The organism is Paenibacillus sp. FSL L8-0340 (assembly GCF_038593145.1).
Classification (GTDB): Bacteria; Bacillota; Bacilli; order Paenibacillales; family Paenibacillaceae; genus Paenibacillus_AQ.
Map to the genome: position 1 here is coordinate 3,113,396 of NZ_CP151967.1, position 115,343 is coordinate 3,228,738.

At 50.1% G+C, this 115,343-nt stretch carries 108 protein-coding genes, 2 pseudogenes and 1 riboswitch (1 of these 111 cut by a window edge); of the genes and pseudogenes, 80 read left to right on the plus strand and 30 right to left on the minus strand.

The window, feature by feature from the left end; genetic code table 11:
- The first annotated feature begins 81 nt into the window (after nucleotides 1–81).
- Entirely contained in the window at nucleotides 82–2,769 is a 2,688-nt protein-coding gene (locus NST07_RS13895) for a calcium-translocating P-type ATPase, SERCA-type (RefSeq protein WP_341097649.1), read from the plus strand.
- Nucleotides 2,770–2,872: 103 nt separating this feature from the next.
- Here NST07_RS13895 and NST07_RS13900 read toward each other — a convergent pair whose 3' ends face one another.
- On the minus strand, nucleotides 2,873–3,811 hold the full coding sequence (locus NST07_RS13900) for an NlpC/P60 family protein (RefSeq protein WP_341378337.1): 939 nt from the start codon (nucleotides 3,809–3,811) through the stop codon (nucleotides 2,873–2,875).
- A gap of 411 nt (nucleotides 3,812–4,222) precedes the next feature.
- On the opposite strand from NST07_RS13900, the gene NST07_RS13905 reads away from it, so the two are divergent.
- The 16 genes from NST07_RS13905 to NST07_RS13980 all read left to right on the plus strand — a co-directional run bounded on the left by NST07_RS13905 (nucleotide 4,223) and on the right by NST07_RS13980 (nucleotide 23,937).
- Entirely contained in the window at nucleotides 4,223–5,293 is a 1,071-nt protein-coding gene (locus tag NST07_RS13905) for an ABC transporter substrate-binding protein (RefSeq protein WP_341092465.1), read from the plus strand.
- A gap of 66 nt (nucleotides 5,294–5,359) precedes the next feature.
- Nucleotides 5,360–6,286 (plus strand): ABC transporter permease, encoded by a 927-nt coding sequence (locus NST07_RS13910; RefSeq protein ID WP_038590622.1) that lies wholly within the window; start codon nucleotides 5,360–5,362, stop codon nucleotides 6,284–6,286.
- Entirely contained in the window at nucleotides 6,273–7,067 is a 795-nt protein-coding gene (locus NST07_RS13915; protein ID WP_341092468.1) for an ABC transporter ATP-binding protein, read from the plus strand. The genes NST07_RS13910 and NST07_RS13915 overlap by 14 nt, the downstream gene beginning before the upstream one ends.
- A gap of 490 nt (nucleotides 7,068–7,557) precedes the next feature.
- Entirely contained in the window at nucleotides 7,558–8,061 is a 504-nt protein-coding gene (locus tag NST07_RS13920) for a hypothetical protein (RefSeq protein ID WP_342481749.1), read from the plus strand.
- A 322-nt stretch (nucleotides 8,062–8,383) separates the two neighbouring features.
- Complete coding sequence (locus NST07_RS13925) at nucleotides 8,384–9,175, plus strand: SDR family NAD(P)-dependent oxidoreductase (RefSeq protein ID WP_341378339.1); 792 nt, start codon at nucleotides 8,384–8,386, stop codon at nucleotides 9,173–9,175.
- 262 nt (nucleotides 9,176–9,437) lie between these two features.
- Nucleotides 9,438–10,160 (plus strand): MgtC/SapB family protein, encoded by a 723-nt coding sequence (locus NST07_RS13930; RefSeq protein ID WP_341092473.1) that lies wholly within the window; start codon nucleotides 9,438–9,440, stop codon nucleotides 10,158–10,160.
- Nucleotides 10,161–10,246: 86 nt separating this feature from the next.
- A complete protein-coding gene (locus NST07_RS13935; RefSeq protein ID WP_341378340.1) occupies nucleotides 10,247–11,239 on the plus strand; it encodes an aldose 1-epimerase in 993 nt (330 codons plus the stop codon).
- 127 nt (nucleotides 11,240–11,366) lie between these two features.
- Complete coding sequence (locus tag NST07_RS13940; RefSeq protein ID WP_341092477.1) at nucleotides 11,367–13,172, plus strand: LTA synthase family protein; 1,806 nt, start codon at nucleotides 11,367–11,369, stop codon at nucleotides 13,170–13,172.
- Between the two features lie 80 nt (nucleotides 13,173–13,252).
- Entirely contained in the window at nucleotides 13,253–14,266 is a 1,014-nt protein-coding gene (locus NST07_RS13945) for a substrate-binding domain-containing protein (RefSeq protein ID WP_341378341.1), read from the plus strand.
- A gap of 29 nt (nucleotides 14,267–14,295) precedes the next feature.
- Nucleotides 14,296–16,158 (plus strand): sensor histidine kinase, encoded by a 1,863-nt coding sequence (locus NST07_RS13950; protein WP_341378343.1) that lies wholly within the window; start codon nucleotides 14,296–14,298, stop codon nucleotides 16,156–16,158.
- Nucleotides 16,159–16,184: 26 nt separating this feature from the next.
- The gene (locus tag NST07_RS13955) at nucleotides 16,185–17,408 is read left to right on the plus strand and encodes a response regulator (protein ID WP_341092480.1); all 1,224 of its coding nucleotides are present in this window, start codon (nucleotides 16,185–16,187) and stop codon (nucleotides 17,406–17,408) included.
- Between the two features lie 255 nt (nucleotides 17,409–17,663).
- Complete coding sequence (chvE, locus tag NST07_RS13960) at nucleotides 17,664–18,752, plus strand: multiple monosaccharide ABC transporter substrate-binding protein (protein WP_341092481.1); 1,089 nt, start codon at nucleotides 17,664–17,666, stop codon at nucleotides 18,750–18,752.
- Nucleotides 18,753–18,791: 39 nt separating this feature from the next.
- The gene (gene mmsA, locus NST07_RS13965) at nucleotides 18,792–20,342 is read left to right on the plus strand and encodes a multiple monosaccharide ABC transporter ATP-binding protein (RefSeq protein WP_341092483.1); all 1,551 of its coding nucleotides are present in this window, start codon (nucleotides 18,792–18,794) and stop codon (nucleotides 20,340–20,342) included.
- Nucleotides 20,329–21,492, plus strand: coding sequence for a multiple monosaccharide ABC transporter permease (mmsB, locus tag NST07_RS13970; RefSeq protein WP_341378344.1), 1,164 nt, complete (start codon nucleotides 20,329–20,331; stop codon nucleotides 21,490–21,492). Before mmsA ends, mmsB begins: the two co-directional genes overlap by 14 nt.
- A 168-nt stretch (nucleotides 21,493–21,660) precedes the next feature.
- Nucleotides 21,661–22,329, plus strand: a complete 669-nt coding sequence (locus tag NST07_RS13975; RefSeq protein WP_341092488.1) for a TraX family protein — start codon at nucleotides 21,661–21,663, stop codon at nucleotides 22,327–22,329.
- A gap of 93 nt (nucleotides 22,330–22,422) precedes the next feature.
- Nucleotides 22,423–23,937, plus strand: a complete 1,515-nt coding sequence (locus NST07_RS13980) for a copper amine oxidase N-terminal domain-containing protein (protein ID WP_341092491.1) — start codon at nucleotides 22,423–22,425, stop codon at nucleotides 23,935–23,937.
- 89 nt (nucleotides 23,938–24,026) lie between these two features.
- Here NST07_RS13980 and NST07_RS13985 read toward each other — a convergent pair whose 3' ends face one another.
- A complete protein-coding gene (locus NST07_RS13985) occupies nucleotides 24,027–25,448 on the minus strand; it encodes a metallophosphoesterase (RefSeq protein WP_341378345.1) in 1,422 nt (473 codons plus the stop codon).
- Between the two features lie 270 nt (nucleotides 25,449–25,718).
- Between NST07_RS13985 and NST07_RS13990 the strand changes: the two genes are divergently transcribed.
- Complete coding sequence (locus tag NST07_RS13990) at nucleotides 25,719–26,318, plus strand: nitroreductase family protein (RefSeq protein WP_342481750.1); 600 nt, start codon at nucleotides 25,719–25,721, stop codon at nucleotides 26,316–26,318.
- A gap of 75 nt (nucleotides 26,319–26,393) precedes the next feature.
- Nucleotides 26,394–26,588 (plus strand): hypothetical protein, encoded by a 195-nt coding sequence (locus tag NST07_RS13995; protein ID WP_038590676.1) that lies wholly within the window; start codon nucleotides 26,394–26,396, stop codon nucleotides 26,586–26,588.
- Nucleotides 26,589–26,667: 79 nt separating this feature from the next.
- Here the strand turns inward: NST07_RS13995 and NST07_RS14000 are convergent, their stop codons facing one another.
- Nucleotides 26,668–27,879 (minus strand): peptidylprolyl isomerase, encoded by a 1,212-nt coding sequence (locus NST07_RS14000; protein ID WP_342481751.1) that lies wholly within the window; start codon nucleotides 27,877–27,879, stop codon nucleotides 26,668–26,670.
- A gap of 273 nt (nucleotides 27,880–28,152) precedes the next feature.
- Nucleotides 28,153–28,488, minus strand: a complete 336-nt coding sequence (locus NST07_RS14005; protein ID WP_038590681.1) for a hypothetical protein — start codon at nucleotides 28,486–28,488, stop codon at nucleotides 28,153–28,155.
- Nucleotides 28,489–28,711: 223 nt separating this feature from the next.
- Between NST07_RS14005 and NST07_RS14010 the strand changes: the two genes are divergently transcribed.
- Complete coding sequence (locus NST07_RS14010; RefSeq protein ID WP_341092504.1) at nucleotides 28,712–29,821, plus strand: lactonase family protein; 1,110 nt, start codon at nucleotides 28,712–28,714, stop codon at nucleotides 29,819–29,821.
- A 138-nt stretch (nucleotides 29,822–29,959) separates the two neighbouring features.
- Here the strand turns inward: NST07_RS14010 and hfq are convergent, their stop codons facing one another.
- Nucleotides 29,960–30,181: an RNA chaperone Hfq gene (gene hfq, locus NST07_RS14015; protein ID WP_038590687.1), complete on the minus strand. Its 222-nt coding sequence runs from the start codon at nucleotides 30,179–30,181 to the stop codon at nucleotides 29,960–29,962.
- A 111-nt stretch (nucleotides 30,182–30,292) separates the two neighbouring features.
- Here hfq and NST07_RS14020 point away from each other — a divergent pair, with 111 nt between their 5' ends.
- On the plus strand, nucleotides 30,293–30,973 hold the full coding sequence (locus tag NST07_RS14020) for a phosphatase PAP2 family protein (protein WP_341092506.1): 681 nt from the start codon (nucleotides 30,293–30,295) through the stop codon (nucleotides 30,971–30,973).
- A gap of 49 nt (nucleotides 30,974–31,022) precedes the next feature.
- On the opposite strand, the gene NST07_RS14025 is transcribed toward NST07_RS14020, so the two are convergent.
- Complete coding sequence (locus NST07_RS14025) at nucleotides 31,023–31,493, minus strand: hypothetical protein (protein ID WP_342481752.1); 471 nt, start codon at nucleotides 31,491–31,493, stop codon at nucleotides 31,023–31,025.
- A 203-nt stretch (nucleotides 31,494–31,696) separates the two neighbouring features.
- Here NST07_RS14025 and NST07_RS14030 point away from each other — a divergent pair, with 203 nt between their 5' ends.
- The 3 genes and pseudogenes from NST07_RS14030 to NST07_RS14040 all read left to right on the plus strand — a co-directional run.
- Nucleotides 31,697–32,728, plus strand: a complete 1,032-nt coding sequence (locus tag NST07_RS14030; RefSeq protein ID WP_341092510.1) for an aromatic acid exporter family protein — start codon at nucleotides 31,697–31,699, stop codon at nucleotides 32,726–32,728.
- Nucleotides 32,729–32,974: 246 nt separating this feature from the next.
- Nucleotides 32,975–35,326 (plus strand): RNA polymerase recycling motor HelD, encoded by a 2,352-nt coding sequence (helD, locus tag NST07_RS14035; RefSeq protein WP_341092512.1) that lies wholly within the window; start codon nucleotides 32,975–32,977, stop codon nucleotides 35,324–35,326.
- 74 nt (nucleotides 35,327–35,400) lie between these two features.
- A pseudogene (locus NST07_RS14040) lies at nucleotides 35,401–35,544 on the plus strand (MFS transporter); the annotation flags it as partial.
- Between the two features lie 43 nt (nucleotides 35,545–35,587).
- Here the strand turns inward: NST07_RS14040 and NST07_RS14045 are convergent.
- From NST07_RS14045 to fsa, 3 genes are all read right to left on the minus strand, one after another.
- Nucleotides 35,588–36,790 (minus strand): MFS transporter, encoded by a 1,203-nt coding sequence (locus tag NST07_RS14045; protein WP_342481753.1) that lies wholly within the window; start codon nucleotides 36,788–36,790, stop codon nucleotides 35,588–35,590.
- 5 nt (nucleotides 36,791–36,795) lie between these two features.
- Nucleotides 36,796–37,239: a MarR family transcriptional regulator gene (locus tag NST07_RS14050; RefSeq protein WP_342481754.1), complete on the minus strand. Its 444-nt coding sequence runs from the start codon at nucleotides 37,237–37,239 to the stop codon at nucleotides 36,796–36,798.
- A 158-nt stretch (nucleotides 37,240–37,397) separates the two neighbouring features.
- Nucleotides 37,398–38,045, minus strand: a complete 648-nt coding sequence (gene fsa, locus NST07_RS14055; RefSeq protein WP_342481755.1) for a fructose-6-phosphate aldolase — start codon at nucleotides 38,043–38,045, stop codon at nucleotides 37,398–37,400.
- Nucleotides 38,046–38,319: 274 nt separating this feature from the next.
- Between fsa and NST07_RS14060 the strand changes: the two genes are divergently transcribed.
- From NST07_RS14060 to NST07_RS14070, 3 genes are read left to right on the plus strand one after another with little or no spacing between them, the layout of a single operon-like run.
- Complete coding sequence (locus NST07_RS14060) at nucleotides 38,320–38,787, plus strand: hypothetical protein (protein ID WP_342481756.1); 468 nt, start codon at nucleotides 38,320–38,322, stop codon at nucleotides 38,785–38,787.
- Nucleotides 38,771–39,325 carry a macro domain-containing protein gene (locus NST07_RS14065; protein WP_341092519.1) on the plus strand — a complete coding sequence of 185 codons (555 nt, stop codon included), beginning with the start codon at nucleotides 38,771–38,773 and terminating at the stop codon, nucleotides 39,323–39,325. Before NST07_RS14060 ends, NST07_RS14065 begins: the two co-directional genes overlap by 17 nt.
- 39 nt (nucleotides 39,326–39,364) lie before the next feature.
- On the plus strand, nucleotides 39,365–39,841 hold the full coding sequence (locus tag NST07_RS14070) for a GNAT family N-acetyltransferase (RefSeq protein WP_341092521.1): 477 nt from the start codon (nucleotides 39,365–39,367) through the stop codon (nucleotides 39,839–39,841).
- 8 nt (nucleotides 39,842–39,849) lie between these two features.
- Here the strand turns inward: NST07_RS14070 and NST07_RS14075 are convergent, their stop codons facing one another.
- Entirely contained in the window at nucleotides 39,850–40,047 is a 198-nt protein-coding gene (locus tag NST07_RS14075) for a hypothetical protein (RefSeq protein WP_341092522.1), read from the minus strand.
- 84 nt (nucleotides 40,048–40,131) lie between these two features.
- Between NST07_RS14075 and rpiA the strand changes: the two genes are divergently transcribed.
- The 7 genes from rpiA to NST07_RS14110 all read left to right on the plus strand — a co-directional run bounded on the left by rpiA (nucleotide 40,132) and on the right by NST07_RS14110 (nucleotide 47,546).
- A complete protein-coding gene (gene rpiA, locus NST07_RS14080) occupies nucleotides 40,132–40,812 on the plus strand; it encodes a ribose-5-phosphate isomerase RpiA (RefSeq protein ID WP_341097650.1) in 681 nt (226 codons plus the stop codon).
- On the plus strand, nucleotides 40,796–41,299 hold the full coding sequence (locus tag NST07_RS14085) for a VanZ family protein (protein ID WP_341092523.1): 504 nt from the start codon (nucleotides 40,796–40,798) through the stop codon (nucleotides 41,297–41,299). The genes rpiA and NST07_RS14085 overlap by 17 nt, the downstream gene beginning before the upstream one ends.
- Before the next feature lie 93 nt (nucleotides 41,300–41,392).
- Complete coding sequence (locus tag NST07_RS14090; RefSeq protein WP_341092524.1) at nucleotides 41,393–41,833, plus strand: GNAT family N-acetyltransferase; 441 nt, start codon at nucleotides 41,393–41,395, stop codon at nucleotides 41,831–41,833.
- Nucleotides 41,834–42,066: 233 nt separating this feature from the next.
- Entirely contained in the window at nucleotides 42,067–42,519 is a 453-nt protein-coding gene (locus NST07_RS14095; RefSeq protein ID WP_341092526.1) for a MarR family transcriptional regulator, read from the plus strand.
- Nucleotides 42,516–45,674, plus strand: a complete 3,159-nt coding sequence (locus NST07_RS14100; RefSeq protein WP_341092528.1) for an MMPL family transporter — start codon at nucleotides 42,516–42,518, stop codon at nucleotides 45,672–45,674. Before NST07_RS14095 ends, NST07_RS14100 begins: the two co-directional genes overlap by 4 nt.
- Nucleotides 45,675–45,870: 196 nt before the next feature.
- The gene (locus NST07_RS14105) at nucleotides 45,871–46,404 is read left to right on the plus strand and encodes a sigma-70 family RNA polymerase sigma factor (protein WP_341092530.1); all 534 of its coding nucleotides are present in this window, start codon (nucleotides 45,871–45,873) and stop codon (nucleotides 46,402–46,404) included.
- Nucleotides 46,401–47,546: a DUF4179 domain-containing protein gene (locus NST07_RS14110; RefSeq protein WP_341092533.1), complete on the plus strand. Its 1,146-nt coding sequence runs from the start codon at nucleotides 46,401–46,403 to the stop codon at nucleotides 47,544–47,546. Before NST07_RS14105 ends, NST07_RS14110 begins: the two co-directional genes overlap by 4 nt.
- A 123-nt stretch (nucleotides 47,547–47,669) precedes the next feature.
- Here NST07_RS14110 and NST07_RS14115 read toward each other — a convergent pair whose 3' ends face one another.
- Entirely contained in the window at nucleotides 47,670–48,341 is a 672-nt protein-coding gene (locus tag NST07_RS14115) for a hypothetical protein (RefSeq protein WP_341092535.1), read from the minus strand.
- Nucleotides 48,342–48,517: 176 nt separating this feature from the next.
- Here NST07_RS14115 and NST07_RS14120 point away from each other — a divergent pair, with 176 nt between their 5' ends.
- The gene (locus NST07_RS14120; protein ID WP_341092537.1) at nucleotides 48,518–49,513 is read left to right on the plus strand and encodes an aldo/keto reductase; all 996 of its coding nucleotides are present in this window, start codon (nucleotides 48,518–48,520) and stop codon (nucleotides 49,511–49,513) included.
- Between the two features lie 177 nt (nucleotides 49,514–49,690).
- Nucleotides 49,691–49,852 carry a hypothetical protein gene (locus NST07_RS14125; RefSeq protein ID WP_341092538.1) on the plus strand — a complete coding sequence of 54 codons (162 nt, stop codon included), beginning with the start codon at nucleotides 49,691–49,693 and terminating at the stop codon, nucleotides 49,850–49,852.
- Between the two features lie 312 nt (nucleotides 49,853–50,164).
- On the opposite strand, the gene NST07_RS14130 is transcribed toward NST07_RS14125, so the two are convergent.
- Nucleotides 50,165–50,377, minus strand: coding sequence for a hypothetical protein (locus NST07_RS14130; protein ID WP_076111351.1), 213 nt, complete (start codon nucleotides 50,375–50,377; stop codon nucleotides 50,165–50,167).
- 241 nt (nucleotides 50,378–50,618) lie between these two features.
- Here NST07_RS14130 and NST07_RS14135 point away from each other — a divergent pair, with 241 nt between their 5' ends.
- The 18 genes from NST07_RS14135 to NST07_RS14220 all read left to right on the plus strand — a co-directional run bounded on the left by NST07_RS14135 (nucleotide 50,619) and on the right by NST07_RS14220 (nucleotide 74,030).
- Nucleotides 50,619–51,980, plus strand: a complete 1,362-nt coding sequence (locus NST07_RS14135) for an extracellular solute-binding protein (protein WP_341378356.1) — start codon at nucleotides 50,619–50,621, stop codon at nucleotides 51,978–51,980.
- Between the two features lie 145 nt (nucleotides 51,981–52,125).
- On the plus strand, nucleotides 52,126–53,079 hold the full coding sequence (locus NST07_RS14140) for a sugar ABC transporter permease (protein ID WP_341092541.1): 954 nt from the start codon (nucleotides 52,126–52,128) through the stop codon (nucleotides 53,077–53,079).
- Nucleotides 53,076–53,939: a carbohydrate ABC transporter permease gene (locus NST07_RS14145; RefSeq protein ID WP_341092543.1), complete on the plus strand. Its 864-nt coding sequence runs from the start codon at nucleotides 53,076–53,078 to the stop codon at nucleotides 53,937–53,939. Before NST07_RS14140 ends, NST07_RS14145 begins: the two co-directional genes overlap by 4 nt.
- A gap of 85 nt (nucleotides 53,940–54,024) precedes the next feature.
- Nucleotides 54,025–55,749, plus strand: coding sequence for a sensor histidine kinase (locus tag NST07_RS14150; RefSeq protein ID WP_076111355.1), 1,725 nt, complete (start codon nucleotides 54,025–54,027; stop codon nucleotides 55,747–55,749).
- Nucleotides 55,746–57,134, plus strand: coding sequence for an extracellular solute-binding protein (locus NST07_RS14155; protein ID WP_341378357.1), 1,389 nt, complete (start codon nucleotides 55,746–55,748; stop codon nucleotides 57,132–57,134). The genes NST07_RS14150 and NST07_RS14155 overlap by 4 nt, the downstream gene beginning before the upstream one ends.
- Nucleotides 57,135–57,150: 16 nt before the next feature.
- On the plus strand, nucleotides 57,151–58,746 hold the full coding sequence (locus NST07_RS14160) for a response regulator (protein ID WP_341092548.1): 1,596 nt from the start codon (nucleotides 57,151–57,153) through the stop codon (nucleotides 58,744–58,746).
- Nucleotides 58,747–58,925: 179 nt separating this feature from the next.
- Entirely contained in the window at nucleotides 58,926–60,113 is a 1,188-nt protein-coding gene (locus NST07_RS14165; RefSeq protein WP_342481757.1) for an MFS transporter, read from the plus strand.
- A 133-nt stretch (nucleotides 60,114–60,246) separates the two neighbouring features.
- Nucleotides 60,247–61,311, plus strand: a complete 1,065-nt coding sequence (locus NST07_RS14170) for a fatty acid desaturase (RefSeq protein ID WP_342481758.1) — start codon at nucleotides 60,247–60,249, stop codon at nucleotides 61,309–61,311.
- A gap of 162 nt (nucleotides 61,312–61,473) precedes the next feature.
- Nucleotides 61,474–62,610 carry a sensor histidine kinase gene (locus NST07_RS14175; RefSeq protein WP_341097651.1) on the plus strand — a complete coding sequence of 379 codons (1,137 nt, stop codon included), beginning with the start codon at nucleotides 61,474–61,476 and terminating at the stop codon, nucleotides 62,608–62,610.
- On the plus strand, nucleotides 62,610–63,212 hold the full coding sequence (locus tag NST07_RS14180; RefSeq protein WP_341092552.1) for a response regulator transcription factor: 603 nt from the start codon (nucleotides 62,610–62,612) through the stop codon (nucleotides 63,210–63,212). Before NST07_RS14175 ends, NST07_RS14180 begins: the two co-directional genes overlap by 1 nt.
- Before the next feature lie 251 nt (nucleotides 63,213–63,463).
- Nucleotides 63,464–64,903, plus strand: coding sequence for an SWIM zinc finger family protein (locus NST07_RS14185; protein WP_341092553.1), 1,440 nt, complete (start codon nucleotides 63,464–63,466; stop codon nucleotides 64,901–64,903).
- A 51-nt stretch (nucleotides 64,904–64,954) separates the two neighbouring features.
- Nucleotides 64,955–66,793 carry a HEAT repeat domain-containing protein gene (locus tag NST07_RS14190; protein ID WP_341092554.1) on the plus strand — a complete coding sequence of 613 codons (1,839 nt, stop codon included), beginning with the start codon at nucleotides 64,955–64,957 and terminating at the stop codon, nucleotides 66,791–66,793.
- A gap of 23 nt (nucleotides 66,794–66,816) precedes the next feature.
- Nucleotides 66,817–67,920 carry an AAA family ATPase gene (locus NST07_RS14195; RefSeq protein ID WP_076111361.1) on the plus strand — a complete coding sequence of 368 codons (1,104 nt, stop codon included), beginning with the start codon at nucleotides 66,817–66,819 and terminating at the stop codon, nucleotides 67,918–67,920.
- Entirely contained in the window at nucleotides 67,917–70,262 is a 2,346-nt protein-coding gene (locus NST07_RS14200) for a DUF5682 family protein (RefSeq protein ID WP_341092557.1), read from the plus strand. Before NST07_RS14195 ends, NST07_RS14200 begins: the two co-directional genes overlap by 4 nt.
- Nucleotides 70,263–71,474 (plus strand): VWA domain-containing protein, encoded by a 1,212-nt coding sequence (locus tag NST07_RS14205; protein ID WP_341092558.1) that lies wholly within the window; start codon nucleotides 70,263–70,265, stop codon nucleotides 71,472–71,474.
- A gap of 351 nt (nucleotides 71,475–71,825) precedes the next feature.
- Nucleotides 71,826–72,911 (plus strand): aspartate-semialdehyde dehydrogenase, encoded by a 1,086-nt coding sequence (asd, locus tag NST07_RS14210; RefSeq protein ID WP_341092559.1) that lies wholly within the window; start codon nucleotides 71,826–71,828, stop codon nucleotides 72,909–72,911.
- A 147-nt stretch (nucleotides 72,912–73,058) separates the two neighbouring features.
- Nucleotides 73,059–73,238 (plus strand): DUF3934 domain-containing protein, encoded by a 180-nt coding sequence (locus tag NST07_RS14215; RefSeq protein ID WP_341097652.1) that lies wholly within the window; start codon nucleotides 73,059–73,061, stop codon nucleotides 73,236–73,238.
- 96 nt (nucleotides 73,239–73,334) lie between these two features.
- A complete protein-coding gene (locus tag NST07_RS14220; RefSeq protein WP_341092560.1) occupies nucleotides 73,335–74,030 on the plus strand; it encodes a pseudouridine synthase in 696 nt (231 codons plus the stop codon).
- Between the two features lie 180 nt (nucleotides 74,031–74,210).
- Here the strand turns inward: NST07_RS14220 and NST07_RS14225 are convergent, their stop codons facing one another.
- Nucleotides 74,211–76,043, minus strand: a complete 1,833-nt coding sequence (locus NST07_RS14225; protein WP_342481759.1) for an ABC transporter ATP-binding protein — start codon at nucleotides 76,041–76,043, stop codon at nucleotides 74,211–74,213.
- Between the two features lie 33 nt (nucleotides 76,044–76,076).
- Nucleotides 76,077–76,532, minus strand: coding sequence for a MarR family transcriptional regulator (locus tag NST07_RS14230; RefSeq protein ID WP_341092563.1), 456 nt, complete (start codon nucleotides 76,530–76,532; stop codon nucleotides 76,077–76,079).
- Between the two features lie 127 nt (nucleotides 76,533–76,659).
- Between NST07_RS14230 and NST07_RS14235 the strand changes: the two genes are divergently transcribed.
- Nucleotides 76,660–77,205 carry a GNAT family N-acetyltransferase gene (locus tag NST07_RS14235; RefSeq protein ID WP_341092564.1) on the plus strand — a complete coding sequence of 182 codons (546 nt, stop codon included), beginning with the start codon at nucleotides 76,660–76,662 and terminating at the stop codon, nucleotides 77,203–77,205.
- A gap of 71 nt (nucleotides 77,206–77,276) precedes the next feature.
- Here NST07_RS14235 and thiE read toward each other — a convergent pair whose 3' ends face one another.
- The 6 genes from thiE to NST07_RS14265 all read right to left on the minus strand — a co-directional run bounded on the left by thiE (nucleotide 77,277) and on the right by NST07_RS14265 (nucleotide 82,276).
- Nucleotides 77,277–77,936, minus strand: a complete 660-nt coding sequence (gene thiE / locus NST07_RS14240) for a thiamine phosphate synthase (protein ID WP_341092567.1) — start codon at nucleotides 77,934–77,936, stop codon at nucleotides 77,277–77,279.
- Nucleotides 77,933–78,754 (minus strand): bifunctional hydroxymethylpyrimidine kinase/phosphomethylpyrimidine kinase, encoded by an 822-nt coding sequence (gene thiD, locus NST07_RS14245; RefSeq protein WP_341092568.1) that lies wholly within the window; start codon nucleotides 78,752–78,754, stop codon nucleotides 77,933–77,935. Before thiD ends, thiE begins: the two co-directional genes overlap by 4 nt.
- A gap of 25 nt (nucleotides 78,755–78,779) precedes the next feature.
- Nucleotides 78,780–79,577 carry a hydroxyethylthiazole kinase gene (gene thiM / locus NST07_RS14250; RefSeq protein WP_341092569.1) on the minus strand — a complete coding sequence of 266 codons (798 nt, stop codon included), beginning with the start codon at nucleotides 79,575–79,577 and terminating at the stop codon, nucleotides 78,780–78,782.
- A gap of 119 nt (nucleotides 79,578–79,696) precedes the next feature.
- A complete protein-coding gene (locus NST07_RS14255; RefSeq protein WP_341378365.1) occupies nucleotides 79,697–80,758 on the minus strand; it encodes an ABC transporter substrate-binding protein in 1,062 nt (353 codons plus the stop codon).
- Nucleotides 80,755–81,531, minus strand: a complete 777-nt coding sequence (locus NST07_RS14260; RefSeq protein WP_341092571.1) for an ABC transporter permease — start codon at nucleotides 81,529–81,531, stop codon at nucleotides 80,755–80,757. The genes NST07_RS14255 and NST07_RS14260 overlap by 4 nt, the downstream gene beginning before the upstream one ends.
- Entirely contained in the window at nucleotides 81,512–82,276 is a 765-nt protein-coding gene (locus NST07_RS14265) for an ABC transporter ATP-binding protein (RefSeq protein WP_341092572.1), read from the minus strand. Before NST07_RS14265 ends, NST07_RS14260 begins: the two co-directional genes overlap by 20 nt.
- 151 nt (nucleotides 82,277–82,427) lie before the next feature.
- Nucleotides 82,428–82,531: riboswitch (TPP riboswitch) on the minus strand.
- Nucleotides 82,532–82,679: 148 nt separating this feature from the next.
- Here NST07_RS14265 and NST07_RS14270 point away from each other — a divergent pair.
- From NST07_RS14270 to NST07_RS14280, 3 genes are read left to right on the plus strand one after another with little or no spacing between them, the layout of a single operon-like run.
- The gene (locus NST07_RS14270; protein ID WP_341092573.1) at nucleotides 82,680–83,513 is read left to right on the plus strand and encodes an amino acid ABC transporter substrate-binding protein; all 834 of its coding nucleotides are present in this window, start codon (nucleotides 82,680–82,682) and stop codon (nucleotides 83,511–83,513) included.
- 54 nt (nucleotides 83,514–83,567) lie between these two features.
- Nucleotides 83,568–84,236 (plus strand): amino acid ABC transporter permease, encoded by a 669-nt coding sequence (locus tag NST07_RS14275; protein WP_341092574.1) that lies wholly within the window; start codon nucleotides 83,568–83,570, stop codon nucleotides 84,234–84,236.
- Nucleotides 84,237–84,248: 12 nt separating this feature from the next.
- Entirely contained in the window at nucleotides 84,249–85,001 is a 753-nt protein-coding gene (locus NST07_RS14280) for an amino acid ABC transporter ATP-binding protein (protein ID WP_341092575.1), read from the plus strand.
- A 125-nt stretch (nucleotides 85,002–85,126) separates the two neighbouring features.
- On the opposite strand, the gene NST07_RS14285 is transcribed toward NST07_RS14280, so the two are convergent.
- The 3 genes from NST07_RS14285 to NST07_RS14295 all read right to left on the minus strand — a co-directional run bounded on the left by NST07_RS14285 (nucleotide 85,127) and on the right by NST07_RS14295 (nucleotide 87,445).
- Complete coding sequence (locus NST07_RS14285; RefSeq protein WP_341092576.1) at nucleotides 85,127–85,801, minus strand: S-layer homology domain-containing protein; 675 nt, start codon at nucleotides 85,799–85,801, stop codon at nucleotides 85,127–85,129.
- A gap of 116 nt (nucleotides 85,802–85,917) precedes the next feature.
- A complete protein-coding gene (locus NST07_RS14290) occupies nucleotides 85,918–86,493 on the minus strand; it encodes a hypothetical protein (RefSeq protein WP_342481760.1) in 576 nt (191 codons plus the stop codon).
- Between the two features lie 79 nt (nucleotides 86,494–86,572).
- On the minus strand, nucleotides 86,573–87,445 hold the full coding sequence (locus NST07_RS14295) for an AraC family transcriptional regulator (RefSeq protein ID WP_341097653.1): 873 nt from the start codon (nucleotides 87,443–87,445) through the stop codon (nucleotides 86,573–86,575).
- Nucleotides 87,446–87,657: 212 nt separating this feature from the next.
- Here NST07_RS14295 and NST07_RS14300 point away from each other — a divergent pair, with 212 nt between their 5' ends.
- Complete coding sequence (locus NST07_RS14300) at nucleotides 87,658–88,128, plus strand: transcriptional repressor (protein WP_341092578.1); 471 nt, start codon at nucleotides 87,658–87,660, stop codon at nucleotides 88,126–88,128.
- A gap of 98 nt (nucleotides 88,129–88,226) precedes the next feature.
- Here the strand turns inward: NST07_RS14300 and NST07_RS14305 are convergent, their stop codons facing one another.
- Nucleotides 88,227–88,772, minus strand: coding sequence for a hypothetical protein (locus tag NST07_RS14305; RefSeq protein ID WP_341092579.1), 546 nt, complete (start codon nucleotides 88,770–88,772; stop codon nucleotides 88,227–88,229).
- A gap of 98 nt (nucleotides 88,773–88,870) precedes the next feature.
- On the opposite strand from NST07_RS14305, the gene NST07_RS14310 reads away from it, so the two are divergent.
- Complete coding sequence (locus NST07_RS14310; protein ID WP_342481761.1) at nucleotides 88,871–89,461, plus strand: TetR/AcrR family transcriptional regulator; 591 nt, start codon at nucleotides 88,871–88,873, stop codon at nucleotides 89,459–89,461.
- A 56-nt stretch (nucleotides 89,462–89,517) separates the two neighbouring features.
- Here the strand turns inward: NST07_RS14310 and NST07_RS14315 are convergent, their stop codons facing one another.
- On the minus strand, nucleotides 89,518–90,198 hold the full coding sequence (locus NST07_RS14315; RefSeq protein WP_341378370.1) for a TIGR00266 family protein: 681 nt from the start codon (nucleotides 90,196–90,198) through the stop codon (nucleotides 89,518–89,520).
- A gap of 217 nt (nucleotides 90,199–90,415) precedes the next feature.
- On the opposite strand from NST07_RS14315, the gene NST07_RS14320 reads away from it, so the two are divergent.
- Nucleotides 90,416–90,628, plus strand: a complete 213-nt coding sequence (locus tag NST07_RS14320) for a hypothetical protein (RefSeq protein ID WP_342481762.1) — start codon at nucleotides 90,416–90,418, stop codon at nucleotides 90,626–90,628.
- Here the strand turns inward: NST07_RS14320 and NST07_RS14325 are convergent, their stop codons facing one another.
- Entirely contained in the window at nucleotides 90,629–91,447 is an 819-nt protein-coding gene (locus tag NST07_RS14325; protein ID WP_341092584.1) for an AraC family transcriptional regulator, read from the minus strand. It abuts the gene before it with no gap.
- Nucleotides 91,448–91,756: 309 nt separating this feature from the next.
- Here NST07_RS14325 and NST07_RS14330 point away from each other — a divergent pair, with 309 nt between their 5' ends.
- The 8 genes and pseudogenes from NST07_RS14330 to NST07_RS14365 all read left to right on the plus strand — a co-directional run bounded on the left by NST07_RS14330 (nucleotide 91,757) and on the right by NST07_RS14365 (nucleotide 100,184).
- Nucleotides 91,757–92,524: a sugar phosphate isomerase/epimerase gene (locus NST07_RS14330; RefSeq protein WP_341092586.1), complete on the plus strand. Its 768-nt coding sequence runs from the start codon at nucleotides 91,757–91,759 to the stop codon at nucleotides 92,522–92,524.
- Nucleotides 92,517–93,614 carry a Gfo/Idh/MocA family oxidoreductase gene (locus tag NST07_RS14335; RefSeq protein ID WP_341092588.1) on the plus strand — a complete coding sequence of 366 codons (1,098 nt, stop codon included), beginning with the start codon at nucleotides 92,517–92,519 and terminating at the stop codon, nucleotides 93,612–93,614. The genes NST07_RS14330 and NST07_RS14335 overlap by 8 nt, the downstream gene beginning before the upstream one ends.
- Before the next feature lie 44 nt (nucleotides 93,615–93,658).
- A complete protein-coding gene (locus NST07_RS14340) occupies nucleotides 93,659–94,729 on the plus strand; it encodes a Gfo/Idh/MocA family oxidoreductase (protein WP_342481763.1) in 1,071 nt (356 codons plus the stop codon).
- 39 nt (nucleotides 94,730–94,768) lie between these two features.
- A complete protein-coding gene (locus tag NST07_RS14345; protein WP_341092591.1) occupies nucleotides 94,769–95,737 on the plus strand; it encodes a sugar phosphate isomerase/epimerase in 969 nt (322 codons plus the stop codon).
- Between the two features lie 5 nt (nucleotides 95,738–95,742).
- A pseudogene (locus tag NST07_RS14350) lies at nucleotides 95,743–96,723 on the plus strand (aminoglycoside phosphotransferase family protein).
- 91 nt (nucleotides 96,724–96,814) lie between these two features.
- A complete protein-coding gene (locus NST07_RS14355) occupies nucleotides 96,815–97,354 on the plus strand; it encodes an HXXEE domain-containing protein (protein WP_341378372.1) in 540 nt (179 codons plus the stop codon).
- A 138-nt stretch (nucleotides 97,355–97,492) separates the two neighbouring features.
- Nucleotides 97,493–98,563, plus strand: a complete 1,071-nt coding sequence (locus tag NST07_RS14360) for an ABC transporter ATP-binding protein (RefSeq protein WP_038590915.1) — start codon at nucleotides 97,493–97,495, stop codon at nucleotides 98,561–98,563.
- Between the two features lie 187 nt (nucleotides 98,564–98,750).
- Nucleotides 98,751–100,184 (plus strand): glycoside hydrolase family 43 protein, encoded by a 1,434-nt coding sequence (locus NST07_RS14365; RefSeq protein ID WP_341092597.1) that lies wholly within the window; start codon nucleotides 98,751–98,753, stop codon nucleotides 100,182–100,184.
- Between the two features lie 191 nt (nucleotides 100,185–100,375).
- Here the strand turns inward: NST07_RS14365 and fabF are convergent, their stop codons facing one another.
- Complete coding sequence (fabF, locus tag NST07_RS14370; protein WP_342481764.1) at nucleotides 100,376–101,617, minus strand: beta-ketoacyl-ACP synthase II; 1,242 nt, start codon at nucleotides 101,615–101,617, stop codon at nucleotides 100,376–100,378.
- 136 nt (nucleotides 101,618–101,753) lie between these two features.
- Between fabF and NST07_RS14375 the strand changes: the two genes are divergently transcribed.
- Both NST07_RS14375 and NST07_RS14380 read left to right on the plus strand, forming a co-directional pair.
- Nucleotides 101,754–102,605: a helix-turn-helix transcriptional regulator gene (locus NST07_RS14375; RefSeq protein ID WP_341092602.1), complete on the plus strand. Its 852-nt coding sequence runs from the start codon at nucleotides 101,754–101,756 to the stop codon at nucleotides 102,603–102,605.
- A 118-nt stretch (nucleotides 102,606–102,723) separates the two neighbouring features.
- The gene (locus tag NST07_RS14380; RefSeq protein WP_341092604.1) at nucleotides 102,724–103,827 is read left to right on the plus strand and encodes a citrate synthase/methylcitrate synthase; all 1,104 of its coding nucleotides are present in this window, start codon (nucleotides 102,724–102,726) and stop codon (nucleotides 103,825–103,827) included.
- Nucleotides 103,828–104,135: 308 nt separating this feature from the next.
- Here the strand turns inward: NST07_RS14380 and NST07_RS14385 are convergent, their stop codons facing one another.
- A complete protein-coding gene (locus NST07_RS14385; protein WP_341092606.1) occupies nucleotides 104,136–105,305 on the minus strand; it encodes an MFS transporter in 1,170 nt (389 codons plus the stop codon).
- A gap of 138 nt (nucleotides 105,306–105,443) precedes the next feature.
- Here NST07_RS14385 and NST07_RS14390 point away from each other — a divergent pair, with 138 nt between their 5' ends.
- Complete coding sequence (locus tag NST07_RS14390) at nucleotides 105,444–106,208, plus strand: exodeoxyribonuclease III (protein WP_342481949.1); 765 nt, start codon at nucleotides 105,444–105,446, stop codon at nucleotides 106,206–106,208.
- A gap of 85 nt (nucleotides 106,209–106,293) precedes the next feature.
- Here the strand turns inward: NST07_RS14390 and NST07_RS14395 are convergent, their stop codons facing one another.
- A complete protein-coding gene (locus NST07_RS14395) occupies nucleotides 106,294–107,430 on the minus strand; it encodes a VanZ family protein (protein ID WP_341092607.1) in 1,137 nt (378 codons plus the stop codon).
- Nucleotides 107,431–107,619: 189 nt separating this feature from the next.
- On the opposite strand from NST07_RS14395, the gene NST07_RS14400 reads away from it, so the two are divergent.
- From NST07_RS14400 to NST07_RS14425, 6 genes are all read left to right on the plus strand, one after another.
- Nucleotides 107,620–107,967, plus strand: a complete 348-nt coding sequence (locus tag NST07_RS14400) for a hypothetical protein (RefSeq protein WP_342481950.1) — start codon at nucleotides 107,620–107,622, stop codon at nucleotides 107,965–107,967.
- A gap of 143 nt (nucleotides 107,968–108,110) precedes the next feature.
- Complete coding sequence (locus tag NST07_RS14405; protein ID WP_342481765.1) at nucleotides 108,111–108,602, plus strand: sigma-70 family RNA polymerase sigma factor; 492 nt, start codon at nucleotides 108,111–108,113, stop codon at nucleotides 108,600–108,602.
- Complete coding sequence (locus NST07_RS14410; RefSeq protein WP_342481766.1) at nucleotides 108,595–109,245, plus strand: hypothetical protein; 651 nt, start codon at nucleotides 108,595–108,597, stop codon at nucleotides 109,243–109,245. The genes NST07_RS14405 and NST07_RS14410 overlap by 8 nt, the downstream gene beginning before the upstream one ends.
- 111 nt (nucleotides 109,246–109,356) lie before the next feature.
- A complete protein-coding gene (locus NST07_RS14415) occupies nucleotides 109,357–110,589 on the plus strand; it encodes an aminopeptidase (protein ID WP_341092613.1) in 1,233 nt (410 codons plus the stop codon).
- A 168-nt stretch (nucleotides 110,590–110,757) separates the two neighbouring features.
- Nucleotides 110,758–111,294, plus strand: coding sequence for a sigma-70 family RNA polymerase sigma factor (locus NST07_RS14420; RefSeq protein WP_038590939.1), 537 nt, complete (start codon nucleotides 110,758–110,760; stop codon nucleotides 111,292–111,294).
- Nucleotides 111,284–112,432, plus strand: coding sequence for a DUF4179 domain-containing protein (locus NST07_RS14425; protein ID WP_341092617.1), 1,149 nt, complete (start codon nucleotides 111,284–111,286; stop codon nucleotides 112,430–112,432). The genes NST07_RS14420 and NST07_RS14425 overlap by 11 nt, the downstream gene beginning before the upstream one ends.
- Nucleotides 112,433–112,810: 378 nt before the next feature.
- Here NST07_RS14425 and NST07_RS14430 read toward each other — a convergent pair whose 3' ends face one another.
- Nucleotides 112,811–113,353 carry a GNAT family protein gene (locus tag NST07_RS14430; RefSeq protein WP_341092618.1) on the minus strand — a complete coding sequence of 181 codons (543 nt, stop codon included), beginning with the start codon at nucleotides 113,351–113,353 and terminating at the stop codon, nucleotides 112,811–112,813.
- A gap of 371 nt (nucleotides 113,354–113,724) precedes the next feature.
- On the opposite strand from NST07_RS14430, the gene NST07_RS14435 reads away from it, so the two are divergent.
- Both NST07_RS14435 and NST07_RS14440 read left to right on the plus strand, forming a co-directional pair.
- The gene (locus NST07_RS14435; protein WP_342481767.1) at nucleotides 113,725–114,060 is read left to right on the plus strand and encodes an antibiotic biosynthesis monooxygenase; all 336 of its coding nucleotides are present in this window, start codon (nucleotides 113,725–113,727) and stop codon (nucleotides 114,058–114,060) included.
- 159 nt (nucleotides 114,061–114,219) lie between these two features.
- Nucleotides 114,220–115,343: the 5' portion of an amidohydrolase family protein gene (locus NST07_RS14440; protein WP_342481768.1), read on the plus strand. Its footprint extends 16 nt past the window's final position; 1,124 of the gene's 1,140 nt are visible here — the first part of the coding sequence; it begins with the start codon at nucleotides 114,220–114,222; its stop codon lies beyond the right edge, outside the window.

Sequence of the window (115,343 nt, forward strand, 5' to 3'; positions counted from 1 at the left end):
TATACACCACTTTTTAACATGAGAGGAGCTGACAGCTTGAATTCGAACTCTGCCAATCAGCAAGATCAACAGCCGTTTCATCTGCTGGAGAAAGAGGAAGTCCTGAAACGGCTGGAGACAAGAGAAGAGGGATTAACTTCAGAACAGGCGGCGCAGCTGCTGGAGCGGTACGGGAAAAATATGCTGCAGGAGGCAAAGCCAAAGTCGCTGCTGGCCAAATTTATTGAGCAGTTCAAAAATGTAATGATCTTTATTCTGCTGGCGGCTGCGGTGTTGTCGGGTATTCTCGGGGAATGGACGGATACAATCATTATCCTGCTGGTTGTTATATTGAATGCGGTGCTTGGAGTCATCCAGGAAAATAAGGCAGAACAGGCCCTGGAAGCGCTGAAAAGCATGTCTTCGCCGCATGCCCGGGTCCGCCGCAGCGGTCAGGTGACGGAGATCAAGAGTGAGGAGCTTGTGCCCGGTGATATTGTTCTGCTGGAAGCAGGCAATGTCGTACCTGCCGATGTCAGGCTACTGGAAACAGCATCACTTCAGACGGAGGAAGCCGCGTTAACCGGCGAGTCGCTGCCTTCGGATAAGCATGCTGACAAACTGGAGGGGACAGATCTCGTAATCGGCGACCGGACAAATATGGCATATATGAGCAGCAGCGTCACTTACGGAAGAGCTATAGGCGTCGTTACAGCCACGGGGATGAAGACTGAGGTCGGAAGAATTGCCGGCTTTATCGCAGAGGAAGAAACGGATGTCACTCCGCTGCAGAAGAAGCTGGATGAACTGGGGAAATACTTCACCTATATTATTTTGGGCGTGTGTGTAGTCATTTTTGCCGTAGGATTGCTCCAGGGCAGAGAAATGCTGGATATGCTGCTCACCTCGATCTCGCTGGCGGTTGCGGCGATTCCTGAAGGACTGCCGGCGATCGTAACGATCATTCTGGCGCTGGGCGTTCAGCGCATGGCCGGACGTAAAGCGATTATCCGCAAGCTGCCTGCAGTGGAGACGCTCGGTAGTACTGAAATTATCTGCTCCGACAAAACAGGAACATTGACACTCAACAAAATGACTGTCGAGAAGCTGTACGCCAATGGAGCAACTATTGAGGCGACCGAACAGCTTAAGGAAACTCCGGGCGGTGAGCTGCTGCTGCAGGCGATGACACTGTGCAATGACTCCAGCATTGACGAAGGCAGCACTGCCGGGAAGCAAGGTTCAGAGAACACAAAAGGGGATAAAGCCGGCGGGACCAAAAGCGGCAAAGCGATTATCGGGGATCCCACGGAGACAGCCCTTGTGGACTATGCGCTGAGCATCGGCACTGACAAGCGGGAGCTGGAGAAGCAGTATCCCCGGAAAAGCGAGCTGCCCTTTGACTCGGACCGCAAGCTGATGACAACGATTCATCAGGTGGAGGCAGGAAAGTTCCGCGGCCTTACGAAAGGTGCTCCCGATGTGCTGCTTTCCAAGTGCAGCCATATTTATGAGGCCGGGGAGCTCATTCCGCTCACAGAGGAGCATTCCCGCAAGATCACTGCAAGCAATAAGGCGCTTGCCGATGAAGCGCTGCGGGTGCTGGCTTTTGCCTATCGTGATTATGCAGAGCTTCCAGACAGACCTTCACCGGATACAACAGAGAAGGATCTGGTATTCATCGGCCTCGTCGGGATGATTGATCCTCCGCGCGATGAAGTGCGCGACGCTGTAGCAGTCTGCCGCAAGGCGGGTATCCGTCCTGTCATGATTACCGGAGACCACAGGGACACTGCTGCGGCTATCGCCAAGCGGCTGGGTATCATCGATGACGACAAGAGTGTACTGACCGGACGCGAACTGGATAAGATCAGCGAGGCGGATTTTGCAAATAGGGTCGAGGATTATTCCGTATATGCCCGTGTCTCTCCAGAGCACAAGGTAAGGATCGTCAAAGCGTGGAGAAAAAAGGGCAAGATTGTGGCTATGACTGGAGACGGGGTGAACGATGCACCGGCTTTGAAGTCAGCGGATATCGGTGTGGGCATGGGGATTACGGGAACGGATGTCGCGAAAGGCGTATCCGACATGGTGCTGGCCGACGATAACTTCACGACGATTGTAGTTGCGGTGGAAGAAGGGCGGAAGGTCTACAGCAATATCCGCAAAGCTATCCAGTTCCTGCTCTCCGCCAACCTTGGGGAAGTGCTGACCCTGTTCATCGCCACAATGATCGGCTGGCGGATTCTTGAGCCTATTCACATCCTCTGGATCAACCTGGTGACGGATACGCTGCCTGCGCTGGCACTGGGACTGGAAAAAGCCGGGGAAGACGTAATGACGAAGAAACCCCGTAAGTCCAGCAGTAGTATTTTTTCCGGTGGTGTGGGGGCAGGGATTGTCTACCAGGGGATCATCGAAGCGGCACTGACACTGCTCGTCTATAACTGGGCGCATACCCATTATGATGAGGGTGTGGCAGTTACGATGGCTTTTGCCACCCTCGGTCTGCTTCAAATTACACATGCCTTCAACGTCAGATCCAATACGAAATCTCTGTTCCAGATCGGTTTGTTCAGCAACAAATATATGCTGGGCGCGTCGGTGATTTCCGGACTGCTGCTCGTGCTGGTCATCATTATTCCGGGTCTGAACGATTGGTTTGGTGTACAGCATCTGAACGGTTTGCAGTGGTGGATTGTCTGCGGGGCAGCCGTGTCCATCGTTGTTTTAGTTGAACTGGTGAAGCTGTTTGTCCGCCTGAGCGGCAAAGGCAAAGGTTGGGACTAGTGAAACCGGATCACATCAGTTGATTTAAAATGTAAAAGAGCTTGGTCTTCTTTAGCAGGAGACCAGGCTCTTCTTTACTTCAGCAGCCTGCGGTGCTATTTGGTTACAGCACGCGCTGCATATGCAGTATTACGTTACTCCAATATCCGCTGTCCAGTTCGCTGATCTGTACACCGGGATCACCCCAGGTATGGATGAACTTTCCGTCGCCGATATAAATACCTACATGCCCCGGTATGGCGTCACTGTCAAAACGTCCTGGCACGGTGAAAAAAATCAGATCTCCGGTCTGCAGCTCACTTCGGCTTACCCGTCTGCCGATGTTGTCCTGGTCTTTAGCCAGTCGGGGCAGATCCACGCCAAACCTTTTAAATACATGCTTTGTGAAGGAGGAGCAGTCGAAACGTCCGGTATCCTCATAAGGACCTGCGCCAAAATCGTAAGGTACACCCAGAAATCTTCTGGCAAAGGCAACTAGTTGACCGGTATCAACGTTCGAAGCGCTCTGGATTCGCAGCGGTTTGGCCATATTGGAGTTACCGTTTTTTTCAGTATTGCTAAGGACTTCCTTGTCTGACGGTAAAGCGATATTGATCTCACCGCTGGTGGGGTTCCAGCCGACCTCAGTTTGGAGCAGCTTGGACAAAGCTGTCGGTGTGATATAGATTTGACCGTCACGGCGCACCGGCGCGTCAGGCAGAGTGATTTTTTCGCCCAGTGAAAAGACCTGAGTGGAGTTGGGGCGCAGCATGTACATCACATCCGTATAGCCGAGCTTGGCATAACCTCCGCTGGCGGTGTCATCCTTCATCCGGTAGCCGATTGAGGCAGCGGCGGGTTTCAGCGGAATCCAGAACTTTCCCTGCTTGTCGGTGACATGGGATTTCTCATAATAGCTGCCCGCAAAAGTGCCGGCTGGCGTTACCGAATTGATTTTTGGCTTTTCCTCGTTTTTGTAATACCCGCATGCGCTGGTGGACATAACAATGGCAAGGATCACAGCAGTTTTCTTGAATGTTATAGTTGGATAAGCAAATGTCATCGGACACTCTCCATGTTCAGACTGTAAGTTCAGTTTGCGCAAGGAGATTTTTTTTATAAGATCAGGGGGAGTGAACATCTTGGCTTAGCTTCCTGATCTTGCAAGAAAAGCATCCTCTAAGGAAGGATTTGACGACATCCCCGAAATGACAACAATCGAAGCTTTTCTTTTTAGATCAGAAGGTGTGAACATCTTGGCTTAGCTTCCTGATCCTGCAAGAATAAATTGGAGAGCCGATAAGTCATTGACGGATAAAGGACCGCCATATAATATAATGTTTAATAGATTGGCTGTATTTTATGTGAGGTTAGTGTAAGCTTTCGCTTTAACGCTTTTAAAGATGAAAGCGATAGTGCTGAGTCGCTCACTTTGATGCACGCGCTGATACCGTAAAAGAAAAGGGGTTATATGATGAAAAAAAAGAACATTTGGGTAGGATTAAGCTTGTGTCTGATGCTTGTAGCTTCGGGTTGCGGATCGAACAACAATGCTGCGGTGAATACGGAAAAAGCTGCTAACAAACCGGCAAATGCCACGGCTGCTCCTGCAGATGCAGGCAGCAAAGAATCCTACAGCATTGCCATCTCCCAATACGTAGAACATCCGTCACTGGATGCGACGCGAGAAGGCTTCATGGCCGCACTTAAGGATGCCGGACTTATTGAAGGTGAGAATCTGAAGGTGGATCTCCAGAACGCACAGGCCGATCAAGCCAACAACCTGTCCATCGCACAGAAGATTGCCGGCGACAAAAACGATCTCGTGCTCGCGATTGCCACTCCTTCGGCTCAATCAATTGTGCAGAAGGTAGATAAGGATACACCGGTATTGTTCGCCGCTGTTACAGATCCGCTGGATGCCAGACTTGTAACCGATCTGGAACACCCGGGCGGCAATGTCTCCGGTGCTTCCGATACTAATCCGGAGGCAATCACACGGCTGATGCAATTCATTGCGGCACAGTTCCCGAAGGTGAAGAAACTGGGGCTTGTCATTAATGAGGGCGAGCCGAATGCTGTAGTTATGGCGGGAATTGCCAAGGAAGAGCTCGACAAACACGGCATTGAGCTGGTGAAGGCTGCAGTCACGAATACTTCTGAAGTGAAGCAGGCGGCTGAATCGCTTGTCGGACGTGTAGACGCATTCTACATTACACTGGATAATTCGGTGGTAAGTGCTGTAGATACAATTATTCAAACCGCAAATGAGAAGAAACTTCCTTTCTTCTCCGCTGACCGTGATACGGTAGAGAAGGGCGCATTTGCTACAGTCGGTTTCAAATATTATGATCACGGCTATCAGGTTGGTGAAATGGCTGTAGAAGTACTGAAGAACGGCAAAAGCCCAGGCGACATGAAAGTAACCATGCAGGAGAAGCTGGACCTTATCCTTAACCTGAAGGCTGCAGCAGCGCAGGGCATTGAAGTGACAGATGCCATGAAAGCTGAAGTTGCCGATCAGACCAGCAACATCATTCAATAAGTTCAGACATTATGACGGGGCGATTCGAGAAGAACGCTCCTTGCCGCTTGAGGGAGGAAGTCACCTATGTATGATTCAATAATGGGAGCCTTGGAATCGGGCTTGCTGTACGCTTTTATGGCTTTGGGGGTATATATAACTTTTCGGATTCTTGATTTTCCGGATTTAACTGTAGACGGAAGCTTTACAACTGGCGGGGCCATCGCCGCAGTGATGATTACTCAGGGCTATTCCCCTTGGCTGGCTACATTCTGTGCAATGGCTGGCGGTATGGCAGCCGGCATGTGCACGGGCCTGCTGCATACAAAAGGCAAAATTAACGGATTGTTGTCCGGGATCCTGATGATGATAGCTCTTTATTCCATTAATTTACGGATACTAGATAAGCCCAACGTTTCGATCATGGGCGAAGACACCCTGCTTAGTTCCATAAATCCCTTGCTGGTCATGCCGTTTATTGTGGTTGCTGTTAAACTGCTGATGGATCTGTTTCTGCGTACAGACCTTGGCCTGGCCCTGCGGGCCACAGGCGACAATTCAAGAATGATCCGCAGCTTCGGTGTAAACACTGATACAACGACTATTCTCGGCATCAGCCTGTCGAATGGCTTAGTGGCGCTCTCGGGAGCACTAATCGCCCAGTCTTCCTCTTTTGCTGATTCAACTATGGGTATTGGGATGATTGTTATCGGACTGGCTTCGGTAATTATTGGAGAGGCGATTTTTGGCGCCAGGAATGTGTTCCGGGCTACGCTGGCCGTTGTGCTGGGCTCGATCGTTTACCGGATTGTTGTAGCGCTCGCCCTGCGGGTTCCGTGGCTGAAGGCCTCCGACTTGAAGCTGATTACGGCAGTTATCGTCATTATTGCCCTGTTGTTCCCGTCGCTTCAGCGGTATATGAAGCAGAAGAGAACAGCCCGCAGAAGAAGCGCTGAACTAGCGGCGTTGGCGCTAAGAAGCAAGAAAGGGGGAACAGCCGATGCTAAAGCTTGATAATGTATCCAAGCTGTTTAATCCCGGCAGCCCGGATGAGAAGATAGCGTTGCTGGGCATCGACCTTCACCTTCTAGCCGGCGATTTCGTTACGGTTATCGGAAGCAACGGGGCAGGTAAATCCACTTTGATGAACGTGATCTCCGGAGTAATGAAGCCGGATCTGGGGGAAGCACGGATCGAAGGCAGCTCGATCAGCCATCTGCCTGAGTATCAGCGCGCCCGCTGGATCGGACGGGTCTTTCAGGATCCGATGGCCGGTACGGCCCCGCATATGACGATTGAGGAGAACCTGGCGATGGCTTTCAAGCGGGGCCAAAACCGCGGTCTGACCTTCGGAGTCAGCAGCGGCAGACGGGCGCTGTTCCGTGAACAGCTGAGCCGCCTTGGCATCGGGCTGGAGAACCGGCTGCGAGCCCAAGTGGGCCTGCTGTCCGGCGGAGAGAGACAGGCGCTCAGCCTGCTGATGGCGACCTTTACCCAGCCGCAGATTCTGCTGCTGGACGAGCATACTGCAGCCCTTGACCCGGCCCGCGCGGAGCTGATTACGAAACTGACGGAATCGATTGTCCGTGAGATGAAGCTCACTACGCTGATGGTTACCCATAACATGGAGCAGGCCATCCGGCTGGGCAACCGGCTGATCATGATGGATAAAGGGACTATTATCCTGGACATTGATGCAGAGCGGAAAAAAGATCTGACCGTAGAACGGCTGCTTGGTGAATTCGAAACCATCAGCGGACATAAGCTGGCGGATGACCGGATGATGCTGGGATAATATGCGCTCTACTTAAATACGCATTTACCATCAACACCCCAAAGACTTGGATATGCAGTTTCCCATGGAACTGCTATTCAGGTCTTTTTGGGTTATATTTCCATAACCGTGTCATTCGTTTATGATAATAATGACCCATGAAGTGAATTGGCCTTATAAATGGTAAGGGAAGGCGGATTGAAAAAGAAATGTACTTGCGAAATAATAAAAGTGCTTACAGGAATTCAGGGATCTTTAACAAAATGATTCTGCTCATTTCCTTCTTACTGTTGCTGTCGTTTCTGTTTTCTCTCATATTTCTTCAGTACGTGTACCGGATCTACGACCGGCAAATTTATGAAAAGTCATCTGAAGTCCTTGGTATGTCGGCAGCAGCATAGAGAGTGAGCTTAAGGAGCTGGAGCAGCTATCCTTTGCGGTCGGCTCGGATGAACAGATCCAGGATTGTCTGCGCAAGCTGCTGGATCAACCCACACCCTATGAGCGGCTGGTGCTGCATAACAAGATTATTAACCGGCTGGTGGCTTTTGCAGGTGCGGAGAAGTATGTGTATTCCATGATGCTGATGGATGCAAATGACGGTGTGATGACAGCCGGCAACCGGGAAGGAGTATCGCAGTCCCTGCAGGATCAGCTGAAGCCGCTGGCTGTAGAGGGTGGAGGAAGCAATGTCTGGTACACCCAGGGCAGCAAAAACTCGCTGCTTGCCGTACGCCAGATCAAGTCTTATACAGGCTCAACTTTTACACTGGATCATCTAGGGACGCTGGTTATCCGCATCCGGGTAGAACGGATCGTTGCCGACAGCACGAATATGGCTTCGGGCGAAGGGCAGCTAATTGTAGTTGATACGGCAAGCAACCGCTCAATCTATCCCGCAGAGCCGCTGCTTACACCGCGCGAGCTGGCAGTGGAAGTGTCACGGCCGAACCTTACCGGACAGGCAGTTATGTTCAAGCACGTATTTCATTGCCAAGACGGAGTCCTCCTATAGTCTCACGCTGGTTATGCTGATATTCTTTATCTTCCAGAAGCAGATAGTGGATGGCATCAGTACCAGCGGGCTGAAGGGTTGAGTCAAAGTATGATCTGCTCTGGATCAGAGCAGGAAAGGTGTGCTTAAGTATGGGAAGTTATCACTTTGATCCGCGAGGCCGGCCTGAGTGATTTGATTATTCATTTGCGCCAGGGAGACTGACCAAAGACTAATGAAATTAGAGTTGCCGATTCACTTCCCTGTATGTGAGGTAAAGGTTAAGGAAAGAACTTAACCGGTAAGCGTATACAGATGATCTAGATTGGGAGGATTGGCTAATATGACAGAACAGAAGCTGAAAGACAAGGTAGCTATTGTTACTGGAGGCGGTTCCGGGATCGGAAGAGCATCGGTGCTGGAGTTCGCCAGAAACGGAGCAAAGGTGGTACTGCTCGACCGGACGGTTGAAAATGCCGAGAAGGTTGTACATCAGGTGAAACAGGAAGGCGGGGAAGCCGTCGTCATTGAATGTGACATTGCCGAACCGCAGCAGGTGGAAGCGGCGGTGAAGCAAGCGGCCGCGAAGTGGGGGCGGCTTGATGTTGTGTTCGCCAATGCCGGGATTAACGGAGCAATGACTCCGATTGAAACGATGGATATTGAGTCCTGGGATCAGACGATTCATATCAACCTCCGTGGAACCTTTGCCACTGTCAAATATGCAATTCCGCATTTGAAAGAGAACGGAGGCAGCATACTGATCAACAGTTCGATTAACGGCAACCGCGTGTTCTCTAATATCGGTTTCTCTGCCTACAGCACTACGAAGGCCGGTCAGGTGGCTTTTATGAAGATGGCTGCACTGGAGCTGGCCCAATACAAAATCCGTGTGAATGCCATCTGTCCGGGGGCGATCAAGACGAATATTGATGACAATACGTATCCTTCCGACGATCTCAAAGAAGTGCAGATCGAGGTGAACTTTCCGGACGGCGGGCAGCCGCTGGAGGAAGGTCCCGGACGGCCCGATCAGGTGGCTAAACTTGCCTTGTTCCTGGCATCCGCCGATTCGGACCATATTACAGGAACAGAGATTTATTGTGATGGAGCCGAGTCGCTGCTGCATGGCTGATCTCTTCTAACCACGGGCAGCCAAGCATATAATGAATTGAATAGCTCTTCCTCAGAAGAAACGGAATCCGTTCCTTGTCATAGGCTCAGCCCGAGAGGGCTGCATCGTTGACGCAAAAGGCCGGGGATGCCGTTTCTTCTTGTTCATTAAGATTTAAATATTTTATCGGGTTATCTTGCTATAAATAAAGCTAAGCTTTCATGTTTTTTTCAGGTATACTGATTCTATCTGTTTATTCATAAATATACTTTTAGGAGGAGCTATGGAGATTGATCTGCACACGGAATCGATAGTAAAACTGCTTGTGGCCATGCTGTTCGGGCTGTTCATCGGTATCGACAGGCAATTAAAACAAAAGCCGCTGGGGATTCGGACCAGTATGGTCATCAGTATCGCAAGCTGTTTAGTGACGCTTGTCTCGATCCATGCTTATGACAAGTTCGGGGGAACGGATCACCCCAACATGGACCCGATGCGCCTGGCGGCGCAGATTGTCAGCGGGATCGGATTTTTGGGCGCGGGTGTAATCCTGCGCAGAGGCGGAGACGCGATTTCCGGATTAACTTCGGCGGCGCTGATCTGGACGGCCTCGGGGATTGGCATCGCGGTTGGAGCAGGCTTTTATGTGGAAGCGGGGTATGCAGTTGTGCTGCTGATGTTCGCCGTCAATGCTGTACCGCTGCTGATCAAAGCCGTTGGACCACAGGTGCTGAACAAGCATGAGATTTCCGTCAAGATCATAATGCAGCCCAATTATGTGCTGACCGAGGTGATCCAGAAGATCGAAGGACGTCAAATGACCGATCAACGAAAGACGAGAAGACCGGGACGGACGATCCGGCGGATAAAGATCAAGGATCTGGATGACGGCAGGCAACTGATTGACATGGTGCTGTCTGCACCTGATCAGGATTATGCGACGGAAATATATTATGATGTGAAGAAAATTGAACATGTAATGAGCGTAGAAGTGGAACAGTTGTAAAAATGACATGTTCCCTTCTGGGCAGATGTGGTAATCTATTTAGGAGATAGTCATTTCGAACATATGGAAGGGAGAATAAAGTTATCATGTCGATTACTGCATTCGAAGGACAATATGAAGGAGAAGCTGCAGTCTGGCTGAAAGCGGGACGTTACGAGGCAGCTATCCTGCCGGGCATCGGCGGCAATCTGATTTGCTTCCGTGATACCGAAAACGGTTACCGTTTCCTGCATGAGCCGGGCGCGGCAGAGATGGAGGCCTTTAAGGCCAGCCCTGGAATTCACGGCATACCTGTACTGTTTCCTCCGAACCGTTATGAAGATGGGGAATTTCCGTGGAATGGACAAACCTACAAGTTTCCGGTGAATGAGGCTGCAACAGGCAACCATCTGCACGGATTTTTACATACAGCTGCGTGGGAAGTTGAAGAATTCGGCAGCGGTAAAAGCGAAAGCTTCGTTACGGTGGCGATTAAGGTGGACGAGAATCACCCGTCCTATCAATACCTGCCGTTCAAATATACGGTCAAGCTGCGCTACACGCTGGGAGAAGCAACCGGGCTGTCCCAGCAACTGCTGGTCCACAATGACGGCGGCGAGCTGATGCCTTGCCTGCTGGCCTTCCACACAGCGATCAATGCGCCGTTTGCACCGGACAGCTCGCCCCAGGATTACCGCGTGAAGGCGACCATCGGCGAGCGCTGGGAGCTCAGTGAGCGCATGCTGCCCACCGGCGCTTTCCAGGAGTTGACGGCAGAGGAAATCGCGTTGCGTGATGAAGGAGTCAATCCGTTCTTTGCGCCGATGGACAACCATTACACCGCTGTACCGCAAAACGGCCGCAACCGGATGGAACTGACGGACAGCAAGTCCGGCGTTACGCTCGTGTATGATGTCGGAACCTCCTACAAGCAATGGATGATCTGGAACAATGGCGCTACAGAAGGATTCTTCTGTCCGGAGCCGCAGATTAACCTGGTGAATGCGCCGAAGGTGGATCTTCCTGCCGATGAGATCGGATTGTTCGGCCTGAAGCCGGGCGAATTCTGGGAAGAAACCAGCCGTCTGTACGTGAAATAGGAAGTAGAGATTCATAGCTGTAAAGCCAAGCCTCACTTTTGTGGGGCTTTTTTGTGCGATCTTTTAATGCAGCTTTAAGCTAAATAGCGTATACTACACGTTTAGTATAGTTAGGAGTGAATTTTATATGCGCTATTTTTTACCTTCCAAACGATTGGGTTTCCTGCTGCTCGCTCTGCTGCTATGCGGCTTTGCTCTGAATTTCTTCATGCAGGCCGCTTCATTAAATATGGATGCGATGAGTGTTTTTAACTGGATCGGAGAATATTACTGGCTGTATTTAGCCGGAGGCTTGTTCTTTTTCTTTCTCCTGCTGGTGTTTTCTATGATACTGCCGAGCGTTTACGCCGGATCTGCAATGGCCGCTGTGTTATGCATCATGCTGGGTATTGTCGATTACAAGAAATTGTCCACCACCGGAGAACCGCTATTTCCCTGGGATTTGCTGCTGCTCAAAAATGCCGGGGAGATGAGCCATATTACCAAAGGCATGATTCCACCGCTTGCGCTGGCAGCTGCTGTTCTGCTTATTGCCGCTGTGGTCTGGCTGATCTTCAAACTGCCGAAGATTAAGGTAGCCTTGCCGCTGAGAATGCTCATTACCGTACTTTCTGTGGCGATGATAAGCGGATTTGTTTCTATGGTCGCCCATCAGTCTTCTTTGGCTGCTTCGATGAAATATCAGAACATTTTTTGGAACCAGAAGGTGAATTACAAACAGAACGGTCTTTTATTTGCCTTTGCCGGCAATTTGCGCCAGAGCCTGATCGAAGAGCCTGAGGGCTACAGCCGCAGAGCGATTGAGGAGATCGCCGCCAAATACGGCAAGCTGCCGGATCCGGCTCCGAACGTACAGGCAACGCAGCAGCCGAACATCCTGTTCATGATGGACGAAGCCTTCTTTGATCCTACCCGTCTGCCGGGGCTCTCCTTTAGTGAAGATCCGCTAAAGTTTATCCATCAGGAGGAATCTGCCACACCCTCCGGTTTCCTGCTCTCGCCTGAGTTTGGCGGCAATACGGCAAATATAGAATTTGAAGCGTTGACAGGGATGTCCATGTATTTTCTTAAGGACGGTTCCATTCCGTATCAGCAAAAAATAGTGAAAATGTCCTCACTGCCTTCAATTGTAAGCATTCTGAAGGAGCGTGGCTACCGGGCGCTGGCGCTGCATCCGTATGACGAGACGTTCTACAACCGCAACCGCGTGTACCCGATTCTCGGCTTTGATGCTTTTACAAGCGAGAAGGATCTGGACAATGCCGGACGCATCACACCGGAGGGATACATTTCCGATAAGGCGGCTGTGCAGGAGGCTTTGCGGGAGCTGAAGGCGTCCTCTGACCCGGCGTTTTTGCATCTGGTGACCATGCAGAATCATTTTCCGTTTACGAAGGGGCACAATGGACCGAATACGATATCCGTTGAAGGCACTTCACCGTCCTATAAAGACGAGCTTGAAACCTACACACAGAATACCAAGCTGACCGATGAGGCGCTGGCGTATTTGCAGCAGGAGCTGCTAACTCTTGATCGTCCTACGATTGCCGTCTTCTGGGGTGATCATTTGCCGGCATTGTCGGCCGGAATATATACGGATGCCGGCTGGGACAGCGAGCCAAGGCTCAAGCACGAGACAAAGCTGGTGATGCTGGCGAATTTTGATATTGGCAAAAAGCCGCTGAACACCCTCAGCCCGGCCTTTCTGGGTCCTACAGTCTTTAGACTCTCGGGGCAGCCTATGCCCCCGTACTACAAACTTCTGGGGAAAGTGCAGGATGAGATGCCCGGTCTGAGCAAGCAGGTGCTGATCGGTTCCAACGGTGCACTGACAGCTTTTACTCCCGAACAGCAACAGCTGCTGGATGACTACCGTATGGTGGAGTATGATCTGCTGGAGGGCGGGAATTATTCACAGGATTTGCTATTCTGAGAGGTATTCCTTTCTCCTATTAAACGAGGTATCATGGCAATAGCTGTGCTACCTTGTTCTTTTGTGAAAGGGGTTACATTTTGAAAAAACTGTGGATGGTCTATGTGCTGCTAATCGGTCTTTTTCTCGTTTATGTGCTGAATTACAAGCTGCAGGCCGACGCTGCAGATCCATGGGAGACAGCCGGACTTCGCGGCAATATAGAAGATAAATATGTGATGGTTACCTTTCAAAGTGGAATTGATTATTGGAAAAGCGTGCTGAAGGGCTTCGAAGATGCTGCGGAGGAGCTGAACGTCTCCGTCGAATACCACGGCTCGACCCAGCATGATGCCAATGAGCAAATGACAGTATTGGAGCAAATGATAGCCAAAAAACCGGCGGGAATTGCCATTTCGGCAGTCAATTCCGAGCTGCTCACAGCTACGATCAACAAGGCCGTGGACAGCGGCATCCCTGTCGTGCTGTTTGACTCGGGGGCACCGGATAGCAAGGCCTACTCCTTCCTTGGCACTAACAACTACAATGCCGGAGTTGAAGCAGCGCGGAAGATGGCCCAGCTCACCGGCGGCAAAGGGGAGGTGGCGATTATTACGACCCCGGAGCAGCATAATCATCAGGAGCGTACGGACGGCTTCAGCATCACCATCCGCAGCGAATTCCCTGAGATGAAGCTGGTAGCAATCAAGGATGGACGCGGCGATCAGGTGGCTTCCAGGGAAGCGGCGGAACAGCTGGTAGCGGAATACCCGGAGCTTACAGGTATTTTTGCTACGGAGTCTAATGGCGGAATAGGAGTAGCCGAGGCGGTGGAAACGAAGCAGGGAGCCGGATCATCGCTCAAGATCATCAGCTTCGATACGGATAAAGGCACACTTGATCTTGTTAAAGAAGGCAGAATCGCCGCCACGATGGCGCAAGGTACCTGGAATATGGGCTACTGGTCACTTACGGAGCTGTTTCATTTACACCGTGATCTGGATGAAGACCCTGCCGCCTACGCCAATAACAAGCCTATTCCTGTGCCTGATACGGTAGACACCGGCATTGATGTGGTGAGCCGGGCCAATGTGGACAACTATTATGCCAAATAGAAGCAGGCTGATGCAGGGGGGATTATCTTATGCGGAAGAGCGGCTTGACGGTGGAGAAGCTGAAGTTTAACAATCTGCCGATCCGGTATAAGCTGATCATCCATTTTTTGTTGATCAGTATTTTGCCTTCGATCGGGCTAGGATTGCTGATTGGCTGGACGGTGGACCGGATTATCGAAGAGCAGAGCAACGAGAATACGATGCAGCTGATCGGCAAGGTCAATACGGCGCTGGAAAATGATGTGGAGAATCTGCAGAAGATTACCTACCTGATTTCTTTTGATCCGGGGGTGCAGGCTTTTCTGGATGGCACCGAGAAGGCGGAAACGCGGTTGAAGGAAGCAGGCACAAGCGGAGAATCGGCAGAGTATAATATCCGCAAGTTTCTGCAGGGCTTTACTACGCTTAGCTCTGAAATTGCCGGAATTATGCTGGTCAACCGTGAAGGCGATTTCATCAGTAATGAAATGTATGCCCGCCCCGAAACCCGTGTGACTAATGAAGCATGGTACAAGCAGGCTGTTGATAATAAAGGGATATTCAAAATTGTCGGACATCCTTATGGGCGCGCAGTCATGTCCCATGTTGATTATAAAGAAAGTGAAGTGGTATCCGCCGTTAGAGCTATTGTTGACCCTGAGACGCAGATGGTGCAGGGCGTGGTTCTGGTCGATTTGAAGCTGCGGGTCATCGCCGAGACGGCGCGCGATGTGACGCTGGGCAAAACCGGTTATTTGACCGTAGTGGATGACAGCGGGGAAATGATCTATGCTCCGCAGCATCCTTTTATGCACAAGATTCCGGCTGGCCTGTTCAGAGAAACCTCCGGCATCACCTCGGAAACTGTCGACGGCCGCCATCTGCAGTTGATCTACAGGACCTCGGCCTTTACAGGCTGGACGACGATGGGCGTCTTTCCTATGGAGGAATCGGCTTATGGCGTGCGGGAGATTACGTTTAATGTCGTAACGTTTGTGTTTGTGGTCTGTATGCTTGGGATGACGGCATCCTTTTATCTGGCGTATTCGATTTCCCGCCCGATCGGCCAGCTCGCTTCCTTCATGAGCAAGGCGCAATCCGGCGATTTGACGATCCGCTACTGGGGCAACCGCTCGGATGAAATCGGACTGCTTGGCCGCAGCTTCAACAGCATGCTGGCCCAAATCAGCAGGCTGCTCTCCTTGACGGAGCTGCAGGCCAGGCAGAAGCGGGAGGCGGAGCTGCGCAGTCTGCAGGCGCATATCAAACCGCATTTTTTATATAATACGCTGGATACGATCCACTGGATGGCCCGCAGCAAGGGGGCGGAGGATATTGCCGAGGTGGTCCAGTCTTTATCCAAGCTGTTCCGCCTGGGACTCAGTAAAGGCAGCGACATTGTCCCGCTCTCCGATGAGCTGGAGCATATCATCAGTTATCTGAAGATCCAGCAGGTCCGCTACAGCAGCAAGCTGACGTATAGCATTGAGGTGGAGCCGCAGCTCCGGGAGCTCTATGTGCTTAAGCTGCTGCTTCAGCCGATGGTAGAGAACGCGATTTATCACGGAATCAAGGAGCGGCGCGGTCCGGGTCAACTCACCATTTCAGTGGTAGAACGTGAGGGGGATTTGTACTTGACAGTTACAGATGACGGAGCAGGCATTCCGGAAGCACAGCTCTCCATCCTGAACGACCGGCTTGAGGCCGTCGGGAGCAGCAGTAGTGATACGGCTGAAGCGGAGCAGCCGCTTCCCGGCAGCACAGGGAGCGGCTACGGCATTCTCAATGTACAGGCACGGATTAGGCTGACCTACGGGCAGCCATACGGACTCCGCATCGACAGCAGACAAGGTGAGGGAACCGCTGCAACAATCCGGCATCCCGTCGTTCGTGAAGTGTATCCCCGCGATTGATTATGGAATGGAGGGAGCAAGCGCATATGGAATACTGGAAGGTCATGATTGCCGATGATGAAGACATCATCCGTGAAGGAATTAAGCAATGTGTGGACTGGGAAGGGCTTGGCCTTCAGGTAGTAGCGGAGGCGGAGGACGGTGAAGAGGCGCTTGAGCTTGCGCTTCACCATACCGTCCATATCGCACTCGTTGATTTGAATATGCCGATTATGCATGGAATTGAACTGATGAAGCGGCTGAGGGAGCAGCTCCCCGGCTGCAAAATCATCGTGATTACCGGACATGACGAGTTTGTCTTTGCCCAGGAGTCGATAAGGCTGCAGGTGAATGATTATATACTCAAGCCTGCCGAACCAAAGCAGCTGATGCAGGTGCTGCGGGGTGTCCGGGATGAACTGAATGCGGTGAGAGAGCGGAACCAGCATTTGCAGCAGGCCTCCAGACAGATTAGCAAAAACTTTCCATTGCTGCGTGAACGCTTCTGCCAGGAATGGCTGGACGGAAATCTGACCCGGGAAGAAATCCTTGAGCAGCTGCATTTTCTGCAGTTGCCGCTGGAGCGCCCAGAACTGATCGGCATCATCCGCTGGAGATGGGAAGCCCACCCCTCGGGAATGGGGGAGAAGGAACGCCAGCTGTTTCTTTTCGCCATCGAGAATATTTCCGCTGAATTACTGGAAAAGTACCCGAAAGTTATTTTTCGCGATGCGGCAGGTTTAATCGTGATTCTTCTCTGGCATGAAGCGGGAGAGCGTATAATGGCCGGAGTTGAAGCAGCTGTGCGCTGTCATCTCAAAATCGCTGTCGAAGTGGGAATTCAGCCCGTTGAAGGAGAGATTGAGGAGCTGGCCTCCTCATACCGTAAATGCAGAGCGGAGCTTGCCAAGGAGCAGCCTTTATCGCCGCTGGTTCGCCGGGCCAAACAATATATTCTTGAGCATTACAGTGAATACGGCTTGACCCTGGAGGCGATGGCGGGTTCTCTTCAAGCCTCTCCGGTCTATCTCAGCCGCCTGTTCAAGCAGGAGCTCGGCGAATCCTTTGGAACGTATCTGACACAGATTCGAGTGCGCAAAGCGGCACAGTTGCTGCATTCGACGGAAATGAGCATCCATGAGGTGGCAGAGCGTTCAGGATACGAGACCCAGCATTATTTCAGCACCTCGTTCAAAAAGCAGACAGGAGTGTCCCCCCTGCAGTTTCGCAAGGGTGTGCTTCCCGGAGAAGCCGGCCGTGATAACGAGTAAGTGGCAGGGAGCAGAAAGTTAGAATGCCCGTCCGGGTACTTTAAGTCCATAGTTGTTCAGGAAGACGTTCCCACATGCAGGCTCCGGCCTCATGTGGTTTTTTGTTTTTATGTAAACGCTGACAAAAAAGGTTTTGATTTTATAAAAACAGTAGTTTGAGTGTAAATACGGGGCCGTATCCCCCTTGTTATACTCGACTTGTCAAACGGGAGACGCCCGCGAAGGCAACAGAATAGTCCAGGGGGGAATACAGCAATGAAAAAATTCTCATTGATCATGTTGACACTGGTAGTTGTATTGATCATGTCCGCTTGCGGCAACACAAAAAATGCAGGCGGCAGCTCGGATGATTCCAAAGGCAAGGTAGGGATTGCTATGCCGACGAAGTCGTCGGAGCGCTGGGTGAATGACGGCAACAACATGGTGAAGGAGTTCGAGAAGCTTGGCTATGGTACGGATCTTCAATATGCCGAGGATGTCGTGGAGAACCAGGTGTCGCAGATCGAGAATATGATTACCAAAGGTGTAAAAGCAATTGTCATCGCTTCTATCGACGGTGAGGCCCTGACTGATGTGCTGCAGAAAGCGCATGATGCAGACGTTAAAGTGATCGCCTACGACCGCCTGATCAAAAAAAGTGAATATGTCGATTATTATGCCACCTTCGACAACTTCAAGGTCGGTGTGCTGCAAGGCTCCTATATCGAAGAAAAGCTTGGCCTGAAGGACGGCAAAGGGCCGTTCAACATTGAATTGTTCGGCGGTTCACCGGATGACAACAACGCCTATTTCTTTTTTGATGGCGCAATGTCCATTCTGAAGCCTTACATCGACTCCGGCAAGCTGGTGGTCCGCAGCAAACAGACCACGATGGATCAGGTCGCTACCTTACGCTGGGACGGTGCTGCCGCTCAAGCGCGGATGGATAATCTGCTAAGTGCCAATTATGCGAGCGAGAATCTTGATGCCGTTCTTTCCCCATATGATGGCATCAGCATTGGAATCCTGTCTTCCCTAAAAGGTGTGGGGTATGGCTCAGGTGACAAGAAGCTCCCGGTTGTCACCGGTCAGGACGCGGAGCTGGCCTCCGTGAAGTCGATTTTAGCCGGAGAGCAGACCCAGACTGTATTTAAAGATACCCGTGAGCTGGCCAAAAAAGCGGTAGATATGACGGAAAGCGTACTGAAAGGCACAGAGGCAGAGGTCAACGACACGACTACCTATGACAACGGCGTAAAAATAGTTCCTTCCTACCTGTTGGAGCCAGTCTCTGTGGATGCAGGCAATGTGGATAAAGTGCTGGTGGATGGCGGCTATTATACCAAAGAAGAGCTGGGGAAATAATCGGCTGCAACAGTGACTATTGAAAGCTGGGTGAAAGCAATGAGTGACTATATCTTGGAGATGAACAGCATTACGAAGACGTTCCCCGGCGTCAAAGCGCTCTCGAATGTGAATCTGCAGGTCAAGGCTGGCGAGATCCATGCGCTTTGCGGGGAGAATGGAGCCGGGAAATCAACGCTGATGAAAGTGCTGAGCGGTGTCTATCCGCATGGGACATATGAAGGGGATATTTTATTCGAAGGCCAAGTCTGCCAGTTCAAGGATATCAAGGACAGTGAAAATCTGGGTATAGTCATTATTCATCAAGAGCTGGCGTTGATTCCGTATCTGTCTATTTCGGAAAATATCTTTCTCGGCAATGAGCAGGCAAAGCATGGGGTGATTAACTGGAACGAAACGACGGTAAAAACCAAAGAACTGTTGGAGACTGTCGGCTTAAAAGAATCACCCTTTACCGGAGTATCAACAATAGGCGTCGGCAAGCAGCAGCTCGTGGAGATCGCGAAAGCGCTCTCCAAGGAGGTGAAGCTGCTCATTCTTGATGAGCCGACGGCGGCACTGAATGAGGATGATAGCGAGAACCTGCTCAACTTGATCCTGGAACTGAAAAAACGGGGGATTTCCTCAATTATCATCTCACACAAGTTGAACGAAATCGAGAAGGTAGCGGATTCTGTAACGATTTTGCGGGATGGCCAAACGATCCGGACACTGGATATGAAGTTGGATGGAGTAACCGAGGATGTCATTATCAAAGGTATGGTCGGACGTGATCTTACGAACCGCTATCCCGAGCGGACACCGGATTTGGGCGAAACGATCTTTGAGCTCCGTAACTGGGAAGTGTATCACCCTACACAGGCTGACCGCAAAATGCTCCATGGGATCAATCTTCATATCCGCCGCGGGGAAGTTGTCGGCATTGCCGGACTTATGGGAGCCGGGCGTACGGAGCTGGCGATGAGTGTCTTCGGAAAGTCCTATGGCAAAAAGATCAGTGGCCAGATCTACATCCATGGACAGGAAGTGCATTTGAACGACATCAATAAAGCGATAGAAAGCGGATTGGCTTATGTAACCGAAGACCGCAAGCAGTACGGGCTTATTCTAATCGACGATATCAAGCGCAACATCTCGCTCAGCAATTTGCGGAAGCTTTCCCGCCGGGGTGTCATTAATGAGAATGAGGAAGTGCTCGTTGCAGAGGAATACCGCAGGAAGCTGAACATCAAGACGCCAAGCATTTTGCAAAAAACGGTCAATCTCAGCGGCGGCAATCAGCAAAAAGTGGTGCTCAGCAAATGGATCTACGCGCAGCCGGATATCCTTATCCTGGATGAACCTACACGAGGCATTGACGTAGGTGCGAAATATGAGATTTACTCAATCATCAACGGGCTTGCTGCGGAAGGTAAGGGAGTGCTGGTTATTTCTTCCGAGCTGCCGGAAATTATCGGCATGTGCGACAGGATTTATACGATGTGCGAAGGCAGGATCAGCGGCGAAGTGGAGCGGCAGGATGCGTCGCAGGAGCTGTTAATGAAGTACATGACACGAAGCAAGGGGGCAACACCGCATGGCAGTCATTAGTGGGATTTTCAAAAAGAATATCCGCCAATACGGCATGATCATTGCACTGATCTTTATTTCAATTTTCTTTCAAATCCTCACCGACGGCATTTTGCTCAAGCCGCTGAACGTAACGAATCTGATTCTGCAAAACAGCTATATCCTGGTTCTGGCCATCGGGATGGTGCTTGTCATCATTACGGGACATATCGACCTGTCCGTCGGATCGGTGGCAGCATTTATCGGGGCGCTTTCAGCGATAATGATGGTCGACATGCAGCTGAATCCGGTACTTGCTGTCATTCTTTCACTGCTGATGGGTGCGCTGGTTGGTGCCTGGCAGGGCTTCTGGGTTGCCTATATCAAAATCCCTGCGTTTATCGTCACTCTGGCAGGAATGTTATTGTTTCGCGGCTTGACGATGATTGTACTGAATGGGCAGTCCATTGCCCCGTTCCCCAAGACATTCCAAAAAATCAGTTCCGGGTTCGTCCCCGATATCGTGAGCGGCGGTTCGCTGAATGTGCTGACCCTTATTGTAGGCATCATTCTTTCCGTTCTGGTGGTGTACCAGGAATTCAGAACCCGTAAAATCTCTGAGAAATACGGTTTTGAGCAGTCTGCGGTCTGGTTGTCCATCGCCAAAGCCGGAGCATTGGTGATTGTAATCAACCTTTTCACCTTCGTGATTGCTCAATATAACGGGATTCCAAATATCCTCGTCATCCTGCTTGTGCTGATTGCGATCTACTCCTTTGTGATGAATCATATGACGATGGGCCGGCATATTTATGCGCTGGGCGGCAACGAAAAAGCGGCCAGCCTCTCCGGTGTCAAAACTAAACGCGTCACCTTCTGGGTATTCGTCAATATGGGCGTACTTGCAGCCTTGTCCGGTCTGGTATTTGCCGCCCGCCTGAACTCTGCCACTCCCAAAGCCGGAACCAACTTTGAGCTGGACGCCATCGCGGCCTGTTTCATTGGGGGAGCTTCTGCTTCCGGCGGAATCGGCACAGTGGTGGGTGCGATCATCGGGGGACTGGTAATGGGCGTCATGAACAATGGTATGTCCCTGGTTGGCCTGGGCGTCGATTGGCAGCAGGGTATTAAAGGGCTTGTGCTTCTTCTGGCCGTTGGGTTCGATATTTACAACAAGTCGAAAACGGCGTAGTTAAGGATGTATTGTCATTGAGCCCTTCCCGCAACCGTTGCGGGGAGGGCTCTTTTTGGCATAGTTGGAAAGAAGAGGCTGTTCATATCTGTATCCGTACCTTACAATAGAAAAGACTTCTTGATGAGTAGCTATATATAATGTAGATTATGAACCAGGAGGATAGACATGCAAATCATCGCGATGCTGACTATGCTGATCGACCATATCGGCTATATTTTTTTTCCGGGAGAGCTTGCCTGGCGGTATGTAGGAAGAATTGCTTTTCCAATTTACTGCTACGGACTGGTGCAAGGGCATATACATACATCATCAAGGGCCAGATATCTGCGGCGGCTTCTCTGGATTGCGTTGATTGCACAGGTGCCATATAATCTGGCGCTGGATCCCGGGGGCTGGAATGTAGTATTTACTCTGCTTCTGTCTGCTATTGTGCTTGTAATCCTGGATAAGTTACCTAGCCTTTGGTTTGGCATTCCTGTGGTAATTGCAGCGGTTTTTCTAATGGATGTTCTTCCGCTCGATTATAATGCCTACGGTCTGTTGCTGGTGCTGATTTTCCGCTACGCGCGTTCCTATTGGCTAGTTCTGGCCCATTTTGTTTTGAACGGGTTTTACCTGTTCTACAGCGGCTGGCAGGTCCAGATGGTCAGCATTGTGCCTACGCTGATCATTGCGCTGACCCCGGGAGTATGGGGGTTTCTGGAGAAAAAACGCATTCCGCGCTGGGTATGGTGGTCCTTTTACCCGGCACATTTAGCGGTGCTCGCCTTGGTAAAGATTCTGTTTTTCCAGAATTGGGTAACTATAGATTGGCGAGGTTTGTTAACTTTATAGCTGGTTACCAAATGATGGCGTACCCTATGCAAATCCTTCCTCATTTTGAGTTGATGGATAGATCACAAAAATAAACGTAAGAGGAGACATGCTATGAAGAAAATGAAAGCAAGAACCAAGTGGTTACTCCCGATTCTCGCACTGCTGCTGATTCTGGCGGGCTGTCAGACGGTCGGCGGACTTGACGTCAATAAGGCGTTACTAGGGGATCTGGATGTTAAGTCTTCTGAATCCAGCACAACCTTTTCCTTGAATGCTGTACCTGCCGCTGGAATCAGCGCCGAGGATCAGGAGATGGTAGATCTTATCAATTCTTTTTCCGTTAATATTGCTCATGTAAAACTGCAGGACAACGGCAATGTATCTGCTGCCGGATCAGTTGGCTATAAGAAATTGACAGTGCCATTCACACTGTTTATGGATAAAGAAGCCATAGTGTTTACAGCGGAAGGGGCAAAGCAGCCGTTCTACTTCCCGCTTGAAAGTTATGAAGAAGAACTAGGTGTGGAAGGGTTTGATCCGACAAAAGCACAGGAGATTTCCAAGCTCCTTACAACGTTTGTGGTGAAGAATCTTCCGAACCCTGGTGCAATTAACGTATCCTCCGTAAACGAAGCCGTATATGGTCAGCAATTGAACCTTACGAAGCTACATACGGAAATTACAGGTGACGAGCTGCCCGCATTAGTGAAAAGCTTCCTGAAATCTGTTTCTAAAGATACGGAAGGATTTACTGCGCTGATCAGCGGCCTCTATGATTATCTGTACCCGATTCTTAAGGCATCCGGAATGGAAGAAGGCTTGAGCGATTTCGGACTGGGTGATATCCCGTTGAATGACAAAGAAGGTGTCGTAACAGTAGCACATGATGCCGCCAAGCTGGCGGTGGATGCTCTTCTCCTGGTGTACGACAATCAGGTGAAGAACCTGTATAAGTCAACTCCTGAGCTGAACACCATTCTCGGCAAGGATACAAAACTGCAAGTGGATCTGTTCGTGGACAGCGGATTCCATATCCGCAAGCAAAACCTAGATCTGAAGGTAGCACTTCCGGCTAGTGAAGACCTGCCGCTTCAGAGCATTTCGGTTAAAGCAGAAACCCAGACCTGGAATGTAAATGGAGCTGTGACAGCCGATGCCATCAGTAAAGAGGGAGCACTCGACCTCTCCGAAACCCAGCTTACACCGGGTCAGACGCTGAGAAGCTTTGATCAGAATTCTGCAGTATACAAACTGCTGAAGGATGATTTTGGCATTACAGCCAAAGATATTGTGATTGCCCCGGATGATGATTACTATTATCCGATTGTAGAAAACGGCACAACGTATGTTCCGCTGCGCTACCTGGCAGAGGATCTGGATGCAGTGGTGAAATGGGATCCTGTGAACAAGGCGATTAATGTTACCGATGATGTGTATGGTGACGTTGTCGTGTTCAAGGTAGGCTCTGCACAGGTCTTGATCAACGGTAAGGCAGTGAAGATTTCAGAACCAGTATTCGTTGACGAATACGGTGATGCTTATGTGCCACTCCGTCTGTTGGCGGAAGCTTTGCATGCTACTGTTAAAGTAGATGAGTACGGTTATATTGACATCCACCGTCCTTAAGCAATTGTGAAGCAATAGAAGAGAAGGCCGGAGCTCCTGTACATAGGAGTTCCGGCCTTTTTGAATTATAGTGAAAATGCACAAGGTTCCTATTGTTTGGTGAGGACAATCTTAAGTGATGTATGGCTCTGTTCCTGATTCTCGGCCATGCTGCGGATATAGCCGGACATGAAGCCGCCTTCCATGCCTTCCCACAGTTTGTAGCCCGGCATGGCTTTAATCTCATCAATCGAACTGGCTGCTGTTCCTGCAAAGTAATTCACATTTAATTTGGCCATTACCTCAGCCATCGACTGCTTTTCTGCTTCGGTAAAGGATGTTTCTTTGAGCTTATTCATCGCCTTAGTGTAGGATGATCCGGCAAAAGTTTCTTCTGCATATGTCTTAAAGTTTAGCAGATGGGGATCGTTAATTCCAGATGCAGCGGCCCAACCCTCCACATCAACAGCAGCCGTATGATAGGTTACAGCGCGGGAGCTTGGATCAAAGGTCATAGCTCCATATTGATGGGGATTCACTGCCATAGCACTTGTAGCGATATCATATACCGGCAATGCTTGAGAAGCTGCCTTATTCTCTTCACTTACGGGTGGATCACGGCGGATATCCTGCATATGAATATGCCCGGACAGTACCAGATTCAGCCCGCTGCGGCGCAGCATCTTCATTGCTTCCTGGCTGTTGTTCAGCTTGAAGCCTGAAACGGACATCGAGGTGTGGCTCAGCAGGTTATGGTGCATCACCGTAATGATCGAAGCATGCTGCTCAGCCGCCAGCTTTACACAGTCATCCATCCAGGAGAACGTACCTGGAAGAATACGCCCGTCAGTTTGCGGAAAGCCGTATTTCTCGTTGTTGTTGTATTGACTGCTGTCAATCATCAGCAGATATAGTTCCGGCGCAGCCTTTACGAAATAACTCAGGCTGTTCTTGTCCCGGGATAAGGCTTCGTTATATCCGAAGTCTCCGTACATTCCGGTAAAGTCTTTATCAGTGATATGCTCTGCAACAAGCTGCTTTTCCCCTTCAAAGGATCTCGCCCAAGGGTTGAACAGATCATGATTACCGGGAATAACATACACAGAGGTACCCATGTTCTCAATACGTTTGAGCTTCTCTGCAAGCTCCTTATGGCTGCTTGCTTCGCCATTATTGGTCAGATCGCCGCTGAGAACAAGAAATTTCGGTTTCTTCTGCTGCACATCATAGATCAGAGCTTCCGCAAGCTCATCGCTGTAAGGCAGCATTTTGCCGTCGCCGCCGCTCACATAGGACTGAAAAGCTGTTCCGCCATCTTCCAGCGCTTTATCCAGGTAGTGGGTATCGGTAGCCACCCAAAAGGATACCGGTTCCGTACTTTGTTCTGAAGAAGCCGGAGCGGAGGTTGAAGATGGTGGCAATTTTGTGTCTTTGCATCCGCTGAGGCCTAAAGACGCTGCCAGCAATATAGATAAGGCCCAAGTCGTAGTGTTTTTTAGGTGAAAGGGGTACTTCAGAGACAATAATTTCATGGTTGAAACCTTCCTTCTGCACTTTTGCTGAATTATTGTAGCTTATTTCTAGCGGAATTGTATATCGGAAAGTAAGGCGATGTTTCGAAACCTGTACAGGTGATTATAGAAAAATAGTGGAGAGGGTATAAATAAAGGGATTCCAGCGACAATAAGTGTTGGTGAAAAGAGAAGAAGCAGGAAAAAGTTGTGAAATAGTATTGTATTCGTGGAATAAAAGTGTTATGATTTAGAAAAGTTAGTTACTAAACAAACGGAGGTAGTTATTTTATGTCTAAAAATTTTCTGGAAGCAGTAAAAGAAAGACGTTCCATATATGCACTGAGCAAAGAAACCCCGATCTCCGATACACAAATCAAAGAGATCGTTGAAGCGGCGGTATTACATAGCCCAACTTCATTTAATTCCCAAAGCTCCAGAGCAGTGGTTCTTCTGGGCGACAAACATGATAAACTATGGGATATTACTACTGAAACACTGCGTAAGATTGTTCCGGCAGAACAGTTTGAAGGCACCGCTCAAAAATTGGCTTCCTTCAAAGCCGGCTATGGTTCTGTATTGTTCTTCGAAGATCAAACAGTGGTAAAGAGCCTGCAGGAGAATTTTTCCCTGTACGCCGATAATTTCCCGGTTTGGTCTAACCAGTCTTCCGGGATTCTGCAGTTTGTGGTATGGACAGCATTCGCAGAAGCAGGCCTAGGCGCGTCACTGCAGCACTACAATCCGCTAATTGACGATGAAGTGAAAACAACCTTTGACATACCTGCAGAATGGAAGCTGATCGCCCAAATGCCGTTTGGCAAAATCGCTACTGCTCCGGGCGAGAAAGAATTCCAACCGATTGAAGACCGTGTAAAAGTGCTTAAATAAGCATCCAATAGAGATGTTTAGAACCTCCTTGTCCGGGCTAATAATTACTATAGCCTAATCAAGGAGGTTTTCATTATGCCGTGGAACAAGGATGATTACCCGGATTCCCTTAAGAATTTTATGGCGCCTGTACGCAACAAGGCGATTGAGATAGCCAATGCCCTGTTGGAAGAAGGTTATGAGGAAGGGCGAGCCATCTCGATTGCTACAGCCCAAGCAAAAGAGTGGGGCGAAAATCACGATAAGCAGATCCGTAAAAAAAATCATTAGACAGGAAGAGGACCAGGCGGTTAACCGCCTGGTCCTCTTCCTGTGGGTAAGCTTGTCCTGTTAAATATTGCGAACTGCCTTATTTGGCAGGGGGTGCTTCAGTTGCTGAAGGTTCTGCGCTTGTTTCTGGAGGTGCAGATTCTTTGGCATCAGTGAGCGAGTTGGTGATCTTTGCTTTGCTATTCAGCTCCGACAGCCAAGTGTTTGACATTTCGGATACCTTTTTTGCTTTAAGGGTCTTTTCGATTTCTGCTTTCTTTTCTTCCAGCGTATATTCCTTTGCTTCCTTGCGGTCGGTTACCTTGATAATGTGGTAGCCGAAATCACTCTTTACTGCACCGCTGGTTTCACCGACTTTAAGCTTAAAGGCCACATCGGAGAATTCAGCAACCATATCACCGCGTTTGAAGAAGTTAAGATCGCCGCCGTTCTCTTTGGAAGCAGTATCCGTAGACTTCTCTTTGGCCAGCTTGGCAAAATCCGCTCCGTCCTTGAGCTGCTTGACGATAGAGTCAGCTTCCGCTTTGGTGGCTACAAGAATATGGGAAGCCCGGACTTCTTCTTGCTGGTTAAAGGAAGCTTTGTTCTCATCATAATAAGCGGAAATATCTTTTTCCGTAACGGTTACTTTTGGTTCAATCAGCTTGCGGATTTTCACTTGCATCGGCATTTGCTTCTTCAGATCATCGAGGGTCATATTGCTCTGTGACAAAGCAGCGTTCAGGGCCTCTTCACCGCCGAGCTGAGTCTTAAGATCTTCAATCTCCGCATTGAGGTCTTCATCGGTAACGGTGACGTTGGCTTTCTTAGCTTCCTGATCCACAAGGGTAGTTGTGATCAGGTTCTTCAGTGTAGCTTCACCGCCGGCTTCAATCAGTTTATCGTAAAGCTGAGCTTTCGTAATGTCGGTTCCATTAACGGTTGCAACAGCCGTCTTGTTGTCTTCTTTTTGGAAAGGCGGTTTAATCAGTACAATGATAAGCGCAGCTGCAAGTACAATAGAAGCGATCATCCAGCCCTTTCCAGCTTTAGGGGAAGATGACGGTGGAGGAGCTCCAGCGCCCACTTTGTTCATTACTGGAACATTTCTTTCAGTTTCTCTAACAACAGGTGTCTCAGCGGGTTCAGCAGTTTTAAACACTGGTGTTTCAGAACCGTTGACATCACCGGTTGCTGAAGTAGATGCTGCCTCTTGGACTAACCCTTCATTGTTGTTTACGGAAGCGTTGCTTTCCTCCGTTGTTCCATTGTTGTTCTGGTGTTCGTTTTCGCCCAAATCTCTTTTGTCCATTATAATTAATGACTCCCTTCAATATAGGTGTTGCCTGTCTTTCTACAACTTTACCAGAAATCAGGATTCCAAACCTTAAGAAAGTATAAAAAAGTATATTTACTTTTTAAGATTCCATTAATACAAGTGGAAACGGCTTCGCCGTCCTCAAAAGGATGGTATCCGTTTCAGCGAGAAAATAAAGGAAAAACCGGAGTTGCATGGTTGCACCACGCGCTTCCGGTTTATGTAGAAGAGATAAGAATGTATTCGTATATCTCTGAGTGTATCCGCTTAGGAGCTGAGGCCTCTGAGCAGATGTCGAATACTTTCCTGCTTCCGTCTGGGAACACGGACATTTTTGGCGTACAGGCCCATTTCACCGAAGTAGATACAGTCGTCCTCAATCGCGCTGATCTTGTTCAGATTAACGTAGCAGCCTCCGTACACATGATAATAGCTGGCATTGGATAATAAACGATTCAGTTGCTCGGCAGTCATTCTCTTTTTAATGTTGTAGTTTCTGCCGTGAAAAATGACCAAGTCGTGATCTCCGACTTTAAAGAACAGAATGTCCGTCTCCACCTCGAAGTCCTCATATACGTTTCTGGCTTCCAGCAGGCTGCTCATTCGTGTTCCCCCTTTATAAAAATGTACGTTGATGTTAGCGCTTTCATTATATCATATTCAATCTGATTTGAGAAGGCTTATTTTTGAAATGTTTTTTGTCATTTTTTACGTTGCATTTGTCATAGACGCTGAAAAATTGTAAATTATAAAGATGACTGCCGTTAAAACTAATGGCAGTTTAGATGATACTATAGTTATGGAACCATGGAGGAGGAATACCGAGATGAATGAGAATACTAAACTGTTACTGTTTACTGGCTCCTACGCAAGTGCGGAAGAGAGCGGAGTTCAGGTGTTTGAGTTCAACGGGGAGGCAGGGGGTACACTGGAACTGCTGAATACGGTGCAAGGTATCACGAATCCCACCTTTGTTAATGTTGATGCTTCGGGACAACGGCTGTATGCCATTGGTGAACAGGGGAATCGGGTAGGCGGCAAGGAAGGCGAGGTTGTCTCCTTCGCCATTGATTCACAGACAGGCAAGCTGACCGAACTGAAGCGGATTCCAACGATGCCTGCCGCAGGCAAAACCCAAACCACCACCTGTCATATCTCCAGAGATCTGGAGAACGAATATATCGTTGTATGCAGTTACCATGGCGGAAGTATCGGTCTTGTAGCGCTCGATAAGCAAGGGCTGCCGCTGGCGCTTACGGATACAGCTCAGCATACCGGACATGGAACGCATCCGGAACGCCAGGACCGGCCGCATCCGCATTCGTCCGTATTCAGTCCAGACGGGCGTTTCCTGTTTGTGGCTGATCTCGGGCTCGATCTGATTCGTTCCTACCGGATCAACCGGGAGCAGCAGACGCTCGAGATTCATGACGAAACCCCGCTGCACAAGGGAGCAGGTCCAAGGCATTTTAGCTTCCACCCGGACGGCAAATCTGCTTATGTTATCAATGAAGTGGATTCCACGATTACTTCGTTTACATATGACAGCACTGCGGGAACCTTGCATACGGTCGTAACTGTGCCGACTCTGCCAGCGGATTATAAGGGGGAGAACACTTGCGCTGAAATATCTTTGTCACCGGACGGCCGTTACCTTTACGGCTCCAACCGCGGGCATGACAGTATTGTGGTCTATGCTGTGGATGCCGAATCGGCTGCGCTTACGTGGGTAGAGCATGTGTCTACACGCGGCGGCCATCCGCGCCACTTTACTGTGACCCCTGACGGAGCATTTCTGATTGTTGCCAATCGTGACGGGAACAATCTGGTGGTATTTTCCCTCGATCCTGCCAGCGGGCGCCTTAGCTTCACAGGCAATACAGCAGAGGTGTCAAAGCCGGTATGTGTTAAGCCTGCTGTATTCTTCATCTCGTAAGTTATCACAAGACAGAGCGGTTACGTGGACTTCATTCGGGTTAAATCCGACAAAAGGAACACCGGGGAATTGCTCCGGTGTTCCTTTTGAATTAAGGCTGTAACGTAATGGTGGTTAGTGGGGATGTAAAATGGCTTGTTATTTAAGTGAGACGGGCTTAAGCGGCACAACCGTGGAAACTGCCGATTTAAAGAGCACATTTTGCCTGCCGTCACCCTGTCCGTGCAAGGTGATCGTGTAAGCGTCGTATGAGGTCACAATTCCCTGCATTTTAACTCCGTTGGTTGTAAAAATCGTCACGGGGACCTTTGTTGAAATACATTGGTTCAACAAACGTTCCTGTAATTTTAGACTTTCCACTTTGGCAGCACTCCATCTTTTTTATGAATTGACTTCCAGGCCAATTATAACACGGGAAAGACTCTTCCTGGAAATGTGGTGGATGGCGCTGAATTAGACAAGGAGGTAGTTATGCTTTATTATCAGTACTGGTCCAGAGGTTTTCGCCGGTTTTTATGGTTTTTGTTAGGATTCAGTGTGATTGCGACGCTTGTATTCCTGAACAAGACGGCTTCCTTTGATACCTATATTATTCATATTGTCCAATCTGCAGAATCTCCTGCACTTACTTCGCTGGCTAAAGGATTGTCACTGGTGGGTTCCTCCAGTCTGGCGATCGGCATCTCACTGTTGACGATGGCGTTGCTATTCTTTCTGCTGAAGCACCGGTTGGAGCTGATTTTGTTCCTCTGGGTTGCATTAGGTTCGCAGCTGCTGAATACAATGATGAAACTGTGGTTTCACCGGGAACGCCCCAATATTCACCGGTTGATTGAGCAGGCGGGATACAGCTTTCCCAGCGGGCATTCCATGGGTGCCTTTTCCTTATATGGTGTGATCGCCTATTTGCTCTGGCGGCATTTGCGGCGGCACCGTGAACGGTTTTTACTGATTTGTTTTACGGTTCTGATGACAGGCGGCATCGGGTGGAGCCGGATTTATCTGGGTGTGCATTATCCGAGTGATGTGATCGGAGGGTATACTGCAAGCGGTGCGTGGCTGATGCTGTCCATCGGTATATTTGAAGCCTACCGGAATTCACGACAGCGCAAATCTGCCGTAACAAATAATCAAGCGGATACGCGCAGGTAGACCTGCGTTGTATCCGCTTGATGTTTGGTGGTTTTCCTTTTTTGGACGATTAGGGTTTGGCTTGATGTGCACTTGACGCATTGGCAATGCTCAGCTTCAGCAAAGCAGGCAGTCCGGCTTTTAGCTTCTGGACTTCGTCGGATGTCAATTGCCCGTCTTTGATGGACTCATCCAGCTTCAGGCTGGCGGCCTCGCTCAGTTTTTGAATATATTGTTCCTCGGTCCAGCCCTTTTTCTCCTTAGCCAGCATGTAGAGGGTTTTACCGCTTTTCAAACTGCGGATCAATTCTGTACGGTCGATCTCAAGCAGCTTGGCCGATTCATTCAGAATAAAATAACCTCCGGCTTTAAAGCCCCGCACATGATGTGGATGGGAGGAATGTTCCTTTACCGCATGAATGCTGTCCGGTGCAGGTGAAGGTGTGCTTCCGGCAGCGTTGTCTGCAAATGCAGCAGCTGGAGCCAGACTGAGCATCACGGCTGCGGCAAAGGCTGTTATTCTTTTAATGTTGTTGCTCATGATTCACCTCTTGTGATCGTTATAGGTACTGCAGTACACAGTATTCCCCGGAAGCTGAAAGAATTCTGAAAGCCAGCTTAAGCCATACTAAAAATTCGCCGGCCTTCTCCATGGGTAATAGTGGTTGTACCCTATTAGAAATTGACTGAAGTTCTGCAGGATATACATACAAGATGTTAATAAAATAGTAAGGAGGGATGATTTTGGCCTTCGGCGCCCGCATACTCAAGACAGGAATGGCTGTCACACTCGCACTTTATCTATCTGCACTGTTACAATTTACTTCTCCAGTAGGTGCGGCGATTGCAGCAATCTTTGCCATGCAGCCCTCCATCTACCGATCATGGCGCTACTTCCTGGACCAGATACAGACCAGCACAATGGGGGCAGTCATCGCGCTGCTGGGGGGGATGGTGTTGTCCAATGAGCCCATCGCAGTTGGGCTGGTATGTATCCTCGTAATTATGATCAGCATGAAGATGAACCGTGCCGATACGATCGGACTGACACTCGTTACAGTAATCTCCGTCATGGAAGCTTCGGGGCAGTGGCAGTTTGCATTGACCCGCTTTCTGCTTACGCTCACAGGAATTGTATCGGCATTTTTAATTAATATTACGGTCTTTCCGCCAAAACCGCGTAAGCAGTACATCCAGCAGATCGAGAGCGTGTTCACCAGCCTGTCGCTGCTGCTGCGGACTGCAGTATCGCATGAGATGAAAGAGAGTGTCTTCCGCGACGAGAAACATGCGCTGGAGGGTTCGATTAAAGCGCTGGCAGATAAGTATGGACTGTTTGAAGAAGAGCAGAAGCAGCTGCGGAGAGCCAAATACAGCCAAACCCGGCAAATGGTGATGTACAAAAATCTGTTGTCCTCCCTGCAGAAGGGGTATGAGGTGCTGGAGGCTGTAGACCGGCACTATTTCCAGGCAGAACGGACGGAGCGGACCGATGAGCTGTTCGACAGGCATCTGGAGCAGCTGATTAAATACCATGAGTATATCCTGCTCAAATTCGAGGACAAGCTGAAGCCGGGTTCAAGTGACTCGGAGCCGCTTGGTGAGGACAATGACAGATTTCTGCAGCAGGCAATTGAGGGCTATGACGCTGAGAAATTAGGGCAGTTGCGGTTATCTGTTGTTGCAGCAGCTATCTATGATTACGGGTACCAACTGGAGCGCCTCGATAAAGTGGCGGATCAGATCAACCGTGCATCTGCCGATGAAAAAGATTAGCAGGCTTCAATCTGACATACTTACTCTATATAAACAAAAAATCCGGTCCCTAGGACCGGATCATATACATAATAGGCTATGACATCATAAAGAATTATAATAATGGACTCAAAGACTTGATAAAGTTGGGTGGAATTGCTAAAATAATAGGATATTGAATGAATATTGTAAAATATGCATAATTATACAAAATAATTTTACCATGGGTAAAAATAAATGTCAACCTTCCAAAGGGGATGAAATGCAGTGGAGAAACATGATAGCGAGTGGAAAGAGGAGCAGGAGCGGGTAACGGGTATAACGAAGCTGCTTAAGGGCCATATCCGGCAGTTGTCTGAAGAGCTGGGTCTGCACCGCAGCGATGTTGTGGATATGCGCAAAGATTTCTGGGAAGAGGTCACGGTTAACTTCAGCAGCCCGGATGATCTGGGCGAGACTTCAACCAGTCTGCGGCAGCAGGCGCAAATATTAAATGAACGCGAGCGCCATCATCTGCAGTCAAGCAAAGCGCTTAAAAAATATAAAAAGCTTGTTGTGTCTCCCTATTTTGGACGGATTGATTTCACTGAGACTCCGAATGGAGAGGTAGAGAAGATCTATCTCGGAATTGGTTCCCTGATGGAGGATAACGGCACCTTCCTGATTTATGATTGGCGGGCCCCAATCTCAAGTCTGTATTATGACGGTGCACCCGGTCCGGCAGTCTATGATACACCTGGAGGACTCGTGAGCGGTACGATGGAACTGAAACGGCAGTTCGTAATTGATGACGGAGTTATCGAAGTGATGTTTGATACCGGAGTAACCATCGGAGATGAATTGCTTCAACAGGTACTAAGCCACAGCGCGGACGACCGGATGAAGAGCATTGTAGCGACGATTCAGAAGGAACAGAATGCGGTAATCCGCAACGACAAAAGCCGGATGCTGGTTGTCCAGGGAGCTGCCGGAAGCGGTAAAACCTCAGCAGCTCTGCAGCGGGTCGCCTATCTGCTCTATAAATACCGCGAGGTGCTGCAAGCCGATCAAATGCTGCTGTTCTCGCCCAATCCGCTGTTCAACAGTTATGTCTCCACTGTTCTTCCGGAGCTTGGTGAAGAAAATATGCAGCAGACAACGTTCCAGATGTATCTGGAGCACCGGCTGGGCCACGAATTTCAACTGGAGGATGTATTCAGCCAAACGGAAAGTTTGCTGAATACACCTGACGGACCGGAAGCCTCAGTGCGCAGAGAAGGGATCGGATATAAATCATCAGTGGCTTTTCTGGATGCCATCCGCCGTTATGTGAATCTGCTGGAGCATGAAAGCATGCAATTCAAGCCGCTGATGTTCCAGGGCCGGGCGATCGTTGGAAAAGATGAGATGGAGCAGCAGTTCTACAGCTATGATTCCAATATCAAGCTGGCGAACCGGATTGATCTGATGACAGGCTGGCTGCTCAAGAAGATTGCTGCGTTCAGCATGGAGGAGCGGAGTGCCCAATGGGTCGAAGACCAGATTGAGCTGCTGGATTCCAGTGAATATCAACGTGCTTACCAAATGATGCGGCGCAAGGGTGGCGGCCATAACGAAAGCTTTGATGATTTCGATACCGAAAAAAGCCTGCTCGCCCGGTATATCGTCAGCCAGCGGCTGAAGCCGCTGCGCGGATGGACCAAGCGGGGGCGGTTTGTCGATGTTAAAGGGCTGTACAGCCGGTTGTTTACTGACCGGGAGCTAATGGAAACCCTCAACAACAGCAATACTTTGCCGGAGGTTTGGGATGAGATTTGCAGACAGACGCTGGAATCTGTAGGGGCCAACGGGCTGGCGTATGAGGATGCAACGCCGTTTCTATATTTAAAGGAGCTGAGCCAGGGCTTCCGGACCAATACGCTAATTCGTCATGTAATAGTGGATGAAGTGCAGGATTATTCTCCATTCCAGCTGGAATTTATGCGCCGCCTGTTTCCGCGGGCCAAGATGACGGTGCTTGGGGACCTGAATCAGGCGATTTATGCCCAGGGCGAGGTGCTTGGCGACCTGGCGGGACTGGTAAGCATTTACGGCGAGGAGAATACCGAGGTGATTTCTCTAACCCGCAGCTATCGTTCGACTTATGAAATTGTTGAGTTTACACGGGCGATGATTCCAGGGGGCGAGCGGATCGTTCCTTTCAACCGCAGTGGGGAAGCACCACAGCTTACTGTTGTCGAAAGTGAGCCGCAGCTGCTTGCCTCGGTTGAGCAGGATATTCTTAATCTGCATGCGGAGGGCTATCACTATGTGGCAGTTATCTGCAAAACGGCGGAGGAAAGCGCACGTGTACATGCCGAGCTGCAAAACAGGCTGCCGGTAAGACTTGTGACAAAGGAGACGCCTAATTTTCAAAAAGGGACACTGGTACTGCCCGCATACTTAGCCAAGGGTGTGGAATTTGATGCAGTCATTATTTATGACGGCTCAGCGGAGAGATATGGCAGGGAGAGCGAACGGAAGCTGTTTTACACCGCTTGTACCCGGGCGATGCATTTGCTGCATATCTATAGCCTGGGAGCACCCAATCATTTCCTTCCGGCCGCCGTGCGCGAGTCTGTAACCGCAGGTTCACTGTAAGCTGAATAACATCATATTGGCCGTTTTCACTTGCTGGGTTGCATATCGGGTCTGCTAATAAACCACAATAAAGTTACCTGTCCGACCGTTATGGGCGGAAAAAGGTTATTCTGCCGAGTCTGCTCATTGCTGCGGCCGGAGGAGCGGTTTGTGTTGCTGCTGCCTGGTTCACAGAGGGGCTGACCGCTTACTGGATCATTCTTGGCGGGCGTGTGATCTCGTTTCTGCTTGTCTTATTTTTCGTTGACGGCTCGCTAGAAATCAAGCAGAGGCAACGGTGCTCCGGTTGCTTTTCCTTCTGATGGTGAGATACGCAATATAGATCAGAAGCAAAAGTGCAGGAGCCATTGCAGAATAGCGGTACATGACCGCATAGGTGTTATACAACGCAACAGATCCAAGGAGCATAGTACCGATTGCTACACCAAGATCCAGTGAGTTGAAGAACATGCCGTTGGCCATTCCCCGCTGGCGTGTGTCAACGGACTGAATCATCCAGGTTTGCAGTGCAGGCTGCATAGATCCGAACCCGATCCCGTAGCATAAAGCAGCCGGGAACAGGGCGGCTGTCGATGAGGCGAAGGAGAGCAGCAGCAATCCGCCGATGATGAACATGCTGCCGGGAATCAGCAGGGCAGCTGGACCGAAACGGTCATAAATTTTGCCTGACAATGGACGAATGATAACAATGGCAACAGCATTAAACAGAAAGAAATAGGCGATATGTTCCAAATGGGCTTCTTTGCCGTAAAGAGCGAGAAAGCCCAGCAGTCCGCCGTATGACACGGACAGCAGAAAGTTCAGCAGGCATGGGATAAACAGCCTGCGAAATGCCCCGCCTTTGAAATCCGCTGCCGGAACCGCAGCGGGTTCCTTGTGCTGACCCGGAAGCACTGCTGTCAGGCGGTAGCCAAGCGGGAAAATTAGCGCCAGAGCGGCTGCGGTAGCAAGCAGCAAGGAGCCGAACCCGGGACCCTGCAGCAGGCTTAGACCGATTAATGGACCGGCAGACATCGCCAGGCTTGTCGACAAGCCGAAATAACCCATGCCTTCACCCATCCGGCGAATCGGGATCACGTCCGAAGCCATTGTCGGAAAGGCGGTACTGGCCATCCCGAAGCCGATCCCGAAGAGCATGCGCATAAGCAGCAGTACGGTTATGCTTCCGGCCCAGTAATAACCGGTGACGGCTACAAGGGATACGGCCAGCCCGAGGAAGATCAGCAGGTTACGGCCGCCTTTCTCCATGGCCTTGGCCGAGAACAGCCGTGAAGCGATGGCGCTAAGCGCAAATAAGCTGGTGACCAGGCTAACCTGCACGGAAGAGGCGTTCAAGGATTCTTCGGCATAGGCCGGGAGAGTGGAAAGTGTCATTTGCAGTCCTGTAAACAGCATCAGGTTGCAAATTGTCAGCAGAATAAACGATTTTGTCCAGAGACGATCAGATGTTGTGTTCAATACCATTGCTCCTATTCTTGGTGTGAATTTCCAGTGTTGTGATAGATCAGCTCCAGCATAACGCGAAGCTCTTCAAGCTTTTCCGGTGAAAGTCCGGCAACCGCTGCTTGGATCATCTGCTGCTCCAGAGGGATTGTGCTTTCGATCAGCGTCTGCCCCTCAAGGGTGGGATACAGCAGAAAGGCCCGCCGGTCGCTGGGACTTGTGGATTTTGTAATAAAACCTTTCTTCTGAAGCAGCTCCACGATCCTCGCAGTTGTGGGTTGATCTTTGGCTGCCGCAGCGGCAACTTCCTTCTGGTTAATGCCTTCTCGGTCAACAATCATTAACAGGACTGACCATTGTTCAGGGGTAATATCGTATGACTTCAAGGCCCGGGCAAACGCATTGGATATCCTCCGGTGGGTGGAGCCAAGCAGGAATCCGAGGAATTGCTGCGGAGAGGAAATAGGCAAAAGAATCATCCTTTCTGAATTACTTGTTATAACAAATATAGTTAAGACAAGTAAATTAGTCAACCTGACGCAAAAAAACACCCCATAGAAATGTATCGGACCCATTATGATCCAATAAGATTTCCACGAGGTGCTTTATGTTAACAGCAGCAGTTCTATTATACTTGCGGAACTTTCTCCCAATCCTTCAGGAAGCGTTCGATACCGTTATCTGTAAGCGGGTGTTTCCAAAGGGAAGGCAGCAAAGAGCCCGGGATGGTTGCAATGTGCGCACCGGCGATTGCCGCTTGCTCCACATGTGCGATGTTGCGGATACTGGCTGCAATAATTTCTGAAGTCAGGCCGTAGTTGGTCAGGATAGTCTTCAGATCCTTGATCAACTTCATGCCGTCAACGCCGATATCGTCCAGACGACCGACAAACGGGCTGATATAGGTAGCGCCGGCTTTGGCAGCCATGAGGCCTTGAGCCGCGGAGAATACTAGGGTAACGTTAGTCTTGATGCCTTTTTTGGTCAATTCGTAGCAGGCTTCCAGGCCATCTTCAGTCATAGGCAGTTTGATTACGACATTGGGTGCCCACTCAGCAATTTCAAAGGCTTCCTTAAGCATTTCTTCTGCTGTAAGGCCAATGACTTCCGCGCTGACAGGACCAGGCACAATAGCAACGATTTCTTTGATTACATCTTTGAACAATCTGCCTTCTTTGGCGATCAGTGACGGATTCGTCGTCACGCCATCCACTAAACCGAGGCGGGTAATACGTTTAATTTCTTCAATATTTCCGGTATCCAAGAAAAACTTCATTGTAAATTTCCTCCCTTGATTTCTTATGGATTGACAAACAGTATGCACAACTTCATTATGGATCATGCCACAGAAAGTTTCAACTGTTAATATGAATATTTCAAAATAACTTTATAGAATTATACATCGCTTTCACTAAGGAGCGGCGTTCTTAACCATGAAGATTTCCTGTGAAAAAAGAAACTCAGCCCATTTCGACCATTCCCGGGATGTTCTCTCCGTGATAATATAGAAACGGTATTGTTGATTTTCTGAAGAATGGCGGGTGACAGAAATGATTACTGTAGTTGGGGGCGTCGTGTTGTTTCTGTTGTTTGCTGCAGGACTGCTTGCCTACCAGAGCAGCCGGATGATCTCTGAGCGGGAGGCGAGTGAATCTGCCGCTCCTACCGGCTCACTGTTGTACTCCGTAGTTAATCAAGCGTTCGCAGAACATGAAGAACGGCCGGAGGCGGTTCCATTATTTCAGTTTACTGTGCTTTTCGGACCAGGAGAACAGCTCGCTAAGGGAGAAAAGGGAACGACTTCCGCTTTATGCCGTGTACCGGCCGGTACGGGAGAGATGGTTCTGACCGACGCGGAGAATTGGATGAGAAGCAACATCCGCAAAGCTTCTATTGAAGGAGCAAGGGTCGTGTTTGTTTCCTTTCCGGAGAAGGCGGACCGCAGGGGAGAGAAAGAGCTGATTCGAAACTTGGAGGTTACGGCGAGAGAGGAGGCCGAACATGCAAATCACCATTAATGATGTAGCGATATCTGTCCGTGAAGGTGACATTACGTCCTGGCAGGGCGATATGATTGTGAATGCATCCAATTCCGGCCTCTATGGAGGCGGTGGTGTTGATGGAGCGATCCACCGGGCTGCCGGACCACGAGTAGCTGAGGAATGTGCGGTAATCCGCCAGAAGCAGGGAGGCTGTCTGCCTGGTGAGGCTGCATTAACGAGTGCAGGCAGACTTCCTTTGCTGGGCATTGTACATACAGTAGGGCCGATTTGGAAAGGCGGTGGCGCCGGGGAAGCCGATACTTTGGCCAAATGTTATGCCAGCAGCCTGGACTTGGCCTGCTTAAAGGGTGTGCGGAGCATAGCCTTTCCAAACATCAGCACCGGGGTTTATAATTTCCCTAAAGCGTTGGCCTGTGAAATTGCGCTTCATACGGTCATTGAGTATGTGGCGGCCCAGGATTCCCGGTTGCTGCCGCTGAAAGAGATCTCTTTTATTTGTTTTGAGAAGGGTAACGCTGAATTATATGAGGAAACGCTTAAAAATTATATATAGCTGGACTTGCACTCTGGTTGAAGTGGAGGAGAGACGGTAATGACGTCCATAGCTGATGTTAATTTTGTTGTAGTTGATCCCGGGAGCGCGGATTTGCTTTCATTAATTGACCGTCTGGATGAGGAGCTGAAATCCCGCTATCCGCATGAGACCATCTACGTTGTGGATTTCACCGATCCGAAGGTAAAAGAGATGACTTTCGTGGTAGCTTATCAAGGAGAGAAGCCCGTCGGCTGCGGAGCGCTGCGCCCGCTTGACCCGGACAGTGCGGTGATGGAGCTCAAGCGTTTCTATGTGGACCCGGGCAGCCGCAAGCAAGGAATAGCCAACAAGCTGCTGCTGGAGCTTGAGGCGAAGGCCATTAGTGCCGGCTGCCGGGAAATCCGGCTGGAGACTGGCATTAAACAGCCGGAAGCCATTGCACTCTACGTGAAGCATGGCTATCGGCCGATTGATTTGTTTGGACCTTATATTGGCGATCCGGATAGTTTATGTTACGGTAAGGAACTCTTCTAATCTGATGTTCAAGCGTGGTATTTACCTGCAGGGGTATTCAGCACCCATTCCAGCATGAGCAGCATATCCTCCAGCCTGGTAAGCTGGGCATTTAGAGCTTCGCGTTGCGGGCTGTCCTCGGCCAGTGGTGTCAAACGTGTCTCCAGAGACCTGCGTTGGAGTGTTAATTCATTGATTTTGGACTGGATCTGATTTTCGGTTCTCATCCGGAATCCTCCTGGTGATAATAATTTTGTATTGTAAATCTATTTCATTATTATAACGGATAATATGGAGGTATTAAAATGAGTATCAATGTAAAACAGCTGGCTGCGGAAAAAGCCGTGGAGTATGTGGAAGACGGAATGAAGGTTGGCCTCGGCACAGGTTCCACCGCATATTGGGCCATCCGCAAGCTGGGGGAACGAGTGCAGCAAGGACTTAAGATTACCGCAGTAGCTACCTCACGTGCTTCGGAGGAGCAGGCCCGCGAGCTGGGCATTCCACTGGTTGCATTTGGTGATGTTGACCACCTGGATTTGACGATTGACGGAGCGGATGAACTCGATGGCCAGCTTCAACTGATCAAAGGCGGCGGCGGTGCATTGCTGCGCGAAAAGATCGTGGCTATGGGCAGCACACGCATGATTGTGGTAGCAGATGAGAGCAAAGCAGTAGAAACGCTGGGCAAGTTTCCGTTGCCTGTTGAGATTGTTCCCTTTGCTTGGGAATGGACAGTCGCTGAACTGGCTAAGCTGGGCTGCAAGCCGGAGCTGCGGCGGAGCGGTGATGAATTGTACAAGACAGACAACGGCAATTACATTGCGGACTGCGGGTTTGAAGCGATTGCTTCTGCTCCTGAACTTGCGAAGTCTCTGCAGGGCATTCCGGGCGTTGTTGAACACGGCTTGTTCATTGGAATTGCCGATCTGGCCATTATCGGCAAGAACGACGGCAGTATCGAAATAGTGGAAGGTGAAAGCAATCTCTAGTCCGCGTAAGACGCAGAAGCCCGGAAACCGCTCCGTACGGGGAAAACTTCAGCCGAAGCCGCGCCGGATATGGGCGTGGATGCTGCTAATTCTGTACAGTGCAGCCGTTGTGTACTGGATGTTTATCGGTTTTGGCCGTGTTGTTCATCCGGACGGACCGCTGCAATATAATCTGGAGCCGCTGCGGACCATAAAACTCTATTTTGATTTGGACAATGGGGTGCCTTTCTCCGGCCGGCTGGTGAATCTGCTGGGAAACGTCGCCGTGTTCATTCCCTTTGGCCTCCTGCTGCCGCTGCTGAAGAAGCGGCTTAACTCCATGTTTGGGTTAACCTTACATATGGCTTTATGGATATTGCTGCTGGAATCTATGCAAATGCTGCTGCGTGTCGGCAGCTTTGATATTGACGATCTGCTGCTTAACTTGCTGGGTGTGTGGATAGGTTATATTTTTCTTCATTTGGCATGGGGTAAATCATTAAACTAAAGTTTCACAAAACTTAAGTGTATGCTTTCGAAGTGAGTTTTGTACGAAGTTTTATCAGGAAGCGATGCTCACAAAACTTTTAGGAGGTTAACTATGCTGATAGATCTGAAGCATCTCGTGGGTTCTCCCGAGGTGAACGAGCTGCTGGCTTATGCTGTTATTGATGAACCGGATGCACTGCAGCGCACTTCAGCCGAATATAGCGCACAGGCTGCACTGCAGCTGTGCGGCTGGGAAGAGGAAGGCCTGCTGCTGGGGCTGGTAGGCTTTGAAGAAACGGAAGACGGGTCACTGGACATCCGCCATATCGCTGTACTGCCAGAGAACAGGGGGAAAGGGTATGCGCGCGGAATGATTCTTGAACTGCTAACTGCGCGTCAGCCCCGTTATCTGCTGGCAGAAACTGAGGACGAAATTGCTGCTGACTTCTACCGCAGCCTTGGGTTCATGGTGTACAGCCTGGGTGAAAATGCCGCAGGAATCGAAATGTTCCGCTGTGTATATGAGGTCGAGGAGACTGAGGACGAAGAATAACGGGAATACCCGCTAAGGGGAAGGCAGAGAGAATTCTCGGCTCCTCCCGATAAACAGCCACAGCCATTACGCATGTCAACGTGCGGAATGGCTGTTTTTGTTATGCAAAATGCAAATTAGCCGCTGCTGGAATACGGAAAGGAACATATTGACTTTTTGGGCGTCAGACCCTATAGTTTTACTGTGAAATAGTTTCATACGTGAACTATTAATAGTGTTGGGAGGTTTGAATTTTGAAAGAAGAGGCAGAACACTGGATCAACCGCTATTTGAATGCATACATGGTGGTGACTAGGCAGATTAGCGCCCGTGTCAAGGAGCGGATTCCGGAAGGACTGACCAATGACCAATTTATTATTCTCCGGCTGATAAACAGTCAGGAGCTTTGTACTTCCACATTTCTGGCCGAGGCAGTTGCGGTAGGCAAGAGTTCGATAACGGCAATTATTAACCGGCTGGACGAAGCTGGACTGATTCAGCGGACCCGGGACGAGAATGACCGCCGCCAGGTGTATCTGACACTCACGGAGCATGGGAAGAGTGTGCATCAGACCGCCGAGAAGCAGGTTCAAGAAGTGATCTCTCCCTATCTGTTTGATTTTGAGGAAAAGGACATTGAGAAATTTATTACTATGTTCGAGAAGCTTGCATTTTTAATGCATGAAACAGGAGGGAGAAACAATTGAAGACCATACTTAAAGCTAGATGGGCTGTAATTTCAGTCTGGCTGGCTGTGGCGGTCGTGTTATTTTTGACAGCGCCGGCGATGTCGGATCTGGTGCGCGAGAAGGGGCAGATTGCTGTTCCGGATGGCTACACTTCTTCGAGAGCGGCTGAGATTATGAGAGAGGTGGCCGACGCCAACGGTGGTGAAACGCTGCACCAGGTTGCCCTTGTTTTTAATAAGCCGGATGGACTGAGCGCAGAAGATACGGAGAGCATTAAGCAGGGCGTTGAGCAGCTTACGGTGAGCAAGGAATCGCTGAAGCTGGATTCCATTACCGACCCCTTTTCTCAAACCGAATTAAAGGATACGCTGATTGCGAAGGACGGGAAGACCATTATGGTCGCACTGTCGGTAAAAGGCGGAGAAGAAGTGGTCAAGGAGCTCCCGGCTAAAGTAGCAGCCCTGTTAAGTGATGTAACTGCCGATCATTATCTGACCAGCGAAGGACTGATCACGGAGGATACCATTGTCAGCTCAGAGGCAGGGCTGAAGAAGTCGGAGTATATTACCGTTGTATTTATTCTCTTGATCCTGTTCGTTGTATTCCGTTCGTTCATTGCGCCGTTTGTGCCGCTGCTTACGGTCGGACTGAGTTATATTGTATCCCAATCGGTTGTAGCCTTTCTGGTGGACAGGTTTGACTTTCCGTTATCCACATTTACGCAGATCTTTATGGTGGCCGTACTGTTCGGGATTGGGACGGATTACTGCATCCTGCTGATCAGCCGGTTTAAGGAAGAGCTGGCAACCTCTGAGGATACGAAAAGCGCGATTATCACGACCTACCGTAAAGCGGGGGGAACGGTATTTTATTCCGGTCTTGCGGTATTTGTAGGGTTCCTCGCCATTGGGTTGTCCAAATTCATGCTGTACCGTTCTGCGGTTGCAGTGGCTGTAGGGATTGCCGTGATGATGCTGGCGCTTGTGACTGTCGTTCCATTCTTTATGGCGGTATTGGGCAAAAAGATGTTTTGGCCATCCCGCGGGAAGCTGGAGCATAGCGAAAGCCGCATCTGGGGGGCCGCTGGTTCCTTCTCCTTAAAAAGACCGTGGGCTGCTCTGCTGATTGTAGCTGCGGTAGTGGTGCCGTTCCTCGTCACTTATGGCGGCAAACTGTCCTTTAACAGCATGGACGAAATCGGTTCCAACTACGCATCGGTTAAAGGCTTCAACATTATCTCTGAGAGCTTTGGGCCGGGAGAATCGATGCCCGGCAAAATAATCATCAAAAATGATGACCGTATGGATACTGCTGAATATATGGGTCTGGCTGAAAAAATCAGCCGTGAGCTGGAAAAGGTCGACGGCGTCAAAGCTGTGCGCAGCATGTCGCGTCCTACGGGGGAACAGATCAATGACTTCCTGATCCCGACCCAAGTGGCTACACTGTCAGAGGGTCTGGATCAGAGCAATGAAGGGCTTACGAAGATTCAAACGGGGCTTGCGGAAGCAAGCAAGCAGTTAAGTGACAACGAGCCGAAGCTGAACGAGGCCGTATCGGGCAGCGCGAAGCTGACGGAGGGCACAGTTGAGCTGAAACAAGGTATCGCCGCGCTGGGCGATGGACTGTCCCGTATAGAGAGCGGCATTAAAAGCGGATCGGCGGGAGCCGGTGAGATCAAAGCCGGTCTGGCGCAGGCAGCGGCCAGCGCAGAGCAGCTTGCGGACGCCAATGCTGCACTATTGGCAGGCTACAAGCAAATCGGCACGGGGCTGACTGCATTGGACGGAGGCGTTGCCGGGCTGCAAACCCAGCTCCAGGGCGTGGCTGCTGCACTTGCCGGGCTGGATGCTTCCTTCACGGGCCTGGAAGCCAGCCATCCTGATCTTCTGCAGGATGTTGATTACCAGACGATTAAAGGAACGGTAACGCAAACCGGCACGGGTACAGCCCAGCTTGCCGCAGGACTAGGACAGATTACAGGGCAGCTTAAAGCTGTAGCTGCCGGTCTGAACAAGGCCAACACCGGATATGCCAAGGCCGTTGCCGGCCAAACGGCGCTGGCACAAGGTCTGGGCAAGCTTGTCGCCGGAATCGGCCAGTTGCAGACGGGCCTGAATCAAGCGGCGGCGGGGCAAGGCCAAATTGTCGATCGTATTCCTTCGATCACAAATGGGCTCGACCAGCTGCAAGGCGGCCAGCAGCAGCTTGCTGACGGGTTCAGCCAGCTTACCGGACAAATCGGCCAGCTTACGGACGGTTTGAACGACAGTACGGATGGCCTCAAGCAAATCACCGGCGGGCTGGATTCCGCTCAAGCGTACCTGGGGCAAATTCAGGAGGCCAAAGACGATGAACTGAGCGGATTCTTCGTACCGTCTGAGGCGCTGGAAGCCGGGGGCATCCAGCAGATTTTTGATACGTACCTGGCAGGTGACGGCAAGGTGATGACGCTGGACGTTGTTTTCGCCGAGAACCCCTATAGTTCCGAAGCGATCGACAGCATGGGAGACATTCAGGCTGCCGTGGACCGGGCTGTGAAGGGCACGAAGCTGGAGAATGCGGAGACCGCGATCAGCGGAGTGACCAGCACCTATAGCGATCTGCAGAAGATTTCCAATGAGGATTATTCGCGGACTGTTATCCTGATGTTGGGCGGTATTTTTATCATTCTGGTATTGCTGCTTCGATCGATTATCATGCCGATTTATCTGATAATTTCACTCGTTATCACTTACTTTACGGCGCTGGGAATTACGGAAGCCATCTTTGTAAATCTGCTGAATTATTCCGGAATTACCTGGACTACTCCGTTCTTCAGCTTCGTCATGCTGATTGCGCTTGGGGTGGACTACAGCATCTTCCTGATGGCCCGCTTTAATGAGAACAAGACCTGGGATGTGCATGAAGCGATCCTGCATGCCATGCGCAATATGGGGACAGTCATTCTGTCGGCTGTAGTGATCCTGGGCGGAACCTTTGCCTCGATGTATCCTTCCGGCGTATTGTCGATGATGCAGATTGCTACTGTAGTTCTGGCCGGTCTTGCTCTTTATGCACTGGTTTTCCTGCCGTTTTTCGTTCCTGTTATGGTACGGATGTTTGGCCGGGCGAACTGGTGGCCGTTTTCTTCGGCATCAGCGGAGGATCAGCCGAAAACATTAGATTTATAAGCTTGTACATGATTTGATAATGGTAAAGAGCAGGCTTCCGGGGCAGCGGAGCTTGCTCTTTGCTGTTTTTGAAGAAGCAGGGAGAAAAAATATTTCATACATAGAGGTAACCTTTCAGCCCTATGCTCCATCTAATCAGCTGTATGGAAGCAAAACAAGAGGTGCTGCAGCTATCCGAACGAAAGGGGGGGATTGATTGAACAACGGACAAGAGGATCAGATTAGACGTGCGCAAGCCGGGGACAGTGAAGCTTTTATTCAGCTGGTTAAGGGACTGGAACGGCAAATGTACAGTATGGCCAAATCCATTGTCAGGAATGACGAAGACTGTGCGGATATTATGCAGGAGACGGTCATGAAGGCATATAAAGCATTATCCGGATTAAAAGAGCCTGCTTTCTTTAACACTTGGCTGTTTCGTATTCTGATCAATGAATGTAATATGATTTTGCGCAGACGGGATCGGGTAATCGTCATGCCTGAACCTCCAGAGCACCTGCTGATATCGTCTTCGTTTGGGGGGGATATGGATCTCCGTAATGCCGTCAACCGTCTGGAGGAGATTTCACGGACCATTGTCATTCTTCATTATTATCAGGGGTTGACGCTGCAGGAAATCGCCGGGCTGCTGGAGCTATCGGAGAGCGCAGTTAAAACCAGATTGCACAGGGCAAGGAAAACCTTATATGAATCTCTGGCGGAGCCCGCGGAAAGGAAGATGAACGGATGAATCAGCAACAATTTGAAAGCAGGCTGGCAGGATTAAGGGAAGAGCCTCTTACAGAGCTGCCGGAGCTCGTACAAGCCCGTATGAACGATACCTACCGGGTAATTGGCGGAATGGAAGGAACAGATCCTAAGGTTCCAGAAACAGCAAAAACCTCTAGGAGCCGGAGAAAACGTTCTTGGCTTACCCGGGTGATGATCAGTGCTGCCTCTGTGGCTGCAGGGCTGGTGTTGATCATCAGCCTGGGGTTCGTGTCGCCGGCAATGGCTGATACCTTGAAGCAACTGCCGTTCCTGGAAAGTGTGTTCAAGGTGGCAGGCGACGCCGGGCTTAAGAAAGCAAATGAGACTGGTGTAACGGCGGACATTCAGCAGAGCGTTACGCATGGCGGCTTGACGTTCAGCGTGTCGGAACAGATGTATGATGGGAGCCGGTTGTCCCTGGTGCTTACCAGAAAGCAAGCGGGTAAGACTGGAGAGGAAGGACCCTTGTCTGATTTGTGGACTATTCCCGATCCTGAGACCGGCTTGTTGAATAGGATCGATTCTTATGTCAATGGAGCTGAGGTCATCACCGGAGGGGGAATCGCTTCAGGAGGCCCGGATGCGCCTGACTCCGTTATTGTTACAGTCTTTAATAATTCAGAGAATCAGCGGATTCCGGATGAGTTTGATTTCAAAATGTCATTTACCGTTCCGGGAATCCGGCAGCCTTTCGAGTTTGAATTTCCGGTGAGCAAGAATACGTTGGAAGGCTATATTCTGACTCCGAAAGAAACAAAAATCCATGATCATATTCATCTGCGGGTCAAGCGGCTGGAAGTTAGCGAAACCACGACCCTGCTGATGGCAGAGTTTGAAGGGGAACAGGGAGAGGATGTAAGGGCCTTTCAAGAAGCGATACCGGAAAAATATAAGAATAACGGGTTTTTGTCTATCTTCTTTGATGTAATGGATGAACAAGGGAGGGAGGTTCGCGTGCTAAGTATCAGCGGTGGCTCCGGTGAAGGCGATACTTTAGATTCCAGCAATGTGTATGAGCCGTTTGAAACCATACCGGAGAGTATTGTAATCAAGCCCTACGTCTGGAAGGATGGACGGAAGCTTTACATTCCTGAGTTTGAAATAACCGTTCCTGTAAAATAGCATAAAAAACCTCCGGCATGCACAAGTAGTGCAGAAGCCGGAGGTTTTTGCGTTTTGTGTTAATGATTGCAGGAAGGAATAGGCGTATAATGGAGCCATCCCGGTTATTTATGTACCGCTGAGTCAGCGCAGCTTTGCGAAATAACTGCGCAGCGCCCAGCCCCGTTCCTGCCGCTTCTTGTACTTTGGCAATGAGCGGTAAATGGCCGTGGATTCGGCAAAAGCGCGTTTGGCGTCTTCATTTCTGCCCAGTGCCTTGTACATAGAGCCGGCCAAATAGTAGGCTTCACTGGAAGAGGACTGAATTTCCTGGAATTGTCCTACATAATAAAGAGCTTTGTCATGGTCGATATTGCGGAAAGTCTCGGCGAGACGGAGATAAGGCTGCCCATATTGCGCTCTGCGGTTGATTTCCAGTCCTTGAAGCATTTGCGCTTCCCCCTCGGGAAGCTGTCCCAGCTTGAGATTCACATAACCAAGCTCCACCCAATATTCCGCAGATTGCTCGTACCGGTCAGCGATCTGCACAAGCAGCTCTTTGGATTCGCTGAAACGCTTGCGTTCAGTCATCAGCCGGGCCAGATCGAATTTGGCGGAGACATCATTCGGATTCAGCGAGATGGTTGTCCTCAGCTTGGAAATTTGCCGGCTCCGGCGGAACGGCTTCGTGATGCTTGGAAAGATTCCGACATATCGGCGGTCGAGGAAATACAGAATGACCAGCAGGATGATTAGGGCAAGAAAAGGATTGCCGACCAGATTTAACAGCATGAAAAAACCGAAGAATTTTAACATGAATTCCCTCCATTAATGATTGTGTTTCCATTCTGCAACACGGTTAGTTTGTAGTATGGCGTTGCAGAGCAGGGTAATTATACCATATTTGCTAGCGGATCTGAGCTCTATTTTGAAGTGGTTTTGATTCTGGAGAGATTTTTATTATCCTGGTTCTGAAAGAAGGATGAAACTTGGTGACAGAGACAACAGCAGTAACTTTACGCCCCTTAGGCCAATCATCGTTATCCGTTTCACCGCTCGGGCTGGGCTGCTGGCAGTTCAGCCGGGGAAGCGGAATCGTAGGAAGGTACTGGAGTAATCTTAAGGATGAAGATATTCTGGATATCGTGCGTGTCAGTCTGGAAGGCGGCATGAACTGGGTCGATACCGCAGAGATCTACGGCGGCGGCAAATCAGAAGAAGCGCTTGCCCATGCGCTGGATCAATTGCAGCAGGAGAGCAGTCTCCATGCCCAGCCGCTGATCGCCACCAAATGGTGGCCGATGCTCCGCACAGCGAAATCTATTACCTCTACGATTGATGAACGGCTCACCTGTCTGGGCGGGCGAAGCATCGATCTGTACCAGATTCACCAACCGTTTTCCCTGTCCTCAATAGCCAGTGAAATGAAAGCGATGGCCGGTCTGGTCAAGGATGGTAAAATCCGTTATGCAGGAGTCAGCAACTATTCGGCCCAACAGATGGTTGAAGCGCACAGGATATTGCAGCAGTATGGTCTGACTCTGGTCTCGAACCAAGTGAAATATAATTTGCTGCACCGGAAGATTGACGAGAATGGAACAATGGAAGCGGCGAAGGAGCTGGGCATTTCAATCATTGCATACTCTCCGCTGCAGCAGGGGATTCTGACCGGACGTTTCCATAGGGATCCTTCACAGATCCGTGCAGTTTCGAGGATGCGGCGGATGCAATCCGGTCTGGATGAGAAGAGCCTGGCCCGCAGCAAGCCGCTGATTGATCTATTATCAGTTTTGGCCAAGAAATACGGAGTGACACCGGGCCAGATTGCCCTGAACTGGCTCATGCATATTCACGGGGACACAGTGGTCGCCATTCCAGGCGCTTCCAAAGTCCGGCATGCGGAAGAGAACATCGGGGCCATGAGGTTCAAGCTTGATAGGGATGAGCTGGAGCAGCTGAATGAAGCCTCATGGGCAGCCTTGAAATAAGACATTCGATATGAAAAAGGATTATAACCTCCGGCCGGATTATCGGCGCGGAGGTTATTTTTTTTCCTGAAAGTGCAAAAAAACTGTTTAGAGTTGGAAATGACGGGTTAAATAAGAGATAAGAAAATGCGCAACCACGCAAACTGAGGTATAGATTACGGAAGGAGGTTGAACTTTATGAGTATGACGGTACATAATCTTATGGCTTTCAATCATCAGTATTTTAGACCTCAACCCGTGGTCGAAGCCAAATCATCCAACTCTGATGACAAAACACGCAGCTTTCAGGATATCCTGAACGAAAAGCTGAAGACATCAACGAACGAGATGAAGAGATAATTAGGAAGTTTATAACAGAGTGATGACAATGAGAGAAGCCGGACAAAAATCCTCCTGAGAGGGTCTTTGTCCGGCTTCTTTGAATTTTACGGATATTGGGGTCTGCGCAATCTCCGTGAAATCTCCTTCGCTGTTTGAGTACAGCTTCGTATGCATCCTTTCGGACTCATATTTGCGCGTTTCATTAAAAGCTTTTTTGCAGGTAGGAATGATATTCAGCAAGTTGTGGGACATAAAAGTCGATAATTCCGTGAGAAACTCCATTGCTGGTGTTGCTGAAGGACTATCCTCTCCATTCTCAAAATATTTGAGCTAGGGTCTGACCTCAAAAAATTGGCAGCTCCGCCGGGAATAGTAGGTTAAATCGCTGACCCGCGACTGGATGACAACATCCGAATCTGTAAAGCGGACAACCGTCGCTCCGGAATTCACCAGATGATCGTCCTGAAAGACGCGCACAGGCAGCTTGCGGTCAACGGCTTCCTGTAAATCACTGTCTGTCAGTAAAGGGCGGTTGATGGGCATAAAAGGTACTCTCCTTTGATGGGGGAATAATTGCTTGAAATAAAACCAGTATACCTGTGCAGAAGATAGAAATCCAATGGTTCCAATCGGAAGGCGGCTGTTAAAGTGGGTGTATTAGAACCGGAATTTACCATATCGTAAATATTTCCACCTCAAATCGGAAGTTTGCCTCCTCAAAAAAAGATTTCTCCTACTGTACACTAAGACTTGTAAGAGAAACCTTTGAGAGGGGTACAGAGGAATGAAAAAAGCAAAGAATCTGGCGTTGACGCTTGCTTCAATCATGCTCGTTGGTTCACTGGCAGCATGCGGAGGTAACAACAACGCTGAAAACAACACTGCGAAAAATAATGCAGGTAACACCGTTAAAAGTACAGATGCACCGGCAACCGAAGGAGATAAAACGGAACCGGCTGAGAAGGTTGAGCTATCATTCTGGACACTTGGCAGTGTTAACTATGAAGAGCTGGCGAAAGAATATACCAAGGAACATCCGAACGTTACAATCAAAATTCAGAACACCGGTGACCAGACTGCACATCACAACAATCTGACAACTGCGTTGTCGGCGAATTCGGGAGCGCCTGATATTTTCCAACTTGAAATCGGTTTCATGGAACGTTTCCTGGGTGCTCAGGATAAATTCTACAACCTGAATGATCTGGGAGCAAAAGATATTCAAGCCAATTATCTCGACTGGAAATGGAAGCAAGCCTCCTCTGTTGACGGCAGCTTCCAGCTCGGACTTCCAACAGATATCGGTCCTACCGTTGTTTACTACCGCACGGATTTAGCTGAAGCAGCGGGACTGCCAAGCGATCCGGAGGGGTTCAGTGCTGCTATTGACTCATGGGATAAGCTAGCTACTGTGGCGAAAGCCTACAAGGACAAAACTGGTAAATACTTCTCTGACTTAACAGATCTGACGTATAACGCACTCCGCGACCAATCTCCTGATGAAATCTACTTCAGCAAAGCTGACGGCAAATTTATCGGAGATACCAATCCGCAAGTGAAAAAAGCTTACGACTTCACCGTTAAAGGCATTCAGGAAGGCTGGATCAGCAATATGCTGCTGTGGTCACCTGAGTGGGGTCAAGGCATGACCGACGGATCGTTCGCCGTAGTTATGGGTCCTGCATGGATGGCCGGCTATATTAAGACCAACGCTCCTGATTCTGCCGGTAAATGGAAAATTGCTCAGCTGCCGGAAGGTGCCGGAAACTGGGGAGGTTCGTTCATCACCCTTCCTAAGGAAGGCAAACATCCGAAGGAAGCTTATGATTTCATTCAATGGCTCGTTAACAAGGACAATCAGCTCGAATCGTTCAAAGCTAAGGGCCTGATGCCTTCCATTCCTGCACTGTATGAAGATCCGGCATTCGTAGATTTCAAAGATGACTTCTTCGGCGGCCAACAAATCGCAGTTGAATTTGGTAAGGCGGCTAACCGTGTTAAACCGGTATACTACGGACCGCTGCATGACCAAACCGATACCTTCTTCAAGAACGCGCTGAAAAACGTAATTGAGAAGAAAGCCGATCCTGCCAAAGAGTGGGATGAAGCAGTTAAACAAGCGAAAACCCTGGAGGAACGCAGTTAAGCGTGTCAATTAGGAAATGATGCCTGTAATGCCGGATTCATGGAGAGCCGCACCCTCTGTGAGTCCGGTTTTAGTGAAATAGGAAGATGTAATCAACGATCAAGACTCCTATCGGAGTTTTTGCTATATTCCCTGGAGGTGTGACATGGCTGAACCCGTAATAACGAGTCCACATGCCGAGAGCAGACGCCCTTTTTTAACTGAACAAAGACGGAGCCGCATCACTGCTTATACATTTATTTCTCCGTTCTTTATTCTGTTCTCGATATTTGGACTGTACCCGATCTTCTTTACGTTTTATTTATCTTTCTTTAAGTGGGACGCACTCAATCCGATGAAATTCGTCGGGATGAAGAATTACGATCTGGTCACAAGCGACCCGACCTTTTGGATTTCCTTCAGCAATACGCTGATTATGGGCCTGATGGGCACGCTGCCGCAGGTGTTTCTGGCGCTGCTGCTCGCAGTGCTGCTGCATTCAGGAATGACGCGGTTTAAGAAAACCTTCCGTATTCTGTATTTCATGCCGAACATTACGTCGATTGTGGCTGTTACGCTTGTATTCAGCACCTTGTTCGGCAACAACGGGATGATCAACTGGATGCTGAACGGGCTTGGACTGGACAGCATGGCCTTCAACTCCGGCTGGTGGGGCGTAAAGATTGCCATTTCCACCATGGTTATGTGGCGCTGGACGGGCTACAACGCGATCATCTTCCTGTCTGGCCTGCAGAGCATACCGATGGATCTGTACGAGTCCGCGCGGATTGACGGTGCGAACAGAAGACAGCAGCTGTTTTCCATCACGCTGCCGCTCCTCAAGCCGTTTATTATTTTCGTATCCCTCCAATCCACGATTGGTGCGCTGCAGCTCTTCACAGAGCCATATGTATTCTTGGGCCAATCCGGTACCGGATCAACCCGCCAGGAAGGGATTACAATGGTTACTTATTTATACAGCGAAGCATTCCGCAACGGATTCTTCGGTACGGCGGCGGCTACGGCGGTTATGCTGTTCCTCGTCACTATTCTATTCTCCATCCTTAATATGCTGATTACCAGAGGCACAGGCGGAGAGTCTAGGAGGAGAAAAGCGTGAGCACACTGCGAATTTTCAGAAAAAAACCGGATGACCTCGGTTTCTTCGGCAAGTTGGGGTTTTATTTCCTGCTCATTCTCGGAGCATTAATCTCTGTCTTTCCGTTCTATTGGATGTTTGTTGTAGGAACCAATGACAAGGGTGCCGTGTTCCATAAGCCACCTTTGTTAACCATTGGTGACCAGTTCTTCGACAACTTTAGCAGAGTGCTGGAACGGTCGGATATCTTCCTGGCACTCGGCAACTCGCTGTTCGTCTCGACCATGGTCACGATTTCGGTTGTGTTCTTTTGTACCCTGGCCGGCTATGCATTTGCCAAATATGAGTTTCCGCTCAAGAACATGCTATTTGTGTTCGTCATCGCCACGCTAATTGTTCCACAGCAGCTGGGTGTAATTCCGACTTATGTTATTATGTCCAAACTGCACTGGATCGACAGCTTCAAGGCGCTTATTGTGCCTGCGATGGTCAATGCCTTCGGGATCTTCTGGATGCGCCAGTATATCTCCTCTGCGGTGCCTACCGAACTAATCGAAGCCGGACGGATTGATGGAGGCGGACATTTCCGGATCTTCTGGAAAATTGCTGTTCCTGTCATTACTCCGGCAATGGCTACACTTGGCATACTTAACTTTATGACGGTATGGAATGACTTCTTCTGGCCGCTCGTCGTCCTGAAGAATAAAGAGCATTTTACCATTCAGATCGCGCTGCAGCAGTTGTTCAGCGCACGTGATGGTCTTGACTATGGGATGATTATGTCAGCAACTTTTACGGCCACACTTCCGCTGCTCATCGTCTTCCTGTTCTTCAGCCGTTGGGTAATTGCCGGTCTGACCTCAGGCGCAATCAAAAGCTAAACTGGTTTTTAATGTTAAACAAGGAAATAGGGAGTACCGTGAAGAATAATAATGGGCAGAGACAGCAGGAGGAAGGGAAAGGCATATGAAGCTCCGCCGCAAAATCTTGTTCGCTATTATTCTTCTCGTGTTCATTCCCGTGATCGTGATGGGGATTGTTACGTATGCGAATTTTTCCAGTGCCATGGAGAAGAAATCAAGCAATTTTTACTGGATTTCACTTTTGGAGACAGACCGCAAGCTTAAGTTTGCACTCAGCGAAATCTCATACATTACAAATTCGGCTATTATTTCGCCTAAAATTCAGGAAACGCTCAAACAGCCGAATTTTGTACTGACCTACGACATTAAGCAGGACATTAACAACCTGCTGATCAATCATCCGATGATCACTTCTTTCAGTCTTTACGGCAAGGATCGCCTGATCTATCAGTACAACGCCCCGATGCCCTTCAATGAGATGCGCCATCAGAACTGGTACCGCGCGATGGAGGAAGCGGAGGGCCGGCCGGTATGGTCGGGACCCGGAGAGAATGGTTCGGAAGCTACCGGCAATCCGGTACTGGTGCAGTCCAGAATTATCAAGGATTCATATTCCCTGGAGGATATCGGTTATCTGGTCGTTTACGTTAAGCCGGATTTGCTTGACCAAATTTTCTGGGAAGCTGCAACACTGAAGAAAGGGGATATTCTGCTGGTCAACAAGCAGGGGAATATCGTCTTTAACAAATCCGGTGAGCATATCGGGCAACAAACCCATTTTCCATTTCTGCAGGAAGGTTACGCCCAGGCTCAGGATTATTACATTGACAATTATCAAGGAGAGAAATCACTGATTACTTTCCTTCCTTCTCATAATTTGGACTGGAATTTGGTGGCCATCACTCCCATGAATCTGATTTCCTCGGAATCGGACTCTATTCGCAATCTTGCCATCATTCTATCCACGGTATCGCTGCTGTCCGCCTTTTTGTTTGACCGCTATTTCATCCGAAGGCTTGTGCGCAGCATTAACAGCGCGGTCAACGGTATGAAGCGGGTCAAGCAAGGAATCTTTACTCCGATTACGACACCTTTGCGCTCAGATGATGAAAGCGATCTCTTGATTGACGGCTTTAACCGGATGAGCTCGCAGATCAGCGAACTCATCGAGCAGGTTCAAACCGAGCAGGGCCGCAAAAAGGAAGCGGAAATGCAGGCATTGATGGCGCAGATTAATCCGCATTTTATTTATAATTCACTGGAATCCATCAACTCTATGGCGGTGCTGGCGGGGAACAGGGACATCAGCAAAATGGTCATTTCTCTCGGCAGGCTGCTGCGGATCAGCATCAGCCAGAACCAGGAGCTGATTCCGCTGCAAATGGAGTTTGAGCATGTCCGCCACTATCTGGATATTCAGAAATTCCGTTTTGAAGACAAATTCTCTTACGCCATTGACTTGCCCGATACCCTCAGAAATGTGATGACACAGAAGCTGATTGTTCAGCCGATAGTGGAAAACGCGCTATATCATGCCATTGAGCAGATGGAAGAGCATGGGGTGATCACCATCGGTGCACAAGAGACAGGTAAGGATATTATTATCATCGTCAAGGATAATGGTCCGGGCTTCGATCTGGCCACACTGATGAGCCTATGGAATACAGAGCACAGCAATCCGAAGAAGTACAGCGACAGCGGCGTAGGCCTGAAGAATGTGCATGAGCGCCTAAACATCCGTTTCGGCAATCCTTATGGTATCCTCGTTTGTTCGTCCCCAGGATTCGGTTCGACAATCTGTATCCGTATTCCCAAAATCCAGCCATGAAAATAAGCGAAAACGGGATGAAAGAGGGGCGAGGAGCTGTGAAATGGGTGATGAAATGGGGCTGGATACTGCTCTATATCCTGCTTATGGCCGGAGCGGTATTATTTATAAATTTTGGCAACAGAGAGCCGATTGAAGATAACTCACCAGAGAAGATTACGCTGACCTTCCGCCATTTCTGGATCAAGGAGCATGACAAGCCGCTGCTTGCAATATATGAAGAGGTCGTTCAGGAATATCAGAAGGAACATCCCAACGTCAAAGTGAATTTCGAGGGACTCGACCAGACGATTCACCGTGAGCAGAAGCTGAAAAACGAGATGGTCACGGGTACACCGCCGGATATGTTCGTGTTGTTCGGCGGTGCGGAGATTGAGCCGTATGTCCGCTCCAACCGGTTGATGGATCTGACTGATTTTGTGCAGGAGAACGGGCTGAAGGGCCAATTCAGTGATCTGCATCTATGGACCTTCAACCAGCATATCTACGGATTGCCGATTGAGGGAAATGCCGAGCCGCTTTATTTCAACAAAACGCTGTTCAGCAAGCTGGGCATCAAAATTCCCGGGACGGTTGCTGAACTGGATGTTGCGATTAAGACGTTGAAGAAAGCAGGGTACATCCCATTTGCTCTCGGCAATGAAGACCGCTGGCCTGCCGGGATATTCGCCCATTATTTAATGGACCGGTATGCCGGACCGGAGCTGATTCAGAAGCTGGTTACCGGGGAGGACGGGAGTACCTTTCAGAATAATTTGTACTCCCAGGCTTTTCAGCATCTGGAGCAGTGGATTGAGGAGGAGGCATTCAGCGCCAAATCCAATGATTTGTCGACGGAGAATGCGGTCCGTTTATTTACAAGCGGCAAGGCTGCGATGTATTTGAACGGTAACTGGGATATTAATCTGTTTTCGGGAGACACGGCTCCGGCAGATTTTCAGAATCAGGTAGGAGTGATTCCTTTTCCCGCTCTGAACCAAGGGACAGAACCGTCCATCGCGGGAGGTTATACGATAGGAATCGGACTCTCCTCCAGCCTGAGCGGAAGTAAGCGGGAAGCGGCGCTGGAGCTGATGAAAGCATTCTATACAAAAGAGATTCAGACACAGATTGTGTATGAGGGATTAAGAATACCTTCGATGCGGATCACCATTGATCCGGATAAGACAGGACCGGTATTCGCTCAGGTAATGGCTATGATGGAGGGTAATCACCAGAGCTTTGTTCCGTACGACAACCTGCTGTCTCCAGAAGTGAAGAAGACCTTCCTCAGTGTCATCGAGGAGATGATCGGCGGAGGGATGCAGGCTGACGAGGCGCTCGCGCAGCTGCAATCCGCTTCGGAACAATACTGGAATCTGATACAAAGTTCTACAGTTCAATAAGCTGGGGGTGCCGGAAATGACTGCACGGCAAGAGAAATACAAAGTGCTGCTAGTGGATGATGAGCCGATTATTCTGCGAAGCTTGAAGGTGGCGATTCCCTGGGATGAGCTGGGACTTGAGATTGCGGGAGAGGCCAGGAATGGTGAAGTGGCGTTGCGGATGATTGAAGAGAAAGCCCCGCAGATCATCATCAGTGATATACGAATGCCTGTTATCGATGGTATTGCCCTGATGAAAGAGGTGCTGCCCCGCAGCTCCAAGCTGATCTTTATTTTTATCAGCGGCTATGGGGAGTTCGAATATGCGCGTGATGCGCTGCGGCTCGGGGCATTTGATTATTTGCTGAAGCCGATTGATCATGATGAATTAACTGAGATGCTGACCCGGGCGAAGATGAAACTGGATAAACAGAAGGAGAACGAGCAGTTGATGCTCTCTGTACAAATGCTGTCGACGCTCGCAAGGGAGCGGATGTTTGCAGAGTTCACGCTCGGCAATTCACGGCCTTTGCAGCATTTAAAATGGCTGGAGAACAGCGAGCTGGAGGGCGAATATTTCATGGCTGTCGTCAGGCTTGACGACTATGCGGCCCTTGCTGCAAGATGGAGCGCGGAGGAGAAACATCTCTGGCTGTTCGCAATCCGCAATATCCTTGAAGAGTGGTCAATGGACAATGGCGCGCTTTCTGTGTTCCCGTTCTACAATGGAGAATGGGTGCTGCTCTTTCCGGGAAGGCTCGGGGAAGGCAAAAGAGAGCTTGGCGAGAAGTTGGTTGCTGATATTAAAAGGTACTCCAAGCTGGCCTGCTCGGTAGGGATTAGCCGCAGCACGCAGGGGATCGATCAATTGAGCACCGTATATCCGCTTGCAGCCAAGGCGCTGTTCCAGCGCTTCTATTCCGGTCAGGCAGGCGTGTTTATTGAAGAGGAGACACCGGATATAGGCGGCAGGGACGTAAAGTATCCGAAGGAGCTTGAGGTTTCGCTGATCGAAAGCATCCGCACGCTGAACATGGAGCGGATGCTGGTTCTGTTCGATGAAATGGCCATCTTTATTGAAGCACAGGCGCTTTCCAAGGAGCTGGCCGAACGGATGATCATCGAGATGGTTGTTGTGCTGTACAGGCAATTTGAGAACCTGAACATGCAGCCGGACTGGTCGCTGGAGAGGCTGCTTGGCAAGCTGCACGGCCTGGGAACCCTGACGGCAATGATTAACGTGCTGAAGCAGGAATTCCGTGAGTGGATGCTGGAGAGCAACAAAGTGATGGCCCGTGAAGACGGACGCAGCGTTGTTGAGAAAGCCAAACGTTATATTGAAGACAATTATCATAAAGATCTCAGTATTGAAGAGCTGTCGGAGGTAGCCGGTTTAAGCATTAGCCATTTCTGCACTTTATTTAAGCAAATATCCGGTTACACCTTTCTTGAATTCGTTACCAGCTGCCGGATGGAAAAGGCCAAATATATTTTGCAGAACAGCAATGTGAAGGTCTACCGGGTAGCTCCGCTCGTCGGTTATCAGGACCCCCGTTATTTTACGCAGGTGTTTAAGAAAGCGACCGGCAAGACGCCGACAGAGTACCGCGAGGATTATACGAAGCAGGCATAGTAGCTTGTAGGTGATTTCCGGAAAGTGCACAGATCTCTCTGTGTGCTTTTTTTGCGCCTTTAATAGATAGATTAGATAAACATCTAATTAAATATAGACAAAAATATAAAACGTCTATATATTTATAAACGAGAGCTCTCAGCGTTTATAATTTCATGTTTTTTTTGGAGGGGAACCTAGTGTTAGGTAATAAGGTTGTACGAACAATTATTGCATCCAGAGTGCTGCTTCAGCTTGGAGTATGGGTGCGCAATTTCGCGATACTCTTGTATGTGACGGAGATAACGGGCAATGATCCGTTTTACGTATCGTTGATTTCTGTAGCAGAATTTGCACCTATTTTTTTATTTGCTTTGATCGGTGGTACGTTTGCGGACCGGTGGCTCCCGAAGAAAACGATGATTCTGAGCGACGGGTTATCCGCATTATCGGTGTTTGCAGTGCTTCTTGTAGTCTTAATGGGATCATGGAGAGCCTTGCTGCTGGCTACCTTTGTCTCGGCGGTGCTGTCACAATTCTCTCAGCCTTCCGCAATGAAGCTGTTTAAGCAGCATGTTCCCGAAGAACAGCTACAGGGTGTGATGGCCGTCTTCCAGTCGCTGACCGCTTTTTTTATGGTGATTGGCCCAATGATCGGTGCTTTTATATATGAACACTATGGTATTGAAACTTCACTTGCGATCATGGGAGTCATGTTTATCGGTTCGGCGCTGGTTCTGGGGCTGCTGCCTAAGGATATGCCGGATGAGACAGCCAGTGAGCGTAAGGGGATTGCCACGGAAATAAAAGCAGGCCTGCATTATGTGCGCTCCAGCGCGGTTTTGAGAAATTTGGGAATCTCGTTTGCATTTGCCGGGCTGGGAGCAGGGCTTGTTCAGCCTCTGGGTGTATTTGTGATGATTGAGAATCTGGGTAAGGACAGCAGCTTCCTGCAATGGATGATGGTGGTTAACGGAGCCGCAATGATGCTGGGCGGGACGCTTGTTATAGGAATCGGCAAAAAAGTAAAGCCGCAAATACTGCTGGCAGCAGGGCTGCTCATGAGTGCCGCAGGGACCATCGGTATGGGATCGGCGCATAATGTGTTGCTCGCAATATTGCTTCAAGCGTTGACTGGCTTCTTTTATCCTTGTGTTCATATCGGCATCAACACACTGATTCTGCAAAATACGGAGACTGCCTATATGGGCCGGGTAGGCGGAATTATGGGACCGATGTTTATGGGATTTATGGTCATCGGCATGTCCATGGCCGGATATCTGAAGGGAGTATTCTCGCTGTTCGCTGTTTTCACTGGGAGCGGTGTGCTGTTCTTGATGGGTACGCTGATTTTGCTCCCGCTGCTACGGATTAGAAAGTTAGCTTAATTTGAGGAGGGTATGACATTTGTCATACTCCCTCCTTGATATTTATGACTTACGGGGATGACACTTCCTTCTCTATAATGAAGTTAGATGAATGTGACCGGAACCGGACACATCCGAGGAGGAAACAAACACGATGACTACGAAACAGACGTCCCAGCTTTCCAGTTTGAAAAAAAGCGTGGCTCCCTACGAGAAAACAGACCGCAAAACAAGCGTAAGACAGCTTATTAATACACTTGGACCGCTTGTACTGTTATGGACGGCTGCATATTTCAGCCTGTCTGTCTCCTACTGGCTTACCCTCCTGTTTGCGATTCCGGCAGCGGGGTTTGTGATCCGGACCTTTATTATTTTTCATGACTGCTGCCACGGTTCGTTCTTCAAAAGCCGTAAAGCCAACGATATCATAGGCACGATCACGGGAGTATTAACCCTGGTGCCTTATCGCCAGTGGAAACACAGTCATTCCATCCATCACGCCGGAAGCAGCAATCTTGAGAAAAGAGGCATCGGCGATATCTGGATTATGACAGTTGAAGAATATGAGGCTGCCAAGCCTTTGAAACGTTTATATTACCGGATTTACCGCAACCCGCTGGTGATGTTTGTAGCTGGACCTATCGTCGTTTTCCTGATCCAATACCGTTTTAATGCCAAAGGGGCAAGACGCAAGGAACGGCTGAATACTTACCTGACTAACATTTTGATCGCAGCGCTTTATAGTGGTTTGATTTTGGCCATCGGCTGGCAGGCATTTCTGCTGGTACAGCTGCCGATCGTATTTGTCTCCGGCTTCCTCGGCATCTGGTTATTTTATGTACAGCACCAGTTCGAGGATTCGTATTTTGAGCATGAGGACGAATGGAGTTATGTAAGTGCCGCAGTAGAAGGCAGCTCTTACTACAAACTGCCGAGACTTTTACAGTGGATCACCGGAAATATCGGGTTTCACCATGTCCATCATTTAAGTCCGAAGGTGCCGAATTATAATCTGGAGCTGGCCCATAATGCCACTCCGCCGCTGCAAAAAGCGACAACGATCACAATTGGCAGCAGTTTGAAGGCTCTTCATTTCCGTCTGTGGGACGAAGAGAATAGAAGATTTGTAGGCTTTAAGGAGATCAAAGCAAGACTGCGGGAGCCGAAGCCGGCAGTGGAAGCGTTAAAGGTACGCAAACCCGGACTTCAAGGCGAATAGCGCCATCCATATCTTTAAAATGACACTGTAACAGGAGAGGAAGCCAGAACCGCTGAACGCTGACCGGTGCTGAGCTTTCTCTTTTTTGTTGTGGGTTGCCGGTTACTGCAAAGTTTATGCTAAAATGGAGGTACAATATTGCTGGCAAAAAGGATGGCTAACATGCAGAAGTGGCACCATATATTCCATAAAAGTACAGGTCTGAGCCCTTATGTATGGGTCATTTTTTACATTCTTCCCTTCTATTTTATCTTTCGCTCGTCCTCCGTGGACCGGTGGGTATACGGAATTCTCATGATCATTGTATTTTTTGCCTGTTATGTCCTGGCCTTCAAATCAACGGGCTGGGTGGTCTACTTCTGGACAAGTGTACAGATTATTGTTTCTATAACGATGACCTTGCTGTTCGGGTATATGTATTTTGCGTTGTTTCTGGCTTTTTTTATCGGGAATATCCAGAAGCGGGTCGGATTCTTTACGCTGTATTCAATTCATCTGCTGACCACGATTATCGCCATCAACTATGAACTGATTACACGCAATCCGGTATTCCTCTCCCAGCTCCCCTTTGTGCTTGTCAGTATGATTGCAGTGGTCCTGCTGCCTGCTACAACGTATAACCGCAACAATCAGGATAAGCTGGAGGTCCAGCTGGAGGATGCCCATAAACGGATCTCTGAACTCGTCATCATGGAGGAACGCCAGCGGATCTCCCGTGATCTGCATGATACACTGGGACAAAAGCTGTCGCTCATCGGACTCAAAAGTGATCTGGCCGGCAAGCTGATCAATAAAAATCCGGCGCAGGCTATCGTCGAAATTAACGATGTCCGCCAGACAGCGCGAACAGCGCTCAAAGAAGTCCGTGAGATGATTACACAGATGAGGGGCATCCGGCTAGAAGACGAGCTGGTGCGGATCCGGCAGCTCCTGCAGGCTGCGGAAATCGAGTTCGAGCTGGAAGGCAGTCCCAAGCTGAAGAATACTTCGCTAATTACGGAAAATGTGCTGAGCATGTGTATTAAGGAAGCTGTAACGAATGTGGTAAAGCACAGCGGTGCCACGGTTTGCAAAATTCTCATTGAACCCTCGCGCCTAGATTTGGTTGTTAAGATACAGGATAACGGCAAGGGAATTGAAGGGACTTCTTTATTTTATAAGGGCCATGGAATGCAGGGAATTCAAGAGAGGCTTGAATTTGTAAACGGTTTGTTGGACATTGTGAAGGACGGAGGGACAACAATTGTCATTAAAGTGCCCACAGTCATCCAGCAGACGGAACGGGAGGCGAATCACTGATGATCAAAATTGTAATTGCTGAAGATCAGCGCATGCTGCTTGGCGCCCTGGCTTCATTGCTGGACCTGGAAGAGGATATGAAAGTGGTGGGCCGGGCAGCTAATGGTGAAGAGGCTGTAAAGCTGGTCCAGCAGCTCAAACCGGATATCTGCATCATGGATATCGAAATGCCGGCAATGACCGGACTTGAGGCGGCAGAGGCGTTGAAGCAATCCGGCTGCAAAATCATGATTCTGACCACCTTTGCCCGGGCCGGATATTTCGAGCGCGCCGTTAAATCTGGCGTAAATGCCTATTTGCTGAAAGACAGCCCCAGTGAAGAGCTGGCTCTCTCGATCCGCAGCGTTATGGCTGGCAAACGGATGTATGCGCCGGAGCTTATGGACGAAGCTTACAGCAGCGAAGCCAATCCTCTGACCCAACGGGAGAAGGAAGTCCTGGGGCTGATTGCCGATGGCAAAAATACGAAGGAAATCGCCAGCCAGCTGTACATTACGACCGGTACGGTCCGCAATTATATTTCGGTTATTCTCGACAAGCTCGATGTGGGCAACCGGATTGAAGCGATTACTAGGTTCAAGGAAAAAGGCTGGTTCAAATGAGGATCACTGGGGGACTATCGGAGTCACCCTATTTTTTTGCTCATTTTCCGGGATTTCATCTGCAGAGGTGGGACGATTTTACTATTTTTGCCACGGATGAGGGATTGCCATTGGAACAGCAAACCATTTTTGTTAAGATAAATGCAAACATGTGATCTTATCCGTGTTAGTTGGTTAATAGAGGATATATCCAATTGTTTGCTTGATATCTTTCGATTTATTATGTTATCTCATTTGGGGAGGAAACTGATTTGCCTGAACTGACATCATCGTATGTAGATTCGCTTGCACCCAACGCCGCTGCCATGAAGAATGGCCAGGGGCTGGTGAAGAAGAAAAGCTTCGTGCAGTTGAACCGTTCGGAGAACGGGGAATTGCTGTTCGGGCAGTGCTCGGGAAGTGGCAAAACGCCTTATGAGTGCTCTGCGGACTTCATTGTGCCGGATAAGCCGGTGTTCCGCTGCACCTGCCCCAGCCGGCAGTTCCCCTGCAAACATGCGCTGGGCCTGCTGTATGCCTATGCCGAGGGTCAGCCTTTTACAATAGCTGATGTACCCGAGGACATCTCTGCCAAACGCGAGAAAGCCGAGAAACGTGAAGAGAACAAGGTGAAGCAAGCTGCCGAGGGCGGGGAAGCTAAGCCTAAGAAAGTTAATAAATCTGCGCTGAAGAAAAAGATCAACGCTCAGCTTGAAGGGCTTGATCTGCTGGAGAAGCTGGTCCTGTCGCTTATCCGCAGCGGATTGTCGACCATTGACAGCAAAACGCTGAAGACGATTAAAGAACATGTGAAGCAGCTTGGCAATTATTATTTGTCAGGAGCACAGATTGAGCTGCGCCGGTTCGCGCTGCTGCTGGATGAAGGCCGTGACCGTGAAGAGAGTTATACATATGCGATGGAGCAGTTGACACGGCTTCATGCTTTTATTAAGAAAGGCCGGGCTTATCTGACCGCGAGGAGTGAGGATCCCGAGCTTGCCCTGGATCATGAATCTACTATTGATGAATGGCTTGGACATGCCTGGCAGTTGTCTGAACTGAAGGAATACGGGCTGGTGAAGGAAGAGGTCGAGCTTCTGCAATTAGCTTTCTACAGCTACGATGATCTTGCCCGTCAGGAATATGTCGATCTAGGCTACTGGCTGGAAACGAACAGCGGAGAGATTCACCGGACGGTATATTATCGTCCTTATAAGGCAGCTAAACTGATGCGGGAAGAAGACAGCTTCTTTGAAGTTGGCCGGATCCCCTTGCTCTACAAATACCCCGGGGAGATGAATGCCCGGGTTCGATATGAAGAAATAACAGCGAGACCTGTTACTGAGGCTGATGTGCAGCAGGTCTACAGCAAGGCTCACCGCTCTTACGCGGAGGTGCTCAAGCAAGTAAAGAATCAGCTCAAGAATCCGCTGAGTGATAAATCGCCTGTGATGCTTCTGCATGCAGCAAGTCTTGGGGTAACCGAAAGCGGCCAGTATGTCATCACGGATGAATCCGGCAGCAGACTGGTGCTGGAGGATATCCCGTCGTTGCTTCAGGGGACGGTGGATTTACTGCCGTTTCTGCCAGCTTCCTTACTGACGGACTGTGCCATACTTGTGATGTTCGAGCATCATTTGGATTCAGGACGGCTGACTGCCCAACCGCTGACGATAATCAAGGATGAGGCGGTAACCCGGCTATTGTACTGACCAATCATTGAGATCATAAACATGATTTATATATCTATAGGGGGACAGCCCATGAGTACAGCATTATTGCAAGAGCTTCACCAAGAGGTGAGAAGACTTTATATCGCCGGAAGTGATCTGGCAGCCGGAGATTTCCGGCTGAAGCGTCTGCTTCCGCAGTTTCAGCAACTCGGTGAGCGTGCTCCAGTCTTCAAGAGACTGGGTGAGGGTATAACGGCTCTGATAGAACCCGGCAGTACAGCGGAACCGGTATCCGCTGCAAAGCTGCAGGAGCTGACGCTGCTGCTGGAATCGGTACTCTACACCCAGGGGGTTACGGCACCCGACGGAACTCCGGGTCCCTTGCGGGTGTTTTATTTCCCGGCTGAGACCCGGCTGCCTTACCGCAGGCTGGCCGCTGTGAGACAGGCATTGACCACGACGGGAAGCGGCAGATATGAGATCGTAATCGAAGCTTTTAAGGAAGGCGTATTTCAGGATATCCGCCTGCTTCCGCTGGCTATTGCCGCTTTGAAAGATCCGTATGCGGAGCTTGCCGAGTTTGCGGCGGCAGAGATACTTCCGTCTTACGGCCCGGCTATCGCCGATTATTTGATGGAGCACTTTAATCCGGCCGGCGGCAGAGGCGAGGTCCGCAAGCTGCAGGTGATTGGCAAAGTAGGGGGAGCCGGCGTGCTTGAGCAGATCTACGCAGCCGCAGAGAGCGGCAGCGACGATGTCCGGGTGGCGGCGATCGGATGTCTTGCCGGGCATGAAGCCTATATCCCGGCACTGCTGGAATGGACGGCGGACAAGAAGAAGACCATCCGGGAAGCTGCGTTTGCCGCTTTGGCCGCAGGCGGTTCCCTGCAGGGCGGGGAACGTCTGCTGGAAGCATTTTCGCTGAAGAAGGACCGGGCGCTGGTGGCGGAGGCGCTCTCCAAGTGGCCTTCTGCGGGGGTTGTATACCAGTTGTCGGTTCGATTTATAGAGGAGCTGCGTGAAGCTCCCCGGGATAACGAGGACAAGAAGAAGTCGGAAACATACTGGAATGGGATAGAACCCTATCTAACCGCTCTCCATAGCGAGCGGAATCCGCAGCTCGATGAAGCATACAGCTATGTGATCGGAGAATACACCCGTTTTGTCTCGTTTGGCTGGCTGCCGCTTATCGATCAGGCGGCCTGGTACACAGAAAAGTCGGATTCTGCGGAATCGCTGGAGCTGCTGAAGGGGCTGGCGAAACAAAACATGCGCTATCTGCCGAATGTTTTCCGTGCGGCTCAGCAGCAGTTGAACCCGGAGGAATTGTACAACCAGTTCGGCGGCACGATGATGAACAAGTTGAAATCAATCGTCTCGAAGGAGGCGGTGCAGCGTGACCAGCAGATTCTGGAAACGCTGGAGCGGCAGATTATGAATGTGGAACGGGTGGCTTACGAAACACCTTGGAGTTCTTCCAGAGACAGGCTCCAATACTCAAGAGAGATGATGCCTGCGGAGAGAATTGCCGCAGAGTGGGACCCGCGCTGGCTGGACTGGTTCATTGACCGTGACGCACTGGAGCTGGTATGCGCCTTTGCCCGGCCGGGGCATGAGCGTGCCCGCAGCTACCTCCTGGAGAAGCTCCAGGGGCAGAAGAAACGCAGGATGCAAGAATTTATGACGAATATCTTTATGGGTCTGGAGCGTGCGGATTTGCAAGAGGAGGAACGCCAGGAGCTCCTGATGTCTATGCTGGAGAACGATCGGCTATATAATCCTTATATCTTTGATTATTACGTATTCCAAATGATGCTCCGTTTCCCGGTCAGCTATATCAGCCGTATTGAAGCTATTGTTCCGGTATACAGGTACGAATGCGTACAGCAGCTTGAGTATTTGCTTAACCATTTACGGAGCCAAGAGTAAAGTCATTAGAGGGAGATGAGTATATGTCAACGGGACAAGAGCAGCTTCAGGATTACATGCGGCTGCCTGCGGAGGTATTATATCGTGAGGAGCTGGAAGCGCTGCGCAAGGAGGACAAAGGGAAGATTCCTGCCGGCTGGCAGATGTCTCCCCGGGCGGTGCTGACCTTCATAACTGGCGGCAAGGCCGGGAAAACGATCATTACACCGAAATATATCGGCAACTCAAGGTTGATTGAAATGGCGGTTGCCACCCTGGTCACTGACCGGGCGCTGCTTCTGATCGGTGAGCCGGGAACAGCCAAATCCTGGCTGTCTGAGAATCTGGCGGCGGCGATCTACGGCAACTCTGGGCTTGTTGTACAAGGGACCGCCGGAACCAGTGAAGAGCATGTGCGTTATTCCTGGAATTACGCGATGCTTCTGGCGAACGGTCCTACTCCGGAAGCGCTGGTCAAGAGTCCGATCATGCGCGCCATGGAGGACGGCGGAATCGCCCGCTTCGAGGAAATCTCCCGCTGTGCTTCCGAGGTGCAGGATGCACTGATCTCCATTCTGTCGGAGAAGACGATCTCTGTACCGGAACTGGGCAAGGAGGCGGGGGCCCGCAAGGGCTTCTCCATTATTGCCACAGCCAACACGCGGGACCGCGGAGTCAACGAAATGTCCGCCGCACTCAAACGGCGGTTCAATATTATTGTGCTGCCGGCACCTTCCGATCTTGAGACGGAGCTGGCCATCGTGAAGAAGCGGGTTGCGGAAATTGCTTCTTCGTATGAGCTGCAAGCTTCCGTTCCGGCGGATGAGGCACTGCTGAAGGTGGTTACCATCTTCCGGGAGCTGCGCAGCGGCATGACGTTAGACAAGAAGGAGAAGGTGAAGTCACCGGCTGGGGTTATCTCTACGGCAGAAGCCATTTCTCTGCTGACCAACAGTATGGCGCTGGCAGCAAGCTTCGGTAGCGGAGAGCTGACTGACGATGATCTGGCCGCCGGACTTCAGGGAGCAATTGTCAAAGATGATGACAAGGATAAGCTGGTCTGGAAGGAATACCTGGACAATGTGATGAAGAAAAAAGGAGCAGAGTGGCGCGGCCTGTACCAGGCTTGTAAGGAGATGAACGAGTGATTAAGGCTGCTGAAGCTGGAGTGCATATTTTCGGGGTGCGGCATCTGTCACCGGGCGGCGCAAAGCATCTGCTGGAATACCTGGATCAGCTTCAGCCGACAGCGGTGCTGATCGAAGGGCCTAGCGATGCTTCCGATGAAATCCGCCATCTGACACATAAAGTTACGAAACCCCCGGTGGCGATTTTGGCCTTTACCGATGAGCTGCCGGTGCGTACCGTTCTCTGGCCTTTTGCCGTCTATTCCCCGGAATATCAGGGCATGAAGTGGGCTAAGGAGAATGGAGCGGAGGCGTTATTTATTGACTTGCCTTCTTCGGTAACGCTAGGCTTGCAGGATATGAAGAGACAGCAACGGGGCAACGGGCAGGAAGCTAAGCCCGCTGCTGTTGAAGCCGAAGAACCTTCTGCAGCAGAAATGCAGGACGAAGAATCGCTCTACAGCCGGATTGCCCGGCTGGCAGGCGAGTATGATTATGACATGTACTGGGAGCGGAATTACGAGCATAATGCGAATGCCGGGGCATACCGTGCAGCGGTCCTATCCTTCTCCGCACAAATGCGTGAACTGGCGGAAGAGAAGGAGCTGCAGGAGCAGCCGTCCGAATATGCCTACAATGCGCTGCGTGAGTCTTATATGAGGCGGCAGATCAAGAAGATGATTGCCGCCGGGCATGAGCCGCAGAAGATCGTTGTCATCTGTGGTGCCTACCATGCTTCGGCTCTAGCCGATCTTTCGGAGAGCATGAGTGATGAAGAACTGGCTGCGCTGCCTTCACGCAGTACGAAGCTGACGCTGATGCCTTATTCGTATTACAAGCTGTCCACGATGTCCGGCTATGGCGCGGGGAACGGGGCTCCCCATTATTTCCAAATGATGTGGGAAGCCATGGCAGCCGGGCGGCCGGAGGAGCTGCCGCATCTGTACCTGTCTTCGGTGGCACGCCGTGTGCGCAGCTCCGGCACACACCGCTCAACCGCAGAGGTTATTGAAGCGGTCCGGCTGGCGGAGTCGCTGGCGTCGCTGCACGACGGCAGTGCACCCACGCTGCGGGATCTGCGCGATGCCGCACAGACGCTTCTCGGCCACGGTGAGCTGTCGGTTGTAGCCGAAGCTTTGGCCAGAGTAGACGTTGGCACCGCCATTGGCAGCCTTGCCGAAGGGGTCAGTCAGACTCCGATTCAGGATGATCTGAACAGGCTGCTCAAACGTTATAAACTGGAGAAATACAAATCAACGGTAGCCAGTGAACTGTCGCTCGATCTCAGGGAGAACCGCAGGGTGTCAAGCGTTGAGGCAGCCTATCTGGACCTGCACCGTTCTGTGCTGTTCCACCGTCTCACTCTGCTCGGCATTTCATTTGCCAAGAACCGGCCAAGCGGTCAGGAGGGAGCTACATGGGCTGAGCATTGGGTGATCCAGTGGTCGCCCGAGGTGGAGATACAGGTTGTAGAATCCACCCTGCTGGGAGAGACGGTGGAAGTGGCTGGAGCCTATGTGCTGCGTGAACGGCTGCAGGAATGCCGCTCTATCGCCGAAGCTTCGGTACTCATCCGTATTGCCTGTCAGTGCGGCATGACTGCCCAGATGGAGGAGGCCAGCAGAGTACTGCAGAATCTGGCTGCCCTCAGCCGGGATGTGGTGGGCATCGCAGCGGCCGCCAGCGAGCTGTCGACGATTATCAGCTTTGGTGACATCCGCAAGGTGGATACCGCGCCGCTGGTACCGCTGATGGAGGAGTTGTTCCGGCGCGGCTGCCTGTTCCTGCTGGATGCCAGCGGCTGCAACGACGAAGCGGCCGGCAGCATGCTGACTGCCATCAATGAGCTGAACGGGATTTCACTTGAGCATGGCGAAACGTTGGATGAAGGTTTATGGCTGCAGGAGCTGCAGCAATTAGCGGAGCGGGATGACCGCAATCCGCGGCTGTCCGGCTTCGCCTGCGCCATTCTGATGGAGCGGGCTGCAATTTCTGCGGAGGAAGTTGCAGCGGAAGTATCGCGCAGATTATCTCCGGGGATACCCGCCGATCTTGGAGCCGGCTGGTTTGAAGGGCTCTCCATGCGCAACCGGTACGGACTGCTGTCGCGCATGAGCCTGTGGGAACAGCTGAACAACTATATCAATGCTCTTGCGGATGATGAATTCAAGCGTGCACTCGTCTTTCTGCGCCGGGCATTCAGCACCTTCTCTCCACGGGAGAAGACGATGATTTCCGAGCTGCTGGGCGAGCTGTGGGGTGTGAATGTGGAGCAGGCCGCAGAGATTCTCACCGGGGAGCTGAAGGAGGAAGAGGCCAAAATGCTGGATGAGCTGAATGATTTTGACTTCGGTGACTTTTAGATGACGGCGGAGAACAGGCAGGAGAATACGGTATCCCGCTGGCGGCTGATTCTGGGTCAGGAAGCGGAAGAAGCGTTGTCAGGCTATGGCGAAGGCGGCCGGCTTGCGCTGACAGAAGAGGAATTGATTATGGATGCAGCGCTTGCCGCCATCTATGATGAGACCGGTGCCGGGAGCAGCTCCGGGAATGCCGGCACCGCCAAGGGCAAAGGTGCCGGAACGGGGCGGAGCGCAGTCCACCTCTCGAAATGGCTCGGGGATGTGCGCAATTTTTTCCCGGAAGATGTAGTTTCGATTATTCAGAGCGATGCGATGGAGCGTAAGGGCTGGAAGCAGCTGCTGTTCGAGCCGGAGCTGCTGGCTGCCGTGAAGCCGGATATCAAGCTGATTGGTACCCTTTTATCGCTAAAGGGCAAGATCCCGGAGAAGACCAAAGACACAGCAAGAATGCTGGTTCAGGCGCTGGTCGACGAACTGGTCAAGCTGCTGGAGACGGATATCCGCCGGGCAGTGACAGGGGCTTTGAATAAGCGGCAGCACTCTCCTCTGCCATCGCTCAGCGGGCTGGACTGGAAGCTGACCATACAGCGGAACCTGAAACATTATGACACAGAACGACGGATCATTATCCCCGAGCGGTTTTATTATTTTGACCGGGCGCGCCGCAGCAAAGAGTGGACGGTAATTGTTGACATTGACCAGAGCGGTTCCATGGCCGACTCCATTATCTGGGCTTCGGTCATTGGCTCGATCTTCGCCAGCATCCCGGCGCTTAACACCCGTGTAGTAGCTTTTGATACAGAGGTTGTCGATCTTACTGAACAATGCGCCAATGATCCCGTAGACATGCTATTCGGCATTCAGCTGGGCGGCGGCACGGATATCCATAAATCGGTGAAGTACTGTGAGCAGTTCATTGAAGAGCCTAAGAAGACACTCTTTATCATCGTCTCGGATCTGTATGAGAACGGCAATCAGGCCGGGCTGGTGCGGCGGATGCGCGAGCTGCGCGAGGCGGGAGTCCGGACGATGACCCTGCTGGCTCTGTCGGACGAAGGGAAACCTTCCTATGATGAACGTCTGGCGGCGCAGCTGTCACGGGATGGAACCCCGTGTTTTGCCTGCACACCTGCGCTGCTGCCGGCACTGGTAGAAGGCGCACTGAAGGGGCAGGATTTGGGCGAGCTGGCCAAACGTCTGGGAGCTTCATAATCCTAGAGCAGTTTGGGGGCAACTGTTAGTTGAAACTGAGTCAATATCGGTGTACCGGAAGGTGACGAAACTGTTCAATTTCCCGACTCTTGCCTCCAAGTCTTTTCTTTCATGGAACACAGGACGAGAATATTCCTTATGCAACCGTGGAGGAATTCGTAGATGCCATGAGGAATTCCGTACCAGCGGACTCTTCAGGAGATCGTGAAATTCCTGGATGAATTGGGCTATATTTATTAAAGGAAATACTTACTTTTCATTCACATATTGTGTAAGCTGCGTATATCATTTATAATCGGTTATTAAAAAGCGCCTATCAATAGGAGCTGCTTGAAAGGAAATGAATTTCTTATGTCAAGTAAGTTAAGAGCGGGTATCGTCGGCGGTACTGGTATGGTGGGTCAACGGTTTATTGCACTCCTTGAGAATCACCCCTGGTTTCAGGTGACAGCTATTGCGGCCAGTGCGAATTCAGCAGGCAAAACGTATGAACAATCGGTCAAAGGCAGATGGAAGCTGTCTACACCTATGCCTGAAGCAGTGAAGAGCATCATGGTACAGGATGCTTCCAAGGTAGAGGAAGTGGCTGCGGATGTGGATTTGATCTTCTGCGCCGTGGATATGAAGAAGGAAGAGATCAAGGCGCTGGAAGAAGCTTATGCGCGTACCGGCACGCCGGTAATCTCCAACAACTCCGCCCACCGCTGGACTCCGGATGTTCCAATGGTGGTACCGGAAATCAACCCGGAGCATCTTGAGGTCATTGCACAGCAGCGCAAACGTCTGGGTACGGAAACTGGGTTCATCGCTGTGAAACCGAACTGTTCGATCCAGAGCTACGTGGGGATGCTGCATGCACTGAACGAGTTCAAGCCTTCGAAGGTTGTCGTAACAACTTATCAGGCAATTTCCGGCGCTGGCAAAACGTTTGCCGATTGGCCGGATATGGTGGATAACGTGATTCCGTTCATCGGCGGCGAAGAAGAGAAGAGCGAGCAGGAGCCGCTGCGGATCTGGGGAACCGTTACTGACGGAGGGATTGTCAAGAGCGAACAGCCAGTGATCACTTCACAATGTATCCGTGTGCCTGTTGCTGACGGCCATATGGCTGCAGTATTTGCTTCCTTTGAGCAGAAGCCGTCCAAGGAAGAAATTCTTGAACGCTGGAATAGCTACAAAGGACGTCCGCAGGAACTGGAACTGCCAAGCGCACCCAAACAATTCATCACCTATTTCGAAGAGGAAAACCGTCCTCAGACTCAGCTCGACAGAGATATCGAGAACGGCATGGGTATTTCTGCCGGCAGACTCCGCGAGGATTCGCTGTACGACTATAAATTCGTCGGCCTGTCTCACAACACTGTGAGAGGCGCTGCCGGAGGAGCCGTGCTGATTGCCGAGCTGCTGAAGGCTGAAGGTTATATTCAGCCGAAATAAACCGCCTGAATTACCGAATTTCTTCCGCTGAATAACAACCCGCCGGACTCGTACCGGCGGGTTGTTTGTGTATTTTCCTGACACATTGCCTATAGTAATGGTAAGATAGAGAAATGCAAGGCGAAAACTGAATACTGACGGAGTGATATTGTGGCAAAAAGCAAAGGCGGCGGCACAGGCAGAGGAACAGGCAGTAAGGGCTGGACGCGCTGGAACAAAACGGCAAAGCCGGTGAAACCGAAAGGCGTAGCTCCCGGCAGCCAAGGAAGCAAAGGAAATGCATCTGCCAAGAGCAGCGGGGGAACTCCATCCGGTCGCAGCAAATAACAGAGCGTAGTGCTCATAGATTATGTGAACTGAAGCATCTGATTTTGTACGCTGAAATCAGATGTTTTTCATTTCCGGGACGGAAGCGGGAGCAGTATGAGAATTAATAAGTATATCAGCGAAACGGGGCTTTATTCGCGCAGAGAGACGAACCGGATGATCACCGCCGGGCGGATTTCTGTCAACGGAGAGGTTTGTGAACCGGGTGCCACCGTAGAGCCGGGGGATGTTGTAGCGATTGACGGACAGACCGTAACCCCCAGCAAGGAGAAACCCGTATATCTGGCACTCAATAAGCCTGTTGGGATCACTTGTACCGCTGCGCGGCAGGTGGAGGGCAATATTATAGATTTTGTCGGCTATCCCTCACGGATCTTTGCTGTTGGCCGACTGGACAAATATTCTGAAGGTCTGATCCTGATGACCAATGACGGAGAAATCGTGAATACGATGATGCGTTCGGAGAATGGACATGAGAAGGAATACAGGGTAACTGTGGATAAGCCGGTGAGTGAAACCTTCCTGCAGGACATGTCCTCCGGTGTCGCGATTCTGGGTACGGTGACCAAACCTTGCGTGACCTATGCGGTTAGTGAATATGAGTTCGGAATCATTTTGACCCAAGGGCTGAACCTGCAAATTCGCCGCATGTGCAAAGAGCTGGGCTACAGAGTGCTTAGACTGGAGCGGATACGAATTATGAATATTAGTCTGATCGGACTGGAACGGGGACATTGGAGACATTTGGGCGAGGAAGAGCGGGAGGAGCTTTTTTCCCGGTTGAATAGATAAGCAACAGCTGAATGCAGCCAAAATAATCCGCATCAGAACGCTACTCTCAGCGGGCTGTGCGGATTCTTATATTTATAAGCATTTATACGCTTCACGCTATAAATTAACCTTCTATTTCTCGCTGAAACAGTTACCGTCCGTTTGAGGACGCGAAGCCGTATCCACTTGTATCATGGATCCTCACGACAGTATCTTCGGTTCAAATTGCTTGTTATACAAATCCCTGTAGACCCCGTCATTCTTCAGCAGCGAGTCATGTGTGCCTTCTTCGACGATCGCACCGGCCTTAACCACCAGAATCGTATCAGCAGCCATAATCGTGGACAGCCGATGAGCGATAACGAGGCTGGTCTTGTTCAGGAGCAGCACATGCATGGCCTGCTGGATATAGTATTCCGACACCGTATCGAGCGAGGAGGTGGCCTCATCCATGATGATAATCGGCGGATTCTTGAGCAGCACCCGGGCAATGGAGATTCGCTGCTTTTCACCGCCGGACAGTTTGATGCCCCGGTTACCCACAACGGTATCATAACCCTCAGGCAATTCCATAATAAAATCATGAATATAAGCGGATCTGCAGGCATCCATGATCTCTGATTCGCTGGCCTCTGGATTTGCGTACAGCAAATTTTCCTTGATGGTTCCGTTGAACAGATAGGTATCCTGCGTTACCAGGCCAATCTGGGAGCGAAGCGAGTCCAGTGTGAAATCGCGGATATCCTTGCCGCCGATGGTGATCGCACCGGAATCAAGCTCATAGAGGCGCGGGATGAGGTTGGTGATCGTTGTTTTTCCGGCACCGCTGGGCCCGACGAGGGCGGTTAGGGTTCCGGCAGCAGCCGTGAAGGAAATATGGCGGAGCGCCGGTTTATCCTGCTGATAAGCGAAGTTTACGTCACGGAATTCGATGTCCTTCCCGGAAGCGTTGATGTGCAGGGCAAGCGGAGAATCGACAATCTGTGGGTCCATGTCAAAATAATCAAAGATCCGCTCAAAAAGCGCCGCGGAGCGTTTAATATCGACATACAAATTCGTCATTTGCAAGACCGGCCCGTACAGTCTGCCGAGTAAGGCGACAAAAGTGATGATCGTTCCGACTGTTAGCTCACCTTGGATGAACAGATATCCGCCATACAAGTAGATCAGCAGCGGTCCAATGCTGGTAAAAGTGGAGAGGACCATCATGAACCAGCGCCCGGCCATTGATTGGCGGATTTGCAGGTGTGTAGCTTCTGCATTAATCGTTTTAAAATTTGAATATTCCGCTTCTTCTTTGGTGAACAGCTTCATTAACAAATAGCCGCTGATACTTAACGTTTCCTCAATGACTTCATTCTGTTCGGAGAATTTCTCCTGTGTTTTTTTAGCCAGCTTCCAGCTCAAATTGCCCATTTTACGGGTAGGCAATATGAATAGAGGAATAACAAATATTCCAAGCAGCGCCAGCTTCCAATTCATAATAAAGAGCGTCACCGCAGTGGTGGCAAGGATAAATAAATTACTGGCAAAATTAACAATCGTGTTGCTGAACACACCTTGAATTCCCGAGATATCGCTAGTCATCCGGGTGATGACTTCCCCCTGTTTGACACTGGAATAGAATTGCAGCGGCATCCGCTGGAGATGACTATACATCTGGTTTTTCATATCATGGACGATATTTTGTGATATAAAAGAATTCAAATAATTTTGCAGCACTCCCAGCAGTCCCGAGACAACGGTTGCGCCTAATGAAGCCAGAACCAGCAACAACAGCAGATGCAGATTTTTGTCCGGCAGCGCCTGGTCGATAATATGCTGGATCAGGATGGGCGGCAATAGCCCCAGAACTGCAGAAACACATAAAACGATCATAACCAGCAGCGTTTGCTTCCAGTAGGGAAGAAAATACTTGGAAATCCGCAGCAGAAGCTGCTTGGAAATCTTCGGATGCAGCTCATCATCATCAAATTTTAGCTTGCCATGCCCAGGCCCGCCAACAAATCCTGCTGCACCAAAACCTCTTGACATTACACATCACCAGCTTTGTATGGAATTTTGTTATTAAGTCTCTTGCTCCTGTGCCTGCGCCAGCTTGCCGAGCAGTTGTCTGTTCATCCGCAGGAGGGTTTCAATCTCTTCCCCGGAAAACTGCTCCAGTGCCGATCCCAGTACTTTATAGGAAAAAGCCTCCTCGTTGTACCGCTTGCACAGCTCTTCTCCGGCAGGAGTAATATGTAGTTTGGTTTCTCTGCGGTCCTGTTCCGAAATGACCCGGGTGACCAAATTTTTCTCTGCCAGAGCATCAATGTGGGTGCTTACCCGGCTCTTGGCAAAAACCAGCCGTTCAGTAACTTCCTTCTGTGTTTGGCCCGGGTTGTCTTGAATGGAGTTCAGGATGCCGATCTGATGCACCGTCAGCCCCAGCTTTGCTGCACTTTGGTGTGCAAGCTTCTTGAGCTGCCGGGACACCGCGAAAAAGGAATGATAAACCTCACTCGTCTGCTGCGGATCGATCATGTGTGCGGACCCCCTTCACTGAATATAGTTACGTTTGTGAACAGTTTACAAAGTAAACTAATAATACACCTGAAACAGCGGGATGTAAATGCTATAATTTACCTACCATTGTATAAAGGAGTAAAGCATGAATATTGACCAAAAAGGTTTTGAAGTAAAAGGCTTAAGCTACATCATCAGATCCGCCGACCCAGCAGATGCAGCGAATTTATCGCAATTAAGGCTGCAGATTGATGGAGAAACCGAAAACATGGACAGAGTTCAGGGTGAGGGAGTTATCGACACTTCCGGCTTTGAACAATTGATCGCCCGGGATACGGAAGATGACAGAAACTTATTTTTAGTGGCGGAAGCTGAGGGCAAAATTGTGGCATTTTCGAGATGTGAGGGGAATCATCTTACAAGATTCTCGCATAAAGTGGAATTCGGAATCTGTACAGCGCGGGAGTATTGGGGGTTTGGCATCGGTAAACATCTTTTGGAACAGTCGCTGGCTTGGGCAGACGCGAACGGAATCACTAAGATCGTATTGTATGTATTGGAAACAAACGAAAAAGCTGTGCAGCTGTATAAAAGGTTCGGATTTGAAATCGAAGGGGTCATCACGAAGGACCGGATTCTTTCTGACGGCAACTACTATAACACGATAGTTATGGGAAGGTTTAAGCTATAAGTATCCCCAATAAAAAACGCAGGACCGTCTGTTACGGTCTCTGCGTTTTTTTATAATGGGCAGCTCTGAAGTCATGTATACCGGATAATCTGCAACAAATTTTTTGCAGCTGCGCTAATGTCATCCGCCCGGGCAATGGCTGAGATGACGGATACTCCATCGGCTCCGGCTCCGATAACCGGCTGGGCATTACCCGGCGTAATTCCGCCAATGCCGACCAGCGGGATGGTAAGGCCGCAGCGCCGCAGCTCTTCAATGACCCGGGTGCCTTGCACGGCCTCGGCATCGTCTTTGGAGGAGGTCGGATAGACCGGGCCAACTCCGAGGTAGTCTGCACCATCGGCGATGGCCTGCCGGGCTTCAGGCTGTGTATGGGCGGAGACGCCGATAATCTTGTGATCGCCGAGCCGCTGACGGATGGAGCGGGCCGGCTCATCCTCTTGTCCGACATGGACACCGTCGGCATCAAGCGCGATTGCCAGCTCAATATCATCGTTCACGATGAAGGGGACACGATGCTCGCGGCATATCTGCTGAAGTTGTTTGGCCAGGTTGAATGCTGCTGTTCCGTTCAGCGCCCCGTGGCCTTTTTCCCGGAACTGAAACAGCGTAATTCCGCCTTCAATGGCCTGTGTCAATGTGTCAGCTGGTGAAATCCGGCAGTTGACACTGCCCATTATAAAGTACAACTTTAGGACCTTCCGCATGTCTTCGCTGTCGATTCTCTTCATCTCACATTTCCCCGCATTCTTCTGTTGCCATAAGCAAAATGATTTGTCGGCCCATGCCCTGCACCAATGCCAAGACTGTCTTCGATGGCCGCCTGGATAAAAGCTTTCGCGGTATGGATTGCTTCCTTAACGGTGTTGCCCTGTGCCAATCCGGCCGCCGCTGCCGCCGAGAAGGTACAGCCCGTTCCATGGGTATGCCGCGTGGAGATGCGCGGGCTTTCCAGATAGATAAACTCGTTTCCGTCATACAACAGATCGAGAACTCCTGTCGTTCCGTCATCATGGCCGCCCTTTAGAACAACAACGCGGGCGCCCATGGAATGGATGAGCACCGCTGCCTGTTCACGGTCCGCCAAGCCGGAAATCTTCATCCCGGTCAAACTTTCCGCTTCCGGTATATTAGGTGTTGCCACCAGTGAGAGCGGCAGCAATTCGGTAATCAGCGCCTGCACGGCTTCCTGCTGCAGCAGCGGTGAGCCGCCTTTGGCGATCATAACCGGGTCAACCACCAGCTTATCCCAGCCATACTGGTGTACCTTCCCGGCAACGGCGCGGATGATTTCACCGCTAAAAAGCATGCCGGTCTTGACCGCATCCGGCTGCAGATCACTTCCGACCGAGTCAAGCTGTGCAGTGACAGCTTCTGCTCCGAGCGGGTATACGCCCTGTACTCCGAGAGTGTTCTGTGCAGTCACAGCGGTAAGTGCCGACATGCCGTACACGCCAAGCTCCTGGAATGTTTTCAGATCGGCCTGGATGCCTGCGCCGCCGCCGCTGTCGGAGCCGGCGATTGTCAGCGCTTTGAATACTTTTGTCATGTAGTCCACTCCTTTGCCGCAAGAATTATAGTGTGAGCAGCTGTACCCGTGATCTCTCCTTGTAGGTGTCCGGTGTGACCAGGGACAGCTGGTTGAGGAATTCAATTTGGAAGGCGCCGGGGCCTTTAAGAGCTGTCCGTTCGGCTGCGAGCTCGGCCGCGACACCATAGAAGGAGAGCGCCTCGGCAGCCGCTTCCAGCCATGACCCGCCGCTGACCGCCAGAAAAGCTCCGACTACGGCGCTGAGCAAGCAGCCCGTACCGGTGACTTTGGTCAGGATGGGATCACCGTTGCTGACGACGTAGGTGCTGATACCGTCGGTAATTATGTCATCTTTCCCGGTAATGATGACCACACATTCCAGCTTTCGAGCTGCTTTATTCGCCAAAGCGATGACATCGCCATCGCCCGCACCGGCATCAACGCCCTTGATGGCCCAGCTTTCCCCGGCAACATGGGCTACCTCAGCAACATTGCCGCGCAGGGCGGTAATGTGCAGCTGCTGGACCAGCTTATGCGTGACCTCGGTGCGGTAGGCGGTAGCACCGGCTCCAACCGGGTCCAGCACCAGCGGTACCTTATGGCGCCCAGCCGCTTGCCCGGCCAGCACCATCGAGGTGATGGCATGCTCGTTCAGCGTGCCGATGTTAAGCACGACAGCTCCCGACATCGCGGCGATGTCCGCCACCTCCTCATGGGCATCAGCCATGAAGGGTGAAGCCCCCAGGGCCAGCAGCCCGTTGGCGGTAAAGTTGGCCACCACAATGTTGGTGATGTTGTGCACCAGCGGATTGACTTCACGTAATTTAGCTAAATAACTCATTAGTAGTCCTCCTCAAAGTACCTCTGGATTAGTTCCCGTAACGAATGGTCCACGATATATGTCCCCTACAAAAGTCCCCATACATGAATCTCTAAACTTCGGCCCTTAGAATATAGCTCCTACAGATTAATAAAAGCTTCCTTGCTGTCCATTTCTCCGGTCAACAGTCCGTTCTCGGACAGCCACGTGTGCACGTTCTCCCAGGATTTCTCCTCCTGCTGTCCAAAAGGCAGTTTTCCTGCATCCATCAGCGGCAGAAGGATTTCCAGACTTTTTCTCTCGATTGCTTGGTCGAGCGGGGCGGTAGCGTCTTCGTGTGCAAACAATATTTCAAGTGCCTGCTGAGGCTGTTCCTGTACGAATTGCTGTCCTTTGCGTGCCGCATTCATGAACCTCCGGTAGTCCTCCTCAGAATCCAACAAGCCCTGTTCACTGGCAACAAGCACAAGCTCATAATAGTCCGGTACTCCGTAGTCCGTCGGATCGAATGAAGTGACGGGGTGTCCTTCTTTTTCCAATATCAATGCCTCATGATTTATAAATCCGCCGATAATGCCGTCTGCGCGTCCGGTAGAAAGGGCAGGAATAAGATCGAATCCAACATCAATCAGGTTCAGTGAAGCTGGATCGCCTCCGTCGTATTTGACCATTGTCCGGAGCATCGCTTCATACAAGGGAATGGAGGAGTATCCGGCATTTTTGCCTGTGAGCTCTTTCGGGCCGGTTATCCCGCTCTCTGCGGGGACCAGAAGATGATTGAGCGGATGCCTTACGAGCGCTGCGACAGATTTTACAGGTATTCCTTCACCCCGCGCCATTAGTACCTGTGGTTGGTAGCTGAGAGCCAGATCGACTTTGCCTGCGGCGACAAGCTTCAAAGCATCATTGCTGTCCGCCGGCATTTGAATGTCCACCTCAAGCCCTTCTTCGGCAAAATAGCCATTCTGCTGAGCAGCATACAGGAAGGAATGAACAGCGTTCGGATACCAGTCGAGCATTATAGTCAGCTTGTGTGGTTTGTCGCTGGAATTCTCTGAAGAAGCGGCGGAGGTATCCGGATCTTTTGCGCTGGTGCAGCCGCTTAAGAGGGTAAGCAGGCACAATAACAAGAAGAAGTATGGAATAAGGCGGTGTATTTTCTTATGTGTGGAATGATTGCGATACAGCTTAGGATGGGTCATCGGTAAAATCCTCTTTTCTGCAAAATGAGTTTTTCGAGCACAGCGATACTGAGAAACAAGGCTACACCCAAAGCGGACAGCAGCAAAACGGCGGCGAACATTTCTGCACTTTGCAGATTGCCGGCCATCCGGCGGCTGAAATAACCAAGCCCCCGGCTGCCGCCCAGCCATTCCCCGATCGTCGCTCCGATCACACAGTAGACGATGGACAGCTTAAGTCCGGAGAAAAAGGAGGGCAGCGCCAGCGGAATTTGTGTCTTGCGCAGAATCTGCCAGCGGTTTGCCCCAAGCGTCAGGAGCAGGTCTCTGTACAGGCTGCCGCTTTGCCGCAGGCCGTCATAGACGGCTACCACAACCGGGAAAAAGGCAGTCAGAAAGACGACAGCAACCTTGCCCCACAGGGTATAGCCGAACCACATAATAAAAATAGGTGAGAGCGCGATCAGCGGAATGGTCTGGCTGATAATCAGCATGGGATAAAGTGCTTTGGCGAGCGGAGCGAACATATGCATGCCGGTACCCAGCAGTGTTCCGCAAACAACCGAGAGGGCAAACCCGGTCAGTGTCTCCTGCAACGTGGCGGGTAAATGCTCTCCGAACAGCAGCCCCCGCTTTTCAATCAGCGCTGTCCAGATTGCACTTGGCGCCGGGAGAATAAATGAAGGGATCATGTTCAGCTGTGCTGTGATCTCCCATGCCGCAATAAGCAGCCCCACAAGCAGTAGAAAGGGGCCATAAGTCCGCAGCTGTTTCTTATACCATAGAGCTCTCATGCAATCTACGCTCCAAATCCTCCCGCAGGGCAACAAACTGCGGTTCATAATTCATTTTGTAATGTCTGGGTCTTGGCAAAGTGACGATCAGCTCCTGCAGTCCGCCGCCAGAGCCGCCGGTCATCAAATAAATCCGGTCGCTGAGCAGCAGTGCTTCTTCAAGATCATGAGTGATGAACAGAACGGACTTATCGAGCCCGCCCCACAGCTCCAGCAGCCAGCGGTGCATCTCCCGTTTGGTGATCGCGTCCAGCGCTCCAAACGGCTCGTCAAGCAGCAGCAGTTCGTTGCCTGCAGCTAGTGTGCGCAGCAGGGCGACCCGCTGGCGCATCCCGCCGGACAGCTCCTGCGGATAAGCATTTTCCTTGCCGGAAAGGCCAAAGCGGTCCAGCATTCCGCGGATCCGGGCGAGTGCCTCATGCCGGCTGGAGTCCTGCTTCAGCTCCCAGGGAAGCAGGCAATTGTCCAGCACGGTCCTCCAAGGCAGCAGCAGATCCTGCTGCGGCATATAAGCGATCTGTCCAAGCCGCGGGCGTGTCGAAGGAGAGCAGCGTCCATGTACGGTTATTTCACCCCCGGATGGCTCTAGCAGGCCGGCAATGATTTTGAACAGTGTGCTTTTCCCGCAGCCGCTGGCTCCAACAACGGAAATGAATTCGCCTTGGCGGACGGTCATTGAAAGACCGGAGAATACCGGATTCCTAGTCGCTGCAAACGAATAAGCCAGGTTGGTTATAGTGAGCATATTGGAATGTGGAAACCTCCTACGGGCGTAGTTTGTTTGACGATACTTGTCTGATCGGCGGCAACAGCAAAAACAAGAAAGACCCATTCATTTCCGGAGGAAATAAATGGGTCTGAACGTCACAGTCAGTTAGCTTAGTGCGGCTCCGCTGAACAATTCTGCTCCACTTCCCTCCGCTGGTATGATCCAGATCAGGTTCCAAGGGTCCGGAGCTTAAAGCTCCGTCTCAGTCGGCCGACTCCCCTAGTGAAATAACAGGTCAATATTGAATTTGCAATTGCTAATTAATATACCATATCCGGACTGAAGATGTAAAAAAATTGATGAAGCGGCAGTACTTTTGGGCAAGATAAGCAAGTGTCCATGCAGTGAAAATATAGGGATTTTGAAAGGGGATCATGTGATGAAGAAGCTTAGTCTGACTATCCTGCTGCTGCTAACCCTGCTTGCGGCAGGGGCATGCGGCAATAATAACAATACAGCGCCTGCGGCTACTGCCGCGCCCACAGAAGGAGCGGCGGCTCCGGCCGGGCAGAACTCACTGGAAGCTGTTAAAGCGAGTGGCAAGCTGCGTATTGGTACGGAAGGGACATATGCTCCGTTTACTTTTCATGATGCAGAGGGCAAGCTTACCGGTTTTGATGTGGAGATTGCCAAGGAGATTACGAAACGGCTGGGGGTGGAACCCGAATTTGTAGAGACCCAATGGGATGGCCTGTTTGCCGGCATGGATGCCAAACGTTTTGATACGATATTCAACGAGGTTTCGATCACGGATGAACGCAAGGTGAAATATGATTTCTCTGAGCCGTATATCGTCTCCAAGGGTGTGCTGATCGTGCGCGAGGATAACAAGGATATTACAGCCTTCGCGGACCTTAAAGGCAAGAAGGCAGGTCAATCGCTGACCAGTAACCTGTCCGATATCGCCCGGGAGAACGGTGCGGAGATCGTCGCTGTGGATGGCTTCAACCAGGCCATAGACCTGCTGACCTCGGGCCGGATTGATGCGACTGTAAATGACGGTTTGTCCTATCTCGACTTAAAGAAGCAAAAACCCGATGCGAAGATCAAGCAGGTGGATGAAACGGCCGAGGGATCGCAGAGTGCGGCAGTTTTCCTCAAAGGAAACGAAGAGCTGGTTAATGCTGTCAGCGATGCGCTGGCTGAAATGAAGAGCGATGGAACCTATCTGAAAATATCGGAGAATTACTTTGGGGCGGATGTGTCCAAATAACAAATGGAACTGGTGCGAAGATGCAGCCGAGTGTCCAAAAAGGATGTCTGAACGATGGATGACCGGAAAATTGGAATTTTCATGGATTCACTGCTGCCCCTGTTTAAAGCGGGGGTGGCTTATACCCTTCCGCTGGCGCTTGTTTCCTTCGCTCTTGGATTGCTGCTAGCTGTTTTTACCGCGCTGTTCCGTCTCTCCTCATGGAGAATCCCGAAGCTGATCGCCCGGTTCTACGTTTGGGTAATCCGCGGGACACCGCTGCTGGTGCAGCTCTTTATTATCTTTTATGGACTTCCAGCGGCAGGGATTGTGCTGGATCCTTTTATAGCCGCTGTAATCGGTTTTACACTCAGTGTTGGAGCCTATTCTTCGGAAATTGTCCGGGCAGCCATCCTGTCCATACATAAAGGCCAATGGGAAGCTGCCTTTTCCGTCGGAATGAGCCGGGGGCAGGCACTGCGGCGGATTATTCTGCCTCAAGCGGCGCGTGTATCGGTTCCGCCCTTGTCGAACTCTTTTATCAGTCTCGTAAAGGATACCTCTCTGGCAGCAAGCATTACGTATGTAGAGATGTTCAAAACAGCGCAGCAGATCACGGCGACCACCTACGAACCGCTGCTGCTCTATAGTGAGGCTGCATTATTCTACCTGCTGTTCTGCTCCGTGCTGTCCGCGCTGCAAAATGCCCTGGAACAGCGGTTTGACCGTTATTCGGCGAGATAAGGAGGAAATCACTTGATTGAAATTCGCGGCCTGCACAAATTCTTCGGTTCGCTACAGGTGTTAAAAGGTATCGAGCTCAGCATGGAGCATGGCAAGGTTCTGGTGATTATCGGGCCCTCCGGCTCCGGCAAAACAACGCTCCTTCGCTGTTTTAATCTGCTGGAAATACCGGATCAGGGTAGCCTGTCGCTGGGGGAATTAAGCCTGGAATTTACGCAAAACAGGAAAATTCCTCATAAGACACTGATGGCCATCCGTCAAAAAACAGGGATGGTTTTTCAGTCCTACAACCTGTTTCCGCATATGACTGCGCTTGGCAATGTAATGGAGGCGCAGGTTACTGTACAGAAACGCAGCAAGGAGGAAGCCAGGAAGCGGGGAATAGAACTGCTAGCCAAGGTAGGCCTCAGTGATAAAGCGGATGCTTATCCCCATCAGCTGTCCGGCGGCCAGCAGCAGCGTGTGGCCATTGCCCGGGCGATGGCGGTCGATCCCGAAGTGCTGCTGTTCGATGAGCCGACTTCAGCGCTGGACCCTGAGCTGGTGGGCGAGGTGCTGAAGGTTATCAAACAGCTTGCGGCTGAAGGCATGACAATGGTAATCGTCACCCATGAGATGAAGTTTGCCGCCGATGTGGCCGACCGGATCATCCTGATGGACAACGGTGTGATCCTGGAACAGGGAACTCCGCAGCAGGTACTGGAGCAGACGGAGAATCCGCGAGCTCTGCAGTTTCTGAACCGGCTGAGCGGTGAGGTTTTATGAGTCGCAGTGTATCCAAGCTGCGTGGAACAAGCAAAGGCAGTCCAGGGGGGACACGGACTGCCTTTGCTTGTATTTAGTTCATCTCATGATGCGCGGGGGAGCGCCTGAGACGCGGTTAATAGTATTTAGTTCTGCGTGGATGCATTATTGACTGAATTCAGATACTCCAGCGCATTGTACAGCATAATAGCCGCTTCGGCCCGGGTAAGCTCACTTTTCGGATTAAACTTGCCATTTGCATCAAGCGTGTTGATCTTGTATTTCAGTGAACGCTGTATGCTGCCTTGGTAGGAAGGCTCCAGTGCAGCTTCGTCAGCAATATCTGCAGGAACAATGTTGATCAGTGGCAGATTGCCAACCTTCTCCACGCCCTGAACGAGCAGGTTGGTGAACATCTCCTTAGTAATTAGCTTGGAAGGATCGATATCTGCAGGAATATCAACCTGGTTGTAATGGGCGTTGACGAAAGCTTCCGCATACCAGGCTTTGTCTTTTACCTTGGAGAATATAGCGCTGGCCAGAGGGGCCTTGTTGAAATCAATGGCAGCCAGACTGAGTTGCAGCCCACCAGTGATAAACTGCACGCCTTGTGCTGTGGTCACTTTGGCACCGGGCAGAAACTGGGTATCGGAGATGCCTTTAATGAGACCTTGTTCCTTCAGGGAGTTGATCTTGGACTTTCCGGCTACATTGTCAATATCTTTAAAGCTGCCGCCAGCAGCAAACATCTGTCCTCCCAGTGAGAAGGAGAGAAGTGATACGGTTGTTATCACTGCAAAAGCGCTTTTTTTCAGTTTCATGTAGATTCCACCTCTATAGTAGGGTAGGCCGCTTGGCCATTATCAACTCCTTTGACGTTATTGTTGAGGAGAAAGTTGCAGAACAAATTAATTATAAATGGCTATGTCTGCGTTTTCTACATCACTTCCTGAAACATCAGGTTTCGGTAAGGATACTTGCTGAGGCTGCTCTTGAACAATAGAGCGGCACCATACTCCTCTATCGTGACGGATTTCAGTGAACTTGCCTTAACGAATCTGCGAACCAGCTTGTTAACGGCGGTCCTGTCGTTGCGCAGGATTGCGGCGGCAAAGCTTTCGGCGTAGCTGCGGCTTCTGGCCAGCTTCCGGTAAAACGGGAGAACAGCTGAGGCAATCCTGCGGTGCATCCTTGCATTAAAAGTAAATTGTACGGTTCCCGGCGGGATAGTCGTCCCGTTTGTATAGAAGGATACCGGCAGCGGAAAGGGGAAGGAGATAAAGTAGCCGATGCCGTTTGTGCCGTAATTTTCTACAGAAGCGAGAGTAGGAATCTTTGCGAGCAGTTTGCCCATAAGACTAAGGTCTGCGTTAACGATGGCGCTGGACCATTTCGCGGCAAAGCTGCCGCTTCCGGCTATCTTCCGGTAGAACGGCAGCATGGCCGCAGCAACTTTGCGCAGAATGGAGCCAGTCACAAGGGGTCTTGCTGTAGGTGCGATTATATTTGCCATCCGGTCCCTCCTCATATCCATAAAATAATCCCATTATATAAGATATGGAAGCCGGGCCTATTTCGGATTGGGCAGATGTTTAGTCTACAGGAATATAAATAGTTATTCGCATATAATCGGGATACGTTGAGTTCAACACATCCGTAATTTCAAAGTCGGGCCCCTCCCGCCGTTCATAATTGGTGTTCGGCAGCCAGGTTCCGTAGATATAGTCTCGGGTTGACTGGCTCAACCCGGCTGGGCCATGGGCCTTGAACATGGCATAGTTTCCTGCCGGGATATCGAACTGGACATAAGCTTCTGCTGGAACTTCCGCTGTATCCGCTACCGCTTCACCGATGATAAATGAGAAGTCTCCGTTATCCTGATAGTGGCAGGCGATGCCATAGGACATCCCCGGTGACTGTTTTTCCGGAATAGCCATGAACCGCCCGTTTCTTCCAAAGTCCTCATAGAATCCGGGAATATCCTTGTAATGCGCGTCTTCATTTAGATTCGTTTTGTACTCTACGCCGATAATCTTCGTTCCTTCCCAGTGGATCAGTGTTGGTTTGTCCATTTCGTGTACATCTCCTTTGGTTGTTTTTTGGAGTTCCAGAAAATTGATGACAGGCTGTCCTTGGATAACGTCTGCAGTTTTGCGGTATTTACCAGGCGTCAGGCCGGTAAAGCTTTGAAAAGCACGGGTAAACGCTTCCTGGGACTGGTACTGAAAACACAGGGCGATTTGCAGTACGCTTTCGTTGCTTCCACGCAGGCGGTTAGCCGCCTCGGACAATCTTCGTTTGCGGATGTACTCGTTGACAGTGAAGCCGGAGATTGCCAGGAACATCCGCTGGAAATGAAATGCCGAGAAATAAGCCCGGGCGGCAATCTCTGCAATCCGCAGTTCCTCCTGCAAATGTTCTTCAATGTAGTCGAGCGACTGCTGGATTCTGAAGTAATAGTCCATCGGCGTCATTCCTTTGCGCGTTGATTACAGCTTTAATTATGCGGGATATGTTGAAATGTTTTTTGATTCATTGTGCGGAAATTCAGCGGGTGATGTTATAATCATGTCATAGACTTTTCATTTATGGTCAATTTTGTTATGCTTATATCGTAACGATTACTAATTATAAGTTCAAGATATAAGGAAATTCTTGCGGAAAGGCGGGAGAAGCCATGAACCCAATTGCGAATATCAGCCAACAGTTTGCTGCGCAAAACTATAAATTGACGCCCCAGCGTGAGGCTATCGTGAAGGTGCTGCTTGATAATGAGGAAGAGCATTTAAGTGTGGAAGAGGTCTACATGCGTGTGAAAACCAGTTATCCTCATTTGGGGCTGGCAACGGTATACCGGACCTTGGAGCTGCTATGTGAGCTGCATATTGTAGAAAAGATGAACTTTGGCGATGGCGTGGCCCGTTATGATCTGCGGGATGATCATGCCCACATGCATCATCATCTGATCTGCAATGTGTGCGGAAGGCTGGAAGAAATCAAGGAGGACTGGCTGCTGGAGCTGGAAAGACGGCTGGAAGTGGAGTACGGATTTAAAGTCACCGATCACAGGCTCGATTTCAAAGGCACTTACAAGACATGCAAGCAGAACGGCTGCAAGGTGGACAAGCAAAAACAGGCGGTATCCTAAGGTTTCTGAAGATTTATATTGGGCTTAAAAAAGACGCAGAGCTCTGGCAGCCTGCGTCTTTAGGTGTATCATATTTTGGGAATAAATACTTAATTTAGTTATTTCTCGACATTGCCTTTAGCTTGTTTGGGCCAGAAAGTGTAGCTAAAACTTATAAGCGCATCAATCCCTACAATAATTGCCCAGACTTTTAATGTTTCGAACAGATTCTCTGTTCGGGAAGAATCACCAGTCACAACAATCATACCGTACATCACAAGTGCACCAATGGCAAAAGCGAGCAGATGAAGCAGCCAGCCGATTCTTTCATTGTGTGCATGTGCTGTGCCGTGTTTTGGCTTGGGAGCAGGTTTTGGACCTCCGGCAAAACGGTAAGCAAACCGTTCATCCGCCCATTTGATCATCCGGTGGCCCCATGCAATAGATACGCCGATATAAATGGCGGATAGACTATGCATGAATGTGGCTTCCGCGCCATTTCTCAGGTCAATTACCGCAACGGCGATAAGCACCAGATCAATCAGCGGAGTGCAGAACAGCAATATGGCTCCTAGCTGCTTCTTGCGGAGGATATAACGGAAGGTCAGCCCCGCCAGGACAAACACCCAAAAGGCGATCTCACAGCCAATAATAAATAACGCCATCTTCGTATTTTCCTCCTAAATAGTACAAGTGTATTAAATCAATTGCTGTAAGTTTAGCATGGATGACCTTATAAATTCAACTGTGATATAATTGCCTTATGCCAAAAATAGTGAATCATGAGGAACGGCGCCAACAGTTAGCCGAGGCCGCCTGGCGAATTATCCGCCGGGAAGGGATGGAGGCAGTCTCCGTCAGAAGTGTAGCGAGCGAGGCCGACATGTCATTGGGATCGCTGCGCCATTATTTTGCCACCCAATCAGAATTGCTTGCCTTCTCCATGAAAATGGTGTCGGATCGGGTCAACGCGCGTATGGAAGCTATGGAATTTACGGATCATCCAATGCAGGACATCGAGCGGTTTATCCATGAGCTGATGCCGCTGGATGAAGAACGGAGTGTGGAGGCCGAGGTCTGGCTGGCATTTTTCGTAAAGGCTGTTACAGACCCTGAGCTGCAGGTGCTGAAACAGGAGGTACATAACGCTATGTATGATGGCTTTAGCCAAGCCATTGAATATCTCGCGGCCCGGGGATTGCTTAAGGAGGGATTGGACCTGAGGGCCGAAGCCATGGCGCTGCATGCCTTGGTGGACGGGCTGGTGCTCCATCATATCAGCCAGCCGGAGCAAGTAACCCGGAAAGACCTCAGCGCGCTTGTAACCTACCATTTGCGGGGTCTGCTTCAATAACACAAACAAGCTGCCCTGGAATTATGGCAGCTTGTTTGTGTTATTATTTCTCAGGCTTAAGGCCGGTTTGGCACAAACGATTTGATCCATGTTCCGAAGCTTCCCGGATTGCGGGTCTGCACCAGCACCACGCCTTCGCCGCGGAATCTGCAGACCAGAGCTTCACCGCTGGTCAAGCTGTTCAGCCAGCCGGAGGCGGCTTTTTCCACCTTGTAGTCCATATAATCCGGCCAAGCCACCAGGTGCCCGTTGTCGATAATTATTTCCTCGCCAGGGGCGAGGTTAATCGCATGGATTGCCCCGAAGGAGGAGAGGAACACCGTTCCGCTGCCGCTGATTTCTATGATGAAGAATCCTTCGCCGGAGAACAGGCCGCGGGTCAGGTTCTGCATTTTGGTGTTGACCTGAATCCCATGGGTTCCCGCGAGGAAGCCGTCCTTCTGAACATACAGCTTGTACGACCCGTCAAGCTCAATCGCCTGGATATCGCCGATGGCTCCTGGGGAGAGCAGCACTTCGCTTTGACCCCGTGTGGCAGTAAGCTCTTGGAAGAAGAACTTCTCACCGCTCAGCATCCGGCCAAGACCACGCATTAAACCGCCGTCTACCGTACCTCTGATCTCAACATTCGGCGACATGGCGACCATCGCGCCCATTTCCGCCTTGACACTTTCACCCGGGTTCAAATGCACCTTGAGCATGGCAAAAGCGCCATCATATAATACATCGTATTTCATTATTTTCTCCTCCGATTCTGCCTGGCATTTATAACGGGATTTCTGTAAAACAAGGATACTGTATTATACCATTTTCTGGTCAGCGAGCTTCTAGATTTAAGCGGGTACCAGATTTTTATAATTAACTATACCGGGAAATCAGGTCGCGAATATGTTAAAATTAAAGTATCGGCAGACGGCTTGCCGGTCATAACGATACAAAAGGAGTGTTGCTGCAATGGCACGCACGAAAACACAAAAAGCTCTGCTCAAGGCAGAACGCGCCGGAACATGGTGCGCCGCAAGAAACAGGAGATCAAATGATGACTACAGCGCAATCTCCCAGCATGTACGTCTTACTCCCAGCAAACAACAACAATTGAATAAGATCAAACATAAGGAGCGGATCTTTCGGGATGGTGCTCCTTTGCATTTATGCGGGGCCTCATAACTAAGTCTGCGCCCTGCTGTGTATGCGGTACTGTTTTGGCGACATGCCAAACCGGCTGCGGAACACGCGGTGAAAGTAAGTATAGTTGGCAAAACCGCAGGTTTCGGAGACATGCTCCAGCGGCATCGGACTGAAGGTGATCCGTTCCCGCGCCATTTCCAGCCGGACGTCATTTACATATTTCACTATGCTGGTGCCAAAAGCTTCTTTAAAGAGATGTACCGCGCGGGAGACAGAAATGTCGACGTGGCTGGCCACATCCTCGAGCCGGAAAGAAATAGCGGCATGCTCCTCCACATATTGCTTCATCCGGTAGGCGAGATAACCTTTAGGTGAGATCACAGGCTGTTCGGTCATCAGTCTATCAATCTCCATACATAAAATCTGCAGATAACACGCTGAAATCTCTGGTGAGGAGTCGGAGAGCCTGCGCTGCTCCAGCACAAGCTGGCGGAATAAGCCGAGAAAATAATCGCTGCGCGGCAGGCGGAGAAGGGCAGGACGCTGTTTACGTGTCCACCATTCCTCGATCCAGGGGCCGCCGCAAAAAATATGGTAATCCCCGCTTTCAATCCGCGGTTTGCCTACAGGGTAGTTCTCTTTGTCGATGCTTAAATAGTAAGGATCATCTGGGGCGAAGAGCATAAGGTCGCCGGTCTCCACTGTGGAGATGACACCGTCAATCCGCGTCCGGCTGCGCCCCTCCGTCTGCAATCGCAGGAGATAATTCTGGAGGCCTTCATTGAGCGACGAATGGAAAGGCTTGCGGTGAAAAGAGAATCCCGCAGAAAATACGTGGCAGGCAGCAGCAGATGTCATGAGTCCTCCTGGATTATTGAAATGATAAGCAGATTGTTCATGTTTTAATCATATTATTCATTTTATTATATACGCTTTCATATTACCATGTAGCTAAGCAAAAACATATAAAAGATGCGAAGGAGGCTGTATGGCGGCTCTGGAAGCTACATAAGCAGGCGTGGGGTTCAGAAGGCGCAGGAAATAGATATAAAGGACATTTTTGAATAACAGCCCTTTTGTTCAGGTGATTTCCATAGTGTGGCCGAAGCAGGTACGCCGTTTTGAATAACGCAAGTTAACTCTACAACGACTAGGAGTGAGGAATTGATGCTGAAGATTGGATTACAGTTGTATACGCTGAGAGCAGAGCTGGAGCAGGATTTCGAAGGAACGCTGCGCAAGGTGGCTGAGCTGGGATATGCGGGAGTGGAATTTTACGATTTTTTCGGCCGGACAGCAGAGGAAGTAAAGGGACTGCTTCAGGAAACGGGATTGGTTGCTCTCGGTGCACATCGTCCATATGATGTCATGCTAAACGATACAGAGCAGGAAATCAGCTATAATCTTGAGATCGGCAACCGGAACCTGATTGTGCCTTATTTGACTGAGGAACAGCGTAACTGGGAAGAGGTTGTTGCTAATTTCCGCATAATAGGAGAGAAATGCAGAGCAAGGGGAGCAGTTTTCGCTTATCATAATCATGATTTTGAATTCACGGAGCATTTTGGAGAGCGCACCGCATTTGACGGTATCTTCGAAGAGGTTTCTGCTGAGCTGCTTCAGGTAGAAATGGACACCTGCTGGGTGTACTACGGCGGTTATGACCCTGTTGAGTATATCCACAAATATGCCGACCGTTTGCCGCTTATCCACTTAAAGGATATGAAGAAGCTCGAAGATGGCTCGGCAGAGACTGTTGTACTAGGTGAAGGTGAAGTGAATCTTACCGCGATTCTGGAGGCTGCTGATGCGGCTGGAGTGGAGTGGGCGGTAGTGGAACAGGATTATTGCAGCCGTCCGGCGCTGGAAAGTGTTGCGGACAGTATGAAATGGGTTAAAGGCTATGCCAATCAAGGGGGAAAAGTTCATGTCTGATAAACTTAAAATTGCTATTATCGGTTGCGGTGGTATCGCAAACGGCAAACATATGCCAAGCCTATCCCGTCAACAGAATGCTGAAATGGTAGCATTTTGCGATATCGTGGAAGAACGTGCCCAGGAGGCTGCCAAAATCTATGGCGCCGAAGGTGCAGTAGTCTATACGGATTTCCGTGAGTTGCTAGCAGCGGGCGGATTTGATATTGTGCATGTATGTACACCCAATGACAGTCACTCCGAAATTACGGTTGCGGCGCTTGAAGCCGGTAACCATGTGATGTGCGAAAAGCCGATGGCCAAGACAACGGCGCAGGCTCAGGACATGCTGGATGCTGCCCGCCGCACTGGCAAGAAGCTGTCAATCGCGTATCAGAACCGGTTCCGTGCAGATAGTGAATATCTGAAGGGAATGTGCGAAAGCGGGGAACTGGGCGATATTTATTATGGCCGTGCCATTGCGCTGCGACGCCGAGCCGTTCCGACCTGGGGGGTATTTCTGGATGAAGAGAAGCAGGGCGGAGGTCCGCTGATCGATATCGGAACGCATGCTCTGGATTTGACACTCTGGCTGATGGACAATTATAAACCTCGTGTAGTGGTCGGTTCTACCTTCCACAAGCTGGGGCAGCGTAAAAATGCCGCAAATGCGTTCGGTCCATGGGATCCTGAACAATTTAAGGTTGAAGACTCCGCTTTCGGTTTTATTACAATGGAGAACGGGGCAACCATCGTGCTGGAATCAAGCTGGGCACTGAATGTGGCTGAATTCGGTGAAGCGAAGACGCTGCTAGCAGGCACCGAAGGCGGTGCGGATATGAAAGACGGCCTGCGCATTAACGGAGAGCGTGCCGGACGCCTGTATGAAACGAAGGTGGACCTGTCTTCCGGCGGCGTTGCTTTCTACAGCGGGTCTGCAGAGACCGAGGCTGACCGCGAAGCCCGCTTGTGGCTTGAGGCGGTTATTGAAGACAAGGACCCGGTCGTCAAGCCTGAACAAGCGTTTGTTGTGACGCAGATTCTGGAAGCTGTTTATGAATCCGCACGCACTGGCCGTGCAGTCTATTTTGACGGAAGTTCTGACAACTAAGAGAATTTAACACGGATACTATAAGAAAAGCAGGAGTGGAATCCATGAGTTCAAACAAACATTCGGTGGTCATCGTCGGCTATGGTGGAATGGGAAGTTATCATGCACAATTAATCGGTGAGAATGAGCGCCTGGAAGTCGCAGGTACGTTCGATTTACTGGAAGTGCGGCGCGAAGCGTCAGTAGAAGCAGGTTATAAAGCTTATGCCAGCTATGAGGAAGTGCTTGCTGACCCGGTTGTCGAGGTGGTGCTGATTGCAACCCCGAACGATGTCCATAAAGAAATAGCCATCCGTGCGCTCCAAGCCGGCAAGCATGTCGTCTGTGAGAAGCCGGTAGCCATGTCCTCTGCTGAGTTTAAGGAGATGACTGCAGCGGCCGATGGAGCCGGACGCGTCCTGATGGTTCATCAGAACAGACGCTGGGATGAGGATTTTCGCGTGATCAAGCAAATGTACGAGACGGAAACGATTGGAGCACTGTTCCAGATTGAGTCCCGCGTACATGGTGCCAATGGCATTCCCGGCGACTGGCGCCATGTGAAGGAGCAGGGTGGAGGTATGTTGCTCGATTGGGGCGTACATCTGCTGGACCAGTTGCTGTTTATGATCGACAGTAAAGTGATCAGCGTAACCAGCACTCTGAGCTATATTCTCGGAAATGATGTCGATGACGGATTTGAAGCGGTGCTGCAATTCGCAAATGGCATCAAGGCGATCGTTGAGGTCGGCACGACCAACTTCATCACATTGCCAAGATGGTATGTGAAAGGGATTGAAGGTTCAGCAGTAATCGAAGACTGGTCGCTGACCGGAAGAATTGTTACCCGCAATAGTGAAAGTGAACACCGGGAGCCCACACCGATCCGTGCCGGTGTCGGCTTGACCAAGACGATGGCACCGCCTTCGGAAGGCTCGACCATTACCGAAGCACTGCCGCCGGCAGCAGAGCTTGCGGATGGTTTCTACAACAATTTTGTCGCTGTAATTGAAGGTACGGCTGAGCCGATCGTCAAGAATGCGGAAGTGCTGCGTGTGCAGAATCTGATTGAAGCGATTTTTGAGGCTGCTGAGAGCAATCAAGTCATTAAGGATTTTGAAACTTACGAAGCTTAAAGAGCAGCGGAATATTACAATGTGAGAGGCGGCAGGGCAATGAAACTTGGTGTATTTATGGTGCTTTTCGGCGGTCGTAAGCTTGAGGATGCGCTGGATTATGTAGTTTCCAAAGGACTTAAGGCAGTGGAGATCGGTACCGGCGGCAACCCGGGCAACAGCCATTGTGATCCGAAGCTGCTGCTTGAGAATGAAACGGCGCTGAAGGAATTTAAGCATGCGGTGGAGTCACGCGGCCTGATGATCAGTGCGCTAAGCTGCCACGGCAATCCGCTGCATCCGCAGAAAGAGCTGGCCCGCAAGGACCACGAAGATTTCGTGAACTCTGTTAAACTGGCGCAAAAACTCGGGGTTCAGGTTGTAAACACCTTCTCGGGCTGCCCGGGTGACCATGAGGATGCCAAATACCCCAACTGGCCGGTTGCTCCATGGCCGAACGATTACCAGGAAATTCTGGCTTGGCAGTGGGAGAATAAGGTTATTCCTTACTGGAAGGAAATGGGCTTATTCGCAACACAGCATGACGTCAAGATTGGCTTAGAGCTGCACGGAGGGTTTTCCGTGCATACGCCAGCGACATTGCTGCGCCTGCGAGAAGCTGCAGGTGAAGCTATCGGGGCCAACCTTGATCCCAGCCATATGTGGTGGCAAGGCATTGATCCGGTGCAGGCCATACATATTCTCGGCCGCCAGGGCGCGATTCATCACTTCCACGCTAAGGATACAGTGATTGATCCGGTTAATGTGAATATGTACGGATTGACCGATATGCAGTCGTATACCAATATGCTTGACCGTGCCTGGCAATTCCGTTCAGTCGGTTATGGACATGACGTGAAGGTCTGGGCAGATATCATCAGTGCCCTTCGATTGGTAGGTTATGATTATGTAGTCAGTATCGAACATGAAGATGGACTGATGTCCATTGAAGAAGGGTTCTCCAAAGCGGTAGACAATCTTCGTCAAGTGCTGATTGAAGAGCCGCTTGCTGATATGTGGTGGGTATAAGTTCTATGGATAGCTTCACTAAAGTCAAATTGGATGACGGGCAGCTGGCACTGCTGGTTGAGACGGCTTTCGGCAAAGAAGCGGGGATTGTCTCTTGCTCGGAGCTGACCGGAGGTTTTTTTAATACGGCTTACGATCTTGAATTAAGCAATGGCCAGACTGTGATTCTGAAGATTGCTCCTGCAGATGAGACCGAAACGTTAAGCTATGAGAAGGATATTATGCGGGCAGAAGTAGAAGCCCTGCAGCTGGTCAAGGCAGCCGGTGATATTCCTGTGCCAGCCGTATACAGTTATGACGAAAGCCTCCAACTGATCCCATCTCCCTATTTTTTCATGGAGAAGATTGAAGGGCAGCCCTACAGTGAAGTGAAAGATACTTTGTCCGTCGAGCAAAGAGCCTCCATCGAGCAGGAGCTGGGACGGTACCAGCGGTTGATTAACGAGATTAAGGGACCGCGGTTTGGCCTGTTTGGACAGATGCCGGAATGAACGGTAGCCTCATGGCGGGAGAGCTTCACTTCGCTGATGAATAACCTGCTTGCTGATGCCGCCAGACTGGAAGCCAAATTACCGGCGTCCCACGATGAAATTAAACGGGTGCTGGAGCAATATTATCCTGCCCTTGATGAGGTGACGGAACCCCGGCTTGTGCATTGGGATTTGTGGAATGGCAATCTGTTTGTGAAGGATGGAGTTATTGTCTCCATTATTGATTGGGAGAGAGCGCTGTGGGGCGATGTGCTGCAGGAGTATTATTTCCGGCACTTCGAGGACTCAGCAGCCTTCCACAAAGGCTATGGTCTCACCTTCGAAAGCCCGAACGAGCTGCGGCGCAAGAAACTCTATGACCTGTATCTCGACCTCATCCTTGTGATTGAGTGTTATTCACGGCAGTATAAGGATGAGAATCATGTAAGCTGGACCTTGGATAACCTGGCGGAGAGCTGGAGAACATTCACCGGCAGCGGTGAGGCCATAAAATAGAACGCGGAAGGCCGGTCCTCTGAAGGGAGACCGGTCTTCTTGCTGCTCTGATTAACCGGAAACACATGTTTTGTGGGAGGATGGTTTACAAATGCTGAGTTGGCTGAATCTTCATATCGATACGATAAGCTTGTTGTGGTTGCTGCCTGTATGCTTCATGTTTCATGATTTTGAAGAAATTCTTACTGTTGAGTCTTGGGCAGGCAAATACGGCAGCCGCGTGGAAGAGACTCTTCCTAAGTACATGAGCACAATGTATAGGAGTACCATGCGCATGACGACGCGGGCTTTTGCTATGGATGTGCTGTTCGTGTATATTCTGATAGTAACAGTGACCGTACTTGCAGTATTCTTTTCTTTTTACTTGTTATATCTGGCGGTTCTTGCCGTTTTTCTGCTGCATGTTTTTACACATCTGGGGCAAAGTGTCTTTTTGAAACTGTATACTCCCGGCGTAGTAACCGCGTTGTTAGTAGCATTGCCTTATTCACTTTATGCTTTTTACAGGCTGCTGGAGACAGAGACCGTTAGCTTTGCGGATATAGGCTGGTCGCTATTGCTGTTGCTATGCCTGGCTCCACCGGCTGTCTGGGGCCTGATGAAGAGCAGAATGCGCCGCAATCAAGGGTGAAACCGCTTGAATCTCTAAAGACACATTTTCAGAAAGCACTTGACGTAAGACTATAAAGATAGATAAAATAATACTTATTGCCTTTCTATATACTGAGAATCATTATCATATCTTGAAAAGAGCAGAGAGGGTGACAGGATGGAGCGCCTTTTAGAGGTAAAGGACCTAGCAATATCTTTCAAAACACGCGGCGGAGAAGTGCAAGCAATCCGTGGCGTCAACTTCCATGTAAATAAAGGGGAAACACTGGCGATTGTAGGCGAATCCGGTTCCGGTAAAAGCGTAACTTCCCAAGCGGTCATGAAGCTTGTTCCTGAGCCGCAGGGCATTTATAAACGTGGACAGATTTTGTTCGATGGTCAAGACCTGATTAAGAAGAGTGAGAAGCAAATGCAGAAGATTCGCGGTAAGGAAATCGGTATGATCTTTCAAGATCCGATGACCTCGCTGAATCCGATGATGAAGGTCGGTAAGCAAATTACCGAGGTTCTGTTCAAACATGAGAAAATGTCCAAAGACGCTGCATACAAACGGGGTGTCGAATTGCTCAATTTGGTGGGAATTCCTTCACCTGAGCGTCGTTTCCAGCAGTACCCGCATGAGTTCAGCGGCGGGATGCGCCAGCGTGTCGTTATTGCTATGGCACTTGCAGCCAACCCTAAGCTGCTGATTGCCGATGAGCCGACAACAGCGCTCGACGTAACGATTCAGGCGCAAATTCTTGACCTGATGAAGGATATCCAGAAGAAAATTGATACAGCAATCATCTTTATCACCCATGATCTCGGTGTCGTGGCCCGAATGGCCGACCGTGTAGCTGTTATGTATGCCGGACAAATTGTCGAGATGGGCACAGCGGAAGAAATTTTCTATGACCCAAGACATCCATATACCTGGGGATTGCTCGCTTCCATGCCGAGTCTGGAAAGCAAAGGCACCAAGCTTACAGCCATTCCAGGAACCCCTCCCGATCTGATCAAACCGCCTAAGGGCGACGCCTTTGCCTTGCGCAGCACCTATGCGATGCAAATCGATATGGAGAAAGAGCCGCCAATGTATAAGGTTTCGGACTCCCATTTGGTGAAATCCTGGCTGATGCATCCGATGGCTCCGGCTGTAGAGCCGCCTGAAGTTGTGAAGAAGAGACAACGCGTACTGAAAAATGCTTATCCAGAGCCGGTTCTGGTGGAAAGCTTCAGCGTGAATTAGTTAGATCAAGTAATGGTATACTATTGAGCTTAGCGTCAGGCCTTCGTAAGGCTTGGCGCTTTTTTGCGTGGGAGCAGAAATATATATTTCATATATATTTAAAACGAAACTAATATGTATAAATAAAATTATTGACTAATTGTTATTTTCACAGCAAAATGTAAGGGTATACATAGGAGGTAATATAATGAAAAAATACACATTGACCACATTGATTTCGTTAACATTATTGGCGGGCTGCAGCGGTGATGGCGGTACGCCGAAGTTCGATAATGTTTCAGTACATGATCCTTCTGTTATTAAGGTGAACAATACATATTATGTATTCGGTTCCCATTTGGCTTCGGCCAAATCCAAGGACCTGATATCATGGAAACAAATTTCCTCCGGCGTAGCAGACGGCAACGTGCTGATTCCCAACGTCACCGAGGAATTGAGCCAGACCCTGAGTTGGGCCCAGTCGGACACACTGTGGGCACCGGATGTGATTCAGCTGGCAGACGGGAAGTTCTATATGTACTATAACGCCTGCCGTGGGGATTCTCCGTTGTCTGCAATGGGTATTGCGGTAGCCGACAAGATTGAAGGACCGTATAAGGATCAGGGGATTATCCTGAAATCCGGCATGGCTGGTGTAGGCAATGACGGTGAAATTTATGATGCTGCTGTCAAACCGAATGTGGTTGACCCTGATGTGTTTTTTGATAAAGAGGGTAAGCTGTGGATGGTGTACGGCTCCTATTCCGGCGGGATCTTCATTATGGAGCTGGATGCAGCTACCGGCTTCCCGTTACCGGATCAAGGCTATGGCAAAAAGCTGCTGGGAGCAAATCACGCCCGGATTGAAGGCCCTTATATGCTGTACAGTCCTGAAACCGATTACTATTATCTGTTTCTCTCCTACGGGGGACTGGACACCAAAGGCGGCTATAATATCCGCGTAGCGCGTTCCAAGAATCCTGATGGTCCCTTTGAAGATTCCGAAGGCAAAGCGATGATTGACGCCAAGGGCACGGCCGGCAAGCTGTTCGATGATCCGGCTTATTCACCTTACGGGGTGAAGCTGATGGGCAACTTTAAGTTCATCAATAGTTCAACTGAGAATGCTGTAAGCGAGGTGGGCTACTTGTCACCGGGACATAATTCGGCTTATTATGATGCGAAGAAGAAAGAATATTATCTGATCTTCCATACGCGTTTCCCTAACCGGGGAGAAGAACACGAAGTCCGCGTACATCAGATGTTCATGAACAAGGACGGCTGGCCGGTTGTCGCTCCTCATCGTTACAGCGGTGAGAAGATCGGGACTTATACTGCAGCGGAAGTCGCCGGAGATTACAAATATGTGAATCATGGCAAAGACATTACTGCAACTACAATTCAGTCGGAACTGATTCAGCTGGGCGGCGACGGTAAGATATCGGGAGCGGTAACGGGAACATGGACGATAAGCGGAGAACACAATGCTGAGCTGACAATAGACGGGACTGTGTACAGTGGTGTCTTCCTGCAAGAATGGAATGAAGCCGTTGAGAGCCAAGTCATGACGTTCAGCGCACTTTCTGCCGGGGGGATTGCTATCTGGGGAAGTCATGTCTCGCCAGCAGCAGAGAGCAAATAGATCTATTACTATGGATTTGACCAAAAGCTCCAGCCCACTGTAAAGAACGGTGAGCTGGAGCCTTTTTTTGAAAATATAAGCATTTATTTGCTTCATGCAATATATTATCCTTCAATCTCTCTCTGAAACGGACACCGTCCTTATGAGGGCGGAGGGCGGCGAAGCCGTTTCCACTTGCAGGTCGGATTACGTTATCCATTGTCGTACTTGCTTAGGGCAATAACGGCATTATGGCCGCCAAAACCAAAAGAATTGGAGATTCCAATCTTGAGCTCGCCTTTGCGGGCAATATTAGGCACATAATCCAGGTCGCATACTTCATCAGGGGTTTCCTGATTGATGGTAGGCGGAATGATGCCGCTACTCAGGCTTTGAATCAGAGCGATGGCTTCCAGCCCGCCGGCAGCTCCAAGCGTGTGGCCGGTCATCGACTTGTTGGCGGTAACCGGAATGCGGTAAGCCGCTTCCCCGAACAGCTTCTTAATCGCCAATGTTTCCGAGCGGTCCCCGATAATGGTGCTGGTTGCATGGGCGCTGATAACATCCACTTCCTCCGGCTTGATTCCCGCTTCGCGGAGTGCAAGCTTCATCGCCTGATAAGCACCGATGCCTTCCGGATGGGTGGCTACCATGTGATAAGCATCAGAGCTGGCGCCATAACCGATGACTTCTCCATGAATCACGGCATTTCTGCGCAAGGCGTGGGAGAGTGATTCCAGAATGATAATCGCGCCGCCTTCGCCGATAACGAACCCGTCACGCCTGCCGTCAAACGGGCGGCTGGCTCTCGCGGGCTCATCGTTGCAGGTAGATAAGGAAGTGGCGTTTCCGAAGCTGGCTAACGAAATCTCGCTGACCGCCGCCTCGGAGCCTCCGGCAATTACACAATCAGCCCCGCCGTAACGGATTAACCGGAACGCTTCTCCGATCGCCGTATTGCCGATTGAACAGGCGGTGACCGGGGAGAGAGTAGGACCCAACGCTCCCAGCTTAATGCTGATCGTCGCAGCCGCCATGTTAGAGATCAGCATGGGTATCAAGGTGGGACTGACTCGTTCCGGTCCCCGTGTCCGCAGTATATCCCCTTGCTCCATCAAGGTATGAATGCCGCCTACCCCGGAACCTACATATACAGCAAGCCGTTCTCTGTCAATCTGATCCCGCTGAAGACCGGAATGCGCCCACGCATCTTCGGCGGCAGCCAGTGCAAATTGGGTGAACCGGTCCATCCGGCGGGTTTCCTTGCGGCCGAATCTGCCCTCAGGATCGAAGTCCCGCACCTCAGCGGCAATTTTGGATTTGAAATGTGAGGGATCAAATGAAGTTATTTCGGAAACTCCCGATTCGCCTGCAGTCAGGCGGCTCCAGAATTGCTCTACAGTGTTGCCGAGCGGTGAGATCAAGCCCATCCCGGTAATTACAACGCGTTCCATAATTGTCTTCCTCCATCCTTGTATATAGGGGTTATACTAGTATTTTTCCACTTTACTTATCCTATTACAAGTTGTAGTTTATACTAGTATAATTACTACTATTTATAGGACGGTTTCAGAAAGGCAGGAACAGATATTGTCCAATCAGACGAGGCTTCAGGCATTATCAGATTTCTTAAAATCACGCCGGGCGGCGATCTCTCCCGCTGACGCAGGCTTGCCGGAAGGGACGCGCAGACGAACACCCGGGCTCCGCAGAGAGGAGGTAGCGCAACTTGCCGGAGTCAGCAGCACATGGTATACCTGGCTGGAACAGGGACGTGATATCAAAGTATCGGCCTCTGTGCTGGATTGCATTGCCTCCGCACTGCAGCTGACCAAGGATGAGCGAAGCTATTTATTCGCGTTGGCCCTTGAGAATGGTCCCGGAAGTATGCCATTTGAGCAGGTGGAGGTTTCCGTCATCAGCCCGCCACTACAGAAAATTCTGCAGGAGCTTACCACCTGCCCGACCCTTATTTCGGACCGGCGCTGCGGCATCGTCGGCTGGAATGAAGCGGCGGCGCATGTTTTTCTGGATTTTGCGTCGTTGCCGCAAGAAGAACGGAACATGATCCGCCTCTTGTTCGAACGCAAGGAATTTCAGCGGCTTGCCGTGAACTGGGAACAATTCGTCAGGGGTTATCTGGCTATTTTCCGGGCGTACTACGGGCAGTATGTTGAGGATCACTGGTATGATGATTTTATTGCGGAGATGAAGGGCAAACATCCTGCGTTTCAAGCACTTTGGGAGGAGAGCCAAGTTAGCTCAGCTCCCGATGTGGTGCTCGAATTCCGCCATGCCAAAGCCGGTAAGATGCTGTTTCATCTAACCTCACTTCAGGTTCACGGAAGCACGGATCTGCGCTGCAGCATCTATACCCCCGCAGGAGCTTCAAATACAGAATCCAAGCTGAAGCAGCTTATCGGGCAGCCTGCGATCCATTAACCTGATAAATTATTTTTATGTATTCATAAAAAACTATAAATATGCAATATGGGGTTTACAGCATATACTCCTAATATAGTGTTCAATTCCTATTGGATCGGAAAAGGGGTTAAGTGCAATGGCAACAGTAAGCGGGTTGGAAGGCGTAGTGGCTGGAGAAACAGAAATTGGTTTGGTAGACGGAGAAAAGGGTTATTTGGTTTACCGCGGATATTGGGCGAAAGAACTTGCAATAAGCCGAAGTTACGAAGAAGTAGCTTATTTGCTGTGGAATGGCCAGCTGCCAAGTTCGGAGGAACTGGAGATGTTGAAGCTGGAAATGGCAGCGGCCAGAGCGATGCCGGAGTATCTGTGCAGAATTGTTGATCTGCTCCCGGCTTCGGTTCCGATGATGCTGGTTCTGCAAAGCACAGTAGCTGCTTTAGGGGAGCAGGGGAATGCAACATGGCCGCCGACGCTCCGGCAAGCCGTGCGGTTAACTGCGCTATTGCCAACGATTATTGCTTACAGATACCGCAGGTTAAAAGGACTGCCTATTGTGGAGCCGCTTCCAGAGCTTGGGCATGCCGCTAATTATTTGTATATGCTGAATGGACAAATTCCGGAGGAAGCCCATGTGCAGGCACTAAGTGCGTATTTGATTCTTTGCATGGAGCATGGAATGAATGCCTCGACTTTTGCCGGACGCGTGGTTCTCTCCACTGAATCTGATATGTGTGCAGCCGTATGTGGTGCCATTGGGGCGATGAAAGGTCCGCTGCATGGCGGAGCACCCTCCGAAGTCATCTCGATGCTGGCGGATATTGGAACGAAGGAGCGGGCTGAGCCATGGATCCGTGAGGTTCTGGATAAAGGTGGCAAGATTATGGGCTTCGGTCATCGCATTTACAAGACCAAAGATCCCCGCGCCGAAGCGCTCAAGATTGCTACCGAGGAAATGATCGGCAAGGATCCTTCCTTTGATGTGGCGATTCATGTCGAGCATACGGCGATCCGCCTGCTTGAGGAATTCAAACCGGGACGCCGGTTGTTCACTAACGTTGAGTTCTATGCTGCCGCGATCCTGCAGGCACTGGAACTGGACCCGGAGATCTTCACCCCTACGTTTACGTCCGGCAGAATTGTGGGTTGGACCTCGCATATTCTGGAGCAAGCCGCCAACAACCGTATTTTTCGTCCGCAATCCATATATACGGGACCTATGCCTGAAGGGGAGTTCTAAGAACAAGCAGTATGTAATCTGTTTATCTTATAGCGCGCAAAACATCCCTGGCCGTTGAACGTCCAGGGATGTTAGCAGGGGGAGTGAAATGAGAGAGCATGGGCGGGATACTCTGGCATTACATTAGAAATCAGAGGCAGCTCTGCTTTCCAATGATAGAACATTATATTCTCCGTTTCTATTAATGCAGCAGCGAATGACTTAAGAGATTAGCACAATTTAGAACGTTCCGCGAACGGATCATTATTCCAATCATTGTGCTCTCCAGATTATATTGATACTCCTTAGCGCTGACGCGGCATCCGGTCTTATAGAGTTGCTGCATGTTCTCCCTTACGGCTATTTCTACCATAAATCCGGTAAAGAATGAGGCCAAAGATCATGCCGGTAAAGGACATTGCTGATACGCATAAAAAGAACGTTTTTCCCCCGAACCTGTCATAAATGGCACCTCCCGCATATGAGGCCAGGATGCCCGACACCCCAAAGAACAGAAGTGCCAGCACTGTCTGGCCCGTAGCCCGCCATTCCTCCGGTACAATGCTGTACAAGTACTGGATAGCCGCCGAGTAGAAGACGGGAAATGTGAGCAACTGCAGAACCTGCAGGTAAGTGAGCAGCTGCGGATCGGTAACCCAGGCAGAAATAAAGAAACGAAGGAAATAGAAGGCTCCCGCAAAAGCGATGATAATCAGCTCTTTGCCTTTGCGCAGCCACCAGAAGCTCAAGGCAAAGACAAGGATTTCGCTTATTGCCGCAAGGAAAAATGACTGTCCCACCAACGCCGATCCTCCGCCCAGATCAATAATATATACCCCCAGAAAAGTATCGTTCATTCTTGCCGGTACAGAGCTGACAAAGACCAGCAGCAGAAATAACAGCGTTTCTTTGTTGGAGAGGAAATGCTTGAGACTGTCCAGGGTGACCGGTTTCCCGGTAACCGGGGCATCCGGCATGTTCCAGCTGACCAGGAAGCCTAGCAGACTGCTGCCGGCAAACAGCAGTCCTAGACCTTGTGCGCCAAAATAATACATTACATATCCGGTCAGCAGCGCCATGATACCATAACCGAGCGCTCCATAGGTGCGGATCGAGCCGTAGCTGATCCCGGAAGACTCGGCGATACGGAAATTGAGGCTTTCTGTCAACGGATCAATCGGCATTAGGAAAAAGTAGAGCAGCATAGCGAACAGAATCAGTTGGCTGTAACTGCTTGAGATATACAGCAGGTAGCCGACAATGGCGGAGCACAGCAGCAGGAACAGCAGTACTTTGCGGATTGTTTTGGTCCGGTCACTGATCATTCCCCATAGCGGCTGGGCGACTATCGTTATGAAACCGCCGGTGCCGACAACGAATCCGATTTGTGCCGGACTCAGACCCTGATTATCCAGGTAGACCGGAAGAAAGGGAATGAACATGGCGAGCAGGGCAAAATATAAAAAGTTAAAGCTGCGTAGCAGTTTTGGTATATTCATCACTTATATGAACCCCCGCGTATTTTAGTAGATTGGAAGAAGCAAGCCCAGTTATTGTATCATGCCTAGCAACTCTAAACAGCTTATAATATGTTACACTGGGGATAATTCTAGTGAAATGTAAGGAGAATGACGATGATAAAGCTGGTGTCCTGGAATGTAAATGGTCTGAGAGCTTGTGTGAACAAAGGCTTTAACGATTTCTTTAAGGAAAGCGGCGCAGACATCTTCTGTGTGCAGGAAACAAAGCTGCAGGAGGGGCAAATTGTCCTGGAGCAGGGTGAGGAATATATGCAATATTGGAATTATGCCCTTAAGAAGGGGTATTCGGGAACGGCGGTCTTTACCAGAATCAAACCGCTCTCCGTACGATATGGAATAGAGGAGGATACAGAGCCGGAAGGCCGGATTATTACTTTGGAATTTGCCGGTTTCTATCTCGTAAATGTATATACTCCGAATGCCAAACGGGATTTGACCCGTCTGGGATATAGAATGGAATGGGAGGACCGGTTCCGCAATTATCTGCTGGCGCTGGATCAGCATAAACCGGTTGTAGTCTGCGGTGACCTCAACGTCGCCCATCAGGATATTGATTTGAAAAATGCGAAATCCAACCGGGGGAATTCAGGATTTACCGATGAAGAGCGCGGTAAAATGACGACGTTGCTTGACTCGGGTTTTGTGGATACCTTTAGATATTTTTACCCTGACACAGAAGGGGCGTATAGCTGGTGGTCCTATATGCCGAAGATCAGAGAGCGCAATGTCGGCTGGCGGATTGATTATTTCCTGGCTTCATCACGGATGGCTCCGCAGCTGGTGGAGGCCGGTATCGAGTGTAATGTCCTCGGAAGCGACCATTGTCCGGTGGTGCTGACGATTAAGGAACTGGATTCCTAATTATATTATACTTTCAAAAGGCAAAGAGGCCGTGCGTCCCCGGTAAGGGGAACATGGCCTCTTTAGCTATTCATGAACAACTCTCTTAATTGACAACTGAATCTGTAACATCCTTAGCGGATTCCTGCGGCTTCTCCGGCCATGTAATTACATTGCAGGTCTGGCTTATGTTCTCATAGAACAACACTCGTTTTTTCTTAAAGATTCCGATAAATAGATGAACAATGAAGGCCATATCCCCTAGAAATACAGCAATACGAACAACTGTTGCTAGGGCAGGAGTCAGACCGTCGAGCTGAGAAGAAACAAGAATTAGGCGGTTCATTCCAATCAGGAGCCCATACAGCAGCAAGTATCTGGTGATCAGCATCCATAGCCGGAGCCGTTCCCCTTGAGTGCTTATGCGGATGCGCACAATCCATTTGCCAAGTGTTCTTCCTCCGGCCAGACAGGGCACCAGCAGACAGAAGACACTGGTTGATATCCAGAATGCTCCTGATACAGACAAAGCATTCAGCAGAGTGAGCCCGGTCAGCCATACGAAGGCATCCAGCATAAATGCGATGCTGCGTCGGGTGAAGGTGACTCTTTTGGCCGCCAGATCCTCGTGGTTGTCGAGCTGTTCGATCTTTGGGAGCAATCCTGAAATCCACAAGGCAATTCTGAATCCGATCATCCCGCCAAGCGTATTGGTGATCAGGTCGTCGACATCAAAGATACGGTAAGGATAATCAAAGATACCGTAAATGCCGGTGATCTGTGTGACCTCGAACAGCAATGAGAGCGAAAAGGACAGCAGAATGCACACCACCCACCTGGTGCGGAAGTAGTAGCCCAGGAACAAGCCGAAGGGAATCGTCAAGACGATGTTGAACATGGTCTGAAGAAATGCAGGCTCGCGCAGTAATGCCAGATAACTTGAGGGTTGCTGAACGGAAAAATTGCCTTCTTTCAGAATCTCCTGAATAAATTGCAGTGGGATATGCTGAATTGTATTGCCCGAAGGGGGCAGGTTGTGCCGGGACGCCGGCATCGGCAGCATGATGAGATATAAGGCGTTCAGCAGATAGAGCAGCAGCAAATAAAGAACAACTGCCCTGATCTTGTTGATATATCCATGCTTCCGGTATTGAACAATGAGAAAAGGCAGCGTGAAGAACAGCGCCGCTACAGGAAAGGTCATAAAGGCGTAAGAGATCGGAAATAGATACGATTGAAACATGGTTCACCTGCCATTTTGTTAGTTTACTGAGCTTACCCGCACATGAAGATACCCTTGCTGTTAGACGTTGCTTACTGGCGGAATCACTGCAGCAGAATCTATTTTATTATAGAAGTTTATGGAATAGGGCTCAACTTATTTATTGGCCTCATCCGGCATACATATGTTTGGAGAGGAGCGTGAGCAATGATGGAGAAGAAGGTTCAGCAGTATTATAAACTCAAAACAAAACAAAAGGAGCTTGAGAAGGAACTGGCCGAGCTGCGGCAGGATATTTTGTCTTACTGCAGTGAACTCGGGGAGACGGAGGCAGTGATTGGCAGCTACAAGGTTAAGCTTGTCACGCAGAACCGCAAGGAATATGATGATGAAAAGCTGTACAACACGTTGTCCGACCCGGAGGTTTGGCGTCTGCTCTCAAAGACCGATCCGGCAAAGGTGGCCAGTCTGACCAAACTGAATATCATCGCAGAAGAAAAGATTCAGCATACTTACGCTGTGAAGACCGTGACCTTGTTGCAGGTGGATAAAAAATAGTCACTGATGTTGCACCGGTTAAAAGAACCCTTTGCCCTATCTATGAGAAACAGACAGCGGCTCCTGCATGGGGCCGTTTTTTTGTGAAGAAGTGAAACATATTCGCTGGTTCCGGCGTGTTATCAGTGAAGGGGGGAGACGGATTGGAGAAACAATTGCCCTGCACTGAGAAATACATAACTGAAATGGTCCGGAAACATTCAGACATGGTACTGCGGCTTGCCTTAGCTTATGTCAGGAATATGGCTGATGCGCAGGATATTTGCCAGGATGTTTTTATCAGACTGTTCCAGCATCATCCTGAGTTTGCAGATCAGGATCATGAACGGGCATGGATGATAAGAGTCACTATTAACCGGTGTAAGGACATGCTGCGAAGCCCATGGAAAAGGTACATCTCTGCTCTGGAAAGACCGGAATTGCCCATACCTGAAGCGGAGGAGCGGGAGGTGGTATCAGCAGTGCTGAAGCTTCCCGTCAAATACCGGATAGTCATTCATCTCTATTATTTCGAAAATTACAGCACGGCAGAGATCGCCGCAATGCTGCAGTATAAAGAAGGTACAGTCCGCACGCAGCTGAAGCGTGCAAGAGAGCGGCTGAAAGCCGTAATGGGAGGGATGGAGGATGAATAAATATGTGAATGGGATGAGGAAGATTACGGCTTCAACAGAACTTGCAGAGAGGATAGTGAAGAAAGCCGTTCAGGAAAAAGCTGAATCGGATACAGGTAAGCCTGTGCTAACCCGTCGTTATAGACTACAACCTGCCGTATCCATCATCACCGCAGCGCTGGTTCTTCTTTCACTGCTTAGTTTGTTTCTGATCCAGAGTAACGGCCAGCGCCAGCCGGGTCAACGCCCCTTCCTGTCAGACATCTTCGCGGTAACGGTGTATGCCGCAAACGGTGAGCCGCAACAGGTACAGCCGGAAATTAAGTTCCCCATCGGGGACTATCGTGTGACCAACAGCAGGTCGCCGGGATTTCCGATACAGATCACGGCTGACGGCGCGGATGAAATCAGGCTGCAGACAACAGAGGGCAGTTTTCTTCGCTGGACTCCGCCGGATTATATGGTGCATGAGCTCGGAACAAAGACGGCCATTGCATCCGGAGATACGATTTATTGGTCGCCATTACCCAGCAAGAATAGGGAGTGTGAACTGACCCTTACTGCCTACAGTAATCATACTGAAATTGGCAGGGCGCTTATTAGGATACAGTCTGACGAATCCGGTACTTACTCTGGTAAACTGGTGGGGAATGAACAACAGTAGAGGTCAAATCATAAAGAATCGCAACGTGGATCAATTTGCGTTAAAATAACAAGAGCAGTTCGTTTGGATTTGTAGAACTACAGCAATCTTGGATATGGAGGAAAAGAAGTCATGAAGGATTTTGAAGTGATGCTGGAGAAATATGCGGACCTCGTTGTGAAGGTCGGAGTAAATGTACAGCCTGGACAAGTGCTGATGATCCATTCTCCCCTGGAGACAGCCGAGCTTACGCGCCTGATCGTAGGCAAAGCCTATGAGGCCGGTGCTAAATACGTCATGGTTGACTGGGATGATGAGGCGGTTACGCGCATCCGTTACGAAAAGGCTCCCGAAGACTCTTTTGGTTATTACCCGCAATGGCATGCGGATATGCTGGAGGGTTTTGCCGAAGAGGGTGGAGCAATCTTACATATTAAAGTACCCGATCCGGAGCTGTTCCGCGGCATTGATTCCTCGAAAGTATCAACAGCCGTCAAGGCTGCTGCAGTGGCGCGGAAGAAATATCAGAACTATACCCGGAACAATAAAATCAGCTGGTCCCTCATCAAAGCGCCGACGCGTGCATGGGCGGATAAGGTATTTGCCGATCTTCCAGCAGAAAAACGAGTGGAAGCGATGTGGAAAGCGGTATTCCAGATGAACCGCGTAGGCAGTGAGGACCCTGTTGCTGCCTGGCGGGAGCATATTGCCCAACTGAAGCAAAGCCAGGACCGGATGAATGCCAAGCGCTACAAAAGCCTGCATTACCGCGCCCCCGGCACGGACCTGCATGTGGAGCTGCCTGAAGGCCATTTGTGGCGCGGTGGCGGCGGGGAGAATGGCAGCGGAGTATACTTCGTAGCGAACATGCCTACGGAAGAAATCTATACGATGCCGCGTCGCACAGGCGTCAACGGCACAGTGGCCAGTACCCTTCCTTTGAATTTGAACGGGCGTCTAGTGGATGGCATCACCGTTACTTTTACAAACGGCAAGGTTACCGCATACGATGCCGAGTCCGGGCGTGAGCATCTGACTTCACTTCTGGAAACGGATGAAGGTGCTTCCTATCTGGGCGAAGTGGCCCTGGTGCAGCACGACTCACCAATTTCCCGTATGAGCCGGGTATTCTATAATACAGGCATCGATGAGAATGCTTCCTGCCATTTTGCACTGGGCAGTGCCTACCCTGTTAATATTGAAGGCGGCGTTGGACTTAGCAGTAAAGAATTGCTGGCGAAAGGCGCCAATGTAAGTTTAACGCATGTTGATTTCATGGTCGGCTCAGCTGAGCTTGATATCGACGGTGAACTGGCGGATGGTACCATTGAACCCGTGTTCCGCAAAGGAAACTGGGTGCTGTAATATACAATTATCTTAAAGTCGTAGTCCCGCTGAAAGGCTGGGTTACGGCTTTTTTTTGTCAATATTCACTTTGCGGACTGAAGCAAAGGATAAATTACAATTTAAGAAAACTGTTTGCGCGCTCTCCCCGTCTTAACTATGTAAGGTAAGGGGGAAGGAGGAGGAAAGATGACGATGTCCGGGGTAGAGATGAAGAGGGTTAGCAGTACAGTGTCGCGGGAAGAATCTGTGTTCTATGACACTGTGATAGAGCATAGCGAGCAGCTGTATCGTATAGCTTACAGTTATTTGGGCAACCGGAACGATGCGCTGGAAGCGGTACAGGAAATGACCTGCCGGGCCTGGATCAAGCGGAAAACGCTGAAAGATCCCAAGGCATTTAAATCTTGGATCATCCGGATTCTGATATATGTCTGCATAGATGAGCAGAGAAGACGCAAGCGCAGTGTTCCGACAGCGGACGAACAAATGCAGGAGCCCGTTACAATGCATAATACCAGCAGGATGGAAATGCTCTGGGCACTTGAACAAGTGAAACCCAAGTACCGTCATGTGCTGCTGCTTAAATACTACAATGACATGACGTTGACCGAGATTGCGGAATTGTTGAATAAGCCGGAAGGGACAATCAAAACCTGGCAGCATAAAGGGCTTAAGCAGCTTAGGACGATTATCAGGAATCGGGGTGACTGGAATGATCAGTAACAAGGAAGAAGAGGAATTGCTGTCAAACGCGGTTCAGATGCACCAGCAGGTAGAAGTGGAATTGGAGCAGCAGAGCAGCGCGATAAGATTTGCGGTTCAAAAGGGGCTTGAGAGGGGTAAGCGAAAAAGCAAGATGGCTTTATTCTCCAGAAGCACATTCATGGGATTTGCCGCAGCTGCTGCGGTCGCCATTCTGCTGTTTGTTCTTCCCTATATCCAGTCAGAGCCGCAAACGGCCCGGCCGTTGCAAAGAATCGACTGGACAGGGCTGGAGGATTTCAAAGATCTTTCTTCATTTGATGTCGACGACGAAACCGTCTATTCCGCACTTAGAAACGGATATATTCAAAAGATCAACAAATCGGTGAGCAGCGAAGGGTTTACGGTGACCTTGAACGCCGTTACTGCGGACGAGAATAAGCTTATTATGCTATACACGGCTACCACAGATAACGCTAAAGAGATTCACAGTATAAATAGTGCAAAACTTGAAGACAAGGCAACGAACAGTTATTTGAAAGATACGATGCGGGTGGCCAGCCATTTTAGGGGACCGGGTGTGAAGAGTTACAGTAAATTCATCGGGCGGAGCACGTTCGACCTCGACCGTAACAAGCCATTCCCTGAACAGCTGGAAGCGGATTTTAAAATTGCTTTGGTAGATCCTGGCATGATGGAGGACCCCAATTCGGAAATTGCTTATGAAGATGTACAATATTCTCCCAGTCTTAAAATCAGTTTTACTTTAGCTTCCAAGTTTAAGGAGCATCCAACCCAAACCATATATCCCGACAAGACTTTTACACTTGAAGGGCATGAGATAACGCTGACCCAGGTTGAATTCTCTCCGTTAATGACCAGGGTGAATATGGCGATGAAGGAGGACGAGCGTGATCAATGGCAGATAAGAGACAAATTGTTTGTGGCGATCAGAGGAACGGAAATTGCCTCTGAGACGAAAAAGGATGTGGATCAGCTTCTCTCGTACTCCGGGGGCGGGACGGATGAGGGTTTTAGTTATCTGCTCAGCAGCAATCTTTTGGATAACCCAAGGTCTATGGAGCTGTTAATTAAGACTGGATCAGAGGAAGAGGGACTATCGGAGATCAAGCTTAAGATTCCTGTAGTTAATCAATAACCTTTGCCTTGTACACACTGAAACTATATAGATTGAACTTGTGGTTTTAGATTTCAGGACCAGTCGCAACTACAGTGAATATTTGGACTTCCGGCCGCTGTTGTCTTCAAATTTCTTGATTTTAACCGCTATAGCGGTAGAAATCCGAAGACTGCTTATGCTTTCAATGATGCTAGCTTTCCTTCGGAAAGCTTTCAGGCGGACACTACCGTTCCTCCAGTTCCAAAATTCCCCTCCGTTGCTCCTTTCCCTTTTCTCAAGTTTTTAAGTTCAATCTATATAGTAATAAACTGGGTCAGCATAGTCGTGCTGACCCAGTCTCTTTTATCCCTGTAGATGAGAGGTATCATTGAATACTTGTAGGGAGTGCTGCTAGCCTTATACATTAAGCTGGACCCAGTCTCTTTCAAGCATCGAATAGATTAGCTCATCACACCAGGTTTGATTGCAATATCTTGTCTCCCGGAGTACGCCATCCTTGATCATGCCCACCCGGATCATCAGGTTCTCAGAGCGGATGTTATCGGCGTTGGCATACGCTACGATTCGATGGGCCTGAAGCGACTCAAAGGCATAGCAGGTCATCAGCCTGACCGCTTCCGCAGCATAACCCTGCCGCCAATAATCCGGATGCAGCGCCCAGCCGATTTCCCATTCCCTGATTTCTGACCAGTTCAGCTTAAGGCTGATGCCACCTAAGGGGATGTTATCTGCAGTTCTGCAAATGATCAAATTGAAATGTTCACGGGGTTTGCACTGTGCATGTGATAAAGCTGCTTCAAAATCCTTTTGAATTTGTGCGGCATCCGGTTTGTGGTTCTCGAAACGGGTGGTCAGCTCATGACCCTCCAATTCCCCGAAAAAAGTACGGTCGCTGCCGGTAAAATCCCTTAGCTGTATTCGCTCGCCTATAATTTCCATTCTCTATTGCTCCTGTCTGTCTCCATTATTAAATCGAAATACCATCTTAGGCCCATCTACAGTCGTTTCAAGCTTCTCTTCATACTTGCCTTTGTCCGCAAGTTTGATCTGAACATTCATAACAGGCCAGCTTTCTCCAGTAAAGGATGGTTGTAATTATACCGAGTATATATTTGCCTGAAACCTCGTACAAGAGAGAGTTCAGTTAAAAAAGAAGTATGCACCTATTCAATAGAGAAAGACTGTTTTCTATCCGACTAGAAATGATAACGATTATCAATTAGAATAAAACAGTGAGTTGAAACAAGAGAATATGCCAAGCAAAAGCAGCAGAGCTAGAGGCGCTTATGGCATCATAGGAGGAATCATTGATGTTTATTCAGACCAGATCCATCGTCATTGAGAAGGGGAACAGCGATAAAGTGATTGAAAAGTTCAGTGCACCTGGGGTGCTGGAGGAAATGGAAGGGCTCATTGATATCAGCATTACGCTGAACAAGAAGAGCAAGGATAACGAGGAGGTCTTGCTCCTGATCCGCTGGGAATCAGAGGAAGCGTGGAAGAATTGGGAGAAAAGTGATGCTCATATCCAGGGTCACCGCAACAGCAGGGGCCAAGAGAAGCCGGCTTTTATCATCAGCACAACGGTAAATATGTATGAAGTACAGAAGATAAAAGAAGGCAAGGCCTACGGAAAACAAGTGTAGGATACAGACGGCCACGGTGGTTTGCAAAAGAACCGCCGACGGCTGGTTTGACAACTATGTCGGAAACGTTCCCGAAAACGACATTTACATAATATAGATAAAGAATTATAATTATCGTTAATATCGGGAACGTTTCCGAAAATAAGGAGGTATCTGATCATGATGCGCAGAAATGTGGTGTGGCTGCTCGGCACTATTATTGTACTCGCAGCACTGGCTGGTTTGTATCTGCGGAATGAGCAAGCCAAAGATATAGCAGACCCTGTGTTAGAACAGACAATACAGTCCTCTATGCCCAATACAGCGGAACCTGCCGCTGCAGAAGCCAGCATTGCTCCCGATCAGGCAGACAATCCGCTGACAGATTTAGTTGCCAAGTATAAGGACCTGGGTCTTATCGACGCCCATAATCATGATGCCAGTCTAATGAAGTATATTCTTATGCTAAAGACTTGGAAAGATCATGGGGTGCAGCAAGTAGTACTGTTTGGTGATGTGTCTGAACCAAGTGCCGTTATTTCCGATATGTTTGCATGGAAGGCTTATCAGGAGCACCCGGAGACTATTATTCCGTATTTCTGCGGATTTGACCTGCATCGCGCAGAGAGCCTGACGGTAGTAAGAAATAATCTGGAGCAGGGATATATGGGCATTGGCGAAATCGTTGCTGCCTCCACGATGTCACCGGTTGTATCCCGGGTGGCCTGGAAGGCCAATCATCCTCTCGATGGCTATCTCCCGCAAATCTATGATTTGGCCGCTGAATACAAGGTGCCGGTGCTGCTGCACATTGATCCGCCTAGCGGTATGCCGGTTGAGAAGCTGGAGCAGGCACTGGAAGAGCATCCGGATACGATGATGATTTTTGCGCATATGAATGCCTACAATACACCGGAAGAGATTGAGCGGCTGCTTTCCGCACACCCCAATTTATATGCTGACTTTTTTGCCGGGTTCTCTATTTATAATCCAGCTGGGGGTGCGCCGGAACAATTCATTCCTGTCATGAAAAAGTTCCCCGACCGCTTTATGCTAAGCACAGACTCCGGGTATGGAATAGCGGGTGAAGAACAGGCAATAGCAGCGATGTACCAAATGCTTGAGCTGATGGAGGATCCTGTCCTTGCGCGGAAAATCGCTCATGACAATCTGGCCGCGCTCATACAGGATCAACCCGCAACCAAAACTCAGCGTCAAGCTCTGCGCAAGCTTGAGCAGGATACCGGAAAGGACTATCATGTGGAAACGCTCTTAAAGGTGGAGGCGGGTAAAATTTTGGCGGA

Excerpts from the sequence above, each read along its gene's own strand:
- NST07_RS13980 (WP_341092491.1), top strand. The coding sequence starts at position 22,423 with ATGAAGAAAATGAAAGCAAGAACCAAGTGGTTACTCCCGATTCTCGCA.
- NST07_RS14330 (WP_341092586.1), top strand. The coding sequence starts at position 91,757 with ATGCTGAAGATTGGATTACAGTTGTATACGCTGAGAGCAGAGCTGGAG.
- NST07_RS14125 (WP_341092538.1), top strand. The coding sequence starts at position 49,691 with ATGAGTATGACGGTACATAATCTTATGGCTTTCAATCATCAGTATTTT.
- NST07_RS14290 (WP_342481760.1), bottom strand. The coding sequence starts at position 86,493 with ATGGCAAATATAATCGCACCTACAGCAAGACCCCTTGTGACTGGCTCC.
- NST07_RS14260 (WP_341092571.1), bottom strand. The coding sequence starts at position 81,531 with ATGAGAGCTCTATGGTATAAGAAACAGCTGCGGACTTATGGCCCCTTT.
- NST07_RS14345 (WP_341092591.1), top strand. The coding sequence starts at position 94,769 with ATGAAACTTGGTGTATTTATGGTGCTTTTCGGCGGTCGTAAGCTTGAG.
- NST07_RS13975 (WP_341092488.1), top strand. The coding sequence starts at position 21,661 with ATGCAAATCATCGCGATGCTGACTATGCTGATCGACCATATCGGCTAT.
- NST07_RS14060 (WP_342481756.1), top strand. The coding sequence starts at position 38,320 with ATGATTACTGTAGTTGGGGGCGTCGTGTTGTTTCTGTTGTTTGCTGCA.
- NST07_RS14225 (WP_342481759.1), bottom strand. The coding sequence starts at position 76,043 with ATGTCAAGAGGTTTTGGTGCAGCAGGATTTGTTGGCGGGCCTGGGCAT.
- NST07_RS14070 (WP_341092521.1), top strand. The coding sequence starts at position 39,365 with ATGACGTCCATAGCTGATGTTAATTTTGTTGTAGTTGATCCCGGGAGC.
- NST07_RS14420 (WP_038590939.1), top strand. The coding sequence starts at position 110,758 with ATGACGATGTCCGGGGTAGAGATGAAGAGGGTTAGCAGTACAGTGTCG.
- NST07_RS14115 (WP_341092535.1), bottom strand. The coding sequence starts at position 48,341 with ATGTTAAAATTCTTCGGTTTTTTCATGCTGTTAAATCTGGTCGGCAAT.
- NST07_RS14000 (WP_342481751.1), bottom strand. The coding sequence starts at position 27,879 with ATGGACAAAAGAGATTTGGGCGAAAACGAACACCAGAACAACAATGGA.
- NST07_RS14275 (WP_341092574.1), top strand. The coding sequence starts at position 83,568 with ATGGATGACCGGAAAATTGGAATTTTCATGGATTCACTGCTGCCCCTG.
- NST07_RS13995 (WP_038590676.1), top strand. The coding sequence starts at position 26,394 with ATGCCGTGGAACAAGGATGATTACCCGGATTCCCTTAAGAATTTTATG.
- NST07_RS14255 (WP_341378365.1), bottom strand. The coding sequence starts at position 80,758 with ATGACCCATCCTAAGCTGTATCGCAATCATTCCACACATAAGAAAATA.
- NST07_RS14160 (WP_341092548.1), top strand. The coding sequence starts at position 57,151 with ATGACTGCACGGCAAGAGAAATACAAAGTGCTGCTAGTGGATGATGAG.
- NST07_RS13900 (WP_341378337.1), bottom strand. The coding sequence starts at position 3,811 with ATGACATTTGCTTATCCAACTATAACATTCAAGAAAACTGCTGTGATC.
- NST07_RS14300 (WP_341092578.1), top strand. The coding sequence starts at position 87,658 with ATGAACCCAATTGCGAATATCAGCCAACAGTTTGCTGCGCAAAACTAT.
- NST07_RS14380 (WP_341092604.1), top strand. The coding sequence starts at position 102,724 with ATGGCAACAGTAAGCGGGTTGGAAGGCGTAGTGGCTGGAGAAACAGAA.
- NST07_RS14265 (WP_341092572.1), bottom strand. The coding sequence starts at position 82,276 with ATGCTCACTATAACCAACCTGGCTTATTCGTTTGCAGCGACTAGGAAT.
- NST07_RS14220 (WP_341092560.1), top strand. The coding sequence starts at position 73,335 with ATGAGAATTAATAAGTATATCAGCGAAACGGGGCTTTATTCGCGCAGA.
- fsa (WP_342481755.1), bottom strand. The coding sequence starts at position 38,045 with ATGAAGTTTTTCTTGGATACCGGAAATATTGAAGAAATTAAACGTATT.
- NST07_RS14010 (WP_341092504.1), top strand. The coding sequence starts at position 28,712 with ATGAATGAGAATACTAAACTGTTACTGTTTACTGGCTCCTACGCAAGT.
- thiD (WP_341092568.1), bottom strand. The coding sequence starts at position 78,754 with ATGACAAAAGTATTCAAAGCGCTGACAATCGCCGGCTCCGACAGCGGC.
- NST07_RS13955 (WP_341092480.1), top strand. The coding sequence starts at position 16,185 with ATGGAATACTGGAAGGTCATGATTGCCGATGATGAAGACATCATCCGT.
- NST07_RS13985 (WP_341378345.1), bottom strand. The coding sequence starts at position 25,448 with ATGAAATTATTGTCTCTGAAGTACCCCTTTCACCTAAAAAACACTACG.
- NST07_RS14090 (WP_341092524.1), top strand. The coding sequence starts at position 41,393 with ATGCTGATAGATCTGAAGCATCTCGTGGGTTCTCCCGAGGTGAACGAG.
- NST07_RS14140 (WP_341092541.1), top strand. The coding sequence starts at position 52,126 with ATGGCTGAACCCGTAATAACGAGTCCACATGCCGAGAGCAGACGCCCT.
- NST07_RS14190 (WP_341092554.1), top strand. The coding sequence starts at position 64,955 with ATGAGTACAGCATTATTGCAAGAGCTTCACCAAGAGGTGAGAAGACTT.
- NST07_RS14065 (WP_341092519.1), top strand. The coding sequence starts at position 38,771 with ATGCAAATCACCATTAATGATGTAGCGATATCTGTCCGTGAAGGTGAC.
- mmsB (WP_341378344.1), top strand. The coding sequence starts at position 20,329 with ATGGCAGTCATTAGTGGGATTTTCAAAAAGAATATCCGCCAATACGGC.
- NST07_RS13950 (WP_341378343.1), top strand. The coding sequence starts at position 14,296 with ATGCGGAAGAGCGGCTTGACGGTGGAGAAGCTGAAGTTTAACAATCTG.
- NST07_RS14320 (WP_342481762.1), top strand. The coding sequence starts at position 90,416 with ATGGCACGCACGAAAACACAAAAAGCTCTGCTCAAGGCAGAACGCGCC.
- NST07_RS14315 (WP_341378370.1), bottom strand. The coding sequence starts at position 90,198 with ATGAAATACGATGTATTATATGATGGCGCTTTTGCCATGCTCAAGGTG.
- chvE (WP_341092481.1), top strand. The coding sequence starts at position 17,664 with ATGAAAAAATTCTCATTGATCATGTTGACACTGGTAGTTGTATTGATC.
- NST07_RS14045 (WP_342481753.1), bottom strand. The coding sequence starts at position 36,790 with ATGGTATTGAACACAACATCTGATCGTCTCTGGACAAAATCGTTTATT.
- NST07_RS14325 (WP_341092584.1), bottom strand. The coding sequence starts at position 91,447 with ATGACATCTGCTGCTGCCTGCCACGTATTTTCTGCGGGATTCTCTTTT.
- NST07_RS14400 (WP_342481950.1), top strand. The coding sequence starts at position 107,620 with ATGGAGAAGAAGGTTCAGCAGTATTATAAACTCAAAACAAAACAAAAG.
- NST07_RS14335 (WP_341092588.1), top strand. The coding sequence starts at position 92,517 with ATGTCTGATAAACTTAAAATTGCTATTATCGGTTGCGGTGGTATCGCA.
- NST07_RS14360 (WP_038590915.1), top strand. The coding sequence starts at position 97,493 with ATGGAGCGCCTTTTAGAGGTAAAGGACCTAGCAATATCTTTCAAAACA.
- NST07_RS14235 (WP_341092564.1), top strand. The coding sequence starts at position 76,660 with ATGAATATTGACCAAAAAGGTTTTGAAGTAAAAGGCTTAAGCTACATC.
- NST07_RS13925 (WP_341378339.1), top strand. The coding sequence starts at position 8,384 with ATGACAGAACAGAAGCTGAAAGACAAGGTAGCTATTGTTACTGGAGGC.
- NST07_RS14110 (WP_341092533.1), top strand. The coding sequence starts at position 46,401 with ATGAATCAGCAACAATTTGAAAGCAGGCTGGCAGGATTAAGGGAAGAG.
- NST07_RS14340 (WP_342481763.1), top strand. The coding sequence starts at position 93,659 with ATGAGTTCAAACAAACATTCGGTGGTCATCGTCGGCTATGGTGGAATG.
- asd (WP_341092559.1), top strand. The coding sequence starts at position 71,826 with ATGTCAAGTAAGTTAAGAGCGGGTATCGTCGGCGGTACTGGTATGGTG.
- mmsA (WP_341092483.1), top strand. The coding sequence starts at position 18,792 with ATGAGTGACTATATCTTGGAGATGAACAGCATTACGAAGACGTTCCCC.
- fabF (WP_342481764.1), bottom strand. The coding sequence starts at position 101,617 with ATGGAACGCGTTGTAATTACCGGGATGGGCTTGATCTCACCGCTCGGC.
- NST07_RS13940 (WP_341092477.1), top strand. The coding sequence starts at position 11,367 with ATGCGCTATTTTTTACCTTCCAAACGATTGGGTTTCCTGCTGCTCGCT.
- NST07_RS14175 (WP_341097651.1), top strand. The coding sequence starts at position 61,474 with ATGCAGAAGTGGCACCATATATTCCATAAAAGTACAGGTCTGAGCCCT.
- NST07_RS14430 (WP_341092618.1), bottom strand. The coding sequence starts at position 113,353 with ATGGAAATTATAGGCGAGCGAATACAGCTAAGGGATTTTACCGGCAGC.
- NST07_RS14155 (WP_341378357.1), top strand. The coding sequence starts at position 55,746 with ATGAAAATAAGCGAAAACGGGATGAAAGAGGGGCGAGGAGCTGTGAAA.
- NST07_RS13915 (WP_341092468.1), top strand. The coding sequence starts at position 6,273 with ATGCTAAAGCTTGATAATGTATCCAAGCTGTTTAATCCCGGCAGCCCG.
- NST07_RS14170 (WP_342481758.1), top strand. The coding sequence starts at position 60,247 with ATGACTACGAAACAGACGTCCCAGCTTTCCAGTTTGAAAAAAAGCGTG.
- NST07_RS14180 (WP_341092552.1), top strand. The coding sequence starts at position 62,610 with ATGATCAAAATTGTAATTGCTGAAGATCAGCGCATGCTGCTTGGCGCC.
- NST07_RS14270 (WP_341092573.1), top strand. The coding sequence starts at position 82,680 with ATGAAGAAGCTTAGTCTGACTATCCTGCTGCTGCTAACCCTGCTTGCG.
- NST07_RS14230 (WP_341092563.1), bottom strand. The coding sequence starts at position 76,532 with ATGATCGATCCGCAGCAGACGAGTGAGGTTTATCATTCCTTTTTCGCG.
- NST07_RS14130 (WP_076111351.1), bottom strand. The coding sequence starts at position 50,377 with ATGCCCATCAACCGCCCTTTACTGACAGACAGTGATTTACAGGAAGCC.
- NST07_RS13905 (WP_341092465.1), top strand. The coding sequence starts at position 4,223 with ATGAAAAAAAAGAACATTTGGGTAGGATTAAGCTTGTGTCTGATGCTT.
- NST07_RS14020 (WP_341092506.1), top strand. The coding sequence starts at position 30,293 with ATGCTTTATTATCAGTACTGGTCCAGAGGTTTTCGCCGGTTTTTATGG.
- NST07_RS14355 (WP_341378372.1), top strand. The coding sequence starts at position 96,815 with ATGCTGAGTTGGCTGAATCTTCATATCGATACGATAAGCTTGTTGTGG.
- NST07_RS14025 (WP_342481752.1), bottom strand. The coding sequence starts at position 31,493 with ATGAGCAACAACATTAAAAGAATAACAGCCTTTGCCGCAGCCGTGATG.
- NST07_RS13990 (WP_342481750.1), top strand. The coding sequence starts at position 25,719 with ATGTCTAAAAATTTTCTGGAAGCAGTAAAAGAAAGACGTTCCATATAT.
- NST07_RS14365 (WP_341092597.1), top strand. The coding sequence starts at position 98,751 with ATGAAAAAATACACATTGACCACATTGATTTCGTTAACATTATTGGCG.
- NST07_RS14195 (WP_076111361.1), top strand. The coding sequence starts at position 66,817 with ATGTCAACGGGACAAGAGCAGCTTCAGGATTACATGCGGCTGCCTGCG.
- NST07_RS14295 (WP_341097653.1), bottom strand. The coding sequence starts at position 87,445 with ATGGACTATTACTTCAGAATCCAGCAGTCGCTCGACTACATTGAAGAA.
- NST07_RS14005 (WP_038590681.1), bottom strand. The coding sequence starts at position 28,488 with ATGAGCAGCCTGCTGGAAGCCAGAAACGTATATGAGGACTTCGAGGTG.
- NST07_RS14425 (WP_341092617.1), top strand. The coding sequence starts at position 111,284 with ATGATCAGTAACAAGGAAGAAGAGGAATTGCTGTCAAACGCGGTTCAG.
- NST07_RS14310 (WP_342481761.1), top strand. The coding sequence starts at position 88,871 with ATGCCAAAAATAGTGAATCATGAGGAACGGCGCCAACAGTTAGCCGAG.
- NST07_RS14075 (WP_341092522.1), bottom strand. The coding sequence starts at position 40,047 with ATGAGAACCGAAAATCAGATCCAGTCCAAAATCAATGAATTAACACTC.
- NST07_RS14410 (WP_342481766.1), top strand. The coding sequence starts at position 108,595 with ATGAATAAATATGTGAATGGGATGAGGAAGATTACGGCTTCAACAGAA.
- NST07_RS14415 (WP_341092613.1), top strand. The coding sequence starts at position 109,357 with ATGAAGGATTTTGAAGTGATGCTGGAGAAATATGCGGACCTCGTTGTG.
- thiM (WP_341092569.1), bottom strand. The coding sequence starts at position 79,577 with ATGAGTTATTTAGCTAAATTACGTGAAGTCAATCCGCTGGTGCACAAC.
- thiE (WP_341092567.1), bottom strand. The coding sequence starts at position 77,936 with ATGAAGAGAATCGACAGCGAAGACATGCGGAAGGTCCTAAAGTTGTAC.
- NST07_RS13935 (WP_341378340.1), top strand. The coding sequence starts at position 10,247 with ATGTCGATTACTGCATTCGAAGGACAATATGAAGGAGAAGCTGCAGTC.
- NST07_RS14150 (WP_076111355.1), top strand. The coding sequence starts at position 54,025 with ATGAAGCTCCGCCGCAAAATCTTGTTCGCTATTATTCTTCTCGTGTTC.
- NST07_RS13910 (WP_038590622.1), top strand. The coding sequence starts at position 5,360 with ATGTATGATTCAATAATGGGAGCCTTGGAATCGGGCTTGCTGTACGCT.
- NST07_RS14205 (WP_341092558.1), top strand. The coding sequence starts at position 70,263 with ATGACGGCGGAGAACAGGCAGGAGAATACGGTATCCCGCTGGCGGCTG.
- NST07_RS14135 (WP_341378356.1), top strand. The coding sequence starts at position 50,619 with ATGAAAAAAGCAAAGAATCTGGCGTTGACGCTTGCTTCAATCATGCTC.
- NST07_RS14305 (WP_341092579.1), bottom strand. The coding sequence starts at position 88,772 with ATGGCGTTATTTATTATTGGCTGTGAGATCGCCTTTTGGGTGTTTGTC.
- NST07_RS13930 (WP_341092473.1), top strand. The coding sequence starts at position 9,438 with ATGGAGATTGATCTGCACACGGAATCGATAGTAAAACTGCTTGTGGCC.
- NST07_RS14395 (WP_341092607.1), bottom strand. The coding sequence starts at position 107,430 with ATGTTTCAATCGTATCTATTTCCGATCTCTTACGCCTTTATGACCTTT.
- NST07_RS14385 (WP_341092606.1), bottom strand. The coding sequence starts at position 105,305 with ATGAATATACCAAAACTGCTACGCAGCTTTAACTTTTTATATTTTGCC.
- NST07_RS14285 (WP_341092576.1), bottom strand. The coding sequence starts at position 85,801 with ATGAAACTGAAAAAAAGCGCTTTTGCAGTGATAACAACCGTATCACTT.
- NST07_RS14435 (WP_342481767.1), top strand. The coding sequence starts at position 113,725 with ATGTTTATTCAGACCAGATCCATCGTCATTGAGAAGGGGAACAGCGAT.